The following is a 115343-nucleotide window of genomic DNA, read 5'->3' as shown; positions in this document are numbered from 1 at the left end:
TTGACGGCGAGGAATTAAAGCTGGGGGCTCAGGCGATGGTTATTTTGGCCTTGACCAAGTATCAGACAGTCACTGGGAATCAACAGTTTCTACCTTCGATTGAAAAGTTCTTAAATGGGATGAAGTCGTTTATTGCAGAAGACGGGTCAACCACTCATGTGCTGAATGAAGAGTTAACAGAGAGCGAAGCCTTTCGGATTATTTATTACGATGGAGAAGCGTTGTTTGCGATTATGCGGGCCTACCCATTAGTCGGTAAAAAAGAATGGCTGGACTTAGCAGAGCTGTTAATGAATCACTTTATTCAAAAAAGGTATGAACGATACCACGACCATTGGCTGAGTTATTCAGTCAATGAATTGACGACTTACTTACCAAAACGCAAGTATTTTGAGTTTGGTGTTCGGAATGCCTTGGAGAATTTGGCTTTTATTGAGAAAAGAGACACGGCTTATCCAACCATGCTGGAGCTGGTAGTGGCGGCAGTGAAGATGTTCGATCGGATTCAAGAAATTGATTTCGAAGAGCCGCTCTTTAGCGCTGAAGAATTCACTTGGCTGAAGCGTGTGATGGAGAAACGCGCCCTTCATGAATTGAGAACAGGAACCATGTGGCCAGAGCTGGCGATGTTCTTTGCCCAGCCGGAAACCATTGCTGGCGGATTCTATGTGCGGCATGATCGTTGCCGAATGCGAATTGATGATGCGGAACATTTCTTATCGGGGTTGATTAATTACCAGCTGTACCATTCGCCAGAAGTCGTTAGTGAGACGTTAACCAACGAAAAGGATGAGAATCCAGAGGAAGACTCGCTGGCAATTTCTGTCATTATTCCGGTTTACAATCGGGAAAAGGAAATTGCGAAGTGTTTGACGCAATTGGCACAGGCAACCTTCGATCACTCACAGTTTGAAGTGATTGTGGCGGATGATGCCTCGACGGATCAGACGATTGAGGTGGTTGAGAAATTCCAAAAAGACTTTGAGCATTTGCGAGTGCTTCGGTTACCAAAAAACTCTGGCGGTGCGTCTGTTCCTAGAAATGAAGGATTGAAGCAGGCAAAAGGGCGCTGGGTAGTCTTCGTGGATTCGGATGATTATCTGACCCCTCATGCCTTGGAAGATGCGTATCAATTAGCAATCGAGGAGGAAGAAACGGACTTAGTTTGCATGCCCTATTTCCGAGCAGCAGGTAGCCGTCGAGCGCTTAGCCGTTCGTGCTTCCAATCGTCGACAGCTGTCACAGGGATGGATTTTCTTGAGACCAAGCTTTACAACAGCTTGAACATCGTTGGCAAGCTGATGCGCAAAGAAGTGGTCGATCGGTATCAGTTAGAGTTTCCAACCAAGATTCGAGTACGTGAAGATAATTGGTTTTCTATGAAGCTTTATGCGGTGGTTCGCAAGATTGCGTTTCTAGGAAACAAGAAGGACTACTATTTCTGCGGCGAGTGGGATACGGTCTCGCTTTCAAAAATCGGGACACCACCACGGGACGCCATGAAAATTTACGCCGAAGTCTTTCGCTTCATTTTTAGTCTGGAGGAAGTACCGCAAAAGCGTAAAGCAGATCTATTAGCCATCTACCTGAATCGTTATGCGGCCATGATCAAACGGGGAAAATACGCGCCAACTCGCTTATTCCAGCAGATTGGCCATTCTCTTTATTTAATAAAAGGAAGTACTTATCTTGATCAAGAAGCCAAGCAGTTTATTAATGATTTATACAGTGGAAGATACGAAGTTCAATAGTAGACGGATGAAAGACAGGCCTTGAAAAGAGGGATTGAAATGGCAGAGCTTGGACAATTTGTCCTTGAGGTAATTAAAAATTTAGGGATGCGAAAACTGATTCTCATTCTCTTCATCACCGTGACCTTTATTGCTTTTTTGAAGCAACGACTGAAAAAACATCGTTCCTATGATGGACTAGATCCAGTGGAAGAGAGTTACCAAAAGGATGAAAATGGTCTTTATCCTTGGGAGGCGGATACTGATGATTCTCCTCAACGAATTCCCAAGGATGCGAAGAAATATATCCACAATGCCGGACCAAAACGGGGAAGATGGTCCTGAAAGTAAGGAGGTTGTTGTGATAAAGAAACCGCAGAGAACCCACAAATTCATTTTTTCCGAAGGGTTGGATCGGCTCTTGGTGGAACGAGACATTTTTACCAAACTAACCACACGAGAAAATCGCTTTGTACTTGGGAAGGATCCGTTATTTGTAACGAGTACCGTGGAGATTGAACCTTTTTCAATCTTTGTCAGGGGGACTCATATGCACACCATGGGCGCATTTAGCTACAGCCGCAGTAATCTGCCAGTGGACACAATCGTTGGCCGTTATACTTCGATTGCCCCTGGAGTAAGTCGAATGGGGCCAAACCATCCCCTGGATCGCTTCACTACCTCTCAGGTTACGTATGAAACCAAGAATATTTCCCTGAATACCTACAAGGAAAAATGGGGGAATCAATTTGAAACGGCACCAAATCAGCTGCGGCGCCAGCCAATTGTTATCGGCAATGATGTCTGGGTTGGGGAACAGGTGACGTTTAGTTCAAAAGGTATTACGGTTCATGATGGCGCAGTGATTGCCGCGCATGCGATTGTGACTAAGGATGTTCCTCCGTATGCCATCGTGGCCGGATGTCCGGCAAAAATCATCAACTTCCGTTTTCCCCCTGAATGTATTCAGCGGCTGCTTCAATTAAAGTGGTGGTGTTATGATTTCGGCCAGTTTTCGACGATTCGTGGAGATGAACCAATCGATGATTTTATCACTAAGGTGGAACAACTAATTGATCAGCAGAAAATAAAACCCTTTGTACCAATCGTAACGACAATTGATGATTTTCTGAAGGCTGCTGAAAAATAGGTAGGAGGTTCATGTGAAAAAGAAGGAAATAACCATCCTACTGCTACTTGCTTTTCTTTTTACCTTTCAACTGATGACTCAAGCAAACGACACCGATCGACTAGACCCAGTAGACGTAACGGGCGAAGCCTCAGCCAATTATCAAGAGGAAAGTGGTAATAAAAGAAAAAAGAGCCCAAAAAACCGAACAGTTCAGCTTAAACAATTTTATCTAAAAGTGACGGATGGTGCAGAAGACTCGGTGCCAGTTCCCTTACCGAATACTAGATTCACGATTCGACTCGTCACAAAGGAGCAAGAAACGTTCCTGCACGAAGGGATTACCAATGAGCAGGGAGAAATACAGGATGTAGCACTTCATAAGATTCCCTTACAGGGAGCTTCGTTGAAAATAAGCTATATCTTGGGCAATGCTCAAAGAGGATACGTACAAAAATATAATAAGAAGCCCTACAGCTTTGTTTTTACACTGCGATTAGGCAATGAGAATACTATCGACTTCACGGATCATCAGGTGTTGTTTGGTCAAGCAAAAAAGGAGGAGACATTTTTCTATAATTTTCAAGCTGCCCGGATCAATTATTATTTTGATCAAGCTGTTCAGGCGCAGGCGGATGCTATAAAGCAGGCCCGCAAATTATTTCCTGATACTGCAAATGTCTCAATAAAACCGATTAATATAAATTTTGAGCAAGGGAAATACCTTGACAGAAGCAATGCTTTCTCTCGAAATGGGCATGATAATAGTGCAATTCCTGATATTGTGGTTGGTGACCGCAGTGATAAGAGCTTTGAGACCAAGAATCTGATGCACAATATTATGCATGAGTGGACCCACTGGAATATGTATGCCGCCTTCGCAATGCCCAGTGGCAAATACGATAGTCATTATGGGGTCAATTCTGATCCGAAGATTAGTTATAAGGAAGGCTGGGCATTATTTGCAGGAGAAGTTTTTGCAGATCCTGAGAGTCTGGTAGAAACGGATACGCTAGTTCAAGAAAATGATGATCAGGGAGTGAATCGATTATTTGGACAGTCAACCAATCTCACTGTTCAGCAGGTTCTCTATGACTTGTTGGACACCGGATCGCAGGACGAAGCCTTTCATATTTCTGAACGCTACTTAAACGAAGAATTATCAGAACAGGAAATAAAGCAATTAAACTTTGGTATTCTTTATACCCTGATGATGGAATCAGAGGCGACTACCTTACAAGGATATTTGATCGATTTAGAAGACAAGTATATCGTGACAGCTTCAGACAAGGAGAAGTTTAACGAGGTACTTAAAATAAATGGACTGGCGAGGGATGGGAGCTTTAGTAAGGCGCGTGCCGAAAAAGCAGACTAACCCCTTTGTACAGTCAGAGACTAACAAGGAGTGTGAGCATGTGAATAAAGTATTGATTCTCACGAAAAATATATTAGCCGAGCAACAGCTTCAAAAGCAGCTTCAGCTGTTGGATTATGAAGTATTTTGTTCAAGAGAAAGCTTCATCAATCAAAAAATGGCTTCGATCCTTCCATTTTTCCCCATTATTCTATTAAGTGAAACGATTAGTAATTTGGAGATTGGAAAGTTTTTAGCTTATAAAACGCGAACAACAAATCTAGTGGTTCGCTTAGTGATGAACGAACCGGACGAAGAAGAAGTAAGAAGCTGGCAGGAGTTAGGAATTACTTGGGGACTGTTCAAATCGCTATCCTTTGATGGTCTCCGGGAAGAACTGGTGAAGCTGCAAAATGAGTTTTATGATGAGCTGTTAGAAAATAGCAGCGAGGAATGTCCAGCGATTGATAAAATTGAGAATCGAACCATGGAAACTTCGGCGGGGCGCATCTATTTTTCCAAGAAGGAAGAACAGCTGTTTAAGATGCTGCTGGAGTCTAAAGATACATTGATTTCTCGTAGTGATATTTGTGAAGTCCTGTGGCCTGAAGGAGAAACTGATTCAAATCGCAGTCAGCTTTCCTGCATTACCACCAAGATCAAGAATAAGTTCAAGGCTGCCGGCTACCAAGGGGATACAATCATCACTAAGTGGGGACGAGGGTACGGCCTGCATCCTGACTTTTATTACTATTTAAGTACGGATCAAGCAGGAGACAATTATCCTGAATTTATTCGGGATCACCGCAAGCTGGATCGTGTGTTGATCTGATGAGAAAAGAGTAGTCGATCTTGCGCTTTGAGATCGGCTATTTAGGTTGCCCAATGGTAAAAGACAAAAACATGCTGCCGAATCGGCAACATGTCCTTGTTTTATATATAAACTAAAACCAGAGCGGCATCATCAACGCACTTATGGCAACTGCATCGTATTTCACAGCTTCGCCCTTCACTTGATTATAAAGAATGCCGATAGCTTTAGGAAAATCTTGTTGGTAGGTTAGATAATACCAAGAAATAGCTTTGCAAAGCTTAGTAGCAACCAGCTGGTATTCGCCGTTTTTTTCCAGCAATGCTGCATGTTCTAATAGGATCTCTTGCAGTTCAGGTCGCTGTTTTACTGCTTCATCCGAATAAGCAGTACTGATCTGATCCATCATTTGCGTTACTTTTTTTTCTTGCTTCATGCTCTAACACTCCTAAGATTTTACTTGTATCAAATGATGTTACTAATCATATCAGCACTCTAAAATAAAAGACATTCATTTGCTTCTATGTGACAAAAATGTTCGTTTTAGGTTCAAACGTTAAAGAAGTTCACGATATGTTGCAGTTGAATATGAAAAAGCAGAATCCCCAGCCCTTTCAATTGATGAAAATCGGCTGGGGATTTTATAAAGCTAAGTAAGAATAGTGAGTATTTCATTGTTAATGGCATTCATGATATGAAGAAATTGTACTGGATCGAATACGTTGTTGACTAATACGATGCGACATGACCCATTAAGATACTCGGGATTATCTGTAATGATGATATCTGCCTCTTCATAATCATCGATAAAATTTAACAGGTTCGATTGGTAAATCAGGAGTAACTTTTCCTTGAGAAATTTCTTCGTAATATAGTTCTTAATAAAATGCAGATAAATTGATACTTGAGAAGTATCAAGCATGCTTAACTGGATGTAAGTCAGACTGATAAAGTACTTAATATTGCTGTTATCCAATAAAAGGTCACGAATTTCAGCAAAACGTGAATCATTGATTAGCTTCGTGTAAAGCTCTTCTATTTCTCTTTGTTTCTCGTGGTTCTCCTCTAGCAGCTGAACAGGTTCGTTAACGTGGGGCAATTGTTCGAAGTCCACTGTATTTAGATTCCAAATATCTAACAGATGTACACGAGTAGCTGAGATCGAAAAGGTGAAAAATAAATAATAATAATAGACAATTTGTCGGTATTGTTGCTGGGTAAGATTAATGTTCAGGTCTGCAGAATAATCTCGAATAAACTGCATAATGAATTGATAAATAATAGAATTCTCAGTGATGATCCCTTCAGCTACCTTATAAACTTCTGTAGGTGAAACAATATCATTTAGCAGAATTTGGACAAAAAAACTAAAAGCTAACTCTTCATTTGTTATTTTTACACGATTGCTGCAATAAGTAGAAAAACAGCCTGTGCAATCAAAGGCCTCCAAACGGAACAACTCTAAATGCTTTCTCAAATTTTCGAATTCTCGATCATCTAAAAAGCAGCCACTGGAAAAACGACAGTGTAAAATCCCATATAAAATTAATAAGTTGTTTAAGGAGTATTCGGATAGGTTTCGCTTATCGACAATTTTTTCGACTTGTTCCCGAATCGCTTCCTTGTCAACAGGAAAAAGCCAAATAGAATTAGGGACACAGGTGGTGAAAAAGTTGTATATGTACAGCCGGATGTTGACTTCGCTGCCTTCAAAAACTAGTTTCTTCTTGTTTCCTTGTGTGATTGCTATGTCGAATTTGTTCAGGGCTTTATTTAGATTTCGGATAACCTTATAGGCGTAGGATTTACTAACTGCTAAATTCTCACATAGCTCGTCGATGCTTAAGTGACCTTCAAGAGCGAGCTGTAAGCAAGCTTGAAAGGGAATCGACTCTTTAAAATAGCAATATTTAATGTTATTAAACACTGTACAGGAATCTTTAAGAAAAGCTGGATTGATGCGATATGTTTGAGGCGCTGCTTTGTAAATGAAGCAATCAATGCCCATTAAATGATTAATTTCGTCATTTAATTCCTGAATATATCGGAGAGTCGTTTTGGTTGTGATCCCTAAATAGACACCTAAGTTTTCTTGGATGTCGGTTATGATATGTAATTCGTCACTTTTTTGATAAAAATGATAAAGGATGCATAGTTTTACAAATTTGTTTTCCGACAATAAAGTGTTGATCATAATTGTTCTCCTTTTTCTCCTCTTTTCTTCAAAAACAGGATACACATTTTTTAAAAAAAAGAATTATACTAATTTTGATCGGAGAGATTGAAAGGAAAATAATGATTCAAGTTTGAAAAACCAATAGATCGTTCATTCTAATGAAAAGCCAATTTCATTTAACTAATTTCTTCTTAAATAATAAATTAGCAAAAAACCTACTTAATTTCAAACCTATTTTGTTGTTTTTCTTTCTTTCCGTGAACTATTTTTTTAGACGAAGAGTAGTAGCATTGCCAGCTCGTTATGAGCGTTGTGAGAACACTTGCAGCTAAAAAAAATTCAGTTTGTTGATAAAGCAACAGTGATAAGCAAACGACTGAAAAGGTACTAAGAGTAGAGCAGAAGTCTCTATTTGTTTGTGAATCACATCATAATTACTAAGGGGGAACTGCCATGCGCTCGATTTTAGTTTTGACTAAAAATGTATTGGTTGAGCAGCGGTTGCAGGAGCAGCTGCAACGATTAAACTATGAAGTATATTGCTCTGCTGATTTTTTAAATCAGTTATTAATGGGAATTGAAGTTGATCCCATCTTTGACATTCATCAAACCATTATTCTAAGTGAAACAGTAGCCAATCAGGAGATTCAGCAAATTTTGGATACGCTGCTGAAACAGGATCGAGTTGTCTTGCGTAAATTCGGCGGTGATCCTACCGACAAAGAAAAAGAGCAGCTACGCTCATTGGGGATCCACGACTATCTGATTGATGGCGATTCATTGGACCAGCTTCGTGAACAGCTTGCAGAAAAATTAGCTAAATTTGAAAATAATCAGCCAAGAACCGTGCTCATTCATCAAATGCCAGGGAAGAAAGACTTAAAGGATTTAAGAATCAAATTTTCTAAGATGGAAAAGAAAACCTTGCAGCGTCTGATTGAGGCACAGGGCGAATCCGTCTCTCGTCAGGATATGTGTACAGCGTTATGGGACGATGAGCCTAATAACTCTCATTTGTCGCAGCTTTCGCTGCTAATTAAGCGTGTGAAGCACAAGCTGGAGCTGGAGGGCTTCGAAGATGAGGCAATTGAAACAATCTGGGGCTATGGCTATCGACTGTCACCCAAGGTTGCCCAAAAAATCAAGAATAGTGAAATGAAAAATTTAGTGGAATTACCAAAAGTTGCAGTAGAAGAATGTTGATTTGAATAGTAAATAGCCCCCTTCCTTGAATTGTTAAAGTGCATTCAAGGAAGGGGGCTATTTGTTTAGCAGCAACTATCTATACGCCAAAAAAGCTTAAGATAAACAGTAGCAATGCTGGAAAGATTGAATTCATCGAGTTAAACATCCAGTGAACCATAATTGATCCCCAAATGTTGTTGAATGCCAGATAAATCACACCAAAGTAAATCCCAATTACCATATACGGAATCGTTGCAAAAACATTGCCGTTAAAATTGTTGATATGGATCAGACCAAAGAGAATGCCTTGTACGATCAGCATAACAGCTCTTACCGCTCGGCTAGTGAACTTTCCTAACAAGAGATAGCGGAAGGTTAGTTCTTCGGCAAAAGGGGCAATAAAGGGTACTACAGCTGCTAACAGTGCCCAGCCAGCTGATAGTTGAGCGCTAGAATCTGAAGCACTGCTTCTAATAGTAAGCAGATGAGCAGGAATGATCTCGCGAACTAGATGCAAAATCAGAAAAGCCCCAGCAACTAAGAAAATACTGATTAACAGCTTCCAAAATAATTTGTGGCGGTAAAGCCGCCATTGTGCTTTCAAAAAGTCCTTAAAAATATAAATCATTACCGCAAAGCCGGTACCAAAAAGCAAGACAGAAAGTATTAGAGAAACGAGTGGCTTGTCGTCAAACGGCAAAAGCGGAAAGATGTATTGTCCTATAATAAATTCTATGGGAATGACTAGTAAGGCCCACCATTGTTTTTTTGATTGTTCCATATTGCGCCTCCTTATTTTCCTTCATGGTAGGAAATTTTCTGAAATATGTAAAGCTATACGCAACTTTTCAAAAAAAGAAACTTTTTCATGAAACTTCTTTGGTATACTAGATAAAAGGAGTCGATGAGTAGTGGCAGATTATCAAATGCAAAAAGCAATAGGTGCCCTTTTTCGCAGTAAAAGCAATGGTCTAACTGGTGTCATTCGGATATTAGGCAGCTTGTACGATTACAAGGTAGTTGATGGTGTACCGGAAATTGGCAGTATGTTAGAAGTGATTGATTTTACCAGTCGGGAACTATTAGTCGTCGTTAATAACGAAAAAACAGAAAGTGAAGTGAACTACATTGATAATTTTTAATATCATCCTGTTCTTATTGTTGGTTGTTGTGGTGTTATTTGTGATTTCCAGAATGGTGGTTATTGTGCACCAGGGGGAAGTAAAGGTTGTTGAGAGCTTCGGGAAGTATGTGCGTTCTTTAGATCCGGGCTTGCATTTCTTAATCCCGATATTGTATCATGTACGTCGCCGTGTTTCTTTGAAGCAGACACCGATCCAGATTGAACCTCAAAGTGTGATTACAAGAGATAATGTAATCGTTGAGATCGACGAAGCGATAAAATATCATGTAACGGATGCACGGGCATTTGTTTATGATAATGAGGATGCAGTTACTTCTATGATCCAGGATTGTCAGTCTAACCTGCGGGGGATCATTGGGAAAATGGAATTAAACGAAGTGCTGAATGGAACAGAAGAAATCAATATGAGCTTGTACGAAAGCGTGAAGGATATCACTGCTGGCTATGGCTTATCGATTGACCGGATTAACATCGGTGAAATCTCGGTTTCCAATGAAATTATCACTTCCATGAACAAACTAATCACTGCTAGTCGTGACAAGGAATCCTTGATTACGATTTCAGAAGGTAAAAAGCAGTCGGTAATTTTAGAATCTGAAGCGAAAGCCTCTGAAATGCAGATTGATGCTGAAGCACGGGCGAAGCAAACCAAAATTGATGCTCAGGCTAGAGCAGAGCGGACTAAAATGGATGCTATTGCCGAAGCTGAAAAGATTAAGCTGATCACGGAAGCAGAAAAAATGCGGATCAGAGAAATCAACCAAGCGATTTCGGAGAGTGGCTTAACTGAAGAAATGATTGCCTATTTGGGAATTGAAGCCTTCAAGCATGTTGTTGAAAACAATAGCAATACTGTAATTATGCCTAGCAACTTAACTGAATTGGGAAATGTGCCGGCGATCAAAGAAATTTGGCAAAAAACCAAATAGGAGTTGAAGCGTCATCGCAAAAAAACGTAAAAAGCAGACCCCAGTAACGATTCTAACTAGTGTTGTCTTATTACTAGCTGCTTTATATGGCTTATATACACAGGAACACACCGAAGATACTACGGTGAAAAATGTTGAAGTCACACAATTGACTGAGATCCCTGCCTATGATGGTGAGCATCAGATTATTCAGCTGAATCATAATCAACCAAATTTTACCGCCGATGATCTGAAAATGCCGCTGGGCACTCATTTTTCCGATCTGGACAGCTTGAACCGGGTCGGTCGTGCTGATGGGATGCTGCATAAGAGTCTGTTTCCTAAAGAAGAGCGGGAACGATTGTATGTGAAACCAACAGGCTGGCAGCAGAAGTTTTATCAGGATAAGCCCTTGTACAATCGTGCGCATTTGATTGCTTTTCGATTGACTGGAGAGAACAATAACCTGAAAAATCTAATGACTGCTACTAGCAGCCTGAATTCGCCAGGAATGACCGTGTACGAGAATGAGGTGGCTGATTACCTGAAGGAGACAGGAAACCATGTGCGCTATCGGGTAACGCCTTATTTCGAGGGAGATGAGCTTGTGGCTCGTGGTGTTCAAATGGAAGCACAGAGCATTGAGGATGATGGTGTTTCCTATAATGTCTTCATCTATAATATTCAAGAAGGCGTAACGATTGATTATCAAACGGGGCGCTCACAGAAAAGCGAGTAGACTGACTACTTGCTTTTTTTGTGCAAAACAAAAAGCCGAGACGTGTTGTCCCGACTTTCATTCCATTAGCCCTTTAAAGAACCTTTGTTTTCCATAACTTCGTCAATCAAGCCGTAAGCCTTCGCTTCTTCAGCTGTCATGAAGTTGTCGCGATCGGTGTCTTTTTCGATGACTTCGATCGGTTGGCCAGTACGTTCAGCCAGGATGTTGTTTAAACGTTCACGGGTATTCAAGATGTGACGAGCCGCAATCTCGATTTCAGTTGCTTGTCCTTGAGCACCGCCAAGTGGTTGGTGAATCATAATCTCAGCGTTTGGCAAGGCAAAGCGTTTACCCTTGGTACCAGCAGTCAATAAGAAGCTTCCCATTGATGCAGCCATTCCTAATACGATGGTTTGAACATCGGCTTTAACGAAGTTCATAGTATCAAAGATCGCTAAACCAGCAGATACGCTTCCTCCTGGAGAGTTGATGTAAAGGTAAATATCTTTTTCAGAGTCTTGAGCATCCAAGAAAAGCAGCTGAGCGATAATTGAGTTCGCCATATCGTCGTTTACTTGTCCGCTTAGCATGATAATGCGGTCTTTTAATAGACGTGAGTAAATGTCATATGCCCGTTCGCCACGGGATGATTGTTCGATAACTGTAGGGACTAAATTCATAGTGAATCCTCCTTGTAAAATGTAGTCATATAGTAGTTTAGCACATTAAAAGGCTAAATCCTAAAAAAAAGTATACACCAAAGGTCAGTTTTGGTCAAATACTTTAGTTTTGTTTTTTGACGTTGGAATGCTATCCCAGATAGTGGAAAATATGTTACTATTAATAACGCATAAACAATGAGGAGGAACAAAATGAAAACAGCGTTGATCGGCTTATTGGGCGTATTGGTGGGAGCAGCCATTGTCGGAATTGCTGCCGTTATTTTTTTCAAATATATGGAAAGAAAAGAAATCCGCACGCGTGACTTGGAGCATCGGGTGAAGGAAATTGAAACCTTGAACCTTCTAAATAAAAAAGTGAATGAAGTGTTGGGGAAGCGGAACGTTCTGATGGAGGACTATGCGCGTTATAATGCTTTCGATGATTGTTATATTACTATCGATGATTATATCTATTTGCATTCTTTTGCAGCGCAAAATAATTTTTATTTACCGAACTATTTAATCGAAGAATTCTTTAAGAATATTTCACAGCGGAAGTCTATTTTATCCCCAGAAGAAACGGTAAAGATGGGCGGCTATACTTACAAGGGTGGTCGTGTGGTAATGGAATCTTTTTCCGACGAGCTGGTAGAAATTATCAATGAGAAGAAAAATCAGCTAAGCAAGCTGACAAAAAAACCGCTCCACTATTTTGATGTAAAGTAAGAGGTGAGACTACGTGACCTTAATTATGGCCCACCGCGGAAGTAGCGGAACTCATCCAGAAAATACCTTGCCAGCATTTGCGGAAGCTGTTCGGGCAGGGGCAGATTGTATTGAACTGGATGTTCATTTGACAAAAGACAAGCACTTAGTTGTGATCCACGATGAAAGTGTGGAGCGAACAACCAATGGCAAAGGGCTGGTTCGGGAACTGACTTTGGAGGAAATTAAAAAGTTAGATGCGGGCAGCTGGTTTGCTAAAGAATTTCAGGCTACCAAAATTTCGACTCTGCAGGAGGTCTTGAATTTGCTCCTGCAAATGCAATATCGCGGTATTTTGAATGTTGAGATCAAGACAGATAACTACCATTATCCTGGTATTGAAGCGGCACTGTCGGAAGTCATGCAGAGTCGTGACTGGCCGTTCACTTACTGGTATTCCAGCTTCAATTTGGAATCTTTGCGTATCATGCATGAAATTGAACCGGAAGCGCAGCTGGATTTGATTCTTAAGAAATCTCGGGCAATGGTTCAGGCTGCTTTGGAGTTTGATTTTATTGAAGGCATTCATCCTAGCTATGCATGGCTGCAGGAGAACACGGCCATAGCCGGAAGCTATCCAAAGCCGATTCGCCCCTGGGCAGTCAATTTGTATCAGTCGATGATGGAATGTATGGAATTAAAGGTAGATGGATTGTTTACCGACTTTCCTGAAAAGGCCCATCGTGTAAGAAGCAGGATCAAACGATGAAGAAAGTAATTGCTATTGTTGGACCGACAGCCGTAGGTAAGACTAGTCTAAGTATTCAGCTTGCTAAGCGCTTCAACGGAGAAGTTATCAGCGGTGATTCGATGCAGGTTTATCGTACTTTGGATATAGGTACAGCTAAGGTAACGCCAGAAGAAATGGAAGGGGTCCCGCATTATCTAATTGATGTCCGGGACATCACCGAAGGCTATTCTGCAGCTGATTTTCAAGCTGCTGCGAGGCAGAAAATCACTGAGATTTACCAACGAGGGAAGCTGCCGATTATAGTAGGCGGCACAGGCTTGTATATTCAGTCTTTACTTTGGGACTATAAGCTAGGGAATGAGAATCAGCAGGAAGACCCTACATTACGGGAAAAGTATGCGGCTTTTGCTGAAAAGCATGGCAAACAAGCTCTGTGGGAGAAGCTAGCAGCAATGGACCCATTGGCAGCGGAAAAAATTCACTTTAACAACGTGAAAAAGATTATTCGGGCTATAGAGGTGTATCAGCTGACCGGCCGTTCAATTTTGACGCCTAAAGAAACACCAGAACTATTGTACGACGCTTATTTGATTGGTCTTGATACGGATCGAGCACTTTTGTATCAGCGAATTAATCAACGAGTAGATTTGATGATGCAGCAGGGTGTCTTGGAAGAGGCCGAGAAGCTGTTTGCGTTTAAGGATCAACAGGCTGCTCAAGGGATCGGGTATAAGGAATTCTTCCCTTATTTTGAAGGAAATCTTTCGTTAGAGCAAGCGATTGAGGACGTGAAGCAGCAATCTAGACGCTATGCCAAACGCCAGCTGACTTGGTTCCGGAACCGGATGCCGGTTCACTGGTTTGATTTGGTTCAACATCCAGAAGAGACCGCCAAAATAGAATCAGCCATCACAGAATGGCTTGAGGAGGGATAAGTTTTGTCAGAAAAAGTCATTCTTGTCGGAGTAGAAACAGAAGAAAATAAACAGAACTATCTGGAATCTATGCATGAATTAGCTGGGTTGACCAAGACCGCTCATGGAGAGATTGTTTTTTCGATGACACAAAAACGCCCCAAAGTAGATCGTCAAACGATTATTGGCAAAGGTAAGGTAGAAGAGCTGGCTCAGCTAGTCGATGCCCACGAAGCAGAGCTGGTTATTTTTAATCATGCCATGACGCCAAGACAAAGCCAAACAGTGGAAGAGATTATCGGGGTGCCGGTAATTGACCGGATTCAATTGATTTTAGATATTTTTGCTCAGCGAGCACGTTCTAAGGAAGGCAAGCTTCAAGTAGAGTTGGCTCAGTTGAATTATTTATTGCCTCGTTTGATGGGACAAGGCCATAGCCTGTCGCGTCTTGGTGGGGGAATCGGAACAAGAGGGCCCGGGGAGACCAAGCTGGAAACGGACCGTCGTCATATCCGTAACCGAATTTCTGCAATCAAAAAAGAGTTGAAGAACGTGGAAGCCCATCGTGAGCGCAGCCGTCAAAAACGCCAGCAATCCAATATTTTCCAAATGGGTCTGATTGGCTATACGAATGCCGGTAAGTCGACAATCCTCAATTTGTTGACCAATGCGGAAACCTACTCTAAAGATCAGCTGTTTGCTACGTTAGACCCCTTGACTAAAAGATGGCAGCTGCCGCAAGGAATGCAGGCAACTATTACTGATACGGTTGGATTTATTCAAGATTTGCCAACTCAGCTGATTGATGCTTTTCATTCAACTTTGGAGGAAAGCAAAGGAATGGATCTGCTGCTGCATGTAGTGGATGCCAGCTCCGAGGATCGTCTGCAGCAGGAGCAAACAGTCATGAATTTGCTGAAGGAATTGGAAATGGATGATATTCCCATTTTAACGATTTACAACAAGGCGGACCGGATTGATCCGTTTGCCTTTACTCCAACGTTGTTCCCGAATACCCTGATATCTGCCAAGTCTAGTAAAGGCAAAGAAATTTTGGCCGAGGCGATTAAAAAGGAAATCATGGAACTGTTGGAGCCGTATTTGTTAACGATTAAGGCTGAAGATGGACAATCCTTGCATGCAATCCGTCGAGAAAGCTTAGTATTGAGTGAAACATTTGAAGAAGAAAAAGAGGTCTATCAAATTCGCGGTTTTGCGAAGAAAAGTTCTGTGTGGATAAGGAGAATGGATGATGAGTTGGACAGCTAGTCTTGCCCCTGAGTTAGTAAAAACAATTGATAAAGTTGATCAGAAAATTGAGCCCGCCTTAAAAAGAGTCCGGGAAACGGCTCTTTCTAATCAAGCGAAGGTTTTAGCGGCTTTTCGTGAACAGCACGTGTCAGAAAGTCATTTTTTGCCTTCTACAGGCTATGGCAACGACGACATGGGTCGTGATGCTTTAGAGGCAGTGTATGCCCAAACCTTTGGTGCTGAAGCAGCTTTGGTACGTCCGCAGCTGGTTTCTGGAACTCATGCTATTTCGACTGCTTTATTTGGTATTTTGCGTCCAGGAGACGATTTGCTGTACATTACCGGGACACCCTATGATACGTTGCTGGAGGTTATTGGGATTCAAGGCAACGGGATCGGCTCAATGAAGGAATACCAAATCGGCTATGACGAGGTGGACCTTTTAGAGGATGGCTCAGTGGATTTTGAAGGTGTAAAGCAGAAGCTGACCGACAAGACTAAGGTTGTAGCTATTCAACGTTCTCGCGGCTATGCTGCGCGTCCGTCTTTTACGATTGAAAAGATCAAGGAAATGTGCGACTTTGTCAAAACGGTAGCTCCTGAAGCAGTCATATTTGTTGATAATTGCTACGGTGAGTTTGCCGAGCTTTTAGAGCCGACTCAAGTTGGAGCGGATTTAATGGCGGGGTCATTAATTAAGAATCCTGGTGGCGGAATTGCGAAAACAGGTGGTTATCTTGCTGGGAAGCAAGAGCTTGTTGAACGCTGCGCTTATCGCTTAACTACACCTGGCGTTGGTGCGGAAGGTGGGGCAATGCTGGGGAATGTTTACGATATGCTGCAGGGTTTCTTCTTAGCACCTCACGTCGTTGGTCAAGCAATTCAAGGGGCCATTTTCTCATCAGCATTGTTAGAGGAATACCAAATTGAATCAACCCCTAAATGGAATGACCCTCGTACAGATTTGATTCAACTTGTGGAATTGAAGGATCGTGATGCAATGATTCGTTTCTGTCAGTCGATTCAAAAATTCTCGCCAATTGATGCGTATGTAGCACCAGTGCCTTCTTATATGGCTGGTTATGAAGATGATATCATTATGGCAGCAGGAACCTTCGTTCAAGGCGCCAGCATCGAATTAAGTGCAGATGGTCCATTACGGGAACCTTATTCGTTATATTTGCAGGGTGGATTAACTTTTGAGCACGTAAAAGTGGCAGTTGCCAATGCAGTGAATGATGTTTATCATCAAACAAAAGCTGAATAAAGAAAATAAATTGAGCATCGAGGCTGTGACATTAGTCTTTTTAACAGATGGAATTCCGAACTATATTGTATTTGCGACTACGATCCAGTAGGTCCTCGTCGCAAATCCACAATATTTAGTGTTTCTTACTAGATATCGTTCGTGAAATTCAGGTCTGTTTTTACTAATGTCACAGCCTTTTTTTTGTAGCTGAATGGATCAGCTTTATGCAATGGTTTTCCTTGATGCATAAGTATTTGCAGCCTCTTTTAAGCAAAAGCGAAAAAGTCATGTTAGAAATTTTTTACTCCTATGTAAGAAAATCTCACATTTGCTGTTGACAAGTGGTCTAATGCTTGGTATCCTATTTTCAACATTAAGAAACAGGGAGGATATTTGATGCGGGAAAAAGAATTGCGTCGTTCATTAGCTGTTTTTCCAATTGGTACAGTCATGAAACTAACAGATTTAACTGCCAGACAGATTCGTTACTATGAAGAACAAGAATTAATCCATCCAGAGCGGAGCGAAGGCAACCGTAGAATGTATTCTCTGAATGACATTGATGTGCTTCTGGAGATCAAGGATTATCTATCAGACGGTTTGAACATGGCAGGAATCAAACGAGTGTATCAAATGCGTCAGGACGAAGAAAAAGCGGCCAGAGAAAAGCCGCCATTGACCGACAAAGATGTCCGTCGAATCTTCTATGACGAAATGCTGACCCAAAGCGGGTTAAGTCAACAACATCCATATCAATCGCAAGGGCCAAAGCTTTAGTGGTTGTGGAATAATAAAAAAATGAAGCGTAAGGAAGGGATACTATGCCAAAGAGAGATTTAACAGTTGAAGACATTAAAAGAATCGTTGAGGAAGAGAACGTCCGCTTTTTACGTTTAATGTTCACCGATATTTTAGGAACAATTAAGAACGTTGAAGTACCAGTCAGCCAGTTAGACAAAGTATTAAGCAACAAAATGATGTTTGACGGATCTTCTATTGAAGGATTTGTTCGAATCGAAGAAAGTGATATGTACCTATATCCTGATTTGACTACTTGGATGATCTTCCCATGGGAAAGCGAACATGGCAAGGTTGGACGTTTGATCTGTGATATCTACAATCCAGATGGTTCACCATTTGCAGGGGACCCTCGTGGAAACTTAAAACGTGTACTAGCTGGCATGAAAGAATTTGGTTTTACCTCTTTCAACTTAGGACCAGAGCCTGAATTCTTCTTATTTAAACTAGATGAATGTGGCGATCCTACATTAGACTTGAACGATAAAGGCGGATACTTCGATTTTGCACCGACTGACCTTGGTGAAAACTGCCGTCGCGACATCGTGTTGGAATTAGAAAGCTTAGGCTTTGAAGTAGAAGCATCTCACCATGAGGTAGCTCCTGGACAACACGAAATCGACTTTAAATATGCTGATGCAATTGAAGCTTGTGACAACATCCAAACCTTCAAGCTAGTGGTTAAAACAATCGCTCGCAAACATGGTTTACATGCAACCTTCATGCCGAAACCTTTATACGGAATCAATGGTTCAGGTATGCACTGCAACATGTCATTGTTTAACGATGAAGGCAATGTTTTCTATGATGAAGATGGTCCAATGCAACTAAGCGAAACAGCTTACCAGTTCTTGGCTGGCTTGTTGAAACACGCTCGTGCATATACAGCAGTATGTAACCCAATTGTTAACTCTTACAAACGTTTAGTACCAGGATTTGAAGCACCTGTATACGTAGCGTGGAGCGGACGCAACCGTTCACCACTAATCCGTGTACCTGAGTCTCGCGGACTTTCTACTCGTTTAGAATTACGTTCAGTTGACCCAGCAGCAAACCCATATTTAACAATGGCTGTATTATTGGAAGCGGGCTTAGATGGTATCCGCAACAAATTAACACCGCCAGCAGCTGTTGACCGCAACATTTATGTAATGACTGAAGAAGAACGCAAAGAAGCACAAATCCTTGATTTACCTTCAACTATCCACAATGCAATTAAAGCGTTGCGTGAGGATCAAGAAATGATCGATGCTTTAGGTTCACACATTTACAATAACTTCTCGGAAGCGAAGAAGATTGAATGGGCAGCGTTCCGTCAAACGGTGTCTGAGTGGGAACGTGAGCAGTATCTAGAGTTATATTAATCCCTAACTTAACTAATCAACCTAGTGAGAAATTTTTCTTCACTAGGTTTTTTTTGTTTTTAAAAAAAGTATAATTTTTCATAAGTGATATTCTTCTTACACCATGATTAATGATGTCCGGCTTCACAAACTCGCTTTGTCAGCAAGCAGCTAAGCGAGTTTGCGAAGCCTTTTTGTATCTAACTTTTTGTCTCCTGGTTAGTGACAAAAGCTAGACAACCGTAATTATTTGTCCATCACTCGATGACAAAGTAATGATTTTTGACTGTCTAAGAAAAGGGTAAGATAGGTTCATAAGAAAATATACCATCATATGAAGGAGCTCACTATGGATAAATTAACTGAAAAAGATGCAAATTTTCAATTGAAAGCGAATACGCAAAAGGAGGTTTTACAGCAGTTAGCCCAGCTGGCATTTGAACGGGGAAAAGTAGCGGATGCTCAAACTTTCTATCAAGAATTATGCAAGCGGGAAGAAGAAAGTACCACTGGGTTTGGCAATGGCGTAGCCATTCCTCATGCACGTCACAGCATTGTTAAGGAAGCGGGTGTCTTAGTTGCGCGTACAGATAATGATATTGAATGGAACGCATTAGATGATGAGCCAGTCAATGTATTTATTTGTCTAATCGCACCAGATGATCAGAATGACTTCCATTTAAAGACTTTATCAAAAATTTCACGACGTTTGATTCATGATGACTTTATCGATACGTTGAAACATGCTTCGCAGCCAGAAGTATTAGAAGAAATAAATCAAATCATCGTATAGGAGGAATTGAAAATGGAAAAGTATAAAATAGTCGCAATCACCAACTGTCCAGCTGGCATTGCACACACGTACATGGTCGCAGAGGCCTTTGAAAAACGGGCACGAGAATTAGGGCACGAAATCCATGTGGAAACGCAAGGAGCTAGTGGTGTCGAAAATCATTTGACTGACGAGCAAATCGCAGAAGCAGATTATGTCATTTTGGCTATGGGTAAGTCATTGACTGATTCTGATCGAGCACGCTTTAACGGCAAGAAAGTGATTAATTTAAAGGTAAGCGATGCGTTGAAAGAAGCCAAAACGATTTTCGATCATTTGGAGGAACGTTCCGAGCTATTTGAAGGTGAAAAGCCGAATGTGAAGCTTGGCAAGCAAAATACCCCGCAAGGCTCAATTATGTCTCATCTAATGGCTGGAATCTCAGCAGCCTTACCGTTTGTCATTGGTGGTGGGGTGCTGGTAGCACTGGCCAATGTATTGATGCGTTTTGGGTTGCCTTACACTGGTTTTGAAGATGGCGGAGCATCATTTGCCTGGATCATGGAACAGGTTGGGTATCTAGGCTTCAAGTTTATGATTCCGATTATGGGTGCGTATATTGCTAATAGTATCGGAGACAAGCCGGCTTTAGCTCCAGCATTTATTATTACTTACTTTGCCAATGACAATACAATGTTGGGCACTGAGTCCGGCTGTGGGTTCTTTGGGGCGATCTTCTTTGGTTTGGCGATTGGCTACTTTGTTAAATGGATTAAAGGCTTTAACTATCCACAAGCGGTTAAATCCTTGATGAACCTGACCATTATTCCATTCTTGACTATATTGATTTTTGGTACCTTAACCTTCTATTTAGTAGGTCCGCTATTAGGTGGTTTGATGAGCGGGATGCTGAATTTCCTAAATGGTGTTCCTGCTGAGTTCAAGCTTCCATTAGCATTCCTGATTGGTGCGATGTTAGCCTTTGATATGGGTGGTCCCATCAATAAAATTGCATGGTTCTTCTGCTTCTCGCTAGTAGCGGAAAAAGTTTATATCTGGTATGCAATTGTTGGGGTAGTAGCTTCTGTCCCACCAGTTGCGGCAGGGCTTGCTTCGATGATTTGGCCAAATATGTTTTCAAAAGAAGAACGCGATACGGCTGTTTCAGCAATTGTAGTAGGGGCTACAGTAGCGACGGAGCCAGCAATTCCGTTCGCTATGGCTGATCCAATTCCTATGATTACTGCTAATACCTTGTCAGGTGGTTTGACGGGTGTAGTAACTATTTTATTGGGCATTGAGCGACTAGCACCAGGAATTGGTGTATTTGATCCATTGCTTGGTTTGATGACTCCAGGTTGGGCGTTTTATCTAGCTTATGCTTTCGGTGTAGCAACGAATATTCTGTTCATCGTAGTCTTCAAAAAAATGCGTATTAAACATACGGCGAAGAAACTGGCTGAAAAGCAGCAGCAGGAGATCCTTCAAGGTAAAGTTATCGAAGAAAAATAATCCAAGAGAGCGTGAGAGAAGGGACAATCTTTTCTCACGCTTATCCTACTTAGGTGGAGGTAAGACAAATGAGTGATAATTTTGATCGAATAATTGAACGGAAAAACACCTACAGTACGCAGTGGGATTTTATTGAAGATCGCTTTGGTCGTGCGGATTTGTTGCCCTTTTCTATTTCCGATACGGATTTCCAGGCGCCTGCGGCTATTCTTGAAGAGTTGAGGAAGCTAGTGGATCATGGGATTTTTGGTTACAGTCGTTGGAACCACGACGCCTTCAAACACGCCATCAGCAGCTACTATCACAGGACTCATCAAACACCAGTAGAAAGTGACTGGGTGGTTTACAGTCCAAGTGTCTTATACAGTATTTCTGTATTATTACGGCAGCTTACGCAAGAGCAGGACACTATTTTAGTGTTTGATCCGATGTATGATGCTTTCATTAATGTGATTGAGAAAAATGACCGCAGGATGGCGACTGTTCCGTTAGATCGAGAAACGAATTACGAAATTGATTTTGCTTTGTTTGAAGAAAAGGCTGCACTGAGTCAAGTATTTTTGCTGTGTTCTCCGCATAATCCGACCGGAAAGGTTTTTTCGCAGCAGGAAATGACTGAAATGATCAAAATTTGCCAAAAACATCAGGTAACCATTATCAGTGATGAAATTCATAGTGATGTGATTTTGTTCAAAAATACCCACTACCCGTTGTTGAATTGGTACAATAGCTGTGAGAATTTAATCATTGTCAACTCAGCCTCTAAAACCTTTAATATTCCTGGATTGGGGGGATCTTATGCGTTGATCCCATCCAAAAAAGTAAGAGATCTGTTTCTCCTTCAAACGAAAGAACGAGATTTTGTTAATTCGCCGAGTATTATGGGGATGGTTGCGACAATGACAGCCTATAACCAATGCCAGGATTATACAGCTTCTTTAGTAGAGTATATTGAAGGGAATATGAGTTACTTAGCTAACTATCTTAAAGAAGAATTACCGGAGATTGCTTTCCGACTGCCGCAGTCCACTTACTTGGCTTGGTTGGATGTACGAGGCTTAGGCTATTCTTCTGAGACGCTGCAGAAGGCATTGGTAAATGTTGGTAAAGTGGGGATTATGCGTGGTGAGGTCTATGGTGAAAACGGTCAAGGCTTCCTGCGAATGAATCTTGGTTGTCCTCGAGCAAAAATGATTGAAGGCTTAGAACGTATGAAGCAGTCGCTGGACTACTTAAAGGATGAAAGCTATGTTAAATGAAAGACAATACATCATTATCGAGTTGCTGACGAAAGCTCCTTCGCCAATTCGAGCTGATGAAATTGCCAAAATTGTTGTTAAGTCAAAACGGACGATTATGCGGGATCTTTCCAGTATCAAACTATTCCTAGAAACCAATAATGTGGGAGAGCTGATTGTACGTCCAGAACAACAAGGCTATACTATTACGATTACCGACTATGATCGATATGAAGAATTAATGATGAAAAACATTAACGACGAGCAAATCATTTTGTATCAGCTGATTATGAATGAATTTGTGACGATTGAATATTTAGCCGATTTGTTGTTTGTTTCCCGAATTACCGCTTCTGAAAAAATGGGGGTAATTAAGGAGATGTATTCCTCGGTTTTAACTATTGGAGTGTCGCATAAAGGCCATCATTTAGCAGAATCAGACGTAACTAAATGCTTTTTACTGAGTAATTTGGTAGGAACGAATCTGAAATATTATTTAGAGCTGGCTCAGGTAACTCCGGAAAAGTATGAGCTATTGTTATCTCAACTAAAGCATTCTAAACGAATTAATGATTATTTCCCTAATGTGATGGATAGCCAACTGGCCAATCTGTTTATTGCTTGCATGTTGTTCCCGAATTCAGCAGCGGAAGAGAACGAGGATTTTGAGCATCTCTATGAAGCCTGCGGGCTAAATTATACACCGCAAACCATTCGCAGTTTAAGCATGCTCTCTGATTATTGTGTTGAAACCAACTTGAATTTAACAATTGATCAAATTCAGCGGGTACTACAAGTGATTGAGCAGGAAAATAATATTACCTTCTCAAATTCAGACTTGCCCAAACAGCTGTATCATCATTTGAAGCGGATTTTGTGTTATCCGACTTTTTTGAAGAATAAGGAAATTCATAATATTTCTAATATTAAAGCCCTGTATCCTTTTGCCTTTGATTTGGGGATTGTCTTCATCAACTACATGAAGAAATTCTATGAATACCGAATTACAAATGGTGATTTGGTCGGCTTGTATTTCACGGTAGGAATGGAAGAAATGATGAAGAAAAATCATCAAATTCTGATCTATTCGCTGGTGAATTCGATCGCCAATATTAATCGTCAACTGATTGAATCGACAATCTCCAATTGTCAGGTTGAAATTGTTGATTCTTTGCAGGAAGTCAATCTTAAGGATTATTCATTAATTATTAACAGCTCAGGTACGACTATCGATGTTCAATTGCCGGTATTTAACACGGAGTATATTCTTAGTGAAAATGATCTGGCCGATTTAAAAGCGATTGCTGAAAACATTAGTATTGGGTATAATCTGCAAACGATTTTTCCAAAGGAGTACAGCTTCACTTACCATGTGCAAAAGAATGAAAGCTGGTTTGAGATTTTGGAACGAATTTGCTCTCGTTTGGAAGAGTCTTTAGTTATTTCACGGGAGGAAGCAACGAAAATTATTGAGCGGGAAAAATCAGGCAATCCACTATTGATTAATAATTACTCGGTCCCTCATTGTATCAGCAAGCGCGAAAATTTTGTCATTTGTATCTATATCCATTTGGACAAGCCTGTAATGGTGGAAACGACCATGGTTTCCCATGTTTTACTGACGATGATGAACCCAAATGTGAATAAGTCGATCAATATTTTTAAATTTCTGTATCGCTATTTGCAGGAGCACGAAGAGCAGCTGGCGACAATCGAAACCTATGACGAATTTATTCGTTTTGTAGAAAAGTAAAGGATGAATATCATGAAGGATGTCACTGAGTTATTTCTAGACTTAGTCAAAATTTCTTCTCCATCAAAGCAGGAACGAGCGGTTGCTGATTATATTAAGGACTACCTGTCGCACTACTCTCAGCTGAATATTATAGAAGATAATACTGGTGAGAAAATTGGAGGTACTACTGGTAATTTGATTGTTCAGCTTCCTGGAAAGGGATCTAAACTGCTATTCGATGCGCATATGGATACGGTCAGACCTTGTGAGCAGGTGAAGCCGCAAATCACGGAGGGGATCATTCGAAGTAATGGATCAACTATTTTGGGTGCTGATGACAAAAGTGGAATTGCGTTAATGCTTTCCATGATCGATCATTTAGTGCGGAGGGATTTACATCCGGCCATTACTTTCTTGTTTACGGTTTGTGAGGAACAAAGTTTGCAGGGGGCTAAACAACTTGATCCTAGCTATTTGCAGGAGATTGACTTTGCGTATGTGCTGGATGGAGAAGGTCCTCTAGGTACAGCAGTAGTGCAAACCCCTCATGGCTGTAAAGGGACTTTGCGAATTATCGGAAAAGAAGCCCATGCTGGTGTTTGTCCTGAAAAAGGAGTTAATGCTTTAGTTGTTGCTGCAGAAGCAATTAATCATATTCCGATGGGGCGAGTGGATCAAGAAACAACCTGTAATATTGGAGTAGTCCATGGAGGCAGCGCTACAAATGTAGTGATGGGTAAGGTAGAAATGCAGTTTGAAGCTAGAAGCTTCGATCAGGACAAGCTAGAAGCCTTAATTGATTATGTAAAAGACGAGTTCCAAAGAGTATGTAAAATAAATGAGGCTATTTTTGAAGAAAATCTAAGTTATGGAACTCCAGGTTACAAAATTAATGATCAAGATGACTTGATCGTACCTTTCAAGAAAGCCTGCGAAAAACAAAGTGTCCGTTATCAGGGAGCAGCCTGTGGTGGAGGAAGCAATGCCAATGTCTATCGAATGCGGGGAATCAACGCGGTAAACCTATCAACGAATATGCAAAATATTCATTCAGTAGATGAAACTATTGCCATAACTGATTTGCATCAAATGCTGGAAATATTGCTTTCACTAGTCGAAGAATTTACCAATTAAAGAACAGGCAAAAAGCAGTGGCACGAGTCCGCTGCTTTTTGTTGTTGAAGAAGTTTAATCATATAAGTAACGCGGATTATTATTCAGCTTGGCGGGCATTCTCAGCATCGATCGAAGCATTCTGGGCATCTACTTCGGCTTGCATCCGTAAACGTTCTGCCTCCTCTTCAGCTGCGTAACGCGCGTTTTCAGCATCAACTGAAGCCTGTTGTTCCGCCTCTCGACGCCGAGACTCTACCTCCCAACTAGCATTGTCAGCATCAATTGAGGCTTTAGCTTCAGCGTATTCTCGTGAAGCTTCCGCTTCTTGAGAGGCTTGCTGTTCACTAAGGAAGGCTTCTAAGGAAGCGTTTTGTTCATCAATTGACTGTTGGTTGGCATTTTCAGTAGAAGACGACCTTGAACTGTTGGAAGAAGTCGAACTGGAAGTTTTAGTCGTTGTTGTAGTAGTGTCAGTTGTCTTCGAGCTGCTTTTAGTTTTTTTATAAGGTTTCAAAATAAGTTTTTCCCCCTTTTTTTCAGGAGTCAGCACTAAATTTTTATTGTCCTTTTTGATGGTATAATCATTATCTAGGTCAAGGTCCTTGTTTTTAAGGTGGATGCTGTTACCTTTCAAGGAGTATTGAACTTTAAATTTCATGTTTTCTAACAACTGCTTACCGAAATCTTCTCCCATTTTTTCCCACTCGTTGGAGGATTCAGACTTCATATCCGAAGTATCAAAAGATAGTGTCATTACCTCGTCGCTGAAAGTAGCCAAGTAATTGATGGACTCATCATTCTTTTTGATATCCAATTGCCAGTCATGAGCCTTTAAATCTTTTACAGTCACTTTACTGCTGCAGCCTGCGAGCAAAAAAGTAATCACTAATACGAAACAAACGCTCCCCAGCTTTTTCATCATTTTTCCTTCTTTCTGTTGATTATGAGTAAATTTTATCATCAATTTTGCTAACTGAATAGACTTATGTGAACCTTCTCATAGCAGAAAAGAATGGATAAAGACCGGAAAATCTTTTCCCAAAATAGTTGTTAAAAAATTATTTATTCAGTATGTTCGAGTAAAAACCTAATCTTATCCGACTACTTCTAATCGAATACTGAGGAAAAACGCGGAAAGTCTAGGATAAATGAATTCAATATTTGTAAGTTGGTGCTTCTTTTAGTAAAATGGTAAGTGTGAAAACTTTGAGAAAGAGGTGTAGCTTTATGGGATATACAGATGAAACAGTTCGTTTTGATTTTGATGACAATCGCAAGAAAGAAATCAGCGAAACTTTAACGATCGTCTATAATGCTTTAGCAGAAAAAGGATACAACCCAATCAACCAAATCGTTGGGTATTTATTGTCAGGAGATCCAGCGTATATTCCACGTTACCAAGATGCGCGAAACTTAATTCGTCGCCACGAACGTGATGAAGTGATGGAAGTGTTAGTGAAATATTATCTATCTAACCACGGTATTGATCTTCCATGAGAGTCATGGGATTAGATGTTGGTTCTAAAACAGTGGGTGTGGCAGTAAGCGACCCATTTGGATGGACTGCACAGGGAATTGAAATCATCCGAATTAACGAACACAAAGGCGAATTCGGTTTTGAACGATTGAAGGAATTAGTCAAAGAATACAAGGTGGACCGTTTCGTAGTAGGCCTGCCCAAAAACATGAATAATTCCATTGGTCCTCGTGCCGAGGCCTCGATGGAATACGGTGAAAAGATCAAAGAGCTTTTTGATCTGCCTGTTGAGTATCAAGATGAACGCTTAACCACCGTTCAGGCTGAACGCATGTTGGTTGAACAAGCTGATACGTCGCGTTCTAAACGAAAAAAAGTAATTGATAAAGTTGCTGCAGTGATGATTTTGCAAAATTATCTCGACCGAACCAGCAATAAATTTTAGAAAAGAGGAATGCAAATGGCACACGAACACACTCACGATCATGACCATGATCACGAACATGAAATGATTACCTTGGTAGATGACGAAGGAAATGAAACCCTGTATGAAATTTTACTAACAATTGACGGACAAGAAGAATTTAACCGCAATTATGTTTTACTTTATCCAGCTGGTGCTCCCGAGGATGAAGATGTAGAATTACAAGCTTACGCGTATGTAGAAAACGAAGATGGCAGCGAAGGTGAATTGCTGCAAATCGAAACAGACGCTGAATGGGATATGATCGAAGAAGTTTTCAACACATTCATGAGTGAAGAAGAATAGAAATGAGAATTTAGGCTAAATCCTTAAAACAGGATTTAGTCTTTTTTTGTTTGGTCACTAAAGAAGGGTGGCGTCTTTTATTCAAAGGGGTTCAACTATTCAAGGTTCGTTCAAGGTATCTCTCGTATAGTAAAGCCAAGCAATAACTGAAGGGTGGATACTTGAATGTCAAAAACAAAAAAATCTTTACTTACATTTCTCGTTTTATGTTTTTCTATAAGCTTAATTTTTTACTATTTAATAATCGCTAAGCAGATGCTGGAATTTAGCTATCTTCTGATGTGGTGCCCAGGAATTGCCGCTATCATTACAAGCTTGATTTACCACCGCAAAGAAAATGCACTGCTTATTAGACGAACACCTCTGAAATATATAGGCATCACATTTTTGCTGACTTTTGTGTGGTGGGGAATTTCTTATGGTGTTTATTTCTTGATGTATGGAAGAGATGTCATTATAGGGAATATGCCGCTTGAGCTAGCTAAACAACCGGCTATGCTGCTTATGATGCTGGCAATTTATTTTGTTACAGCTTTAGGCGAGGAGCTTGGTTGGCGAGGATATATGGGACCCAAGCTAAACGAATTGTTTGGCTTTTATAAGGGAGGGCTAATCTGTGGTCTTATTTGGGCCTTATGGCATGCACCATTATTTCTTACTGGGTATGTATCAACGATTCCTCTTTGGTATCAAGCACCAATTTATGTGTTACAAATGGTGGTGGTATCTTATACAATGTCCTATCTGACTCTAAAATCGAAAAGTGTTTGGCCAGCAGTATTTTCCCACTTTTTAGACAATTTTGTTTGTCAGGTTCTTTTAGATCAGTCTATTGGTGGCCCTTTAAGACCGTATTTAGTAGGTGAGACTGGCATAATTTCGCTATTGATGATGGTTATTGTTGCAACAATTGTTATTAAGCTATACAACAATCAATCGAAAGTAAAAAACTTCGATTTGGTATAAAAAGAATGTCTAAGTAAGAGGCTTCCTAAGATTCTGACTTAGCTATTTGCACCTGACTTTTTGAATGAAGAGTCAGGTTTTTTCGTTTTTTCTTAGATATTTTTCAGTCTTGACTTTTTTATACTAGTGTACTATTATTCTAGTACACTAGTAATGGAGGTGCAGGATGAACTTTGTGGAAGATCGACCAATTTATTTACAAATTATGGATGAAATCATCCAACAGATTATCGCTGGTAAGCTTAAACCAGGGGAAAAAATATTAGCAGTCCGAGAAATGGCTGTTCAGCTATCAACTAATCCCAATACTGTTCAACGTTCTTTACAGGAACTGGAACGGATGAACATCCTTTACTCAGAACGAGGCAAAGGACGATTTGTAACTTCAGATCAAACTATTTTAACAAATTTGAATCAAGAAAAAGTTACTCAAGTGATGAACGATTATTTGATTAAGATGAAGCAGCTGGGCTTTTCTGCACCAGAAGCCTTGGAAAAACTGCAGGATTTTGTTGAGGAGGATCAGAAATGAGTTTTGTAGAAGTAAAGAATTTACAATATAAGAAAAGTGGTCATGAAATTTTTTCTGATTTGAATTTTTCTTTAGGTAAGGGGCGGATCGTAGCCTTATTAGGTGAGAATGGATCAGGAAAAACAACTATTATGCGACTTCTCTCAGGTATGGCGCTGAATTGGAAAGGCCAACTGATGATTGACGGAACAACCATCGGAGAGGAAACAAAATCCAAGGTATCCTACATTGTTAACCTAAATGATTTTCCTAAAGATTATACGATTAGCAAGGTTTTAAATTTTTATCGTCGTTTTTATAAGGATTATTCTTCCGAACGGGCAGAAGAATTAATGCATTTTATGGGATTAAATCATCGCTCCAAATTAAAAACGCTATCCCGTGGTCAGTTGGAAAAAACTGCTTTAGTTGCTACCTTAGCGAGAAAGGCTGAAATCTATCTTTTAGATGAACCATTAAGTGGAATTGATTTGTTAACAAGGGAGAAAATCATCCAATCCTTAATTCGTTGGTTTGACGAAGACAGTTTGATTTTAATTAGCACACATCAAATCGCTGAAATTGAAAATGTCGTAGACGAAGTGATGATTTTGAAAAACCGCCAGATTGTCCTGCAGCAGGATATGGAGCTGCTTCGAGAAACTAAAGGAATCGGATTGGAAAATCTTTATCGGGAGGCGTTGACACAATGAAATGGCTAGAGCTTTTAAATGATAACCATACGAAAAAACTTTATTTAGTAAGCACAGTACTGAGTCTCTTCTACACGTGCTTAAGCATCTACTTTTACTTAGCAAAAGGGATTAATACACCTGGTGTGTTTCCTCTAGTGGCCGGATTACTGACGTGGGGATTCGTTATTAGCGATACGACCCGCTTTGCCAACTTTTTTTCGGAAAGCAAAGTTCGTTTGCTGCCTTTAAGAACAAGTCAATTATATTTGATGAATGTTCTATTATCTATCTGTAATGTCGTGTTTTTTACTTTAATCAACGGCCTAATTTGTAGTGTAGCTCATTTAGTTATTTACCACAGTCTAAATGTGCCTTATTTTGATTTTCTGCATATAGGAAATTTATGGCATGGTTTGAGTTTATTAGGTTTTTATCTTCTTTTGCAATTTTTTACTCTAGCAGCTCAAGCAATTTGGCAACGCTGGTCTTCTAAGATTTCTAAAGCGTGGGTGCCGCTGTTATTCGTTGCTTTAGTACCGGCTTTCTTCTATATTCAAGAGTTAATTCAAGGGATTTTGCCAAGGATTCCATTTTCCCTGTATCTAACTGTTTTAGTTGCAGCGGCAATTGCAGCATCACTAGTAATTATCGACAAATATATCGAGGAAACAGATTGATTAATGAGTAGATGACTGTCATACAAGAAGGAGGAACTGTGATGAAAGTTTTGCTCTATTTTGAAGGCAAAAATATTTTAGCAAAATCCGGTATTGGTCGTGCTTTAGAGCATCAGAAAAGAGCTCTTTCTGCTGTGGGTATTGAATATACACTAGATTCTGGCAGTACGGATTATGACATCCTCCATATCAATACCTATGGTCTCAACAGCCGACGCATGATTGCCAAAGCTCGGCGAATAGGGAAAAAAGTAATTTATCATGCCCATTCTACGGAAGAGGATTTTCGGAATTCGTTTGTTGGTTCAAATCAATTGGCACCGTTGTTTAAAAATTATCTGATGCGTCTTTATTCAAAGGCCGATTGTCTAATTACACCGACAGCTTATTCCAAAGAGCTCCTGGAAAATTATGGACTCAAAATGCCAATCAAGGTGGTTTCTAATGGAATTAAGATAGAAAATTATCAGCCAAATAGTGAAAAGGAACAAAAATTTCGTCAGTATTTCAACTTAAAACCAGACGAAAAAGTGATTATTTGTGTGGGATTGTTTTTCAAGCGAAAGGGAATCTATGATTTTGTAGAAATTGCTGAACAAATGCCAGAATATAAATTTATTTGGTTCGGTTATGTCCCATTGTATAGTGTCCCTAGAAAAGTTCGGAAAATAGTGAAAACGAATCATCCCGATAATGTAATTTTTCCTGGATACATCAAAGGAGATATTATCCAGGGCGCTTATTCATCCGCTGACTTGTTCTTTTTCCCTTCCTATGAAGAAACTGAGGGAATTGTGGTGCTGGAAGCTTTGGCGAGTAGGCAGAATGTTTTGGTTCGAGATATCCCTGTATATAAAGATTGGTTGGTCAAAGGCAAGAATTGTTTTATGGAGTTAGATAATAAAAATTTTCAAAGGCAAATTAAGCAAATCGTTGAAAATCAGGCACCAGATTTAACTATGGAGGGCTATCAGGTAGCTCAAAACAGAAGTATCGAAGCCATTGGCAAGGAATTAATGGCTGTTTATCAGCAGGTATTAAATTATTCAAGTGATCTAGCTACAAATGAAAATTGATAAGCGTAGTAAGACTGCACCCAACTGTAGGGGGCAGTCTTATTTTATTTGCCTATTTTAAATCATTTCATGCTTACCCATTCATCTGAATAAAATTTCATGTTATTTTTCCTTGACACAGTTTCTCTCTAGTGGTAAATTCATTCTATCAAATCGTAAACGTTACGTTTTGTCTGCCGTAAATAGTAATATTGAAAGGAAGATCAAATGGCTAAAAAATCAAAAATTGTAAAAGCTCGTAAACAGCGGGAATTGATCAACCAGTACGCGGAGATCCGCCGAGAATTAAAAGCTGCTGGTGATTACCAAGCTTTGGCAAAGCTGCCAAAGGATTCTAACCCTAACCGCTATAAAAATCGTGATTTAATCGATGGCAGACCTAGAGCCTATATGCGCAAATTCGGCATGTCACGGATCAATTTTAGAAAGCTGGCACATCAGGGAAAGATTCCTGGTGTTAAGAAAGCTAGTTGGTAATATAGGAGGGATAGAAATGGCAGTACCTGCACGAAAAACATCTAAAATGAAAAAAAAGCTAAGACGGACCCACCAAAAGGTTTCGCGACCTGAAATAGCTTTTGATGAGTCTACTGGTGATTATCGCCGCAGTCATCATGTTTCGTTTAAGGGTTATTACAAAGGCAAGAAAGTAATCGATTAGGAGTTGATGGTGATGGAAATCATCTACCCACCGCTAGTTGAAGAAGGGCTCAGCTATTTACTGGGGCAAAAACAGGAAGTCGGCAGTAAGGCTGAGCTGTACCGGTCAATGGTGGAGAAGGAAATGATTTCAGAAACCGGCGAGCCGACTGAACATGCGCTTGAGCAAGGCTGGATAAAGGCTTTTGATGAAAAAGAAGGGCTTAGTTTTACCAGTTTTTTAGAACTTTATCCAGTATTTCAACGCTACGATCTTAATCAGTTTCAGAAAATTGATGGTTTTTGGGAAATTCCTCTCAGTATGAAGGAACAGCTTTTACAAGACTTGTCAGAAGAAGTCTTTCCTTATGATGAAAAAATTCAGCTTGAAGAATATTTAGCAGATCGATAAAAAGAGGAGAGAATCGATATGAGACAATCAATTATTTTGGAATGTGTAGAGACAGGTGAACGCTTGTATCTAACTAGTAAAAACAAGCGCAATACCCCAGATCGCCTTGAGCTAAAAAAATACTCGCCTAAATTACGACGCAAGGCGATTTTTCGAGAAACGAAATAGTTCAGATTGGGAGGGAGTAAAATGGGAATTCCAATCACCGTTGTTTCTGGCTTTTTAGGCTCAGGGAAGACTACCTTGATTAATCAGGTATTAAAGGGGAGCAATTTAGCGCCTGAAGAAATTGTAATTATCGAAAATGAATTTGGAGAGATTGGGATCGATCATGAACTGCTGCTGCATTCCCAGGAACGAATTTTCCAAATGAATGGTGGTTGTATCTGCTGCAGTCTGCGGACGGATTTAATCAATGCGTTATCAGCTGTTCTGGAAGTATTTGTTGACCATGGCTATCCCATCAAACAGGTAATTATTGAAACTAGTGGAATCTCTGATCCTCAGCCAATTATGCAAACGATTGTAACAACGCCTAGGATTCGTTCGTGTTTCTATTTGGACAGCGTAGTTACAGTGGTAGATAGTGATCACTTTGAGCGAAACTTCCTCTATCCAGAAGCAGTTAAGCAGCTGGCAATCGCTGACCGTGTCTTTATTTCAGAAAAGTCAAAAGCTGGTGCTGCAAAGATTCCCAAGATCGTTCAAGAGATCAAAACAATAAATCCGTTGGCCGATTTTCATACTTTCTCTTTTTCAACGAAGCAGGCGCTGCTTGCCGACCACGTTTTAGGAATTGCTCGTTTCAATCAACCGTTACAGTTAATTAGGGATGTTGGGCACCATAGTCATGAGGAAGAGCATCACCAGTTGAAGCATAAGTTTGGCGCGTTGAACTTACAAGCCCCGAAGGCAATTCCTGAAAAGCTTTTATTGAGGTGGCTTGATTGGCTGTTAATAAATAATCCTGACAATATTTTTCGCATGAAAGGTTTCATTCAATTGGCTGAGCAAGAATTTTTGACAGAGCTTCAAGGGGTAAATCAGATTATTCAGTTCACTCCGACAACCCGTGAAGCTGAAGGAAATACTCTAGAATTAGTTGTAATTGGACAAAATCTGGATCAGACAGCTATTCATCAAGCCTTTGATAAAATACAACGTTAAGAGGATTGGAGGCACAGTCGTATGGAAAAATCAGATGTATCTAGTGCATACCGTCGTTTAAAAAGTCCTAACATTAAGACACGTAAACGGGCACTAAAAATTATTAAAGAAACGAAACGTAATCAAATTAAAAAATAAAAGTACAGGAGATTGAAATGTTGTTGGACATTCCAATCTCCTGTTTTATCAATTAAAACAATTCCAACGCTTTAGCTGCAAATCGTTGACCAAAAATCTCAAATAACTCCTTGGATTCTTCAAAATGGTTGCCAACAGCATCTAATGCAACTGGTCCATGATGGATAAATGGTTTGCCCAATGCTGAACCACCTGAGTAGACCAGCATCCCTTTAGTCATCAAAATTCCTACTAACGACATGATAGCAGAATCACTGCCCCCCTGAGCATAATGGGCTGTGGCAAAACAGCCGCCTAATTTTCCACCTAACTTAATAGAACGATCTTTAGTTAGCCATTCCACCACACGCCAATGAGAAGTTGCCATGTATGTTGGCGTACCGAAAATAATACCTGCGCATTCATTCAAATATTCAGTATCCAGCTGTTCGCTAAGTGAGAATAAACGAACCTCCACCTCTTTAGAGTGAATGCCTTTAGCAATACATTCAGCTATTTCATGGGTATGCCCCCCATGTGTATAGTAAATAATGCCTATCTTCATTTTTTTAACCCCTTGCAATCGTTTTCTTTTACTATAGATTTATTTTACAGAATTAACAAGTCCATTTTTCAGATAGGAACTGATCGGTAAAGAAAAACACAAAAAACCGCATGAGTATTCACTACTCTCATGCGGTTCGCTATAGGGGAGTTACTTCCAAAAAAGTAAGCATAGCGGCAATAGTTAAATTATTTTGCTTCTTTTTCTACCATTTTATAAAGGTCTTCTCTGTGGCCCATAGTAGCTAAAGCAGAAAGTTCTTTAGAAGCAGTATGGTCAAAACCTTTACCTTTAGTATCGGTCACTTCCCATACACCAGAAGAGAATGGTGTTTCATGGTCACCAGATGACATGTTTTCGATAGTTACTACATACATATCATTTTCCATCATAACAGTTGCTTTCATAAATTCACTAATATCTACATATTTCAAATCGCCATCATCGGCAGTCACTGCTTCGCTAGTTGTTGCATTTGGTGCAGCGAACAAGCCCATTTTGTCAGTGATGTCTACAGAACTGTTGCCATCAAACATTGATTTAGAAAGAGCAATACCATCTTCAGATTCAGGTGCAAAGTACCATCCTTTGTCACCAGAAGCAGCATGCATGAAGGCTAAATGAAGATATTCTTCGCCGTCCCTAGCAGGAACTTCGAATTTTACTTGTTCACCAGGTTTAGTAGCGCCCATTACTTTACCATCAGAGCTGTCATAGCTGCCGACGATTTGTCCGACACTTGACATCCCCATACTTTCATTGCCGCTGTTCATTGAACCACTCGTTGATTCAGAGCTGCTCATACTCGAACTAGACATGCTTGAGCTGCTCATGCTAGAACTATTTTGACTATTATCTGTGTTTCCTGAACCACAAGCACCTAGTATTAAAGTTAATGTAGCTACTGTAAATCCTCCAATTAATGCTTTTTTCAACATAATTATTCATCTCCTTGACGTTTTTTCATTACACCATTGATGATATTCTCAATGGTTAGGATAGACAATTAATTTGATTATGAAATAATCTGTTATTTCTAAGTGAAAAAAGCCTTGATTCTCATTTTTTGTTTTTGAAAGATCAGGATAATCTCCTAAGTTATCTAGTTTAGCTTTGCCTGATTTATGAGAAAAATTAATATGCATTTGAAAAGACTGATTGCTTCATTAATTAGTCGATTTAACTGTCTTAAGAATTTCTTAAACTTAAAGGATTTTACACGTGGTTCCGCTTACTTTTTGTCAGGAATCTCAGAAACAGATTAGTTGTTTGGTGGCATAAGAAAGAGTAGGATACTTGTGTAAGCGTTATAGTGAAAGGGTGAGTAATATGACAATTGATTATCAAACAAGTAATGCAGAAGGTCCAATCGATTTCATTAATACCTATGATTTAGAAGAAATGGCAAAAGAAGTGATTCCTAAAGGTGGTTATGGTTATATCAGCAGTGGAGCAGGAGATATTTTTACCTATCGAGAAAATGAAAAGGCTTTTGAGCACCAGCTGATTATTCCTCATGTGCTGAAAGACGTTGAGCTACCAACAACGGAAGTTACATTTATGGATGAGAAATTGCGGGCACCTATCATTATGGCACCAATTGCTGCTCATGGCTTGGCTAATATGCAAGGTGAGGAGGCCACTGCGAGAGGGGTAGCGAACTATGGTTCAATCTTCTCAATCAGTTCTTATGCTTCCCGTACGATCGAACAAATTCGTCAAGCTGCTGGACCAGAAGCCTGTCAGTGGTTTCAATTGTATATGAGTAAGGATGATGGTATTAATATTGATATACTATCACAGGCAAAAGCGAGTGGAGCAAAAGCGATTATTCTGACAGCTGATGCAACAGTAGGTGGAAATCGGGAAACGGATAAACGAAATGGCTTTACTTTCCCGTTACCAATGCCAATTGTACAAGCCTATCAATCGGGTGTGGGTCAAACAATGGATGCCGTCTATGGTTCATCTAAGCAAAAGCTTAGTCCTAAAGATGTAGCTTTTATTGCCAAGAACTCCTCGCTGCCAGTTTTTGTAAAAGGAATTCAGTCTGAAGAGGATGTTGAGCGAGCATTAGATGCGGGTGCCAACGGCATTTGGGTATCCAACCATGGCGGCCGACAATTAGACGGCGGGCCAGCAACCTTTGATTCTTTGCAGTATGTGGCAAAAGCCGTGGATAAACGAGTACCAATTGTTTTCGACAGCGGCGTTCGTCGCGGACAGCATGTATTTAAAGCGATTGCCTCTGGTGCAGATCTAGTCGCAATTGGCCGCCCAGCAATATATGGCTTGGCTTTAGGCGGTGCAACCGGGGTTCAACAAGTGTTTGAATTTTTCCAAAGAGAACTAGAAATGGTGATGCAGTTGGCAGGAACTCAAACTATTTCAGATATTACTCAAACAAAATTAAGACGAAATTACTACATGTAAGCAAATAAAAAGGAGCTTCAAGAATGCCATCTGGTGTCTTGAAGCTCTTTTTCTTCTATATATTAATGAGTAGTGTCTCGTTTAAGTGGCTGTTATCAGGTGGAACCTGCTAGAAATGTGTTCGAAGAAAGCTAACTCAGCTTATAATGAGGGCAATTGCTACAATGGCAAAGTGCTGTTCAGCCTTGATTATGAATAAAAACCTGCATATATTCTTGCGTGTTTTACTCTTTATAGTCAGTAGATGGAATAAATCGATCAATTAAAGTGCTTTACAGATTTTGAGGGAAATAACAAGGGGATTTTCTGACTATACAGGGGTGATTTCTCTTCGAAATTTGTTTTTTTTAATTTAACTCTATTGTATTTTTTAAATGTTAATTCCAAGGCGTTATCAAGACTTAAGTTCTTACGTATCACAAACAGCTGACATGCTGAGGGTTCTTTTAGCATCGTGAAATCTATTCCGTCGATTTTCCTTATTTTGTTTGTCACAGTTGATTCTTTTACTGTGAAAAATCGCTATTTAAGCAAAGTCTCTAGATAATGGAATAGTCGAAGAAATTAGAGGTTTTACCTTAGTATTTTTAGTGAGCCCCTCGGTTTCCACAGCTCTCACTATTTCTTCTTTACAAAAGCAGCTAATTAAAAGTATATAAAGTAAGATCATCTTTGTTTTTTTAATCTGTGAAAAAACATAGCAAATGTTCTTTTTAATGATTTCTCACACGGTGGCATTTTGAGTGTTCAGAAGCTTTTTTTCGCTAAAATCCATCCGTTTGAATGCAAAAGTTTTTCTCTTTTCTTTAATTTCACGGACTTTTCTTTGATGAAAGTTGTAAAAACGCCTACTTTTAGCATATAATAAACTAGTGTTTTTTCGACAATATTGCGAGGAGGGAAAAATCCGCATGGCTCAAAATAGATACAAAGCAACCGTAGCTGGACAGACATATACGATCATTGGTCAGGAATCCAAGCAACATATGGATATGGTTTTGGCATTGGTAAATGAACAGTTGAATGAAATCAAAAACTTGTCACCGGAGATTACAGCGGAAAAAGCTGCGATCTTATTAGCAATCAATGCGGTTTCCGATCAAGTCAAAAAGCAAGAAGAGCTGCTGCAGCTAAAGAAGCATCAGGCTGATTTGAAGCGTCGAGCTGCTCGATCAGTGGAGCTTGAAAATAAAATCAAAAAAATTGAAGCGATTGAAGCTGAAGCAAAATCAATTATGCAAAAAAACGGACAGAATAATGCGCAAATCCGCAATCATGTAGAAGCGCAACAAGTTGTAAACGAAAATCGCAAACGTGAAATTCAAAAACGTGCTGCTAATAAGTGAGGAAACCCATGCTAACGCTATTTATCTTAATTGTCTTTATTCTTTCTTTTTATACTGGCTATCGTAGAGGAACGGCCTATCAGCTATTTTTTACAGTAGGTTATGTCATTTCCTTCATTGCAGCTTTAGTATTTTATAAAGGATTGGGAGAGAAACTGGAGCTGTTTGTTCCTTATCCTTCAGTTACAAGCGATTCTAATATGGTGTACTATTCGATTGAACAGGGCTTTAATTTGGATCAGGCCTTTTATGCTGGCTTCGCCTTCGTAATGATACTTTTTATTGGCTGGCTGATTACACATTTTCTAGCCATCTTTTGTCGGAACTTGTTGTACCAGGTGCTGATGCCCCAGTATGATGGAATAGTCGCTGGAGTGGTTTCGCTTTTGTTAGCTTACGTAGCTACCTTCCTTTTATTGAAGCTGGCAAGCTTTGTGCCGATGGCGTTAGTCCAGAATGCTATTTCGGGAAGTTTTCTTGCTCGCTTTATCATTGATTATTCGCTATTTTTAAGTGGTGCCTTTGATAACTTGTGGGTAACGAGAATTATTGGACAAATTTAAAAGCCGAGACTTTAGGGTTTCGGTTTATTTCTTATTGTAGAAGGTGAACGCAATGAATGAACGAATTCTAACAACCTTAGGATTTGATGATGTAAAAACAAAGGTTGCTCAATATTTGGCAACCGCTCAAGGAAACGATGAATTAAATCAGTTAGCGCCTTCTAGTGATAGTGATACCGTTCGTGCTTGGTTGGAAGAATCAGAGGATGGAATGAAGGTATTACGTCTGCGTGGCGGACTGCCGGTGCCCAAGCTGATGAACATTAATCCCCACATGAAACGAATTGAAATTGGCGCAAACTTAAATGGCTTGGAATTGGCTGAAGTGGCTCGAGTACTGTCAACAACTAGTGAGATTACACGCTTTATTGAAGACTTACAAGACAGTGAGATCGAATTTTCTCGTTTGTATTTTTGGGCCGATCAACTGGTAACTCTGCCAGAATTAAGCGGACGTCTACGGCGTTCTGTTGAAGAGGATGGACGTATTAAGGATGACGCCTCACAAGAATTACGGGTCATTCGTAGTCAAATCCGCCGTAGCGAGCAAAATATTCGAGAACAATTGGATGGACTTGTTCGTGGAAAGAATGCTAAGTATCTAAGTGACGCGATTATCACGATGCGTAATGATCGTTATGTTATTCCGGTAAAACAGGAATATCGCGGAACCTTTGGCGGAGTAGTCCATGACCAAAGTGCTTCAGGTCAAACGTTATTTATCGAGCCAAAACAGGTAGTTGAGCTGAACAATCGGCTACGTCAGCAACAAATTTCTGAACGAACGGAAATTGAACGTATTCTTGCCGAACTATCTGCTGAACTAGTTCCATATCGACGTGAGATTATTCATAATGCCTATGTTTTAGGCCGATTTGACTTGATGAACGCTAAAGCTCGGCTGGCTAAAGAGTTAAAGGCAGTCGTTCCAGAGTTGAGTGAAGAAAACCATGTCTTCTTTAAACAGGCTAGACATCCGTTACTAGATCAAAATACAGCAGTCGCAAATGATATCACTATCGGTGAAAACTACCAGGCAATCGTGATTACTGGTCCTAATACGGGTGGTAAGACGGTTACGTTAAAAACGCTAGGACTTTTGCAGCTTATGGGACAAGCCGGGCTGCCATTGCCAGTTGGCGAAGAGAGTCGCATGGGTATTTTTGAAGAAGTTTTTGCGGATATTGGCGATGAGCAGTCAATTGAACAAAGCTTGTCGACCTTTTCTTCTCATATGACAACGATTGTTTCAATATTAGAGAAAATCAATGAACGCAGCTTGGTCCTGTTTGATGAACTGGGAGCCGGAACTGATCCACAAGAAGGAGCAGCTTTAGCCATTGCGATTTTGGATGCAGTTGGTGCTAAGTCTTCTTATGTAATGGCCACCACTCATTATCCTGAATTGAAAATTTATGGCTATAATCGTCCAAATACGATTAACGCTAGTATGGAATTCGATGTAGATACTTTGAGTCCAACTTATCGTTTATTGATTGGTGTTCCAGGACGTAGTAATGCTTTTGAGATTTCTCGCCGTTTAGGTTTAGATGCCAGCATTATTGAAAGTGCTAAGCAAATTATCGATGACGAAAGTCAAGATTTAAATGATATGATCGCTGACTTGGAAAATCAACGCAAGATGACCGAAACAGAATACCATGAGGTTCGTCATTATGTAGATGAATCGGAAGCTCTATACCGTGATTTGAAAAATGCCTACAGCTATTTCTTTGACGAACGAGAAAAGGAAATGGAGAAGGCTCGCAAGCAGGCTAATCAGCTGGTACAGCAGGCTCAAGAAGAGGCTGAGAAGGTTATCAAGGATATTCGGCAGCTGCAGCTATCAGGTCAAGGCAATGTGAAGGAGCATCAGTTGATTGATGCCCGCACCCAGCTGGAGGATTTGAAACAAGAAGAGCAGCTGAAGAAAAACAAAGTTTTACAAAAAGCCAAGGCTAAGAAACAGTTTAAAGAGGGGGACGAAGTGCTGGTAGAAACTTACGGCCAGCGGGGAACCCTATTGAAGAAAATGAGCAACAATGACTGGCAAGTACAGATTGGCATCTTGAAGATGACGATTTCTGAAGATGATATGACGTTAACTACACCCCTTGAGGAACCCAAGCAACGCGTGATAACAGGTGTACAACGTGGAGCCGGTTCACGGGTGAAAACTGAGTTGGATGTACGAGGCAAACGCTACGAAGCCGCATTGGCGGAAGTGGATCAATATATCGACGCAGCTTTGTTAGCTAATTACTCACAAGTACGAATTATTCATGGTAAAGGCACCGGTGCTTTACGAAAAGGCATCACTGATTACCTGAAGAATCATCGCAATGTTAAAAGCTTTGAATTTGCACCAGCTAGTGAAGGCGGCGACGGAGCAACCGTGGTAACCTTTAAGTAATGTTTACAACTGTAAGCAGAACAATAGCATAGGGACAAATTGCATGCTATAATGTGGGTACAAATTTGAGGAGGGATATCATGTCACAAGTAGTAACGGATACAACATTTAATGAAGAAACTGACAACGGCCTAGTCCTAATTGATTTTTGGGCAACTTGGTGTGGTCCTTGTCGGATGCAAGCACCAATTTTAGAACAATTAAGTGAAGAATATGACGAAGACGAATTAAAAATTGTAAAAATGGATGTAGACGAAAATCCAGAAACACCTGCATCATTTGGTATCATGAGCATCCCAACACTTGTCTTGAAAAAAGATGGTCAAGTGGTAGATAAAGTGATCGGTGTTCATACGAAAGACCAATTACAAGAATTAATTAGCGCTCATATGTAAGCTAGGAGCTGGGCATTTTTGTCCAGCTTTTTGTCTGTTTTGAAATTAATTTGAAGGGAAACTTGGAATGAACGAACGAATAAAAAATAAGTTAGCCTTGCTTCCTGATCAACCAGGCTGTTACTTAATGAAGGATAAAAATGGAACGATTATTTATGTCGGCAAGGCCAAGATTTTAAAAAATCGTGTCCGTTCTTACTTTACCGGAAGTCACGATACTAAGACTGAACGGCTAGTTAGTGAGATCGAAGACTTTGAATATATTGTAACGGAATCCAACATTGAAGCTTTGCTGTTGGAAATCAACTTGATTAAGAAAAACGATCCGAAGTACAATATTATGCTGAAGGATGACAAAACCTATCCTTTTATAAAAATCACCAATGAGGAATACCCACGCTTATTGATCACTCGAAAGGTTTTGAAGGACAAAGCCTTGTATTTTGGACCCTATCCAGATGTTCGGGCTGCCAATGAAACGAAACGCTTATTAGATCGACTATTTCCTTTGCGAAAATGCAAAGTCCTACCTAAGGAAGTTTGTTTGTATTACCATATGGGACAATGTCTCGCACCTTGTGTATTCGATATTCCTCAAGTTCGTTACAAAATCATGGTGAATGAAATCAAACGATTTTTAAATGGTGGTCATACAGAGGTTCAGGAAGTTTTAGAAAAGAAGATGGCCGATGCTGCGGAGAATATGGAGTTTGAAAAGGCTGCTGAATACCGGGATCAGATTAGAGCTATTGAAACGGTTATGACTAAACAAAAAATGACCAATGCCGATTTGGTTGACCGTGATGTATTTGGCTATGCTACGGACAAGGGTTGGATGTGTGTTCAAGTTTTCTTTGTACGACAAGGAAAGCTGATAGAACGGGATGTCTCGATGTTTCCATTTTACAATGAAGCAGAGGATGATTTCTTAACCTATGTCGGACAATTTTATCAAGAAAATGAACATTTTGTTCCAAAAGAAGTGTTGATTCCTGATGATATTGACAAATCAAGTGTTGAGGCCATGCTGGAAACCAAGGTTTTGCAGCCGCAGCGAGGTGAGAAGAAAAAGCTGGTCAAACTGGCTGGTAAGAATGCACATGTAGCGTTAAATGAGAAGTTTGATTTAATTGAGCGCAACGAAGCTCGAACAATTGGTGCTGTGGAACGATTAGGTAATGCTATGAACATTCCTGAACCAATTCGGATTGAGGCTTTCGATAATTCTAATATTATGGGAACGGATCCGGTTTCTGCTATGGTTGTTTTTATTGACGGCAAGCCTGCCAAGAAAGAGTATCGGAAATATAAAATCAAAACTGTTAAGGGTCCGGATGATTACGCATCTATGCGAGAGGTAATTTATCGACGTTATTCGCGAGTTTTGAAGGAAAATCTACCATTTCCTGATCTAATTGTTATTGATGGTGGGAAAGGACAGGTTGATGCAGCCAAGGATGTATTGGACAATCAGCTAGGATTAGATATTCCAATTGCTGGTCTGGCGAAGGACGATCGGCATAAGACCAGTGAGCTGTTATTTGGACCAGATTTATCACGTATTCCATTAGAGCGGAATTCTCAGGAGTTCTTCTTGCTGCAACGGATTCAAGACGAGGTCCATCGTTTTGCGATTACCTTCCATCGTCAGCTGCGCAGCAAAAATAGTTTTGCATCAAAATTAGATAAAATTGAAGGGTTAGGCCCTAAACGCAAGAAATTGTTGTTAAAGGAATTCAAATCACTGAAAAACATTCAGGCTGCTTCAGTGGAAGAGCTGCAAGGGATCGGCTTACCGAAAAATGTAGCTGAAAATGTTTATCAGCAATTGCATGAAGAAAAAAATGTATAGCACGCTTTACACGTGATGTAAAGCGTGCTATACTTTTGTCAACAAATGTAAAGGGGACTATACATTGGAGGGGATCATTTGCAAAATCGAATTCAACAATTGCGCAAAGAGCGAAAAATGACCCAAAGTGAACTAGCCGATCATTTAGAGGTAACTCGTCAAACAATTATTTCGCTAGAAAATGGCCGATACAACGCTTCTTTAATTTTGGCCCATAAGATCGCCCAATTTTTTGGATCAACAATTGAGGAAATTTTCATTTTTGATGAGGAGGATGAAGAATGAGAAAGCCATCGAAGGTAAATCCACAGAATTTGAAACATCTACGTCGTAAAAATAGTCGTTGTTTATGGATTATTCTTTTTATGATCGCCTGTTTGATGTTTTTTTACACTGCTTCTAACTGGTTAGGAATAACGATAAATCGCAATTTTTTCGATTTCATTTCTGGTATGTTTAGTTCATTATCATTGATTTTAGCAGTTTGCATTGTTAGAAATTATCGTGTCTTAAGACAACAATCGACTACTAATAGACAAGGAGAATAATCAGATGGAGACTTTATCTAAAGCAGATCAGCAATATAGGAATCGTTTGCGCCGAAAAAATCTCTGGTATGGAGCAGGTATTGTTTTTGTGGTTCTCTGTACACTATTTTTATATGTTGGTACCAATTGGCTGGAAATCAAAGTAAGCAGCCATACCGTTGATTTTTTGACTGGTATGTTTAGTTCGCTGTCAGTTATTCTTATTCTCTACATTGTCAAAAATCGTCGAGTAATGAATAATCCTAAGCTTTTACGCAAGCAGCGAATAGTCATGACAGACGAACGGAATCAGGAAATTATTAATCGGGCCTATCGACTAGGCGCCCATACACTAATCATATGTATTATCGTTTTAAGTGTAGTCGGCAGCTTTGTGCATCCACTTATGACGCAGCTCGCAGTGGGATTGCTGTTTCTTTTCTTTGCAGCATATCTAATCGGGTATTTGTATTATCGGAAGAAAAGCTAACTAAGGAAGTGAAAAAATGTTAACAGTAAATAATTTAAGTAAGAGCTTCGGTGATTTTAAAGCATTGGATAATCTATCTTTTACAATTGAAGATGGAAAGATTCTAGGTCTAATTGGTCAAAATGGTGCGGGGAAAACCACGACCTTTCGTCTGATTTTAGATTTTTTAACAAATGATACCGGAACTGTCTTATGGAATGATCAACCAATTAAGGAAAAAGACTATGACATTATTGGCTATTTGCCAGAGGAGCGCGGGCTTTATCCAAAAGTCACGATCGAAGAACAATTATTGTTCTTTGCTTCGCTGCGTGGCAAAAGTCGGAAAGAAATTGCGCCAAAAATCGATGAATGGATGGAGAAATTTCAAGTAAAAGGAAAAAAGACGGACAAGGTAAAATCTTTGTCAAAAGGAAATCAGCAAAAGGTCCAGTTAATCGCAACTTTAATCCACGAACCCAAATTGGTTATTTTAGACGAACCTTTCAGCGGCTTAGATCCAGTCAATGCTGAGCTATTAAAAAACGGTATTCTGGAATTGAAGAAAAAAGGTTCCTGTGTCATTTTCTCCAGTCACAATATGGATAATGTCGAGAAAATTTGTGACCACTTAATCATGCTGCGGGATGGCAAAACAGTATTAAACGGCCGAGTGAGCGATATTCGATCGTCATTTGGACGGACAAAACTTTATTTGTCATCGCCGTTAACAGAAGAACAAGTACGCAGCTTTGATGGTATTGTGGATATCTATCAACGAGAAGATGGCAGCTTTGATATAACTTTAGCCGATCCAACTGTGGGTGAGAAAATATTCGCGGCTGCTACCAAGGACGGCTATATCCCGATGTTTAATCAGCAGCCGCCAACACTAGAGGAGATTTTCAAATGGAAAGCAGGTGAGCCAAATGAGTAAATTAGGAATTATCGTTAAAGATGTGTATAAGAAAAATGTGAAATCCGCTGCTTTCGTGATTATGATTTTAGCGCCGTTTCTAGTCATGGGAATCTTTTTTCTAGCCCAATATTTCTTTGGTGATATGACAGATATTAACAAAATTGGTGTGGTAGCCGATCAGCCGTCAGTAGCACAGCAGTTTGAGCAGGTAAAGTCTGGGGAATACACCTTTACTTCAATAGATAGTGAAAAAAAAGCGGAAAAACAATTAGAAGATGAGAAAATTGATGCGTACCTGCATCTAGATTCAAAAAACGGAAATGTTTCTGGTAAGCTGTATAGTACATCTTCATTGGGAACTTCCACTGAGCTAGGAATTCAACAAATATTGAACCAAATGCAGTCAGGTGTACGAGCAGCCAACCTTTCCCTGACCACTGAGCAAGTGCAGGAAGTTATGGAGCCTGCCAGCTTTGAATCTTCTAAAGTGAGCTTTGAAAATGGCAAGATGAAGAGCGATGAGGGAGATACTGGAGTTCAAATGATTTTAAGCTTCCTGACGACAATTATCATGTTCGTGTTTATTATGACCTATTCATCCATTATTTCGCAGGAAATTGCTTCTGAAAAAGGAACCCGTATTATGGAAGTCTTGCTTTCCAGTATGAAAGCGAAAACCCATTATTATGGCAAACTGCTAGGTATTTTGTTGGTTGCATTTACTCAATTAGCCATTTATGGAATCGCGTTAATTATTGCGTATCAACAGTTCAGGAATACGCCAATTGTAAAATCCTTTTTAAGCAACGTTTCTATCAAGAGTCTATTAGGAAAAAATATTTTAGTAATTGTTGGCTTCATGTTAGTGGGCATCTTTATTTATGCTGTGTTATCAGCACTATGTGGTTCTCTTGTAAATAAAGCGGAGGATACGGCGAAAGCCATTCAACCAGTAATGTATTTATCCATGATAGGATATATGCTGGGACTAATTTTAGGCGCAGCCAATCCAACCAACGTGATTATCAAAGTTGCATCCTATATTCCATTTGTCTCATCTTATTGTATGCCGTTGCGACTGGCCACTAACACTGTTCAATTTTCGGGAGCCATCGTGTCACTAGGTATCTTGTTGGTAACCACTGTGGTATTGACCTTATTCTCAGCTCAACTATATAAATCAAATGTTTTGGTTTACAGCGAAGGCGGTACGTTTAGCGCCTTGAAACAATCTTTATCAATTATGCGCAATGAACGACGAAAAAAATAGACAAAATAGTTGACCTATCGGCAAAACAGCTTCAAAATAATACGTGAAAGAGGAGGAATGAACATGGAAAAAACGAAAAAACTTGCTAATGGCATTGAGATGCCTCGTTTAGGTTTAGGTGTGTGGCGTGTAGAAGACAATGTAGCAACCGATGCTATAAAATGGGCTATCGAAGCTGGGTACCATTTGATTGATACTGCTGCTATTTACAAAAATGAAGCAGGTGTTGGTAAAGGAATCAAAGAATCTGGCGTTGATCGTAAAGATTTGTTCATTACTACTAAGCTGTGGAACAGCGACCAAGGTTACGAAACTGCCCATCAAGCTTTTAATGACAGCTTAGAACGATTGGGCTTAGATTATGTTGATTTATATTTGATTCATTGGCCAGTTGAAGGTAAATTCAATGATTCATGGCGAGCAATGGAAGAAATTTACGAAAGTGGTCGAGCAAAAGCCATTGGAGTTTCCAATTTCCATCAGCATCATATTGAAGAGCTGATGAAAACGGCTAAAATTAAACCAATGGTTAACCAAATTGAATTGCATCCAACATTAACCCAAGTTCCTCTTCGTGAATACTTAGCACAGGAAGAAATTGCAGTGGAGGCATGGTCGCCACTTGGACAAGGAAAAATTCTGGAAAACAAAACACTGGTGTCCATTGGTGAAAAACATGGGAAAACAGCGGCACAAGTGATTATTCGTTGGCACTTGCAAAGTGATATCATCGTCATTCCAAAATCTGTCCATGAAGAACGTATTCAACAAAACTTTGATGTGTTTGATTTTGAATTGACCGATGAAGAAATGAAGCAAATCGATGAAATGAACATCAATGAACGTCTTGGTGCCGATCCAGACAATTTTGATTTTTAAACAATAAATAAGGCTGTCAGCAACTCTCGCTGGCAGCCTATTTTTTATTCGTAACGTAAAGCGTTAATCGGATCTAAACGTGCAGCACGGTTTGCCGGGAAAGTTCCCGCTAAAAAGGCGATTAGCATGATTACTAAAATGATAATTGCCATACTTGGTACAGAGAATTGGATCAAGGTAAAGCCTGTTAAGCCATCAAGGAAGGTGCTAACCGCTAGATCATTTAGGAAGTGTCCAGCAAGAACAGCGCCACCAATTCCCAGCAAGCCTCCCCAAAATCCAATCAGCAAAGCTTCAATACTAAAGGTCAGGAAGACTTTGAATCCACTCATCCCCATAGCTTTCATTAAGCCAATTTCTCTAGTGCGATCTTGAACTGACATGTACAGCGTATTAATAATCCCAAAACTGGCAGCCAGTAATGCAATTGCTCCAAACATGGTTAAAACGCCTGTAATGGCATTAACAACTTGACGAATCATTCCGATTTCATCTTCAACCGTCATAGAACCATAACCCTTGTCCTCTAGCTGGTTTTTCAAAGAAGTAATTTGCTTTTCAGACAAATTCTTTTTCATAGTTGCAAAGGACATGGTGTAGTTGTTTTTCATGGAATCTGGTAAACCATCTTCGTTTGTTTTTACGATTTTATCAGATAAAGCCTTACTAGTAATAGACTGACCTTGCTGAACTAGACTGACATTTCGCACACCTACAATTGTTGCTTCAATCAGTTCCTGTTGACCAGTCGCTTGGCTGCTGACAGCAATCGTTACTTTCTGATTCAATGCGTCCTTAGCCGAAGAAAAGCCCAGCGCCTTTACATATTCAGGCGCTAAATTGATTTCATAATCACTGGCGTTGGCACTGACCTGACGACCTGCTTCTAAATCAATATGAATATCCGATTGACTAGCAGCAGAGAACACCATTTTTTTATCATTAGGGCCCTGCACATAATCAGTCGCTAGAAAATGAAAGGGTTCGACTTTGTTGATATTTTTCATATGACGGATTGTCGATAGGTCTTTATCCGTCATATAATCTCCTTCACTATTACTGGTACCTTCAGGATCATATTCTTGTGGTTCATCGTTAGACATACCCATTGATTGAAGGCTAGGTGAAACCATCAGCTGGTCTTCACCGCCCACTCCGTTGATTTGCTTATCGATGTAATCATTGACACCTGCGTTGACACCGCTAGTTAATGAGATCGTAAAAGCACCGATGAAAATAGCTATGATTGTAAGAATCGTACGTCCTTTGTTTCGCCACAAGTTTGAGCTTGCTGATTGGATAATATCAAATAATTTCATATTATGAGGCCTCCCCAACGACTAAGCCGTCTTTAATATGAATTTGTCGATCGCATCTGGCTGCCAACTCAGGATCATGAGTAACAATAATCAGCGTAATGTTTTTATCTCGATTGAGATTGAATAATAATTCTTCGATCTTTTCACCTGTTGTGGAATCCAAATTTCCAGTAGGTTCATCAGCAAAAATAATTTCTGGTTGGTTAACTAAGGCTCTAGCAATACACACCCGCTGCTTTTGACCACCAGACAAATCATTGGCCTTATTGTTACATTTGTCAGCCAAATCAACAGCTGCCAAGGCCTCCATAGCTAACTCCTTTCGCTGTCGCTTACTGATCCCAGCGATTTTTAGAGGTAACAAAACATTTGATAATACTGTATCTTTGGGATTCATAAAAAATTGTTGGAATACAAATCCATAGGTCTGGTTCCGCATCATATTAAGAGCAGATTTTTTCATTTTGGTAGGGTCTTGATTGACTAGAAAGATATCTCCAGAAGAAGGCCGATCCAATAAAGCCAAAATATGCATTAGGGTTGATTTTCCAGACCCGCTTTTACCGATAATCGCAACTGACTCTCCTTTTTCAATACTGAAACTAACTCCTTTTAATGCATGGAACGCAGATTCTCCCGTACCATATGTTTTCTTTACATCTACTGCTTCAATAACCTTCAAACAATTTCCTCCTTCATTTTCATAACAACAGTTATAAAAAAGATTTTCCCATAGCGAGGAAGAAATAGAATGGGACAAAAGTTGTATCTTTCTCTCAGTCTTAAAAAGGAAGACGCCAGCTGATTAATCAACTGGCGCAGATTGCTTATTCAAAAGATTGAACAAAATAATCAAACAAAGCTTGTTCTTTAGGATCAGTAGTATGAGTCAATTCAGGGTGCCATTGGACTCCTAAAATTTTAGTGTTTGCGTCGCGGCTCTCCACTGCTTCGATTATCCGATCTTCTGACCAAGCGATGGGAACTAGACTTTCGGCCAACTGTTCGATTGCTTGGTGGTGATAAGAATTTACTTGCGCTTTTTCTCCAAAAAGGTGAGCTAAACAAGAATCGCCTTTTACGGTAATAGAGTGCAAGGCAAAAGCAGGAGGAGTAGGGTACATATCATGCTTCACTTGCCAGCCGCTGTATTCTGAAAGATCCTGATAAAGAGTACCGCCTAACGTAACATTTAATAATTGGAACCCACGGCAAATTGCAAAAATAGGTTTTCCTTGTTTGATGGCTTCTTTAATCAAGGCAGTTTCGAAGCTGTCTCGTTCAATGCTGGTAACGCCAAGCTTTGGACGAGGTTCCTGATTATATAAACAAGGACTTACATCTTGGCCTCCCGGAAGCAGTAACTTATCAATTTTCTCAATATAGTCAGCAGCGAATTCAGGACTTCCAATCGGCAATAAAAGAGGCAGTCCTCCTGCCTGATGAATCCCGTCAACGAACCCCTGTGGGCTATATGTAAAGGGCTGATTAAAAAAATCCTGATTACTTAAATAATGTTGATTGGCAGCAATACCAATAATTGGTTTGGTCATATATACAACTCCTTTTTTATGATAATTAATTCTTAACATACCCCCGGTAGGAAAGCAAGAAATCAACATTCTTTTCCGAACAGTCTTTTACTAAATCCGACTTTCTGGTATACTTGACATTGTATATTTTTTTAAACGGTTGGGCGCAAGCTTCAAGGATCTGTTCTTCAAGGGGTGAGAAGAACTCTTGAATGCTTGCGCCCATTTTTATTTTGAATTAAAGGAGGGGCTTGAATGTTAGAGGCTTTGCAGCGAATTAAAGAAGCTGAGACAAAGAACGAACAATTAAAACAAGAATTGCAAGAAAAGCTGCAGCGTGCAGAAAGTGAGCGACGCCAAATTGTTCAAGAAAAGAAAAAGCAGCTTCAAGAAGAATCTGCCAGAATCATTGCTGAACGTGAAGACTCTTTACGTATACAGCTGGAGCAAGAAAATGCGGCCTTGAAAAAGGATGCGGCTGCAGCAAAAGAGCAGATGCAGGCAAATTATGAGCGCTTGAAAGAAACCGCCGTACAGAAAATTATCGAGAGGGTGATTGTACAGTATGGCAGTCAGTAAAATGAAGAAATTGACCTTGATTGCTGAGGTCAGTCGAAGCGATGAAATTTTGAAGGCTGTTCAAGGATTTCAAGAAGTGGAAGTCCGTGATGTCTTTCAAGCAACGGAAAACAATCAATGGGTTGAGGCTTTTTTTGGCGAGTATCAGCCTGAGAGTCATCAGGACAAGATCCAAGCAATTAACTTTAGAATTGATGAATTGACCAATGCTATCCGATTTATTGATCACCATGGCAGCAGTAAGGATAAAGGATTTCATTTAAAGCGTAAAGTTTTAACCTTACAGCAGCTAGAAGAAAAATTCGATGAAGTCGAATTGGATAAGGAACTAAGAGAAGTTCAGGCCTTGGAGGATCGCTTTAATCGTAATTTAGAAAAAATCCGTGAAATCTCCGAGGAAGAAAGCAAGCTTTCTCGCTGGCAATATTTAGATGTAATTCCTAATGACTACAAATCCAGTTTGACGAATGTTTTACTAGGAGCAATTGATGAAGTTGTTTGGGATGAATTTAAAGCAGCAATACATCAGCAGGAAGCAATTTATTTAGAAGAGCTGTATCGGGGACAAACTGAAATTTGTTTTAGTTTGGTATATCTGAATACCGATCAAGCCATTATTAATGAACAGGTACACCGTTATGGAGTGGTTCGCTACCAGTATCCTTACAAAGAGTTGCCTAAAGTGCGATTGCAGGCAATCTCTAAAGAATTACGCAGCTTATACGAGGATCAAAAGAAAATGGCTGTACGAATTGGCCAGAAGCGAGTAAATATAGAGCAGCTGGAATGGGCCGAAGAAACCTTGCTGGCTCGAAAGAATCGACTAATGGTTCAGGATTCCTATATTCAAACACATCAGTTGTTTGTATTGCAAGGTTGGGTTGCTGAAGATGCTAGCGAGAAGTTTCAGCAGTTTCTCTCTGAATTAGTAGGCAAGGAAAATGTTTATCTGGAGTTGGAAGAACCCACAGCAGATGAAATTGCCACGGAAATTCCTACCAAACTGAAAAATAATAAGTTGGTTCAACCTTTTGAAATGCTGACAGAAATGTATAGCTTGCCAGCTTATCATGAAATTGATCCAACACCATGGTTTGTTCCGTTTTATTTTGTTTTCTTTGGCATGATGGTTGCTGATGCAGGATATGGGGCGCTAATGCTATTAGCCACAACCATTGTATTAAAAACCAAAGTATTGCCAAGGGGTATGTCCCGTTTTATGAAATTCTTTCAGATTTTGTCGATTCCGACTATTTTGTGGGGGCTCATCTACGACTCCTACTTTGGCTTTGCATTGCCTTATCAGCCAATCTTATCAACCAGCGACGATGTAATTGCCATTTTGATTTTATCGATTGTCTTTGGGATAATCCAAATATTTGTTGGTTTAGGTTTAGCTGCAGCTGAGAATATCAAAGCTAAAGATTATCTTAGTGCCATATCTGACGGCTTTGCTTGGCAAGGAATTTTTATTGGAATTATTCTGGCAGCTGGAGGGCAAATGCTCTTAGGAAGTCAGGGATTAATGATTGCAGGTGTAGTAATCGCTGTTTTAAGCTCATTAGCAATTGTTTTCGTACCAATGCTGCAATCAGCTTCAAAGGTAAAAGGATTAGCTAGAGGTGCCTATAATCTTTATGGCATAACCGGCTACATCGGTGATTTAGTGAGCTATACTCGTCTAATGGCATTGGGGATCTCTGGTGGGAGTATTGCAGCTGCTTTTAATATGCTGGTGAGCTTCATGCCGCCCATGGCACGATTTTCAGTCGGGATTTTATTAATGGTAGCTCTGCATGGGCTGAATATTTTCTTATCATTATTGTCTGCCTACGTGCATGGTGCACGTTTGCAATATGTCGAATTCTTCGGCAAGTTTTATCAAGGTGGCGGACGTCCGTTTGCACCTTTGAAAACAGAAGAAAAGTATGTAAATATTGAACAAAAAGAAAAATAATTGGAGGACTTTTTACAATGATCGATTACTTAATCAACAACAATGGTGGTATTATTTTTGCAATCCTGGGAATGGCTACAGCAACAATTTTCTCAGGAATTGGCTCTTCAAAAGGTGTGGGGATGACCGGGGAAGCTGCGGCGGCTTTAACAACTAGTCAACCTGACAAATTTGGACAAGCACTGATTCTACAATTGCTTCCTGGTACACAAGGGTTGTATGGGTTCGTTATTGCTTTCTTGATCTTTACCAACATGTCTTCAGGCGATTTGAGTATGATTGATGGCTTAGGATATTTTGGTGCATCATTACCAATTGCCTTCACAGGTTTATTCTCAGGGATTGCCCAAGGTAAAGTAGCAGCTGCAGGTATTCAGATTCTAGCGAAAAAACCTGAACATGCTACAAAAGGGATTATTTTTGCTGCGATGGTTGAAACCTATGCCATTTTAGGCTTCGTAATTTCATTCTTACTTGTAGGTCAAGTATAAGGAGTCGTTAACTATGGAAGCAATTGAAAAAATCATTCAGCAACTGAATGAGCAAGCTGCGGCTGAACGACAAACGCTAGAAGCAAATGAACAGCAACGAATAGAACAAGAGCATCAGGCAAGTTTGACAGAAATAGAATTAGAACATAAGAAGCGTCTGGATAAAAGTCTGAAGGCGTTAGATCAGAAATATAAACAGCAAGCAAACCGTCAACAGGTTGAAACAAAGCAGGCAGTTTTGAATCAAAAGCAAACCTTTCTGGAGCTTTTGTTTGAAGATGCAGTTGAAGCAATGGAGCAATGGGACGTAGAAAAGCAACGGGCCTTTGGTAACCAGGCTTTAATGAATGTAACGGGAATTAATGGAGAAGTAGTATTTGTTTGTGGTGAGAAATCACGGGCTGCTTTTTCTAATGAGTGGATTGCTGAGCAGAATAAGGTATTGCCTTTTCAGCTTGTTGCAAGTGAGGATTTATTGAAAAATCAGGCGGGATTTGTAATTAATGATCGCGGTGTGCAATACAACTTCTTGTTCCGTACATTGGTGCAAGATATTCAATCTGAAATGAGCTATGAATTGGCACAGGAATTTTTTGCATAGGGGGATTTAAATGAAACCATATAGTTATCATGAGTTAAATCCGCTAATTCGTTTAAAAGAATTAGAATTGATTCCTGCTGAGTTAATGGAGCGCATGATTCAAGCCAAAGATATTCAAGAAGTAGGCGAGTTGTTAAAGACCACTGTCTATGCTGAATATGTGAATGATGATTTCGAAGACAACTTTGAAGAAGGCTTAGCCCTTGAACAGCGTAAGCTTATTGAGGAATTAGCTGCTATCGCTCCCAAACCAAAAATTGTTTGGGCATATACGATGCGATTTACATTTCACAATTTGAAAGCCATGACTAAAGCTGAACTGCTGGAGGAAAATTTTGATGATCTGTACATTTACGATGGCTTCTATTCTTTAGATCAGATCAAAAGTGCGGTGAAAACTGGAGCAGCCAGTGATTTGCCAGAAGCTATTTTAGCTAGTGTGCAGGAGGTCAAGCAGCATTTTGCTGAGTCCAACAGTTTACAGGGAATTGATATCATTTTTGATCGAGATTATTTACGATGTATGCGTTCGTTAGGGGAAGAATTGGATTCGCCGGAATTATTGGACGAAATTATCAGCTTCATCGATTTTACTAATATTGTTATGACAGGGCGCGGAATCAAACAAAAGCGTAGTAAAGGATTTATGTCTACGGTTCTTTCAAGTCAAGGGAGTATCCCTAAAGAGGACTTGTTGAATGTAGTTGAAGAATCCATGGGACGTTTTACAGAATTTCTCCTTACAACGGATTATGCAGATGTTATTGCACCATTGATTCAAGATGGAACAATCGATTTGGCTCAATTAGAGAAAATTCGTGATAATTATCTGACAGGACGTTTTGATCTAGCTCAGGTACAGGCCTTTGGACCACTTCCTCTGTTAGCATTATTAAATGCCAAAGAAGTCGAGATTAAGAATTTACGACTGCTTATAGTTGGTAAACGTGTAGGGATTACTGAAGAACACCTGAGAGAAAGGATGAGAGAAACCTATGGCGCATAAAATTGGTGCGATTGGCGACAAAGACTCTGTCCTTCCTTTTAAACTCTTTAACTTTGATGTTCGAGTAACTAAGCAGGCGAATGAAATTCGCCGGATTATTGATGAAATGGCTCGTGAAAAGTACGGAGTTATCTACATTACTGAACAATATGCACAGCTTGTTCCAGACACAATCAAACGCTATGAAGAGGAATTGATTCCAGCAATTGTTTTAATTCCTAATCATCAAGGAACATTAGGCATTGGCAAGCAGATGATTCAAGATCAAGTAGAACGAGCAGTTGGACAGAATATTTTATAAAGGAGCAATCAATTTGCAAGAAGGAAAAATTATCAAAGTTTCCGGACCCTTAGTTATGGCTGAAAACATGGCTGAAGCTGCCATACAAGATATTTGTTATGTTGGTGATTTAGGGGTTATCGGTGAAATTATTGAGATGCGCGGCGATGTTGCTTCGATTCAAGTATACGAAGAAACCGCTGGAATTGGTCCTGGTGAACCGGTGAAAACAACAGGCGAAGCCTTATCTGTTGAGTTGGCACCAGGGATTGTATCACAAATGTTTGACGGAATCCAACGACCATTGGACACATTTAAAGAATTGACTAAAAGCAACTTCTTAGCTCGCGGTGTACAGTTGCCGGCATTGGATCACGAAAAAAAATGGTGGTTTGAGGCAATTGTTGAAGTAGGCAAAGAAGTGACTGCTGGCGATATCATCGGAACTGTTCAAGAGACTAAATTAATCAGTCATAAGATTATGGTGCCTTTTGGTGTTAGCGGCAAGGTTAAAAAAGTTGCTTCCGGTGAGTTTACAATTGACGATACTGTTTATGTATTAGAAACAGTAGATGGAGATAAAGAGTTTAGCATGTTGCAAAAATGGCCAGTTCGTCGTGGCCGTCCAGTAAAAGAAAAATTGAATCCAGAGGCACCAATGATCACTGGTCAACGGGTTATTGACACGTTTTTCCCAGTGGTAAAGGGCGGAGCCGCTGCAGTTCCTGGACCATTTGGGGCTGGTAAGACAGTAGTACAGCACCAAATTGCTAAATGGGCGGATGTCGATTTAGTCGTTTACGTAGGCTGTGGCGAACGCGGTAACGAAATGACAGATGTGTTGAATGAATTTCCAGAATTGATTGATCCAAAAACCGGAGAATCATTGATGGAACGGACCATTTTAATTGCAAATACCTCAAATATGCCGGTGGCCGCTCGGGAAGCCTCTATTTATACTGGCATTACGATTGCGGAGTACTTCCGTGATATGGGCTACAACATTGCGATTATGGCTGACTCTACTTCACGTTGGGCAGAAGCTTTACGAGAAATGAGTGGACGTCTAGAAGAGATGCCAGGGGATGAAGGGTATCCCGCATACTTAGGTAGTCGATTGGCAGAGTATTACGAACGTGCCGGACGTGTGCTAACGTTAGGTGAAGGTAGCCGAGAAGGATCAATTACAGCGATCAGTGCGGTATCGCCGTCTGGTGGGGATACTTCTGAACCAGTAACCCAGAATACCTTACGTGTAGTGAAAGTATATTGGGGATTGAGTGCTACATTGGCCCAACAACGCCATTTCCCATCAATTGACTGGATTGCCAGTTATTCGCTTTATTCTTCTGAAGTAGGTAAATTTTTGGATAATGCAATGCAGAGTGATTGGTCGGCCATGGTAGCGGATGGCATGCGTATTTTGCAGGAAGAATCGCAATTAAGTGAAATTGTGCGGCTAGTCGGGATCGATTCATTGTCTGAAAAAGATCGCCTGACCTTAGAGGTAGCAAAACAAATACGGGAAGATTATTTACAACAAAATGCTTTTGATGATGTAGATACCTTTACTTCACGGGAAAAACAATTCAAAATGTTGAACAATATTTTGACCTTTAACAAGGAAGGCCAACGAGCTTTAGAGCTTGGCGCTTATTTGAAAGAAATTATTGATGGAACAATTACTTTGCGGGATCGAATTGCTCGCAGTAAGTACATTGCAGAAACAGAGTTAGACATCTTGGATCAAATTAATCAAGATATCACGCTTGAGATTCAAGCAATCATTGCTGAAGGGGGAATGACCAATGATTAAAGAATATCGTACAATTAGTGAAGTGGTCGGACCTTTGATGGCGGTGGATAAAGTACAAGGCATCAAGTACGAAGAGTTACTGGAAGTTCGTATGAGTAATGGCGAGATTCGTCGAGGACAGGTCTTGGAAGTAAATGAAGACAAAGCATTGGTACAGATCTTTGAAGGAACCAGCGGAATCAATCTGAGAGATTCTACAGCACGTTTCTTAGGACATCCTTTGGAGCTTGGTGTATCTGAAGACATGATTGGTCGTGTATTTGATGGCTTAGGTCGTCCTAAAGATAATGGACCAGAAATTTTAGCCGAGAAAAAGGTTGATATTAATGGCGAAGTAATCAATCCGGTTTCTCGTGATTATCCTGATGAATTTATCCAAACTGGGATCTCAGCGATTGATCACCTGAATACGCTAGTTCGTGGACAAAAACTGCCGGTATTTTCTGGCTCTGGGTTACCCCATAAAGAACTAGCAGCTCAAATTGCTCGTCAAGCTAACGTACTAAATTCCGATGATGACTTTGCGGTAGTTTTTGCTGGAATTGGGATCACATTTGAGGAAGCAGAATTTTTCATGGAAGATTTCCGTCAAACTGGAGCAATTGACCGCTCAGTCGTCTTCATGAACTTGGCGAATGACCCTGCGATTGAACGGATCGCAACGCCGCGAATGGCATTAACAGCTGCAGAATATTTAGCTTATGAAAAAGGGATGCACGTGCTAGTTATTATGACCGATATGACCAACTATTGCGAAGCTTTGCGTGAAATCTCAGCTGCGCGTCGTGAGGTTCCAGGTCGTCGAGGCTATCCTGGGTATTTATACACTAACTTAGCAACTCTTTATGAGCGTGCTGGAAGAATTCGTGGATTGAAAGGATCGGTAACTCAAATTCCGATTTTGACTATGCCGGAGGGGGATATCACTCATCCGATTCCCGATTTAACTGGATATATCACTGAAGGACAGATAATCCTGTCACGCAGCTTGGATAAGAGCGGAATTCAACCACCGATTGATGTATTGCCTTCATTATCTCGCTTGAAGGATAAAGGAACCGGTGAAGGAAAAACCCGGAATGACCATGCTCCAACAATGAACCAGCTTTTCTCTGCATATGCACAAGGAAAACAGGCGAAGGAGCTTGCGGTTGTTTTAGGGGACTCTGCCTTGTCGGATGTGGATAAAATTTATGCTAAATTTGCAGATCGTTTTGAAAATGAATACGTCAATCAAGGTTTTTACACCAATCGGACGATTTTCGAAACTTTAGATTTAGGCTGGGAATTATTGTCAATGCTGCCACGAACAGAGCTAAAACGAATCAAAGATGATATGCTGGATGAACATTTATCAAAAGGAGTCTGATCTGATTCATGGCAAAATTAAATGTAAATCCAACTCGGATGGAGCTTACTCGCTTAAAAAAGCAGTTGACAACTGCTGCCAGAGGACATAAACTTTTAAAGGATAAACAAGATGAATTGATGCGTCGCTTTATTTTGCTGATCAAGAAGAATAATGTTCTGCGCTCGGAAGTTGAAGAGGAGCTGCAATCAGCAATGGGGGCTTTTGTTTTAGCAGATGCTATGCTCAATGATAAATACATTGATGAATTATTGGCTGTTCCAAAAGAAAAAGTTGACTTAGATGTGATTGAAAAAGATGTTATGAGTGTAAAGGTTCCAGTGATGAATTTTCAACACGATACTAACCTTTCTGAGGATCCATTAGAATATGGATTTTTGAATTCTAATGAAGAGCTTGATCAGTCAATCGATCGTTTTACAGGGATTTTACCTAAGCTTTTGGAGCTGACAGAAATTGAAAAGACTTGTCAGTTAATGGCAAAAGAAATCGAGAAAACGCGTCGGCGGGTAAATGCGTTAGAGTATATGACGATTCCTCAGTTGGAAGAAACCATTTACTTTATTAAGATGAAGTTGGAAGAAAATGAACGTGCGGAAGTTACCCGCATGATTAAGGTAAAAAATATGGGTGCCACATAGTGGTACCCTTTTTTAGGAAGAGATCATGGATATAAAAGACAAATTGACTAAATTTAGGCTGCATCCGTTACAATTTTTAGCATTAGGGTTCATGTTGGTCATTCTAACAGGAGCTTTGCTGTTGTCGTTGCCCATTAGCAGTAATTCTGGGGAGGCGACTAATTTTATTGATGCGTTGTTTACCGCCACCTCAGCGACTTGTGTAACTGGACTTACGACATTAACGACAATTGAACATTGGAATTTTTTTGGTCAGGCTGTCATTTTGACTATGATTGAGTTGGGTGGACTTGGTTTTATGATGATGCCTATCCTTTTCTTCACCGTTTTTCGTAAAAAGGTGGGGTTAAAGACTAGAATTGTTCTTCAAGAAGCATTGAATTTGGAAGCGATGTCTGGGGTTATGGATTTAATGGTATACATATTACGTCTGGCTACGATTATTCAATGCATTGGTGCAGTATTATTAGCTATTCATTTTATTCCTGAATACGGTTGGCGATTGGGAGCTTGGTATGCGGTGTTCCATTCAGTATCGGCTTTTTGTAATGCAGGCTTTGATTTGTTTGGAGATAGTTTAGTTAGTTTTCAATCGAACCCTTATGTTCTGTTAGTTATTTCTAGCTTGATTGTTGCTGGAGGATTGGGCTTTTATGTTTGGAAAGACATAATTAGTTTTCCTAAGCGGAGAAAGTTAAGCTTACACAGCAAAATTGCATTAGGCATGACCTTTATCTTGCTGGTTGGTGGAACGTTGCTGTTTTATATAACTGAACACAATGCCTATTCTTTAGCAGCTGGCAGTAATGGGATGGAACGTTTTGCAAATACGATTTTTATGGCAGTAACACCACGTACTGCAGGCTATTTTTCGATCGATTATTTGCGAATGAGCCAAGCGGGGATTTTGCTAACGATCATTCTGATGTTCATTGGTGGAACTTCGGGTTCAACTGCAGGTGGATTGAAAACAACTACTTTAGCAGTGTTGATTATTCAAACAATCTCCATGTTAAAAGGACGTCAGCATGCTGAACTGAAGGGCAGAACTATTCGCTCTGCAACTGTTTTTCGAGCGATGTCTTTGTTTTTCATCACACTATCCTTATGTGTTGCTTCAACAATGATTTTGTCAATCACTGAAGCTATTCCTGAAACCTCAGGGATTGAGTATATTGCTTTTGAGGTGGTTTCGGCATTTGCTACAGTTGGCTTGACAATGGGGTTAACGCCTGACTTAACGCTGTTCGGTAAATTACTGATTATCCTTTTAATGTATGTTGGTCGGGTCGGGATTTTGACTGTTGGATTTTCTATTTCCATGAGGTTGGCTCAGGATAAGTCACATGGCACTTACAAATATCCAGAGGAAACAGTTATTGTAGGATAAAAAAAGGAAGTGATCCACTTAAGGTCACTTCCTTTTTTCTACGCCCGAATCACTTCGATTTTGTAACCGTCTGGATCAGTGATGAAATAATAAGAAGGATCTGTCCCAGGTAGGCCCTTCATATCTGTAACATTGAAACCAGCAGCTTGATGTTTTTCATGCAAAGCTTGAATGTCATCAGAGCTGATAGCAATATGTCCATATCCGTTGCCAAGGTCGTAAGCTTCGTGGTTGTAGTTGTAAGTTAACTCCAACTCATAACTATCTCCTGGCAAGGTTAAATATACTAGAGTAAATTCAGCTTCTGGGAAGTCACGGCGGCGACTTTCCTCGAAACCAAAAGCATCTTGATAAAATTTGACAGATGCTTCTAAGTCTTTCACGCGAACACAAGTGTGTGCCATTTTCATAAACCAATACACCCTTTCTTAATAAGTTAAATTTATCATAACATAAATTAGCGAAGATGCCCTGTTTTTGCTTAGGTGTTGTTTATGAGAAATTTTTAATGTAAACTAATGCTAAATCAATCTAAGGAGCGAAAACAATGAAGCCAATTTTCGGTGTGAAGGAAGCTGAAAAGGAGTATCAGGCTCGCTATGCAGCCTATGTTATTATCTCTAATGATAAAAATGAAATCGCCCTCGTCCAGGCTCCAAATGGTGCATACTTTTTACCTGGTGGGGAAATTGAAGGTAATGAGACTAAGGAAGAGGCTATAGACCGTGAGATGTTAGAGGAACTCGGTTTTCGGATTACCTTGGCAGATTATTTAGGTGAGGCTTGTGAATACTTTTATTCCAGACACCGAGATACCTACTTTTATAATCCAGGCTACTTTTTTGTGGCTGGTGATTGGCAAAAAGTGGGAGAACCATTAGAAGTAGGAAGCCGTAGTATTTGGGTAGTTCCTGAAAAAGGAATTGAACTTTTGAAGCGAGGCAGTCATCAATGGGCAGTAAAAGAATGGCTAACTAAATAAAAAAAACGTTAAGTGATCAAAAAATTCACTTAACGTTTTTTTATTTTCATTATATAGTAGGAAAGTTTAGAATCTCAATTTTTTTTTAGTTCATATTAAACTTAAAAAAAAGTGAGACTTAAATAAAATAATACTTGTTATCCTAATAGTATATCAAGGAAATATATAAACGGAGGAGGATGAATATGTGAAAAGAATGTTAGCAAGTACATGCGTTGGTGTCTTGCTAATTGGAAACTTTGGTGTAAGTCTTGGATATGCTGAAATACAATCCATTAGTGAGACAACTGGTCATTTGGAATTGGTAGAGAACACAAGAGCAATCGAACCTAAAGATCCAAATGATCCAAATCGCCCGTTATATCCGTCTGATTTTGAGGAAGACCACATAGTAACTGGTAATGTAGGACCTTTGTCGCTTGATGTTGCTCCAAGAACCTTTGACTTTGGCCAACAGGAAATGTATCAAACTACTCACACATATCATGGTGTGAACGCGGAATCTCCGGATCAATATATCCAAGTAACCGATAACCGGGATGCTGATGTAGATGGTTGGGTAGTCAGTGTCCGTCAAGTAAACTATCTGACAAGTGATGATAATGTTTTGGAAGGCTCTCTGATACACATTCCAACTGGTGAAGCACGAAACACACTGAACCATGATACAACAAAGATCGATCCGACACTGACAGGAAAGGCCGTGGAGGTGGGGTTAGAAGAAGAGAAAATCTTTTATCCCAACACTTCGGGTGCTGGGAAAGGTACATCTACATTAAAGTGGCGACCTAATGATGTTGCCTTAACAATACCAGCTAAACAGACCAAACAAGGAAATTACAAAAATACAATACTTTGGACACTAACTGCAGATGCAGTTTATTAATGGAGGAGAATAAACATGAAAAAAACAAAATTATTGATCAGTACAACATTATTAGGCAGCTTGCTATTGGCTGGCAGCCTGCCGGTTTTTGCCGAAGAGGTAAACACAGAGAGTGGAACAGCATCCATTCAATTTACGGAAAACAATGAGAAGCCTGAAATTGTGGATCCGGTAGATCCAGAAAAACCACTTGATCCACAAGTTCCAGTAGACGACCCAGATAATGAAGACACAGAAAATTTAGGTCCATTGTCACTAGATGTATATCCAGCACGTTTTGATTTCGGAACTCACAATGTTGATATGATGGGTGGAGAATACGATTCAACATTAACCGGTATTCATTACTTACAAATTACTGATAATCGTAGTGATAACCACGGATGGAATGTAAGCGTAAGCCGAACCGAGTTTGAGGATACTTCAGCATCAGAAAAACGAACACTTGCTGCAACCTTAAAATTACCGGTTGGTACAGCACGTAACAGTATGATTGGAGCAGAGGCTACGGATACGCTGACACATAGTGATGCGGAGTTTGAAATTCCTGTTGTAGCTGAAGATGGAAGTGGCGCAGCGACGATTTTAAGTGCAGAGGAAAGCAATGGTAAAGCTACATCTACCTACGTTTGGGATGCTAGTCAAGAAAAACTAACAATTGGTAAAGGCGCAGCAAAAACGGGGACTTTCACATCAACTGTGAATTGGACACTTTCTGCTATGCCAGAACAATAAGATAAGGGGATGTGATAACGATGGGAAAGAAAAATAGTGTGGGAATTGTTGCTTTGCTGATTGCCTTGATAGGAGCTGTCTTTTTGCCGACAAATGTACAGGCAGAAGAAAATCCTAATAAAGGTGTAGGCTACAGTGTCCAAAAAGTGAGTCCAGGAAACGAGGTAGATAGTTCCAGCTCATTTTATGATTTGGCTGTAACGCCAGGTGAACAACGAACAATCGAAGCAAAATTAGTAAATCCAACTAACGAGCCCATCGTTGTCGTATCCAAGATATTTACAGCCTCTACCAATAGTAACGGGGAAATTAATTACACGATGCAACCGGTAGAATTTGATCGCAGTTTAAAGCACCCTGTTTCAGAATTAGTTGAAGTTGCCGCTTCAGACACTAAAACAGAGATCGCACCACAATCAGAGAAACTAGTACATGCTACTATCAATATTCCACAAGATGTGGAACCTGGTGTGCTGTTAGGATCATGGTATTTTGAAAAGGAAGGTCAAAATACTGATGGTGATGAAGAGGGAATTGTCATCAATAATAAATATAGTTATGCACTGGCTATCAAAATGACCGTTCAGCAGGAAATTGAAGAACCAAATATGAACTTATTGACTGTGACTACGGGATTAAATAATTATCGTAAAGTAATTAATGCTAACTTGCAAAATGATCGTCCTGCTATTTTAGGAAATTTATCTGTCACAGCAAAGATTACTGAAAAAGGAAAATATGATGTGCTGTATGAAAATCAGTCAGATGGGATGATTATGGCACCTAACTCAAATTTTGCCTATCCTGTTTTTCTCAATGAACAGCCTTTAAAGCCAGGCGATTATACCATGCGGCTAACGGCCACAAGTGATGATCCTAAATGGAGTAGTCAAACTTGGGAATGGGATGAAGATTTTACAATAACTGCAGACGACGCTCGTAGATTAAATGAGGAAGCACTTAATGATCCTGAGCAGCCAACTAACTGGCTTTTATATGTAATTGTTGCTTTAGGGATTCTAATTTTGATCTTACTTATTTTATTGATTCGTAAACGCAACCGTGTCGCTTAGTAAAGAATTAAGCAAAAAAGGAGGGTGCAAGCAATGAAAAAAATAGGAATTTTAATGCTTTGTCTCTTTGCTTGCTTCTTTTCTGTGAGTGTTTCTCAGACATTTGCGGCAGAGACTGAAGGAGCTATACGGCTAGAAGGTTGGGCCGATATTGAACCGCCGCAGCCTAATCAGCCAGCAGGACCGCAAGGCGAATCAAGCTTAAGGGAGCAGGAAATGGCGTTTCAGCAAAGACCACAAGTACAAAGTCAAAAAAGTAATAAGTCTGCTTCTTCATATCCGCGAACAAATTTTATTCGAAATTATTGGCACTGGGCAGGACTTTTGATTCTACTTATCTTATTGCTGCTATTGAAGAGGAAAAAAGGGGGAGAGGCAATTGAAAAATAAAATTACCTTATTTTTAGCGTTTATTCTGCTATTACCTTCTTTCCTTTTTTTACCGGTAAAAGCAGTTGGCGAAACGGTTGATACATTAAGTGTTGCCTTAAGGGCAGAAGAAGAGTCACAAGTGAGTGACGATTTCTCTTTAATCGTCAGTGATCAATCTATAGAAGCGATACCGGAAGAAAGTACTTATCGCTTAATGATATCTGAAGGAATTGTATATCAAGGAGCTTCTCCAGAACTTGAAGTAATTCAACAGGATCAGATGCTTGTATTCACTGGATTAAGCGAAGAACATGCTTCAGGTGAATTGCAATTTCGCCTGCATCCCGAAGTAGAGGAAGGCACATCTTTTGAGTTACAACTAGAAAAAAGTGGTGAGATGCCATTATTTTCACATCCTTTAACTATTACAAAAAGAACAGAGGATGCTTTAGTTGGCGAGAAACCCGCAGTAAGTGAAGATGAAAAAGTAGTGAATGAATCAGAAGTAAGTCCATTAGAAGAAGCAGAGTTAAGTGAACCAGCAGTTGGATCAGTTGAAGCAGACAATTCAATAATGGAAATGAATCAAGCTGATGCTATGGATGAATATTTTGCTACTTATCAATATCCAAGCGCTTCTACTAAGTCAGAGCTGCCAAACTTCCAAACTGGTGAGAAAGATTTAAGAAATTATCCCCGCGAACAAATTAAGCTGATTTACAACAAAGAGGATTTTCAAGCCGCTTGGGACGATCCAAATATTGTTGTCTTTAATATAATGAATGATTTTGTGGTGGATTTTAGTACTAGTAACAATCACAATCCTTTACAAAACTCTAATAACGGAAATCGCGAAGTTGTAATTGAAGGAAATGGGCACACAGTTGATTTTCGAGGAACATCCTTTAGACTTGGCGGAGGTATTTGGCACATGGCTGTTCAGAATTTAACCGCTTACTCGAGGAATTATTATGGTCCATTGACCGCTCGAAGTGCTGACAGTGGTTCAACTCAAGTTTTTCACAATTATTCTAACATCGGTAGTCAAATGCTTTATGCGACAAGTACTGACGTCAAATTCTCAGGCGATATAATTAACGACATAGTACTATCCTATGTCTCTCCTGTCGATAATGAAGAGCACACTGTGAATTACAGCGGACAAGCAAATTTACAAATCCAAAATTTTGAAATGTTAAATGGTTCTACTTTTTTGGGAAGTACTCAAAATTCAGGAAATATCGCTGTTTCAAATGGTGGAAATGTTGTTATTGGGGAATCTGCAGATGTTACTTTAGAGGCGAAGCATGAATCAAGCTCATCAACTGGCGAAGCAAGTGGTTACGGTATTGATTTAAACGGGAATTTTCATATGAAGAAGCATTCCACTGTTACTTATTCTTATCGCTATCACCCTGATAGAAACGAGCGAGATGATTACGGTATTTTAAACATGTCAAGTAATAATGAGTTTATTATGGATGAAGAAAGTAAAATGACCGTGTCTAAGGATAGCAATTCTGGTACTAGAGATATTATTAGTATTGGAAATTCCAGTACCTTTAACTTAGGAGAAAAAGCAGAAATTAATTTTGATATCAAAAACATCCGAGGAGCAAATTCCGCTATTTCTATGGGATATGATAGTCTTTTTGATTTGAAACCACAATCTAAAATAAACATGAATTTGCAGGGTACTGCAGCAGCAAAGGCAATAAATGCAGGTGCTCGAAGTCAGTTCTTAGTAGGTGCAGCGGCAGAATTATCAGTTCAGGCAAATGGAATAACTGGATCTATGGTGGACTTGAGCAGCGGGCGTTCATCTAATCCAGTAACCTTTGAAGTAAAAGAGGAGGACCCAGAGCTTGGTTTAGAAGGTGGAATAGTTGATATTGTTTCGACTAATCGAGGTTCTTCTACTGCTGATATTTTCAGTACGGGGAATTATGCCAAATTCAAAGTAGGACGGCTGGGTACATTCAATTTAAGAGCCGATAGCACTGGTACCGGGACATACTATTTATTAAACTTAGGTACAAATTCAGAATTTGTGTTTAGTGACGCGAAAAGTGTTGATTTAGAGTTTATGTCTACACCTGCTAGCAATCAAGCGCTTATTTATATGTCTGGCAGCAATGGTGTGTTTGAGGTTGATGTGCAGCGAGTTAAGGCTTGGGAGCGAGGAAATACAGAGGCTCCAAGATATGATTGGTTCCCGATGTTTGAAATGAAAATCCCTTATCGAACAAATAGCGTAGATCGGAATAACCTTCAAGGTCGTTCGGTAAATTCTAAAATCCGTCAGGAATTTTTAGAGAAATTTGACACGGGACAAAGCACAGGTTTTCAACGTCTATTATTCGAGTTTATTCCTGATGTAGATGTCACGATTTCTAACCAGCCGGTTGATAATCCTGACGATGAAAATTCAAAAGTTGTCAAGGGACAAACCAACCCAGATGCTTATGTTCGAATAAGTGAAACAATTGTGCCAAATGGGCAAGCAAGCTTTCCAGCGGAAGAAAATTTAGTAGAGAGTCCTGTGGAAGTCGAAACGGGTGAGACTCCAGATGAGAAGTCTCTTCCATACACGATTCAAGCAGATGATGCTGGAAACTTTGAATTCACGATCTCTGAGGAATTGCCTACTTTTACCGCAGGGAATGACATAGAAGCTTATGCTTTTAAAGATGGAAAGTCAGATACTGCCAAGGTAACAGTACTAGATACAACTGCTCCAAAAGGAGAGGCAGTAGAAATTCATGCTGTGGTGGGAGACGAACTGCCAGCTGTTGAATCTTTTACTGCAAATCGAAGTGATTCAAATCCAAATGCTAGTGTCTATAGTCAGTTTGTTGAATCTGCTGATCAGTTGCAACAATACATGCAGCAGCCGGGAGAGCATGTAGTTTCAGTCATATTGAAAGATGACGCTGGAAATGAGACAACAATTGAAAGTCAATTAATCATTCACACTGCTAGCCACATTTTAACAGGTAATGATGTAGAACTTTCCTATTATAAGATCGAAGAATTTAGCCAAGAAGAATTTGAACAGTTAATAAAGGATTCTATTCAGGCTATTAGCTATCGGCTGCAGGATTTTGAACAAATATATCTGACAGAGCACATTGAATATGACTTTTCAAAAATAGAAAATAAGCCAGGAATCTATACAGTATTACTAACTGTTTCGCCTGATTATGCGCAAACTGAATCAGGATTATCATACGAAGTTGGGGTTCGTATTGACGCGAATAGACCTCCAGAAGTTGTTAATCCAGACGATCCAAAACCAGGATCGCGTCCAGAGAATGGGCAAGAAAATGAAGGCACGAAAAAAACAGGAGAGCTGCGCATAGACTATATTCCTAATAATTTCAATTTTGGCAGGGTACCACTACAATTTGATACTAAGACGTATCATGCATTGCCTGCACCTTCTACTACTGGAAGCTTATTGGATAAGCAATGGGTACAAGTTTCAGATGCTCGCCTTGAGGAAAATGGTTGGCAACTAAAGGTTCAGCAAACACAACCATTTCAGTCAGTAAATGGACATGAAATCAAGGGAGCAGAACTGACAATTCCAAGAGGCATTGCTAGAAATAGCAAAATGACTCCAGAAGTAGCTGAGAATTCGATGTTTGCCAAAGAAATCGTCCTTTCTGGAGAAACACAAGCACAAACGATTTTTGGAGCTGATAATACGACTGAATCTGGTAAAGAAATTTCTACTTTACAGTGGGCATCAGAAGATGTGGAGTTAACAATACCAAAAGGTCAGGTGAAGGCTGAAGAGTCCTATCAGACTGAAATTCAATGGACTTTGGTTAGTGAACCGACGCAATAAAAGGAAACTCGATGCATAGAAGCGTGCATCGAGTTTTTTTGTTATATATGTGATTATCGGGAAATGTTTCTTCATAAAAACATTATTACTTTTTGTTTTTCGTTCGTTATCAACAAAATGTATGAAATTTGGATAAAATAATTTTGTCTAAGTTGTAATTTTTCCTTTTCTCATTTATTCTTAAATTAGGAGGTGAAGATAATGAACATCCATCATTTACTTGATCGGTCTTCTGATTTACAAATACGAATTATTCGTAAACTTTATCGCAGTGGAGGCACAGCCACAAAAGAAGAGTTGATGCGGGAATTTCAAGTCTCTTTGCCAACTCTGCATAAGTACTTAGACGAAATTAACGCCTCTCTTGAAGCACAAAATGGAAAATTAAGAGTTGTTTTTTCAGGCTCTGGATTATTTTTGAAACTTGCACCAGAATTTACTATTCATGAGTTAATGATTGATCGCTTGAAAGATTCAGTGAAATATCAATTACTCGTGGAGCATCTAGACGGTCTAAGAAAAGAAATTTCTTACTTTACCCAGAAATTTCAAATTAGCCGTGCTTCTTTTTTTAGAAAGATCAAAGAATTGAATGAAGCGTTGAAAGAGTTCAAGTTAACTTTAGAGAATGGAGAAGTACAAGGAGATGAACTGCAAATTCGGTATTTCTATTTTCAGTTATTGTGGTACACAGAATCCCGCGTAACCTCTGAGATTGAGCTTTCTATGCGGCAAATGGTGATTGATCATCTAGAAGCTACTTTCCAAAAGAATTTTCCGGAAGATACTCGTCAAAAAATTGCTTTGTATTTAGAAATTTTTGGTAAAAGACGTAAAAAACAAGAACAGTTCCAAATCCATATTACTAAAGAAGAAGAGGCAACAATTTCTCAAGAGGTTTTGAAATTAGTAAAAGAAGCCTTGTCTATTTACTCAGAGCGCTACGCAATTACGATAGAAACTTTTGAATTGAAAAGTTTTTATTTCTTCCTATGTAACATCAATATTTTTTCTGCGACTGATGACGTAAGCTATTATATTTATGAAAAGAACTTTCAAGAGCGGACGCCGGTAATTCAAATGAATGACATTATTTTTGATTATTTAAATGAGCATCAGTTTTTTAGTCAAAAGAAAAATCCAGGATTGTGGTTGGAGATTACCATGTTTCTTTTTAGGATTCACTTTAACGTCTTCAAATTTTCTGGATGGTTTGAGGAGTATTATGAGCATGCAGCTTCAGCTGGTGAAGGAATTCCGGAAATGGATTCCTATCAGCTTCATGTAGAAGAAATGGTGCGGAGAGTACAAAAGTTTGCCAAAAAATATCGCAAAATTTTAATTCCTGAATACGTCCTATTTGGTGTATATCTAGATATATTGTTATTGATTTCTCGTAGAAATGTTCGAGAGATTATTGTAGGTTTATCTTTTTCTTTTAATCGTATAAGCAACCGAGCCAATAAATTACTACTTATTGAAGCGTTAACCAGTAATTATCCAGTTGAATTTGAAGATTACATTCCAGGAAAATACTACCACTTGGTTATCAGTGACCATAAAATGGCAAAAGACGAAAAGGTAGAGAACTATTATACAATCTCTGAAATAGGTAATGAATACGATATCCATCTCTTAAAAGAAATTCTGAATGAATTAGCAAACGAGACAGGAGACTATAAGCTATGATTATAATTATTGGGGGCTCCTTCGCAGGGGTACAGGCAGCTATAGAGCTCCGTAAATTAAACAAACAACTTAAGATAGCTATTTATGAAAAAGAGAAGTATCTAGGCTACGTTCCAAATGGCTTAAACCAATTATTAAGCGGACAAATAAACTCGTTAGAGGAAGCCGTTTTGTATGATGTAGAGGCTTTGAGAATGCAACGAATCGATGTCCATTTGGAAAGTGAATGCATAGAAATCAACCCAGAAACAAAAGAAGTGATTATCCAACAGCATGAGCGTACTAAGCCGATTTCCTATGATCGCCTGATTATTGCGATTGGCTCTATCCAACGTCCATTAGCAATTGAGCAAGGGACAAACCTAGTTTATCAAACTAAAATGCTACGAGATGCACAACGTACGCTTGAAAAGCTTCAAGAAGAAAATGTTTCTTCAATTGCTGTTTTAGGTGGCGGAATTATAGGTGTTGAACTAGCTTCAGCTTTGAAGCAATATAAACCGGAGCTTCAAGTTACTATTTTAGAGAAATTTGATCGTTTGCTGGAATTAGCCGTTGACGAAGTAATTTCAGAAGCGATTGTGGAGAAATTAAAGGAGAAGAATGTCCAACTTTATACGGGAATTGATTTTGAATCGATACAAGAGGGCCAAAATAGTGCTTGTATTCATACGAATCAAGGAGAATTTGAATTTGATATGATTATTAAAGCACCTAATTTAGAGCCAAACCATAAACTACTTGAAGAGATAATTTCATTGGATATCGACGGCAGCAGTATAGTGAGCAGTCAGTTTCAGGCGGAAGACTCCATTTATGTATTGGGAGATATGCTGCGATTACCATTGATGCCAATAAGTGAGAAATTTTATATGCCGTTAATCAATAACTCGGTTCGAACAGCTTTAGTAGCAGCTCATCACATCAGCGGAAATAAAGAACTAAAATTCGAAAGTACAAAGACAAATGTGTTTGCGGCTGTTGGACTAACTATTGTACGTAGTGGTGCCCAAAAACGTAATGAACGATTCACCCCATACAGTATTGAAAAAAGTAATGGCATTTATTCATTGCATGGAGAAGGCTCTCCAGAAATTTATGTTGTTTTATTTGTACATGAAAATACGAATGAAATACTAGGAATACAAGCAGCCTCAGAAGCGGATATTAGTTCGTATGCCAATCTCTTTTCAGTAGTTGTTCGTGGGAAAATGACAGTAAGAGAATTAGCTACCCATGATTTTTTCTTTCATGCAGCCTATCCATCCCATGTCACACACTTTTTGAATGAAATCGCCTTAGACTATTTAGCTAAATAAACAAACGCTGGTACAAAAAATAGTACTAGCGTTTGTTCATATTTGTTAACTTGCCATTACGTATATAGCTGGCAAACTCAGTATAATCATCATCAAAAAGGTTAGCATTGTTAGGGTTGGCTTGAGTCATTTCCTTTGGATAATAAAAACGAGCGTCACCTTGACCCTGACCAGCTAAGGCTGCCACAAGCTGGCTCGCTTGAGACAATTCTACTAATGTACCATCTGACTGCATTATTTCTATTTGTGTACGATGGCGTCCCTGCTCTGGGCGGTAAAAATCATACGGTAAGTCATAGCTTGAATTAATAGCTGTGTAGTACTTAGGGTTGAATCCTACTTTTTCAACAAGTTCACGCATTTTATTTAATAGTGGATTATCCGATGAATCGATAGCCACCGATTTTAACGGTTTCCGATTAAGAAAACGCTGAGCTAAGTCGCTTAAAATGACATCCTTTTCATCACTCCACTGGGCAAAGTAAGTATTCAAAACGCCATCATCCAGCTTCAAATAATCCTCTAAAGTAAAGGATTGGTTTAGAAACGGCAGCAATAGTTGAGAATGATAAGCGAAAATCTCAGGATCCACTTGACTTAATTCATGAGCTCGATCCAACAAGTGTTCTAAAATGACTTCCATACCACGAGAAACACTATGAAAATAAACTTGTACATACATTTGATACCGACTCACAATGTAATCTTCAACCGCATGCATTCCATTCATAGCAAATGCAATCCCTCCTTCATAAGGACGAATCACCCGCAAAATACGTGTTAAATCAAATGTTCCGTATTCTGTACCTGTGTAGTAAGCATCTCTCAATAAGTAATCCATTCTATCCGCGTCAATCTGACTAGAAATCATCTGAACTACTTGAGGATTACTATAGGTTTTTGTGATTACACTTGCAACTTTCTCTGGAAAACCTTCTTCCACGTTATTTAGAATCTGGAAAACCTCTGTTTCTGGAGAAGTAATGATAGCAACCGTCAACGCCTCGTGATCTGTATGAAAAATATGTTCGAAAGTATGAGAGTAGGGGCCATGACCAACATCGTGAAGTAGCGCTGCGCATAAGGCAACTATCCGATGTGAATCATCCCAGCCGTCTTTTCCTAGTTTTTCAATAGGATAATTCCGCTTAAAAATATCACAAATTCGGCGTGTAATTTCGTAAACACCTAATGAATGAGAAAAGCGACTATGTTCGGCTCCATGAAAAGTATAAGAAGAGGTTCCTAACTGTTTAATCCGACGCAATCTTTGTACTTCACGTGAATTGATTAAATCTAAAATAACTTGATGCTGAACATGAATGTAGTTATGAACAGGATCTCGGAAAACTTTTTCCATTGGCAATAATTGATTTTTATAGTTAGTCATGCAAGTCCTCCTGAATGCTAAGGTTTCTTTGATTCATATTTTTTAAACGTTGCTGAAATTCCTCAGTTTGATAAAAATCAACTAGGTGAGAAGTGTGATCACTAAAATCAATACCTTCAAGAAGATTTCTTTTAACCTCGTCAATTGATAATTGATCAGCAAATACATCGGAAAGAGTAGTCATACTGTCTGGATTAACAGACGGATAGCCTTGGGTTCCAACTTCGTCTAACCCAGCCCTATAAAAAGACCGAACTAATTCTCCTCGTTGTTGTTGATTACCAGAAACACTTAAATACATCATAATCGCTACACCTTCTTTTACTCGGCGCTGTGCAATACCCGCGATTTTTCTATTGTCAATCGAAAGATCAAATTTTCCAGGACAATAGGAGTCAGGGACTTCTCCAGCCTTAATACTAACGGATGTTCCATAAACAGTACGGTTTAACCAATCGAGCATTGCTTGATAACCATCATCAATAGACAAATTATTAATTGCCTGTTTTGGTAAAATTAAAGAAATATTTAAAACACCTGAATCACTGACAACACCCAATCCACCAGAGTTTCGTAATAAAGGATAGTAACCAGCTTCTTGAATGGTCTTTAATCCTTCACTAAGATGAGGAACACGACTGTCCTTCATTCCTAAAATGAGTGTTTGGGAAAGCTGCCAAAAATGAATAATTGGTTGATTATTATCGCCAGTATAAGTAGTTAAAACATCAGTTAAAGCAAAAGGGCTAAAATGGTGTTCATGGGAGATCATCCCTTGATCAAACAGCAAGGCAGTCTTCATTAAATCTTCCTCTCAAACAATATCTAGTACAAGTATAAACAAAAAAATGCGTTTCGCGTAGTACAAGCTCCCAAAATAAAGCAAGTAGTTGACAAAAAATTTAAAACCATGAAAAATAGAAGGGAAAGGGGCGAGACTCAGTGAATAACAATGGCGGAATTCCAGCTAAGATAAAATTGCAAACAAAGGTAGTACAAAACAACGAGGTCGAAGAATTTGTTTTTGATGTATTTGGACAAGTCGTTCAAATGGGAAGCACACTGTACATACGTTACAAAGAGGAACAGCCTGATGGCAGTGAAGTGCCTGTCACAATGAAGATTACACCTGATTCTCATGTGCAATTAATTCGTTCGGGGGATATGCGGTTGCGGATGAAATTTGGGTATCGAGAGGAAATAGAAACTAGTTACAAGACGCCTTATGGGATGTTTGTAATTACAACTAACACGCATAAACTTCATGTCAGTTTGAAAGATCGGCCGTTTTCAGGAATCATAACAATTGATTATTCTCTTTCGATGCACAATGAAAAAGTTGGCGATTACAATTTAGTTTTAGAATTTACTACTTAAGATAAAGAAAGGTTTGCTTTTTAGTCAGTGATTTTGTATGATAAGGAGTAGACTTTGAAAGGACGTGTCATACTTGGAACTTAGTGTTTTTGATGGTTTAATTAAAGATGAATTATCAATGATTGAAGTGGCACACGCAATCCTGGAAGAACGCGGCGAGGTAATGGATTTTTCAGATTTAGTGAATCAAATCCAAACATACCTTGGCAAGTCAGACAGCGAGATTCGTGATGCATTAGCCCAATTTTATACCGACTTAAATATTGATGGAAGCTTCATTTCTCTTGGAGATAATCGTTGGGGATTGCGTTCATGGTACGCTATCGATTCAATTGATGAAGAAGTAAATCATGGGTTAGATGAAGAAGATGAAGAAACACCACGTCGCAAAAAGCGCAAGAGGGTCAATGCCTTCATCAATGGAGATGACGATGCAATTGACTACAACGACGACGATCCTGAAGATACTGATTTGATCGACGACGATGATGAAGATATCGACATTGTTGATGATGATGACGACGACGATGATGAAATTGCAGCATACAACTCTGATTTACAAGAAATTGGTGCTGATGAAAACACCGACGACGAAGAAGTTGTTCCTGGTGGAATCGAAGATGATTTAAGCGTTATTGATGACGATGATGATGATTTTGATGATGACGAAGAAGATGAAGAGTAGGCTCAGGCCTGCTCTTTTTTTTCAAAAAAAAGAGAGCTTCTCAGCTCCCTTGAAACCAATATTCAGATGTTTAGTTGAGAGTTCACAAAAGCATTTTGTCAAAACCTGTAAATTCATGTATACTTAAAACTGCTTATAAGACGCGCCCTGAGGGAATCGAACCCCCGTCTCAAGAACCGGAATCTTACGTGATATCCACTACACTAAGGGCGCAGCAACGATTATTAGTTTAGCACATTATCTAAAAAAAACAAGGGGAAATTACAATGAAGTTTCAACAAGGTTATTCGCAAGCGCAACAACAAACACAAAAGCTGGCCATGACGCAAAAGCTGCAACAAGCCATTCAAATGCTGCAATTTAATACTGAAGAGCTGCGGGACTATGTTGAAACTGTTTCTTTGGAAAATCCATTAATCGAAGTAGTTGCGCCAAAAATCCGCAGTGATCTTACTATGATGGGAAACCGCTCAGAAAAATCAGATTTTATCGGACAAATTCCCGATCAGCATGAATCTCTTTTTGAATACTTAATTAATCAAATTCATTTAAACTATCGTGATACTTTTTTAAGAAAAATCATGCTGGTATTGGTTGAATATGTCGATATAAACGGCTACTTGAAGGTTGATGAAGAAGAAATTAAACAAGAGATGGGTGCAACTGATATTCAATTTCTGGATGCACTGACACTGCTTCAACAATTAGACCCACCAGGTGTAGGAGCTAGAAATTTACAAGAATGCTTGATGCTTCAAACTGAGCGAGATGATTATGCACCTGATTTGGCATACTTACTATTAGAGGAAGCTTTTGAAAAAATAGCCAATCATCGATTTGAACAATTAGGTAAAGAATACAATTTAACGATGGTGCAGGTTCAAGAAATCATTGACTACATCCGTTCTTTGAATCCATTTCCTGGAGCGGGTTTTGGAGAAAGTGTTCCTGACTTCATTATTCCAGATCTTACTTTGATTCGTAAAGAAGGAAAATTAGCCGTTCTTTCCAATAAAAGAGGACAATTAAGACTAAATTTTAATGAGAATTACTTTACTCGTTTAGAAAAACAGGCAGATTCTGAAACTAAAGAATACTTAAAAGAGAAACTGCAACAATATGAGTGGTTAAAACGAACTATTGGACAGCGCAAAGATACAATCTTGGAAGTGGGTCGTTTGATTGTAAAATATCAAGAGCCGTTCTTTCTGGAAAAGAAGGGCGCTTTAAAGCCTTTGATGCTAAAGGACATAGCTAAAGAGTTAGAAGTACATGAATCAACCATCAGCCGTGCTGTAAACGGTAAGTATATCGAAACAGATTTTGGAGTATTCGAGCTAAGAAGCTTTTTTGTTAATAAAATTAGTGATGAGGACACTTCTGCTGATGAAGTTAAACAGTTAATAAAACAATTTATTGACGATGAGAACAAAAACAAGCCGCTATCTGATCAAAAAATTGCAGATATGCTAAAAACAAATGGGCAAAAAGTGTCCCGAAGAACAGTGGCTAAGTACCGAGAAGCAATGGGAATTGCTAGTTCTTCTAAAAGAAAACGATTTGATTAAGCCAAGAGAAAAAATCTTGGCTTTTCCCTTGCTTGTTAGGCACAAAACTGGTAAAATTTGCAATGTAAGGTTTTGAGATTGAAAAAAATCAAGTTTGGAACTTACTTTTTTTTACTATTCATGGGTCGCTAAAAGTCTATGAGGGACTTAAGGAGTCCAATGGAGGGAATCCTTTGTTATCAGAAATCAGAGTTCTTGAAGCAATTGCCCCTGATGTGTTAAATACGGTGAAAAGAAGATATCGTGTATTGCAGAATATTTTCTGGATGCAGCCAATTGGCCGAAGGAACCTTGCTGAATCGTTAAATCTTACAGAACGTGTATTACGTGGTGAGACTGATTACTTAAGAGATCAGCGCTTGATTGAAACCACTAAGAGCGGGATGTCCTTAACAGAACGAGGAAAAGAAATCCTACAGCAATTAGATCTTCTAATGGATCAATTTACTGGGATGGACCAATTGGAAAAGCAGCTTGCCTTAATGTTTAACATTGACCGATGTCTTATCGTATCTGGTGACAGTGATGAGCAGCCGAAAGTAATTGGAGATTTCGGGGAACTCGTTAATGAAGCCTTACATCGTCTATTACCCGATGGCAGAAATGTTATTGCGGTTATGGGTGGTACAACAATGGCTGAGATTGCTAGGCATATTACGCCGCTTGAAACAAACAATCGAAAGAATTTGTTTGTGCCTGCTCGAGGTGGCATTGGGGAATCTGTTTCCATTCAAGCTAACTCAGTTAGTGCAGTTATGGCAGCAAATGCTAAAGGAAATCATCGAGTATTGTATGTACCAGAACAGCTAAGCCAGGAAGCCTATCATACCTTGCTGAAAGAACCATCTATTATGGATGTGTTAGCAACAATTAAGCAAGCGAATTGTGTCGTTCATAGTATTGGACGAGCATTGCATATGGCAGCTAGGCGGAAAATGCTGGAAGAAGAGATTGTTTCTCTGAGACAACGCAAAGCAGTAGCAGAATCATTTGGTTACTTTTTTGATGAAAGTGGACAGATCGTTTATCGTGCTTCCCGGGTCGGGTTGACATTAGAGGACGTTCAAAAGATTCCGATTGTTCTAGCCGTTGCCGGAGGGAAATCTAAAGCCAAAGCAATTATGGCTTATATGAAAAACGCACCAAAGCAAACGTGGTTCATCACTGATGAAGCTGCGGCGAATGAGATTTTAAAAGGGGTAACCCTTTAAAATAAATATTTTTCTAATTCCATAAGGAGGAATTTTTAAATGACAGTAAAAGTTGGAATTAACGGATTTGGACGTATTGGACGCTTGGCTTTCCGTCGTATTCAAAATGTAGAAGGACTAGAAGTAGTTGCTATCAACGACTTAACAGATGCTAAAATGTTAGCTCATTTGTTAAAATATGATACAACTCAAGGCCGTTTCGATGGAACAGTTGAAGTTCACGAAGGATCTTTCGACGTTAACGGAAAAGAAGTTAAAGTTACTTCTCATCGTAACCCAGAAGAAATCCCTTGGGGCGATCTAGGTGTAGATATCGTTCTTGAAAGTACTGGATTCTTCACTTCTAAAGAAAAAGCTGAATTACACTTAAAAGGTGGCGCTAAACGCGTTATCATCACTGCTCCTGGTGGAAACGACGTTCCAACAATCGTTTACAACACAAACCATGACATCTTAACTGGTAAAGAAACAGTTATCTCAGGTGCTTCATGTACAACTAACTGTTTAGCTCCTATGGCTAAAACTTTAAATGACAAATTTGGCGTTATCGAAGGTATCATGACTACTATTCATGCTTACACTGGCGACCAAATGACTCTTGATGGACCTCATCCTAAAGGTGACTTCCGTCGTGCACGCGCAGCTGCTGCAAACATCGTTCCTAACTCAACTGGTGCTGCTAAAGCAATCGGCTTAGTAATTCCTGAGTTAAACGGTAAATTAGATGGTGCTGCTCAACGTGTTCCAGTTGCAACTGGTTCATTAACTGAATTAGTAACTGTTCTTGAAAAAGAAGTTACTGCTGATGAAATCAATGCAGCTATGGAAGCAGCAGCTAACGAATCTTATGGTTACAACACAGACGAAATCGTTTCTTCTGATATTGTTGGTATGACTTACGGTTCATTATTTGATGCTACACAAACTAAAGTTATGACTGTTGGCGACAAACAATTAGTGAAAACTGTTGCTTGGTACGACAATGAAATGTCATACACTGCACAATTAGTACGTACTTTAGCATACTTTGCTAACTTATAAGATTTAAACATTGTCTGAAAAAGGCGGGGAAGCAACGCGCTTCTCCGTTTTTTTAATAGGTTATCGTTACCTTTTTTCATAGAAGAGGTATATAATATACAAAGTGTCAAAAAAATTTAGGAGGTCTTCTTTCATGGCAAAAATGACTGTCAAAGATATCGATTTAAAAGATAAAAAAGTCTTAGTACGTGTAGACTTTAATGTTCCTTTAAAAGACGGCGTAATTGGTGATGATACTCGTATCAAAGCAGCGCTGCCAACTATTAACTATGTAATTGACAACGGCGGGAAAGCAATCTTATTCTCTCACTTAGGTCGTGTGAAAACTGAAGAAGATAAAGCAGGCAAATCTTTAGCACCTGTTGCTAAACGTTTGGGCGAACTTTTAGGTAAAGAAGTAACTTTTGTACCCGAAACTCGCGGAGCTGACTTAGAAGCTGCTATCAGCAACATGAAAGATGGCGATGTAGTTGTTTTTGAAAACACTCGTTTTGAAGACATCGATGGCAAAAAGGAAAGCGGAAATGATGCTGAACTTGGTAAATACTGGGCTTCTTTAGGCGATGTATTTGTGAATGATGCATTTGGTACTGCTCACCGTGCACATGCTTCAAATGTTGGAATTGCTTCAACGGGCATTCCTACTGTTGCAGGCTTCTTGATGGAAAAAGAAATAAAATTCATTGGTGAAGCGGTTGAAGAACCAAAACGTCCAATGATCGCAATTTTAGGTGGAGCAAAAGTTTCTGATAAAATTGGCGTAATCAAAAATTTAATTCCAAAAGCTGACAAAATTTTAATCGGCGGCGGAATGACTTATACTTTCTACAAAGCTAAAGGTATGGAAATTGGTAATTCTTTAGTTGAAGCAGACAAGGTAGAATTAGCAAAAGAATTGATTGAAGCAGCTGGTGACAAGTTAGTATTACCAGTAGACTCAATTACAGCAGCTGAATTCTCAAATGACGTACCAACTGAAGAGCATGCTGGTGATGTTCCTGAAGGACAAATGGGTCTTGACATTGGACCTGAATCAATTGCTTTATTCGCTGAAACATTAAAAGGCGCTAAAACAGTTGTATGGAATGGACCAATGGGTGTATTTGAAATGAGTAATTTTGCTCGCGGAACTATCGGTGTTTGCGAAGCTATTGCTAATTTAGAAGATGCTACAACAATCATCGGTGGAGGAGACTCTGCAGCTGCAGCTGAACAGTTAGGTTTTGCTGACAAGTTTACGCATATCTCAACTGGTGGTGGTGCAAGTCTTGAATTATTAGAAGGTAAAGAACTACCTGGACTTGCTGCAATCAATGATAAATAATTATTTTGGTAGGTAATTAGGCGATAAAATTGCTTAATTATTTGCAAAAAACAAATATAAAAGGAGTGCTACTACATGCGTAAACCAATCATCGCTGGAAACTGGAAAATGAATTTGACTGCTTCTGAAGCAAAAGATTTCGCTGAAGCAGTGAAAAATAAAATTCCTGCAAACGATCAAGTGGATTCAGTAATTGGATCACCAGCTTTATTCTTGCAAGAACTAGTTGAAGCTGCTAAGGGAACTGAATTGAAAATTTCAGCTCAAAACTGTTACTGGGAAAATGCTGGAGCGTTCACTGGTGAAACTTCGCCAGCTGCTTTGGCTGATCTTGGTGTGGAATATGTAATCATCGGTCATTCAGAACGTCGTGAATACTTCCATGAAACAGATGAAGAAATCAATAAAAAGGCTAAGGCAATTTTCGCTAACGGCATGACACCGATCCTTTGTTGTGGGGAATCTTTAGAAACCTACGAAGCAAACAAAACAGCTGAATGGATTGAAGGACAAATCAAAGCTGGTTTGGACGGCTTAACTGCTGAGCAAGTATCAAGCATGGTTATTGCTTATGAACCAATCTGGGCAATCGGTACTGGTAAATCTGCCGATGCACAAATTGCTGACGAAATTTGTGGTGTTGTTCGTTCTACTGTTGAAGGCATTTATGGCAAAGAAGTTTCAGAAGCTGTTCGTATTCAATACGGCGGTTCTGTAAAACCTGAAAACATTGCTGAATACATGGCTAAAGAAAATGTTGATGGAGCTTTAGTTGGCGGAGCTAGCTTACAACCTGATTCATTCTTAGCTTTACTTGAAGGTGCAAAATAAATTTGTCAATTAAGACATTTTTGATTGCAACTATAGTCATTTTTGACTAATATTGGTTATGAGGGTTTTTACCCTATTAATAAAACAAAACTCAAAGGAGAGACAAAACATGTCAATTATTTCAGATGTTTACGCTCGCGAAGTCCTAGACTCACGTGGTAACCCAACAATCGAAGTAGAAGTTTACACAGAAAGCGGCGCATTCGGCCGTGGTATGGTTCCTTCAGGAGCTTCAACTGGTGAATATGAAGCAGTTGAATTGCGTGATGGCGACAAAGCTCGTTACGGCGGCAAAGGCGTTACTAAAGCTGTTGACAACGTAAACAACATCATTGCTGAAGCAATCATTGGTTACGATGTACGCGACCAAGCAGCTATCGACCATGCAATGATCGAATTAGACGGTACACCTAACAAAGGTAAACTAGGTGCGAATGCTATCCTTGGTGTTTCTATCGCTGTTGCTCGTGCAGCTGCTGATTATCTAGAAGTACCATTGTATAACTACCTTGGCGGCTTCAACACAAAAGTTTTGCCTACTCCTATGATGAATATCATCAACGGTGGTTCACATGCTGATAACTCTATCGATTTCCAAGAGTTCATGATTATGCCTGTAGGAGCACCTACATTCAAAGAAGCTCTACGTTATGGTGCAGAAGTATTCCACGCTTTAGCTTCAATCTTGAAAGCAAAAGGCTTGGCTACATCTGTTGGTGACGAAGGTGGATTTGCTCCAAACCTTGGTTCTAACGAAGAAGGTTTCGAAGTAATTATCGAAGCAATTGAAAAAGCTGGTTATGTACCTGGTAAAGATATCGTTCTTGCTATGGATGCTGCTTCTTCAGAATTTTACGATAAAGAAAAAGGTGTTTACGTTTTAGCTGATTCTGGCGAAGGCGAAAAAACAACTGATGAAATGATCGCATTCTACGAAGAATTAGTTTCTAAATACCCAATTATCTCAATCGAAGATGGATTAGACGAAAACGATTGGGAAGGTACTAAGAAATTAACTGAAGCTTTAGGCGATAAAGTTCAATTAGTTGGTGACGACTTGTTCGTTACAAATACTGAAAAATTAGCTCAAGGTATTGAAAAAGGCGTGGCTAACTCAATCCTAATCAAAGTTAACCAAATTGGTACTTTGACTGAAACCTTCGATGCAATTGAAATGGCTAAAAAAGCTAGCTACACTGCAGTTGTTTCTCACCGTTCTGGTGAAACAGAAGATTCAACAATCTCTGATATTGCTGTGGCAACAAACGCTGGCCAAATCAAAACTGGTTCTCTTTCACGTACTGACCGCATTGCTAAATACAATCAATTACTACGTATTGAAGATCAATTAGGCGATATCGCTGAATACCAAGGAATCAAATCTTTCTACAACTTAAAAAATAACCCATTTATCGGTAAATAATTTTTATTGATAATTCGTAAACGAAACCTCTTTATCTTTAATTAGATAAAGGGGTTTTTTTGTTTGCATAATAGTAGTTACATGATAGAGAAGATATTTTTTCAACAAGATTCCTAGATTAACTTTTAGTACTGGTAAATTATTCTGATGATATAACTGAAATAGTAAATTTAGTATGTGAAATTTTGAATAAAAGAAAAGACGCTTCTTGGTTTTTTAGCAGAATATCAAGTAGTGTTTTTTTTGTGACCGTCTAAATTCTAGTTTCTTCAGAGCTGATAAAGGATTCACTTATTTTAAAAATTGTCTATTAAAAAAATCGAATCAAAGAATGTGATTATATCAGTCTTCCATGATTGTTTTTAGCTTGAGAAAAATATGTTGTTCCCTTTTTTACAATTTAATGTAAAACACCATTGATACAATCAAGTTGTAGAAAACGCTTACTTTTTTCGTGGATAGGAGGATAGTGGATGGTTTGTGCAAATCTAATTTTATTAAATGGCAAAATAGCGACAGTTGATGAGCAATTTGCATTTGTTGAAGCAGTTGCTGTGGTTGATGGTTGGATTATCGATGTAGGAACTACGAAGGAAATGAATAAGTATATAGGGCCTCAATCAAAAGTAATTGATTTGAATGGAAAATTAATGTTACCAGGTGTACACGATGCACATATGCACGGTGTACATACTGGATTAGCATTAAGTACTCATTTTTTGGATGTAAGTTTTCCAAAAGTAAAAAGTATTTCTGATCTACAAGCTGTGATCGAAACAGCGGTTAAAAATGTTCCAAATGGGACATGGATAATGGGAATGGGTTGGAATGAAATGTTGATTAAGGAATGTATGGAGGAGGGGCGTACTCCTAAAAAATGGGATTTAGATCCGGTTTCTCCAGATCATCCTGTGGTAATTAACGATTATGGCGCTCATCGTATGGTAGTAAACAGCAAAGCTCTAGAAATATGTGGCATCTCATCCGAAATCCCTGACTTGAAACCAGAGGAAGGACTTATCGAAAGGATAGGAGATACCAAAGAGCCTAATGGATATTTGAATGAATGGGGCGCTCAAGTATTGGTTTGGAGTTACGTTCCAGTATTGACAGAGGATGAAATTGAATCCTGTATTCTGCGAATGAACAAAGAACTTAATAAGTATGGGATCACCAGCCATGTTGATATTTTAGGAATTGGCGGCAATCAATTGATTTGTGGTACATGGGGTGAAAAGAGTATTGCGATTTATGAAAGGCTTTCTAGAGAGAAAAAACTAACAGCTCGAGTAAGTGTTAATCTATTGGCTGGTCTGGATGGTATTCAAAGCTATCAAACAATTATTGAAGGATTGCGACGAACTAAATTACCAAAATTTAGAGATAGAAACTGGGTGAAAGCAGAAACAGTTAAAATATTTGGTGATGGTGGTGGTTGGCTTCGAGCTGACAATAAGATTGTTGAGGATCACAGTCGATCAACTTTTCCCGGAACAACCAATGAAGAACAAGAAGCAGAAATTATTAAGACAATTATCGAAGTGCACAGACAAGGTTGGCAATTAGGAATTCATGCAATTGGGGGGCGAACAATCGATACGATAATAAAAGGATATATTCAAGCATTACAATACTATCCAAGAGAGAAGCCACGACATTTTATTATTCATGGGGACGATATGACATTGGAAAATGCAGTAGATGCTGGCAAATTTGGAATTGGTATGTCTGTTCAATCAATCGCTGCTCATACAATTATGGATTTTATGAAAATGCGTTTTGAACAATCTCGCGGAGAAGAGTTATTTTCTTGGAGAGAATATCAAGAAAAAGGAGTCAATATTGCAAATGGTTCTGATTCAAATATATTTTCATTGAATTGGCTGCAAGGTGTCCAATTTGCTGTCACAAGAAAAACAATAAATGGATATAGTTATCGGTCAGATTTGGCAAGTTCATTAGAAGACGCTATTCGCATGTACACACTCAATGGAGCGAAACAAGAACATTTAGAAACTGTACGAGGATCAATTGAGATTGGGAAGGTAGCAGATTTTCAAATTTTAGATCAGGATATTTTTTTAGTAAAGCCAGAAAACATAGCTGAAGCCAAAGTTTTAATGACAATTGTAGACGGAAAGATTGTTTATGAAAAATAATAGAGAGAAGGAAATATAATGAGAGACTACCCACATTTATTTAGTCCAAAAAAAATTAAGAACATTACTTTTCGTAATCGTATCTTCGCTTCGCCCACGTCACTGGTTTGGCCAGACTATTATACTGGGATGCCTGATGAGAGTACTGTTTTTTACTATGAAGATAAAGCTCGAGGTGGAGCAGCAAGTGTAACGTTAAGTGAAACAGCTGTTAATCGCTACGATTCTAGTCGTCGACCAAACGATGATATTTTAGTACCTGATTTTGAACGGGCAATTTTTCCAACTTCAGGGTGGTTGAAGGTAACCGATGCGATTAAGCGACATGGGGCAGTACCATCAATCCAAATTTTTCATGGTGGTGATACAAGTGAGCCGATTTTTACTAGAGGTCATCAACCGATTGGACCAAATGGTTTTACAAAAGAAAATGGAACGGTTGTTCGTCAAATGAACGAAGAGGATATGCGAAGGGTTGCAAATGAGTTTGCGGAAACTGCTTGGTACGCAAAATATAGCGGCTTCCAAAAGGTGATGATTCATGGCGCACATGGTTGGTTATTGGCTCAGTTTTTATCTCCGGCAACCAATCATCGAACAGATGAGTATGGAGGAAGTTTAGAGAATCGGGCTCGGTTTCCTTTGATGGTAGTGGATGCTATTCGTGAAAGAGTTGGAGAGGATTTTCTTTTAGAATATCGAATTAGTGGCAAGGAATACCTAGAAGGCGGTTTGGAAATCGACGAAGCTGTTGAATTTGCTAAAATGCTGGATGGGAAAATTGATCTACTGCATGTTTCAGCAGGTTCATATTATGCTACAAAACAATACACCTTCCCATCGGTATATCTACCTCACGGCTGCAATTTACCATTGGCTGAAGCAATGAAAAATGGAGGGGTGAAAACACCGATCGTAACAGTAGGTGCACACTATAATCCAATCGAAATGGAAAAAATTATTGCAGAAGGAAAGGCAGACTTTATTGCAATCGGACGTGCGATTGTTGCTGATCCACAATTACCAAATAAACTATTTGCTGGTAAACCATTAGACGTGACCCCTTGCCTAAGATGTACTAATTGTCTGGGTGGAAAATACGATGGACACAATGAATGTGACGTCAATCCATTAGCAGGTAATGAATTATATACGCTGCGCACTCCAAATGTAATAGATCATAAGCGTGTTTTAGTTATTGGAGGAGGGCCTGGTGGAATGAAAGCAGCAATTACAGCAGCTCAAAGAGGCCACACTGTGACGTTGGTTGAAAAAGAAGCAACGTTAGGTGGAAATCTTAAATTTACAGACATCGACGCACACAAAGATGATTTGCGTAGATTTAAAGATTACTTGATTTATCAGTTGGAGAAAAGTGCTGTAGATATTCAGCTGAATACAGTAGCTGATATAAATTTAGTTCAAAAAATAAATCCTCAGTCAATCATTGTTGCATCAGGAGCGAATCCATTGGAACTTAAATTAAAAGGCAGTGATAAACACCCAATGATTCATGCTACAGAAGTGTACACAACCCCTGAAAAAGTTGGAAAAAAAGCTGTGATGATTGGTGGAGGCTTAATGGGATGTGAGGTTGCTCTACATTTAGCAGAGGCGGGAGTTGATGTGACTATCCTTGAACTTCAAGAAGGACTAGCTGTTGATTCAAATCGGATTCATCAAGCTGCATTATTTGAAATGATGGAGAAAATGAGGGATTTAGTCCACACGAAAACATTAGTAAAAGTTACTGAAGCGACTGAAGGAGGAGTTAGATATCTTGATTCTAATGGTGCTGAGCACATGATAGAGGCTGATACAGTCATTTATGCAGTGGGAATGAAACCAAATGAAGATATTGTTGAAGAAGTACGAAAATGGGATGGTTGGGAAACTTTTATGCCAATAGGTGATTGTACTGGTGCTTCCGTGGTTAGAAAAGCGGTGCATACAGGATATCACGCCGCAATGGATATCATTTAAGTAAATGTGAGGAATTACTTAGACTGCAGCTGAGTTTTTTCTTATCCATTTATAGTATTTCGATGTGTTATTAATCAAAAAGCAGGCTTCCTCGAATAGTTAGAGGGATAGAGAGCTATCTTCTATGTATAGAAGAGTGGTCAAATGAAAAAGAACAAATCTGGAAGGAATCCTGTGCATTTGAAAAAACTATCCCTCGCTAAAAAAAGAGGATTATCTGTAATTCTTAATGACACGAGGAGGAAGAACGGTGAAAAACTTTAAAGTAAAGGCCGCAGTTTTGTCACAATCATTTATAGTCATGGCGATTATGATAGTTTCGACTGTATTAGCAAATATTGCTCAAAGCTTTCCAACTGCCAGTTTGACTGCAATTCAAATGGTGATGACTTTTGGAATGGTCGCTTCTTTTCCAGCTACACTTGTAGCGGGCATTCTAGGCAACAAACTTAACAAAAAATATATTGTGTTAGTGGCACTAGCATTAATGCTTGTTGGAGGGTTGCTTCCAGCATTTTTACATGACAAGCTAGGATATATCTATGCTTCCAGTTTACTAATCGGAGCAGGTCAAGGAACGCTTATGACCACAATTAGTAATATCTCGACTGAATTATTTGAGGGGGATGAGCGAAGCCAAATGTATGGAATGCAAACTGCATTTCAGAATGGTGGTTCTGTTGTGATGATGTTAGTCGCAGGTATGCTGGCAAGAGTTCGATGGACACAAGCGTATCTTGCTTTTGGAATTATCTTGATTACGATTATTATCGTTACTTTGTGGCTTCCGGCTGAGCAGGTGACTCCAAAAAAAGAAGCCGGCGGAGGAAAATATGCACCAAAAGCTAAAGTTCCAGGTTCTGTTTACTTTATTGGTGTGCTGATTTGCCTGTTTTGCATTGGCTATTCAACTTTTTCATTGAATGCATCACTTTATATTGCTTCAATGGGATTAGGAGATCCATCAACTGTTGCTTTAGCAATGTCATTGAGTACGGGCGCCGGTGTAGTTGGCGGCTTTGCTTTTCCTAAGATATTTAAAGTACTAAATCGCTATGTACTTACTTTAGCATGTATTGTTACAGCAGTTGGCTATCTGCTATTGGTACTTTTTCCAAGTATTGCCATTGTATTTTTAGCGGCAATCACTGCAGGAATAGGTTTCTCTTTGTCGATTCCTTTAGGGATTCAAGCAATATCTGAGACTGCAACACCTGAACAAATGTCTAGTTCTATGGGAAGTTATATGGCCTTTACCTCTGTTGGCGCTGCCGCATCGCCTTTAATTATCAATGCGTTGGCGGGCTTTATCCCTAACGGAAATGAAGGAACAGTATTTTTAACTAGTGTCGTATTTTTGGTAATTTTAACAGTGATTACGATCTTTTGGAGTATGAAAACTAGCGCAACAAAAAAAACTAGCGAACCACCTGTACCTGAATAACAAAAAATATCTTATAAAAATGATGGAGGAGGAAAAATCATGGTAAAAATTTTAGACATTCACACTCACGTAGGAGATATTTTTCATGAAAACCGGAGTATTACTTTTAAAACAAATATCAAGAAGGGAGATTATGAAGATCCATTTATTGAAGTGGAACGCTCAGGCTATACGAAACCATTGATTGTAAAAGATCAAAAGGATCACCAACGATTAATTGATGCAGGTCAATACAGAGTTTGGGAATGTACGATGGAAAACTTTGGGAAGGATATGACGGAAGATGAGGTGGATTACGCTTGTTTGTTGCCGGTTCTACCAAATACTAGTTTTGAAGAATATCTAGCAGTCTCAAAATTAGATTCTCGTTTTATTCCATTTACTTGTCCAGATTTTAGTTTGGAGATTCCGGAACTAGAGAGAAAACTTGAGCTGGATATTAAACGAGGGGCTAAAGGATTAAAAATTCATCCAATTTTACAAAATGTTAGTTTAGAGGATCCAAAAGTTGAAGCTGCAGTAGAGGTATTTGGAAAAGCCAATATTCCAACAATTTTCCATGTGGGAATTACCTCTTATTATGGACCAGATAAAGATTACCCATCTAATCCTGAGTTTGGCGATCCACAATACTTTTATGATTTTGCTCCACGGTTCAGTAAGTATCCACTCATTGCTGCGCATTGTTGTTTATTAGCGGAAGATTTTGCTGAAAATACAAAAGGGTTAGACAATGTATATACAGATACAACTATGTGTTCAGCTGAATTAATGCAATTAGGTGTACAGCATATTGGTGAGGATAAAGTCTTATTTGGTACAGATTATCCATTTGGAACTTTTAAATATTCGATTCAAGAAGTCAAACGAGCATTTGCTAATGATGAGCGCATCATGAAAAAAGTATTTTATGAAAATGCAGCAAAAATTTTGCATCTAGAAGATTAATCGGAGGTAGTAACAATGAAAATTATTGATTTTCATACCCATGTGGGAGACATTTTTCACGAGAATCGAAGTATTACATTTAAAACGAACTATCATAAAGGAAAATATGTAGATCCCTTCATTCCTTTTGAAGAATCAGGATATAACATGCCTTTTTTTCCTGAAAGTCCTGAAGCATTACAGCAGTTGATTGATGCAGGTCAATACAGAGTTTGGGAATGCACAATGGAAAATTTTGCCAGAGACATGACAGAAAATAAAATTGCTTATGCTTGTTTATTACCTGTGTTGCCAAACACTAGCTTTGAAGAATATTTAGCAGTTTCGAAACTAGATTCTCGTTTTATTCCTTTCAGCTGTGCTAATTTTGATTTGGAAATTCCAGAAATGGAACAGAAGTTGAGATCAGACATTCAAAAGGGGGCCAAGGCTTTAAAAGTCCATCCCATCTTGCAAAATATCAGTTTAGAGAATGCTAAAGTAGAAGCAGCAGTAGATCTTTTCGGAAAGATGGGACTGCCGATCATTTTTCATGTAGGGATTGGACAATATTATGGGTCAGATACAAACTATCCACAAAACCCTGAGTTTGGAGACCCACAGTATTTTTATGATTTTGCCCCACGTTTCAAAGATTATTCGTTAATTGCTGCCCATTGTTGTGGTTGGCCAGAAGCATTTGCTGAAAATACGAAGGGATTAGAAAATGTTTACACTGATACGACTTTCTGTAATGCTAAATTAATCAAAAAAGGGGTCGAACTTTTAGGGGAAGATCGGGTTCTTTTCGGAACAGACTATCCATTTGGCAGCTTCAAATATTCTATTGTAGAAGTTAAGAAAGCACTGGCAGATAATCCACAGGCAATGGAAAAAGTGTTTTATCATAATGCAGCAAAACTCTTAAAATTAGAGGATTGAGTATCAATATGATATTTCCTAAATAAAAAGTAGAAAGAAGGCGCGATAATGAGCGAACAAGCAGTAAAACAAGTGGTTGAGAATTATATTGGGGGAACTTTTACAGCAGATACGGAATTACTGAAAAGCGTATTTCATCCCGCTGCAATTATGACAGGCTACATGGGGTCAGATTTAATGATTGCGAAGCCAACGTCGTTTATTGAAGATGTAGGATCGCATCCGGCAATGAAGGAAAGTGGTGCTCCGTACAAAGCTGAAATAACTAACTTGAAAGTAACCGGCAATATTGCAGAGGCAACAGTTTATGAAACTGGATTCTTTGGAGATGGCACACTGGAAGATCATTTTCATTTATTAAAAGATGAAAAAGGAGATTGGAAAATCATTTCTAAGTGTTTTACAACACTATAATCCTAGTAGTGGGGAAAGGGCCTATCGAATAGGCCCTTTTTCTAAAATATTGATCAAAGGAAAAGGCTTTGCCACACTTCTTTGGATTGATTTTTTTGCATTGTCAGATAATAAAATCATTTTTTTTAAGTTAAAAATAGATTTAGGGGAAACGGAGAAAACTACTGATTTAAATAGATTGACCTGATAAGATAGGGGTATATGGAAGAACTACTTAAATTCATCCAATCAACAATAATAACTTTTAACTAGCTAATTGAGTAGATACTTGTTATCGAAGGTCCATTTTTTACAACTCTTCTTTGTTTTTTTGTGTTAGGGTTAATTATAGAGATTTCCAATAAGTCGTTGAGAAAAAGATTATTGCCACATTTAGTGATGTAAAAGAAGTTACTGGGAAGTTCTTTTTCAAATGATTACTGTTGATTGAATCAAAAAGAAAGCGTGATCGATATGAAAGTTTTGGAAACGAAGAACAGAATTATTGATGCTAAGCCTTTTCAATTATTTACTCATGATGAGCGTGTGTCAAACTATCAAGAGAATTTAGTTATTTGGTCAAAGGAGCATTTGAAAACAGAAGCATTAATCTATCAATTTCAGACATTAGAAACAATTGAGACTGAATATCTGCCAGATGCTTGTGTCAATTTACTTTTTGAAATTCGTAAAACGAATGTGATTGGAAAATTTTTTGGGATTTTTACTGAAGCAAAAAAAATGGTGTTTGAGCCCAATATTCTTTATTTTGGGATTAAACCATATACAAATGTTGGATTATGCTGCAAAGAGCAGAATCAAAATAAGTTTGTTAATCAAGTTGTTGACTTGACTAATCAATTCACAAATACAGAGAACTTCTTACAGGAACTTGGACATAAATCGACTTTTCAAGAGCGGAGAGATTTGCTCTATAAACATCGTTCGCTTTTCCTTGATGAAAATCGTCGTTCTGTTTTAGCAGAATACCTTTCAGTGTTACTTTGCACGGAAACTACCGCATTTTCTATGGAAAAGATTGCAAGAGAAACCGGCTATTCAAAGCGGTACGCACAGCGAGTATTCCAAAAGAAGATTGGCGTCTCTCCAAAACTTTACAGCCGAATAATTCGCTTTCAGAACGCTATTAAAGCAGTCTATTTTGAGTATGATTCGACACTTGCTAAAGTAGCCTGTCAATTAGGTTATTATGATCAAGCGCATTTAATCCATGAATTTCAGCTATTTACTCAGACTTCTCCTACTAAATTATTACAAACAATCCAGAGGGAAAAAGCGGTCGTTTAAAGGAGGACAATCAATGAATGTAGGAAATTGCTTTCCCATTAACGGAAAAATTGAAACAGAGTGTTTAAGCGTAGCACTATTTCAAATGAAACTTGCTGTGGTTCCAAAAACGCGTGAAGAAGTTATGCAGAATGTAGATAAAATTATCGAATGGATTGATAGAGCAATTACTGGCTTTCCAGGAATTGATATGATTGTTACTCCAGAAGCATCTTTGAATGGTGTTGGACCACATGCATCACTATGTTGTATCACCCTAGATGGTCCGGAACTGGCTAAGTTAAAAGCTGTCTGTAAAGAATATCAACTTTGGCTCGCAGTAGGTGCCTGTGTAGATGAGCAAGATGGTAACTTTTACAAAAATTGTGCGATTACAATTGATAATAAAGGAGAAATTGTTGATATCTATCGAAAAGTAACGCCTTGGAATCCCGTAGAGCCTTCTAGTCCAGGTGATGAAATTCGAGTGTTTGAAGGTCCAAAGGGTTCGCGTATTGCCTCGATTATTTGTTCAGATGGTGATTATCAGGATAATTGGCGAGAGGCTGCATCTAAGGGGGCCAATGTTGTTTTACGACTAACTACCTATATGACACCATTTGAAAATCAATATGAAATTACTAATCGTGCTGGAGCTTATTTCAATAAGGTATATGTGATTGCAGCAAACAACTCTGAAATGGATGAATGCTATTCCTTATTTGGTCGCAGTATGGTAGTTAACCCAGAAGGGGATATCATAGCTGAAGCACCAGTAGGAATTCCATATATCTTCAAAGCAGACCTGTACCCAGGCCTGTGTGATGCGATTCAAAAGCAAGCACTAATGGGTGATCTTCTCTGGTTAAGAAATCACCGAGGAGCTGCTTCGCCAGATACTTGTGGAACAGGTCGGGACTCGACAATGTACAGCTATTTAGAGGATAAATAAGGGGGTGAAGAAATGGGATTTCCAAATGTCGGCATGCATTATTTCGTGAAGACCTTTAATCAGCTTGATGTACGTTTTCCTATAACCAAAAGAGAGTTAATAGAAAAAGCGGGAGATATTCAAGTGAAAACTTGGGAAAATCAATATACGCTATTAAAAGACATCTTTGAATCAATGGTACCCGAAGAATACCCTAATGGCACTGCTTTTATGTGCGCATATACTTCGGCTAATTTACAAACGCCAAAGAAAATTTTTATAGGAAAATAAATATAAATGAGATCGAAGGTGTTGGAGAACTTCGATCTTTTAGTATTTTAAGTGAAAATTAATTGCAAAAAAGCCGTTATTTTTTATTTAAAATAAATGGATAGAATATAAATTAGTGGTAATAGGTCAATATGATCCAGTTTATAAAGTACTAAAATAGCAACTATTAAAGCAAAAAGTAGTTGTTGAGAAACCACTAGTCCGAAAACTTCACGGCAGTAATCTAAGTGTTGAGGGAGATAATCGTGTGTGAATCAGCATATATTTTCTTACAGAAGTGAAATATAGCCAGATTTTTAACGAAGAGATTTTTTTGATATACTTAGTGTAAGTAAGTATATTTTGAGGAAGTGAAAAAATGGCAGAAGATAACTTGCAGAAGCATCTTGATGCGGGAAGATATGGAACACCTAAGATTAATCCTGATGAGCAGAAGGAGTATCTAGGAACATTTAGAGAACGCTGTTTATTAAGTATGACAATCAAGGAAATGCAGGATAGAGAGAATGAAGTAGGTTTGTTAAAGGAAATAGAAAAAGAGCCTTCAGCACGAATATTGATTAATGGTGCGGTTTCTACTTCTCTTCAGCAGCAATACATAAATGTTGCTGTGAAAAAGGGAATCGATTTTACGGTTGTTAGTGATGCGATAGCAGATGACGACTCAAAAATAGGGCTGCTGTTAGTAGCAGACTATGCGGTTAATATACCTGTTATCGATGTTGAAAAAAAATATCCGGAGCTGCATGAGGCTGTCGAAGATGAAAAGCCTAAAGAGAAATCAAGCTTTTGGAACCGTTTGTTTAAATAAGAAATTCTTTAGCAAGCCTTTTAAGGTGTTGACTTTTTGAGCCAGAGTAGGTATTATACTGCTTGGGCACCCTTTTAAGAGGGTCAGAAGTTTAGCAAAATTCCGCTCCCTATTCATTTGGATAGGGAGTTTTTCTTATTTTCTAGACTTTTCCTGCAAACTACAATGAGGGAGTTTTTTCATTTATGACAAAGTATATTTTTGTAACTGGCGGCGTTGTATCTTCTATTGGAAAAGGGATCGTGGCAGCTTCACTTGGTCGCTTGTTGAAGAATCGCGGATTGAAGGTAACAATTCAAAAATTTGATCCTTACATCAACGTAGATCCAGGTACGATGAGTCCATACCAACACGGAGAGGTTTTCGTCACAGATGATGGTGCTGAAACTGACTTGGACCTAGGACACTATGAGCGATTTATCGATATTAATTTGAATCAATACTCCAATGTGACAACAGGAAAAATCTATTCTGAAGTTATTCGCAAAGAAAGAAAAGGTGAATACTTGGGAGCAACTGTTCAGGTAATCCCTCATATCACCAATGAAATCAAATCTAAAATTATGCGGGCTGCAAAAATGACAGATTCAGACATTATCATTACTGAGGTTGGCGGAACAGTTGGGGATATTGAATCACTGCCTTTCCTAGAAGCTTTACGTCAAATGAAAGCAGATGTTGGTTCTGATAATGTTATGTACATTCATACTACGCTGATTCCTTACTTGAAAGCTGCTGGCGAAATGAAAACCAAGCCAACTCAGCATAGCGTAAAAGAATTACGTGGATTAGGTATTCAACCCAATATTTTAGTCGTTCGGACAGAATTACCAGTTTCTCAAGGAACGAAAAATAAATTGGCTCAGTTCTGTGACGTGGCACCAGAAGCAGTTATTGAGTCTCGTGATGTAGAAACTCTTTACTCAATCCCACTGGCATTGCAAGCGCAAGGCATGGACCAATTCGTATTGGATCACTTGAAATTAGAAGCGCCAGAAGCAGACATGTCCGAATGGCGTGCATTGGAAGAAAAAGTGCTTAACCTGAAGAAGAAAACTAAAATTGCTTTGGTTGGGAAATATGTTGAACTTCCTGATGCGTATATCTCAGTAGTCGAAGCATTGAAACATTCTGGTTTTGCATTTGATTCTGATATTGAGATTAAGTGGATTAAATCTCAAGAATTGACGAAAGAAAATGTGGAAAAAGAGTTAAGCGATGCAGATGGAATTTTAGTTCCCGGTGGTTTTGGTGATCGTGGAATTGAAGGTAAAATTGAAGCGATTCGTTATGCACGTGAAAATGATATTCCATTCTTAGGTATTTGCTTAGGTATGCAAATGGCCTGTGTTGAGTTCGCACGTAATGTAGCAGATTTAAAAGATGCTAATTCAGCAGAGACAGTTCCTGATACCCCAAATAATATTATTGATTTGATGGCGGATCAAGAAAACGTGGAAAACCTTGGTGGGACATTGCGCTTAGGACTGTATCCATGTAAATTGAAAAAGGGAACTAAAACTGCTGCAGCTTATGACAATGCGGAAGTGATTCAAGAACGTCACCGTCATCGTTATGAATTTAACAATGGTTATCGTGAGTTGTTTGAAGATCAAGGAATGGTATTTTCTGGGGTTTCTCCAGATAATCGACTGGTTGAAATTGTAGAACTACCAGAGAAAAAATTCTTTGTTGGATGCCAATTCCATCCAGAACTGATTTCTCGTCCAAATCGTCCACAACCATTAATTAAAGCTTTTGTGGGAGCTTCATTAAAAAACAAAGAAGAGAAATAAGATTTTGACTGAAATAGCGAGGGCTGTTTCAGTCTTTTTTACTAAAAAAAGGCAAAGTCATAAGTTTTATCGAATGTAAAGGCTTTTAAGAAAGGATTGTAGTAGCAATGTTAGGCAATCTTTGTTAAAATTAGATCGTTAGTTAAGACGATGTCTTAGCCAAAAAGATTACTTAGGAGGAATTTTTTATGCCAGTAGTATCAGGAGCTGAATTTTTAAAAGCTGCACGTCAAGGTGGATACGCAGTCGGTGGATTTAACACAAACAACTTAGAATGGACGCAAGCAATCTTGCGCGCAGCTGAAGCTAAAAAAGCACCAGTTCTTATCCAAACTTCTATGGGCGCTGCTAAATACATGGGCGGCTATAAAGTTGCTAAAGATATCATCTGTGATTTAGTTGAATCTATGGACATTACTGTTCCAGTTGCTATTCACTTAGACCATGGATCATACGAAGCTGCTTTAGAATGTATCGAAGTTGGCTACACTTCAGTTATGTTTGATGGTTCTCATTTACCATTCGAAGAAAACTTGAAATTGGCTAAAGACGTTGTAGAAAAAGCTCACGCTAAAGGCGTTTCAGTTGAATGTGAAGTTGGTTCAATTGGTGGAGAAGAAGACGGAATTATCGGTGCTGGCGAATTAGCTGACATTGACGAATGTGTACAAATGGTTGGTACTGGTATCGACTACCTAGCATGTGGTATTGGTAACATTCACGGTGTATACCCTGAAAACTGGAAAGGCCTAGCATTTGATCATTTACAAGCAATTGCTGATGCTGTAGGTTCTGAAGTGCCATTAGTATTACACGGCGGTTCTGGTATTCCTCAAGAACAAATCCAAAAAGCTATTTCAATGGGTGTTTCTAAAGTAAATGTTAACACTGAATTCCAATTGTCATTTGCTAAAGCTACTCGTGAATACATCGAAGCTGGCAAAGATAAAGAAGGAAAAGGCTTTGACCCTCGTAAATTATTGGCACCAGGTGTTGCTGCAATTGTCAAAGATGCTGAAGAACACATTGACTGGTTCGGTTCTGCAAACAAAGCTTAATACTGATTTAGTCTTTAACCTCGGATAAATTTATCTGAGGTTTTTTCTTTTGCTTCAAAAGAGCTTTCTTTGTCTTGATTTTACAAAAATGAAAAATAATTTTACTCCGTCTCAGAAAAAATATCTGCCCAGTTTAAAATGTATTTGGCTTTTTAAGAAACCTTTTATAATTCATCGATTAATTTAGTCAGTACTATCTTTTTTACTGAACCATTATGTGCTAAAATGAAAGATGGTCTACATGTAAAATGTAAATAACTTAATAGGTGAATATAGATGAAAAAAATTGTGATTCAAGGCGGAAAGCCATTAAAAGGTGAAGTAACTATCAGCGGCGCAAAAAATAGTGCCGTTGCTTTAATACCAGCAGCAATTATGGCGGATTCTCCCGTTGTATTAGAAGGTGTACCAGATATTCAAGATGTTCATTCATTAATTGAGATCTTAGAGATTATGGGTGCTACAGTAAAATTTGCAGATAATCGAATGGAAATTGATCCTAGTAAGATCGTATCAATTCCAATGCCTAGCGGTAAAATTAATTCTTTACGAGCTTCTTACTATTTTATGGGCGCATTGCTAGGCAAATTTGGTGAGGCTGTCGTTGGTTTGCCCGGCGGCTGTTTTTTAGGCCCTCGTCCAATTGATTTGCATATAAAAGGATTTGAAAGTTTAGGCGCAGATGTATCCAATGAACATGGGGTTATTTATTTGCGTACAGATGAAGAAGGCCTTACTGGAGATCGAATCTTTATGGATGTGGTATCGATTGGTGCTACAATAAATGTCATGTTGGCAGCTGTAAAGGCTAAAGGCAGAACGATTATTGAAAATGCTGCTCGTGAACCTGAAATTATTGATGTAGCAACTTTATTGAACAATATGGGTGCGAAGATTCGTGGAGCAGGTACAGATGAAATTCGAATCGAAGGCGTTGAAGAACTACACGGATGTATTCATTCAATTATTCCTGATCGAATTGAAGCGGGGACTTATTTGTCATTGGCTGCGACTATTGGCAAGGGAATAAAGATTAATAATGTCATTTACGAGCATATTGAAAGCTTTATTGCTAAACTAGAAGAAATGGGCGTTAAAATGAATATTTCTGAGGATAGCATTGATGTGTTGCCTTCAGAAAGTTTAAGAGCTGTCGATATTACTACGTCACCCTATCCAGGTTTTGCAACCGATTTGCAGCAGCCCATTACACCATTGCTTTTAACAGCTGGAGGAACTGCTGAAATTATTGATACTATTTATTCGAAACGGATCAATCACATTCCAGAACTAGTCAGAATGGGTGCTGATGCTACTGTAGAAGGCAATATGATCGTCTTAAACGGACCAAGTAAGCTTCATGGGGCAGAGGTAGTTGCTTCTGATTTACGGGCTGGTGCTTGTTTAGTAATTGCGGGATTAATGGCAGAAGGCACTACTACTATTTACAATGTCGAGTATATTTTGCGTGGGTATGATCATATTATTGAAAAATTAACTGCGCTTGGAGCTACAATTGAAATGATTGAGGAAGAGGAAAAAGAATGAGCGATTACTTAACAATGGCTGAGCTTGAAAACAAAACGCTGAAAGAAATTTATACTTATGCGCGTGACTTCAAGATTCCTTACTACAGCCAAATGAATAAAAAGGAATTGGCGCTTGCGGTGATTCGTGCGCAAGCGGAAAAACAAGGCTTCTTTATTATGGAAGGAGTCTTGGATATCGTCGGTCAAGATGGCTACGGCTTTTTACGTCCGATTAATTATGGATCGAGTGCTGAAGATATTTATATTTCAGCTTCTCAGATTCGTCGTTTCGGATTGCGTAACGGCGATAAGGTGGCAGGTAAGGCGCGACCACCAAAAGAATCTGAGCGATATTATGGATTAATGCATGTTGAGAGCGTTAATGGCAAGGATCCGGAAGATGCCAAGGAACGCCCACATTTTCCTGCTTTAACAGCTTTATACCCTGATAGACAGATGATCTTAGAAACTACCCCTGGACGTCTGTCAACACGAATGATCGACATTTTTTCTCCTGTCGGTTTTGGCCAACGTGGACTAATTGTTGCACCTCCGAAGGCCGGTAAAACTTCCATTATCAAAGAAATTGCAAACGGAATTACAGATAATTACCCTGATGTAGAATTAATTGTTCTTTTGGTAGATGAGCGCCCAGAAGAAGTAACAGATCTTGAGCGCAGTGTAAAAGGGGATGTTGTATATTCAACTTTTGATCAACAACCACAAAATCATACACGCGTATCTGAATTAGTTTTGGAACGTGCGATGCGTTTGGTTGAAGACAAACGTGATGTGGTTATTTTAATGGATAGTATCACACGTCTGGCACGGGCTTATAATTTAGTTGTTCCACCAAGTGGACGTACTTTGAGTGGTGGTATTGATCCAGCTGCTTTGTACAAACCGAAGAAATTCTTTGGTGCTGCGAGGAATATTGAAGAAGGCGGTAGTTTGACGATTTTGGCAACTGCTCTAGTCGATACCGGTAGCCGAATGGATGATGTAATTTACGAGGAATTCAAGGGAACTGGGAATCTAGAACTGCAACTTTCTCGAGAATTATCTGAACGTCGTATTTTCCCTGCTATTGATATCAAGAAATCAGGAACACGCAAAGAAGAATTATTAATGGCACCGGAAAAGCTGGAAGAGATTTGGAAAATTCGCAAAAATATGGTAGGAGATTCTTTAGAATACACCAACCAGTTTATTACTTTCTTGAAAAAGTCTAAAAGTAATCAGGCATTTTTTGATGCCTTTAGAGATGTTTCGTTTGGAAATCGAACACCGAGAAAAAATCTGAAAAGATAATTGCATTCGTGAATCTTTCATGATAGTATATATCTGTTGCGTATTGCAAACAAACTCTGATTCAGCAAATGTTTCAGGGCAAAGGAGCGAAAAAAACTATGAAACAAGAAATTCATCCAAATTACCATCCGGTAGTATTTATGGATTCAACAACTGGTTTCAAATTCTTGTCAGGTTCTACTAAGAATTCTCAAGAAACAGTTGAATGGGAAGACGGAAACACTTATCCATTGATTCGTGTCGAAGTTACTTCTGACTCTCATCCATTCTATACTGGACGTCAAAAATTCACTCAAGCAGATGGACGTGTCGATCGTTTCAACAAGAAATACGGTCTCAAAGACGCAAACGCTGGAGAATAAGACAAAAACCAAAAGTATTGTTAAGCCAATACTTAAAAGGCCTTCCTATTTTAGGAAGGTCTTTTTTTGACTTGAATTTACAATTTCTAGTAAGACGTTCAATGCCTTACAGAAAATAATCCGCCCCAAAAAATTCCGATTCCTTGTGCTAATAAAAAGAGCAGCAAGAGCAACGTTATTGTTAGGTATGGTGAATGAAGCATGTGAGGCGTATGAAATAAGCCTTTGATCTTTGTTAAAGCATATGAAACAGAAAAATTGAAAAAATTAGAGATTAGAAGGACAGAAAGTTGATTAGTTTTCCTTGCATAAAATCCTAAAAAAGCTGTAATCAAGATTGATACAATGATACCAGTTAAAGAGTGTAAATAATAATCTACTATTAATGATAGATGAGCGTAAGGTAGCAATAAGTAGATAAAAGGAATTTTTTGCCAAAAGCTTTTGTTCATAATTTTTCTCCTTGTGTGAACTGCTCAGTTATTTTATATTTTTTCTAACGTAATTTCAATGCCATTTATCTCTTTTTGTACTATAATGAAAAATAATTTAGCTGGTTATCAAGAAAACGTAAGTAATTTGTGAGAAAATTCAAACAGTACCACAATTCTTTAATTAGAAGGAAGTATGTCCCCATGAATAAAAACTTATCGCGTCTTTACCTAGTATTTTGGTTAGTGCCTGCAATTGTTTCTCCGTTTCAATGGTTTAGTTCTGTTGTTCAAGATGTCGAAATATTCAGGCCAATCGATGGCTCAGGTATTCTTGTAGCAAGAAATTTTGGAACATTGACAATTTTATATTTTCTTTTATTGGCAGGTATGTTAGTCTCAGAATTTTTCAAAAAGAATTACATTCTTCAAGTTGTTATTATTGCTTTTCAAATCATGTTTTCAACGATTTTTTCAATGCTCCCTCGCATTATAATTGGCCCCACTGGACTCTCCCAGTCGGGAATGAGCGATGTGGATTTTTATTTGCGTGCATTGCTTTTATCCATTGAACCAGGTTACATGATCGCTTTGCTTTCTTTAGTGATTTCTGTAGGTTGGTATTTTGCCTTTAACATTTGTCTGAAAAATAAATCGATTTAGGACTTTACTATATTTCTAATTATGATAATATGATTAGAAATGGAGGGGTAGTATGAACAAATTAGACAAACGATTTAATCCAAATGTATACAAGATTGCGGTCTCATTAATCCGCCAATTCGATGAGCAGGTTTCAGGCATTCCTAACATGTTAAAATTGACATTGGGAGAGCCAGACTTCAATACACCTGAACATGTAAAAACGGCTGGTGAGCAAGCAATTAAAGAAAATTACAGTCATTATACTGGGATGTCAGGACTATTAGATGTTCGGGAAGCAGCTAGTCAATTTGTTGCTAAAAAGTATGATGTAAAATATGATAGTCAGTCGGAAGTATTAGTAACGGTTGGAGCAACCGAAGCTATTTCTGCAAGTTTGTTAGCAATTTTGGAGCCAGGAGATAAAGTTTTACTGCCAGCACCTACTTATCCTGGTTACGAGCCGCTCATTCTATTGGCTGACGCTGAACCAGTATATATTGATACTCGTGACAGTGATTTTGTTTTAACACCGGAGCAGGTTGATCAGGCAATGCAGGAGCATGGCGATGCTGTTAAGGCAGTTATTATTACCTCACCATCAAATCCTACAGGTGTGGCTTACAATGAAGCTGAGGTCAAAGCATTGGCAGAAACACTAGCTAAGTACGATGTGTTTGTTATTAGTGATGAAATCTATAGTGAATTGAATTATGAAGCGAAACATGTATCATTTGCCAAATATTTACGGGAGCAAACGATCTTAATCAATGGCTTGTCAAAATCTCACGCGATGACTGGTTGGAGAATTGGCTTCATCTTTGCACCGGAAAGCTTAACTGCGCAAATTATCAAAGTTCACCAATATTTAGTTACAGCAGCCTCAACTATTTCACAAAAAGCTGCAGTTCGTGCTTTAATTCAAGGAATAACTGACGGAGAAGTGATGCGAGAAGAATATCGCAAACGTCGGGATTATTTATACAAAGAAATGACTGATATGGGCTTTGAGGTTGCTCGACCATCAGGAGCTTTTTATCTTTTTGCTAAAATCCCAGAACAATTTGGTTCGGATTCAATGGCTTTCTGTTTAGATTTAGCGAAGAAAAATCAGTTAGCGGTGATTCCTGGTATCGCTTTTGGCGAAGAAGGAGAGGGTTATATTCGGCTAAGTTATGCTGCGTCTCTGGAGAATTTGGAAGAAGCTGCGAAACGATTAAGAGCATATGTAGAAGGTAAGTAGAAGCGGGATCTTCCTGCTTCTTTTTTTAAATTGAAGGAGGGGAAATAATGGATAGTCAAATAATTTTAGATTTTTGGTTTGTAGAGTCTACACCAGAACAATGGTTCAAAAAAGATAATCAGTTTGATCAACGGATTCGAGAACGTTTCGAAGCCGTACATCAGCAAGTGATTCAAGGAGAAAAAGCCTCTTGGCGGGAAACAATTCAAGGGAGACTGGCTGAGATTTTAGTTTTAGATCAGTTTTCACGAAATTTATTTCGCGGAGATCCACGGTCATTTGCTTATGATGGGATGGCTTTAGTACTTGCACAAGAAGCTATTGCTAAAAAAGAGTTGAATGAATTGACAGTTGAAGAACGCTCATTTGTTTATATGCCTTTTATGCATTCAGAATCTTTAGTCATCCATCAGCAAGCATTAGAACTTTTCTCAGAGCCGGGAATGGAGAATAATTTAGACTTTGAAAAGCGGCATTATGAAATTATTAAACGCTTTGGTCGCTATCCTCATCGAAATGCTATTCTGAATCGTTCTTCAACTCAAGAAGAGTTAATGTTTCTAAAAGAACCCAATTCATCCTTTTAAAAAAGAGGTTTCTGTAGAAGAAATTGTCTACAGAAACCTCTTTTTTATTGTGCTAAATAATTATACAGGCCAGCAATGGTTGAATCAGTTAGTGAAAGCTTTTGATCGTCCAACCAAGCTTCATCTACGTGGTAGTAGTCTGGTAAATCGGGAACTTCTCTTAATTGCGCTGCCAGAAAGTCTTTAGCATTTTGGTAAGTTTTTTGATTTGTTTGATCGTTGTTACGATAATGGATAGTTAACATTTTTCTCACCTCGCTGGTATTGTACGTCAAAACCGGGAAAATAGAAATCAATTCGCTTTACTTAAAATTTACAGACCTTAACAATTCATTTACATGAACTCCATCTTGTCTTAACGTTGGCTTGTTAAAGTCGAAATGTACCAAAAACAAAGGAGCGTGTGGAATGAAAAAATTATTAGCAGCTTTATTCGTATCGAGTATTTTATTAGCCGGTTGTGGCTCAGGCGGCAATACTAGCGAATCTTCAGGAAGTAGTTCTAATACTTCCAATGGAGCAAAAATTACAGCAGTCGGTTCTACTGCTTTGCAGCCGTTAGTGGATGCAGCCCAAGAAAGTTTTACTCAAGAAAATCCTACCGTTCAGATTTCTGTCCAAGGTGGCGGCAGTGGAACTGGTTTAAGTCAAGTGTCAGAAGGAGCTGTTGAAATCGGAAATTCTGATGTTTTTGCGGAAGAGAAAGATGGAATTGATGCTGAGAAATTAGTTGATCATCGGGTGGCCGTTGTCGGCTTTGCACCAGTTGTTAACAAAGATGTAGGAGTAGAGGATATAACTAAACAACAATTGGTTGATATTTTTACAGGAAAGATTACTAACTGGAAAGATGTTGGTGGAAAAGACCAAGAAATTGCGGTAGTGAATCGGGCTAGTGGTAGTGGAACCCGAGCAACTTTTGAAAAATGGGGCTTGGATGGCGCTGAACCTATTCAGTCTCAAGAGCAAGACTCTTCTGGCACAGTTAAAAAAATTGTTGCAGACACGCCAGGAGCAATTAGTTATTTAGCACTATCTTATTTAGATGACAGTCTACAAGCGTTGAAATTAGATGGGGTAGAGGCAAATGAAAAAACGATTGCAAATAATGACTGGCCAATCTGGTCTTATGAACATATGTATACCAATGGTGAGCCTGAGGGAGAGTTAGCGAAATTCTTGGAATACATGACTTCTGAAGAGATTCAATCAGGTCCAGTTAAAGAATTAGGCTACCTGCCAATCACTTCTATGAAGATCGAACGAGATGTAGATGGAAATGTAAAATAAAAGAAAGCATTCGTATCAGTTTTTCGATACGAATGCTTTCTTTCGCTTTATTGCAGTGGCAGTTTAACTGTGAAGGTGGAGCCTAATTGAGGATGGCTCTCTACAGTGACATCGCCACCCAAGATTTGACTATATTCACGAACGATTGCCAAGCCGAGTCCGGTGCCTCCAGAATGGCGACTGCGGGCACGATCCACTCGATAAAAGCGTTCGAAAATTCTATCTTGATCATCTTTGGCAATACCAATTCCGACATCCGTTACGGAAAGAATAAGATTCTGCTTATCCATTCGGTAATCAATTGTAATGATCCCTTTTTCAGGCGAATATTGAATCGCATTTTCCAGCAGGTTTTTAATAATTGGTTGGAAAAAAACCACTCGAGTTAGGAAGAAGCTGTTCTCCGGTCCGTGAATTCGAACCTCAATTTGCTTTTTATCAAGTAAATGCTGGTACATTTCAATTTGCTGATGAATAAAATCAGATAATTCAATGGTTTGGAGTTCTTCTGGAACATGTTCACTGTCCTTGGAGAGTTCAATAATATCCTGGATCAAACGCTGTAAGCGCAAGGCATCTTTTTGCATAATTGTTAGAAATTCGGTCGTCAGGTCAGGGTCCTCTTTTGCACCGTCTAATAGGGTTTCTGTAAATCCGATTAAAGAGGTGACTGGTGTTTTTAACTCGTGAGAAACATTTCCGACAAAATCTCGTTGAATTTTTTCAAGGTGACGAACATGGGTCAAATCGTACACCGTTCCCATAACTTGATCACCAGTAGCGGTATTTTCCAAATAGCGCAAACGCACATCTAAATCTCGCTTCTCTGGCTGCTTCAAGCCAATTTCCTGATGAACTTGATTTTTCTCCAGCATAATCTGTTGAATCAGCTGAATTAGTTTGTGGTCCTCGATTACTTCCCAGTAGTAATGCTGGCTAGCCGCTCCAACTTGCAGAATTTCCTCCATAGTAGGATTAATCATGAAAAACTTTCCTTGTTCATCAATGATGAAGACACCAATCATTAATTCATGAAAGAGCGTTTTAAATTGCTCTTCAGTAGCAGTAAAAGCAGCATAGGTTTCATTTAACTGCTCACTTAATTTATTAATTGTTACATAAAGCTCCTGCCAGCTGCTGGAATTTTGAACGACGTAATTGCTTTTCTCTGGTTCAGCTACCATCCGCTTTAACACTGGCAAAACCGTTTCTAATGGCCGATTTCTTTGATAAATAAGATAAGCAATGCTGCCATACAATACTAAATAGAAAAGAAGCAGGACGATGAACATAGAGCGTCGAAAACTTAGGGTTTGCTGGGCAAAGGCGGTGGTACTTTTGGCAATACGCAGCACCCCGATTAGCTGAGTCTCTTGCTGGATCGGTTGTGCGGTATAAAGTAATTCTTCTTTTAAGGTGTCACTGTAGCGAACCGCGGTACCAATTGTATTACTGCTTAACACAGTTTTAACTTCAGGCCGATTATCACGGTTACCAGTTAAATGAGGGTAAGCAGAATCGTAAAGAATGGCACCTTCGTTATCCATTAGGGTAATCCGCTCATCTAATTCATCTCCATAGTGCCGCATCGTTTCCAAATTCTTGTCTGCTCCTAAGTCACTTAGATCAAGTTGACTTAAAAGCAGTTTACCATTATCAGTAAGAAATTCTTCCTGTTGGTTAATTAACTCCTTATTATAGAAGTAATTTGTTAAACGCCAGGTTCCGAAAAATAATCCCGCAATAACGATGAACAGCAGAAAATAATCGAATTTCGGCTTTCTCATTGATTTGGCACCTGGAACTTATAACCGAATCCACGCACGGTTAACAAATACTTTGGATGTTTTGGATCCACTTCGATTTTTTCACGTAAATGGGATACGTGGACATCAACGATTCGACTTTGAACAGAAAAATCGTAATGCCAAATCCGATCCAGTAAAGTATCACGGTCGATCACTCGGTCTTTGCGTTTCATGAAATAGACGAGTAGTTCAAATTCCTTCGGCGTTAGTTCGATAGCTTTACCGCGAACAGAAACCTGATAATTGGTTAAATCAGCTACAATTTCTCCAGTAGTCAAGATTTCATGTACAGTTTCTTCCTTGCGGGGTTCAATCCGCCGGAAAATGGCTTTCATCCGAGCCAGTACCTCTCTAGGAGAGAACGGTTTTGTTAAATAATCATCTGCACCAATTTCCAATCCTAGAATCCGGTCAATCGCATCATCCTTGGCAGTTAGCATTAGGATGGGGGTATCTACTTTCTCTTGGCGTAGTTTTTTTGCGATGTCCAGCCCATCCATAGATGGCAGCATAACATCCAAAATAATAAAATCGTAAGAATCGCTTAAGGCCAATTCGTAACCGTCTTTACCGTCTACTGCTGAGGTAACGGCATAGCCCTCCTTTTCCAAATTGAAGGTTAATAATGTAACAATTGATGGTTCATCATCTACAACGAGCACTCGCTTCATAAGCTTCTCCTTTTATTCGTAATTAACTAGATAGTTGGACTATTTCCAACTATAAATAAATGGTATAATGGGAAAGCAGTTTTGTCACTTGTTTTTTACAAAGAAACGGAGATTGTTACATGCTGGGGATCAGTGCTTGCTTAGCTGGCGTCTGCTGTCGTTATGATGGTAACCATAATCAAATTGATTCATTGAAGCAATTAGTAGAAGAAAAGAAGGCAATCATTGTTTGTCCAGAAGTCTTAGGTGGACTGTCAACGCCTCGTACACCAGCAGAAATTGTTGGTGGTGATGGATTTGATGTTTGGAAAGGACAAGCGAAGGTAATTGATCGAACAGGAAAAGATGTAACTGCTGCCTTTAAAGCAGGTGCAATAAAAGCTTACCAAGAATTTCAAAAATTAGATGTGACCCGATTAATTTTGAAAGAGCGCAGTCCTTCCTGCGGCAGTCAACTAATTTACGATGGCAGCTTTTCAGGAATCCGAATAACGGGAGTAGGAGTAGCGACTGCCTATTTCATCAATCGAGGAATCAAGGTGTTTTCTGAAGAGAACTGGCAAAAAGAGGAGGCAATGTATGGAAATTGAAAAAACGAACCGTATGAACGCATTGTTTGAATTTTATGCGACACTCTTGACTGAAAAGCAAATGAACTATATGGAACTTTACTATGCAGATGATTTTTCCCTAGGAGAAATTGCGGAAGAATATAATGTGAGTCGTCAGGCAGTTTATGATAATATAAAGCGAACCGAAAAAATTTTGGAAGAGTATGAACGTAAACTGCACTTAGTTTCCGATTATATTGTCCGAGAAGAACAATTGGAAAAATTAGAGCACTATGTCAAGGAACACTATCCAAAAGATGAAACCCTTGCATCAGGAATTAAAGAGCTGCAAGACTTAGATGAATAAGAAAGGAACGAATAAATAAACATGGCATTTGAAAGTTTAACAGAACGCCTCCAGGCGGCAATGAGCAAATTACGTAGAAAAGGAAAAATTACCGAAGCTGATGTTACCGAAATGATGCGGGAGATTCGACTGGCCCTGTTAGAAGCCGACGTTAACCTGCAGGTAGTTAAGCAATTCACCAAACAGGTTAGAGAACGTGCTTTAGGAGCAGAGGTTTTAGATAGCCTGTCACCAGCACAGCAAATTGTTAAAATCGTTGACGAAGAGCTGACAAAAACCTTGGGCTCTGAAACAGTCGGCATCGAGAAATCACCAAAAATTCCTACAGTCATTATGATGGTCGGTTTGCAAGGGGCTGGTAAGACCACTTTTGCTGGTAAATTAGCCAATCATTTAATCAAAACAGAAAAAGCACGTCCAATGATGATCGCAGGAGACGTTTATCGGCCAGCTGCGATTGATCAATTAAAAGTATTAGGTCAGCAATTGAATGTTCCTGTTTTTGATATGGGCACAGATGTCAGTCCAGTAGAGATCGTACGTCAAGGGATGGAAGTGGCTCGTGAGAAGAAGAATGACTATGTTCTAATCGATACGGCAGGTCGTTTACACATTGACGAAGGTCTGATGGAGGAACTATCTCAGATTAAAGAAGTTGCTCAGCCAAATGAAATCCTTTTGGTTGTAGATGCTATGACTGGTCAGGATGCTGTCAATGTTGCGCAAAGCTTCAATGAACAGTTGGGAATTACTGGGGTCATCATTACTAAACTTGATGGAGATACCCGTGGTGGTGCGGCCCTGTCCATTCGTCAAGTTACTGGTGCACCAATTAAGTTTACCGGTACCGGAGAAAAATTAACGGATTTAGAAGTCTTTCATCCAGATCGGATGTCCAGCCGAATTTTAGGTATGGGGGACATGCTGACGCTGATTGAAAAAGCACAGCAGGATTATGATGAGCAGAAGGCTGAAGAGCTGGCTCGCAAGATGAAGGAAAATTCTTTTGACTTCAATGACTTTATCGAGCAGTTGGATCAGGTTATGGGGATGGGACCACTTGAAGATTTATTGAAGATGATTCCAGGGATGAGTCAGGTTCCAGGCATTGAAAATGTTAAGGTTGATCCTAAAGATGTGGAACGCAAAAAGGCAATGGTGTATTCAATGACGCCCGCTGAACGGGAAGATCCAGACTTGTTGAACCCAAGTCGCCGTCGTCGTATTGCGGCTGGTTCGGGTAACTCAGTGGTTGAAGTGAACCGTATGATCAAACAGTTCAAAGAGTCTCGCAAAATGATGCAGCAAATGAGCAAAGGCTCAATGCCAGCCGGAATGGACCAAATGTTCGGCAGTGGCATCAAAGGAAAAATGGGTAAGATGGCCATGAATCGAATGGTGAAGAAAAACAAAAACCGTAAGAAAAAGAGACGCAAATAGATATAAAAAAGATCGCAGCATCCTTTTACAGGTGCTGTGATCTTTTTATAAATTGTAAATTAGCAGAAACACTACAAAACCTATACAAACGGTGAACAGAACCCCTCCTAGAAGAACCAAAAATCTATCTAGTTTTGTTTCAGAAAAAAGCTGACGCAAGAGTTGATAGATTAGCAAACCTGCGACTCCGCCAGTGGTGTTCGTTAACAAGTCAGTAACGTCTGAAGCACCCACACCTAAAATAAATTGCAAAATTTCAATTCCTAAACTAAAACCGGCTATCCATAAGACTTTTGTCAAGAATGATTTTTCTTTATTGACAATTCCCAACAAACCGCCAAAAGGGACAAAAATCAGAAAGTTATAAGTGATTTCTAATAGACCAATTTTCCCATTAATGATTGTAGAGGCTTGAAAAGGAATAAGATTAATACTTCTGCTTCGATTTAACGAATGAATCAGATCACCTAACGAGATAGTTACTTTAAACAGCAAAATCCAAATCAGTACCAATAAATAGATTATCAACAATAATCGTGCGCTTTTTTGTGTTTTCATAAGCTGCTCCTTTTATAAAAATCTCAGGAAAAATCGCCAATTGTGTAAAAAGAAAGTTCCAGCTAGACTAAGCATAATATAGATAACTGCTTCATTTTTTTCTAAAGTATGAATTTCCATGCTCTCTTTTTTTGAAAATAGCTGCCAAAATCGCCAGAGCACAAAGCCTAAAAAAGCTCCCAGTGTGTTCATCATTAGATCGTCGATATCACTTATACGCCGATTAAACAGCTGCAACAGCTCGATCATAAAAGAAAACCCAGTTCCCAAAAGTACAGTCGGCAGAATACGCCGGTATTTTTCCCAAATAAAGGGCAATAGAAAGCCTAATGGCATAAACATAAAAGTATTTAGCAGACTTGTAAGGAGTCCACCTGGCTGAAAAGGAAGTACATTTATTTCTTCCAGCCGAATAATTTCTGGATAACTGAGAATATCCCAAAGTGTCCCAATACCAGTCGTGTTGATGACTAAATAAAGATATAAAATAAACAGGTAGCGCCAAACTAAGTTAGACAAGGGGATATGTTCAGTTTTTCTTCTCAAATAAAACCACTGATAAATTAGGCAAGGAAGAAAAACGCAAAGCATTTGGTATAAAGTAAAACAGATTTGTATGATCATAAACAGCCTCTATATGTTAAGAGATTTAGTATGCATACGTCTTTGCTCTAACTTTTTCTTGATTACTGGGAAAAAGATTAATAGGTAACAGATAATTCCGACAGAGACCAAAATAAGTAAGCTTCCACTAATTGGTTCCCAGATTGAAGTTGCTTCACCAATAGAACGGTTCATGTAATAGCTATACCAAGGACTAAAAAAGCTTGTACCTATTATTAATGAGCAAAAACTAGTCATTAATAGCCATATTGGCCAGCGCGATTCCTTGTTAAACAAGTAGTTGCCATCATTCTCTAAACTAATAGTTTGATATTTAGTATATGCCCAGAATAAGAAGCCAACACTGAGTAAGAGAAAGAGCAGACTCATCCACCAGTAGCCTCCGGTTTTTCCAACGGCAATAATGAATAGGTTATGAGGAATACTAGGCATTACTTTTTCTCGTAAGCCGACAATTTCTAAAATCGTATAAATTGAATTAGGAACAAATAGCATAAAAATCCAAAAAACAAACCAAGTTAAAGGACCAAAAACTAGATTGCCAACCATTGAGCCGACAAAGGCACTTGCACTAAACATTAAGAACAGTAAAAAGAAGTAATTGATAACAGAAACAAATAACTGACCTAATGTTGCATTCATATAAGGTGCTGGAATTAGCTGATGGAAAAGTACTGCATACAGGGCTTGACCAATTAATATCGTAAGGAAAATGGGTCCTCCTACATATAAAAGCTTTTTAACAAATAACTCTTTCCTAGTTGTCGGTAGAGAAAAGAGCAGCTGGTTGAAGCCGGTTTTAGCATCTATGAAAAAAAGTAAAAAACCAGCCAAAGGAATTAAAAAGAGCAACACAAATGAATAGTCCGAACTTGATGAAATATAGGTTTCGTGTTGATCGTAGTCAGCTGCTTTGGGAATTTCAGTAGGATTATAATATTTAGATGAGGGTTGATACACGTATAAATTGGTATCAGCATACTCTTGGAAATTTTTATAGGGTATATTGTCCTGTTTAGTTTCATCCCAATAGGAGTAATCCTCTTTATTTTTTTCAAAATTTTGTTTTGCTAATTCATCTTCTTGATAGTAAGAAGCAGTTTGGTGCCAAAAGTCGCTTTGCAATTTAGCGTTTATCAGCAGGATTCCGATAATCAGCAGACAAAACGCAATCAGTGGTTTTTTGTAACGTTCAAGATAAATGGCTTTAATCATGTGTTTCACTCCTTACTATAATTGTTTCCGTTTTTGTTTTAAATTTGCTTCGAAGAGATCTTCTAAAGATAAAGGAAGTTCTTCAAAAACAAGAGGCTCATGCTCTTGAATGTTAGCTGCCAGCTCAGGGGTAAAGTTTTCAAAGACGGCAGTGATTACCCGACCTTGAAAATCGATCAGTTTGGAATTCTCTTTAACAATTGCCGGAATTTTTTTAGTTTTAAACACAAGCTGAATTTTCTTAGCGTTTTCACGCATATGTTCTAAGCGATAATCCTTGCTGATTTTGTTGTCTTTTAATAGAAGGGCGCGATCTACTAAGCTTTCTAATTCATTCAGATTATGAGAAGCAATCAGCGCTGTCCGATTATTTTCGCTTAAATGCTCTAACAACAACCCAATAACTTGTTTACGAACAATCACATCTAATCCATCAAAGGGTTCATCCAGCAATAAATAGGAAGCATTTGAAGAAATAGCTAAGATCATTTGAAACAACCCTTGCATTCCCTTCGATAGCTGCCGATAACTTGCTTGCAGGGATAATTCATGCTGCTGCATTAATTGTAAAAATAAATCCTGATCAAAGGCTGGGTAACTCAACTGATAAAAAACGTTAATTTTTTTTAAGGAGTAACTCTTTAGAAAATTTTCCTTTTCATCAATAAAGAAAATTTGTTCCTTAACCGTACTGTTATCATAAATTGACTGGTCTTCGATTAAAATATCGCCTGCATCCGGCAGGTAGTGCCCAGCTATTAATCGAAACAGACTGGTTTTTCCCGAACCATTTCGTCCAATAAGTCCGACAATTTCGTTGCCAGCCAATTCAAAAGTAATATTTTCTAAAACAGATTTTTGATTAATATTCTTGGTTAATCCTTGTACGATCATCTCTCGTGACCTCCTAGCTTTTCTTCTGCGGCTTGAACCCAGCCGATTAATTCCTCTGAAGTAACCTGTAAATGTCTAGCTTCTACTACTAGATCATTTAGCTGTTCTCTTAGCTGCTGAATCCTCAGTTCATTACGAGGGAGCTCACCGCTCTCACGAACAAAAGTACCTTTCCCTTTGACGGTCACTAAGACTTGCTCGGCCTCCAGCACTTTATAGGCTTTACTTACAGTATTAGGGTTCATTAATAATTGCTTTGCCATTTCCCGAACGGACGGGATGCGATCGCCAGGCTGCAGTATTCCCTGTAGAATGTCTTCTTTGATACTCAAAACAAGCTGTTCATAGTAGGCTTTATTCCCATTCTTGTTAATCGTAACCATATGGAGCCTCCTTTATCATCTCTGTGTGTACTAGTATACATAGTACACCAGGAAGATGCAATCTTTTTTTATATTTTCTGGTACACTAAACTAAACGAGGTGAGAAAATGGAACGTTGCGTATGGGCACAATCAAATGAACGGATGCAGGTATATCATGATACTGTATGGGGAGTACCAGAATATGATGATCAGCGTTTATTTCGCAAACTAATGCTGGATATCAACCAAGCAGGGCTTAGCTGGCAAACTATTTTGAATAAATCAGAGGCCTTTGATCGGGCTTACGAAAATTTTGATATTCAAAAGGTTGCTGCTTTTGATCAGGAGAAAATCGAAACTTTAGTGCAAGATGCCGGAATTATACGCAATCGTCGTAAAATTGAAGCGGCGGTTGTAAACGCGCAGCAGGTGCTAAAGATTCAAGCAGAAGAGGGAAGCTTTTCGGAATATCTTTGGCGGTTTGTTAATGGCAAACCAATTGATGGTCAGCGAGAGTCAGCTGCAGATATTCCTGCAAATGACGAGTTGTCTGAGGCGGTAGCTAAAGATTTGAAAAAACGCGGGTTCAAGTTTGTGGGAAGTACAACTATTTATGCTTTTATGCAGGCAGTGGGAATGATCAACGATCATCAAATGAGTTGCTTTCGGTATGAAGAGGTAAAAAAAGGGCATTGATCAAGGGATCAATGCCTAAAATTGTTTATAGATACGTGGATCATGAAAATCATCAATTACTCCAGCCAAGACACCGCTTTGCAGCAGCATTTGATTGTTGCCATCGGTTGAGACACCCCAAATGGCTCCAGCTTTGGCATTGAATGCTGAACGAATACCAGACACTGAATCTTCGAAAACAATCACTTCAGCAGCCGGACATTGAATTTTTTCAGCGGCCTTTAAGTAAAAATCAGGAGCAGGTTTACTAGGAATATTGCCATCATTATAGACAACTTTATCATAATCAAACCAGCGATCCAATTGAAAGAAGTCAAAATAGAAATCCACATTGTTTTTCATTGAAGCTGTAGCAATGGTTCGAGGAATGTTGCGTTCCACTAAAAAGTCTAAATACTCCTCAACGCCATCCACCAATTGATTCCCGTTGTCTAAAGCTAGAATCATGTCACGATAAATTTTTTCTTTGCGTTCAGCCAATTCATCTGCCATATCTTTACTTAGTTTTTTTTCAAAAATATATTCTAAGGCTTCATGATTGTTTACGCCATGAACATGGTGTTCAAATTCCTCTTTCGTAACCACGCGATCAGTTTCTTGGGCAATAAAGGTATGCCAAGCTGTCTCATGGTAGGCAGAATCCCGAAATAATGTTCCATTAAAATCAAATACAACGCCGTTCATAGAATCCCTCCTAGTTATCTTCTATTATACAAGAAAAAAACCAGAATACGATAATTTATCGCAATCTGGTTTGTTAAAAAAAATTATTTAACTAATTTTTCAAAGAATTCAATATATTTGTCAGTGATCATTTGGAAGAACTTCACTGTGTCGTCAACCACGTTGCCGTCGTTGTCAACTAAGTTCATTACACCGCCAATATAAGCTTCTGGTTGTTGTAAAGTAGGTACATCCAAGAAGACTAAGGATTGACGCAAGTGATGGTTAGCACCGAATCCACCAGGGCCACCAGGAGATGCTGTCACGACTAGACCAGGCTTGCCGCCCCATACACTGCTGCCCATTGGACGTGAACCGACATCTAATGCATTCTTCAATGCAGCTGGTACTGAGCGATTGTATTCAGGAGTAAAGAAATAAACACCATCGACTTCTTTCATTTCATTACGGAAACGAGTCCATTCACTAGGGATTTGACCTTCAACGTCTAAGTCTTCATTGTACAATGGCAGATCACCGATTTTGATAAAGACTGCTTCATAGCCTTCAGGTAATAATTCCGCAAATTTTTCTGCGATCATTTTGTTGTAAGAGTCTTTTCGCAAGCTACCCACTAAAATACCGATTTTTTTTGTCATAAAATAAATCCTCCTTTATTTGGTTACAAGATTATCTTACAAAAAATAAGTAAAACTAGCAAATAATATGATTCGGATTTTTTTAAGAGGTATGTTCACAAAGCAAAATACCTTGATAGCAATGGTAAAGAAAGATGTATTCACAAATGGACTTTTTCAACAATCGGTTGAGTTGTACGAGAAAATTTTCTAAACAGCGCTTGTAACAAAGCTTTTTTAGTCTGTAAAGAAAAAACTCTTTACAGGCAGTCAAAAGCGTGATAAACTACGTCTTGTGATTAATTATATGGAGGTGTAACAAATACATGGCAGTTAAAATTCGCTTGAAACGTATGGGTTCTAAAAAGAAACCTTTTTACCGTATCGTTGTTGCTGATTCTCGTTCTCCTCGTGATGGACGTTTTATCGAAACTGTAGGTACTTACAATCCGTTGAAAGACCCTGCAGAAGTCGTTTTAAAAGAAGAAGATGTTTTAAACTGGTTACAAAAAGGTGCACAACCTTCTGATACAGTTCGCAACATTCTTTCTAAAGAAGGAATCATGCAAAAACATCACGAAGCTAAATTCACTAAGAAATAAGGTGGACAATTATGCAAGATTTGTCAAAACTTGTGTTAACCATTGTTCGTCCTTTGGTTACCAAACCAGATGAAGTGAAATTAGAAATCAACGAGTCGAAAGATTTCTTTGAGTACAACTTAACCGTTGCTCCTGAAGATATCGGTCGCATTATTGGGAAACAGGGCCGGGTAGCTAAAGCGATTCGAACAATCGTTTACAGCGTTCGGACTGAAGGACCCAAAAAAGTTCGTCTCAATATTGTAGATGGCAAATAATTTACACAACACTCGTGTCTTAGGATTCGAGTGTTTTTTCTTTTTGTAGTACGATAGAAGAAATCAAAGGAGGAAACCAGCATGAAAAAATATTTAGTGTTAGTTAGTACTTTGTTGCTTTTGGCGGCCTGCGGAGGCAGTCCAGCTGTTGATGATTCATCGTCATCACAGGAAAGCAGTACTAGTGTTTCAAGCAGCTCCAGTCAAACTAAAGAATCTTCTAAGCAATCAGAGACAACCAAACAGTCAACCAGCAGTTCTACAACTACTGCTTCTCAAGAACCTGCAGGCGATAACGAATTGCAACAAGCGTATCCGAATGAGCAAATGCCATCTGCTTCAGTCGTAGGAAATGCTCAAACAATTTCGATGGCGGCCAGCGAAGCGAATAACACATTAACGGTGTCTTACTATAATACTGAAAGTAAATTGCCATTAAATGATCCGCAACTACAAAACCAAACACCTATTGCACAATTTCAGCGAACAACCTATGC

At 39.1% G+C, this 115343-nt stretch carries 123 protein-coding genes, 1 tRNA gene and 1 other annotated feature (2 of these 125 cut by a window edge); of the genes, 99 read left to right on the top strand and 25 right to left on the bottom strand.

Annotation, left to right across the window (positions count from 1 at the left end):
• The 5 genes in view from I588_RS26635 to I588_RS24600 are tightly spaced (at most 40 nt apart) and all read left to right on the top strand, a layout consistent with a single transcriptional unit that may run on beyond the window.
• Positions 1–1751 carry the 3' portion of a glycosyltransferase family 2 protein gene (locus I588_RS26635; protein WP_010755891.1) on the top strand. 877 nt of this gene lie to the left of the window's left edge, so 1751 of the gene's 2628 nt are visible here — the last part of the coding sequence; its start codon lies beyond the left edge, outside the window; its stop codon occupies positions 1749–1751.
• A 39-nt stretch (positions 1752–1790) separates the two neighbouring features.
• Entirely contained in the window at positions 1791–2075 is a 285-nt protein-coding gene (locus tag I588_RS24615; RefSeq protein ID WP_010755892.1) for a hypothetical protein, read from the top strand.
• 16 nt (positions 2076–2091) lie between these two features.
• Positions 2092–2880 (top strand): CatB-related O-acetyltransferase, encoded by a 789-nt coding sequence (locus I588_RS24610; RefSeq protein WP_010755893.1) that lies wholly within the window; start codon positions 2092–2094, stop codon positions 2878–2880.
• Positions 2881–2893: 13 nt separating this feature from the next.
• Complete coding sequence (locus I588_RS24605; protein ID WP_010755894.1) at positions 2894–4234, top strand: hypothetical protein; 1341 nt, start codon at positions 2894–2896, stop codon at positions 4232–4234.
• Positions 4235–4274: 40 nt separating this feature from the next.
• Entirely contained in the window at positions 4275–5045 is a 771-nt protein-coding gene (locus I588_RS24600; protein WP_034692414.1) for a helix-turn-helix domain-containing protein, read from the top strand.
• 112 nt (positions 5046–5157) lie between these two features.
• Here I588_RS24600 and I588_RS24595 read toward each other — a convergent pair whose 3' ends face one another.
• Entirely contained in the window at positions 5158–5460 is a 303-nt protein-coding gene (locus I588_RS24595) for a bacteriocin immunity protein (RefSeq protein ID WP_010755896.1), read from the bottom strand.
• A 213-nt stretch (positions 5461–5673) separates the two neighbouring features.
• Positions 5674–7218, bottom strand: a complete 1545-nt coding sequence (locus I588_RS24590) for a helix-turn-helix domain-containing protein (RefSeq protein WP_010755897.1) — start codon at positions 7216–7218, stop codon at positions 5674–5676.
• Positions 7219–7653: 435 nt separating this feature from the next.
• Between I588_RS24590 and I588_RS24585 the strand changes: the two genes are divergently transcribed.
• Positions 7654–8403, top strand: a complete 750-nt coding sequence (locus I588_RS24585) for a winged helix-turn-helix domain-containing protein (protein ID WP_010755898.1) — start codon at positions 7654–7656, stop codon at positions 8401–8403.
• Positions 8404–8482: 79 nt separating this feature from the next.
• Here I588_RS24585 and I588_RS24580 read toward each other — a convergent pair whose 3' ends face one another.
• Positions 8483–9166: a CPBP family intramembrane glutamic endopeptidase gene (locus I588_RS24580; RefSeq protein ID WP_010755899.1), complete on the bottom strand. Its 684-nt coding sequence runs from the start codon at positions 9164–9166 to the stop codon at positions 8483–8485.
• 130 nt (positions 9167–9296) lie between these two features.
• Here I588_RS24580 and I588_RS24575 point away from each other — a divergent pair, with 130 nt between their 5' ends.
• The 3 genes from I588_RS24575 to I588_RS24565 are packed head-to-tail and all read left to right on the top strand — an operon-like array spanning position 9297 to position 11176.
• Positions 9297–9527: a hypothetical protein gene (locus tag I588_RS24575; protein ID WP_010755900.1), complete on the top strand. Its 231-nt coding sequence runs from the start codon at positions 9297–9299 to the stop codon at positions 9525–9527.
• Positions 9514–10458: an SPFH domain-containing protein gene (locus I588_RS24570; protein ID WP_034692416.1), complete on the top strand. Its 945-nt coding sequence runs from the start codon at positions 9514–9516 to the stop codon at positions 10456–10458. The genes I588_RS24575 and I588_RS24570 overlap by 14 nt, the downstream gene beginning before the upstream one ends.
• A gap of 13 nt (positions 10459–10471) precedes the next feature.
• The gene (locus tag I588_RS24565) at positions 10472–11176 is read left to right on the top strand and encodes a DNA/RNA non-specific endonuclease (protein ID WP_034692418.1); all 705 of its coding nucleotides are present in this window, start codon (positions 10472–10474) and stop codon (positions 11174–11176) included.
• 65 nt (positions 11177–11241) lie between these two features.
• Here the strand turns inward: I588_RS24565 and clpP are convergent, their stop codons facing one another.
• The gene (gene clpP / locus I588_RS24560; protein WP_010755903.1) at positions 11242–11838 is read right to left on the bottom strand and encodes an ATP-dependent Clp endopeptidase proteolytic subunit ClpP; all 597 of its coding nucleotides are present in this window, start codon (positions 11836–11838) and stop codon (positions 11242–11244) included.
• A 192-nt stretch (positions 11839–12030) separates the two neighbouring features.
• Here clpP and I588_RS24555 point away from each other — a divergent pair, with 192 nt between their 5' ends.
• The 12 genes from I588_RS24555 (at position 12031) to I588_RS24500 (ending at position 25222) form a co-directional block, all read left to right on the top strand.
• On the top strand, positions 12031–12546 hold the full coding sequence (locus tag I588_RS24555; RefSeq protein ID WP_010755904.1) for a hypothetical protein: 516 nt from the start codon (positions 12031–12033) through the stop codon (positions 12544–12546).
• Positions 12547–12559: 13 nt separating this feature from the next.
• Entirely contained in the window at positions 12560–13294 is a 735-nt protein-coding gene (locus I588_RS24550; RefSeq protein WP_010755905.1) for a glycerophosphodiester phosphodiesterase, read from the top strand.
• Positions 13291–14211: a tRNA (adenosine(37)-N6)-dimethylallyltransferase MiaA gene (gene miaA / locus I588_RS27625; protein WP_010755906.1), complete on the top strand. Its 921-nt coding sequence runs from the start codon at positions 13291–13293 to the stop codon at positions 14209–14211. Before I588_RS24550 ends, miaA begins: the two co-directional genes overlap by 4 nt.
• 3 nt (positions 14212–14214) lie before the next feature.
• Positions 14215–15459, top strand: coding sequence for a GTPase HflX (gene hflX, locus I588_RS27620; RefSeq protein WP_010755907.1), 1245 nt, complete (start codon positions 14215–14217; stop codon positions 15457–15459).
• On the top strand, positions 15443–16708 hold the full coding sequence (locus I588_RS24535) for a methionine gamma-lyase family protein (RefSeq protein ID WP_034692421.1): 1266 nt from the start codon (positions 15443–15445) through the stop codon (positions 16706–16708). Before hflX ends, I588_RS24535 begins: the two co-directional genes overlap by 17 nt.
• Positions 16709–17086: 378 nt before the next feature.
• Positions 17087–17467, top strand: a complete 381-nt coding sequence (locus I588_RS24530) for a MerR family transcriptional regulator (RefSeq protein WP_010755909.1) — start codon at positions 17087–17089, stop codon at positions 17465–17467.
• Between the two features lie 44 nt (positions 17468–17511).
• Positions 17512–18852, top strand: a complete 1341-nt coding sequence (gene glnA / locus I588_RS24525; RefSeq protein WP_010755910.1) for a type I glutamate--ammonia ligase — start codon at positions 17512–17514, stop codon at positions 18850–18852.
• Between the two features lie 328 nt (positions 18853–19180).
• On the top strand, positions 19181–19624 hold the full coding sequence (locus tag I588_RS24520; protein ID WP_010755911.1) for a PTS fructose transporter subunit IIA: 444 nt from the start codon (positions 19181–19183) through the stop codon (positions 19622–19624).
• 12 nt (positions 19625–19636) lie between these two features.
• Complete coding sequence (locus I588_RS24515; protein ID WP_010755912.1) at positions 19637–21115, top strand: fructose-specific PTS transporter subunit EIIC; 1479 nt, start codon at positions 19637–19639, stop codon at positions 21113–21115.
• A 68-nt stretch (positions 21116–21183) separates the two neighbouring features.
• Positions 21184–22374: a MalY/PatB family protein gene (locus I588_RS24510; protein WP_010755913.1), complete on the top strand. Its 1191-nt coding sequence runs from the start codon at positions 21184–21186 to the stop codon at positions 22372–22374.
• On the top strand, positions 22364–24106 hold the full coding sequence (locus I588_RS24505) for a PTS sugar transporter subunit IIA (protein WP_010755914.1): 1743 nt from the start codon (positions 22364–22366) through the stop codon (positions 24104–24106). Before I588_RS24510 ends, I588_RS24505 begins: the two co-directional genes overlap by 11 nt.
• A gap of 12 nt (positions 24107–24118) precedes the next feature.
• Positions 24119–25222: a M20/M25/M40 family metallo-hydrolase gene (locus I588_RS24500; protein WP_010755915.1), complete on the top strand. Its 1104-nt coding sequence runs from the start codon at positions 24119–24121 to the stop codon at positions 25220–25222.
• 79 nt (positions 25223–25301) lie between these two features.
• Here I588_RS24500 and I588_RS26630 read toward each other — a convergent pair whose 3' ends face one another.
• Positions 25302–26123 carry a hypothetical protein gene (locus I588_RS26630; RefSeq protein ID WP_010755916.1) on the bottom strand — a complete coding sequence of 274 codons (822 nt, stop codon included), beginning with the start codon at positions 26121–26123 and terminating at the stop codon, positions 25302–25304.
• Between the two features lie 308 nt (positions 26124–26431).
• Here I588_RS26630 and I588_RS24490 point away from each other — a divergent pair, with 308 nt between their 5' ends.
• From I588_RS24490 to I588_RS27450, 14 genes are all read left to right on the top strand, one after another.
• Complete coding sequence (locus I588_RS24490) at positions 26432–26701, top strand: IreB family regulatory phosphoprotein (RefSeq protein ID WP_010755917.1); 270 nt, start codon at positions 26432–26434, stop codon at positions 26699–26701.
• On the top strand, positions 26698–27126 hold the full coding sequence (gene ruvX / locus I588_RS24485) for a Holliday junction resolvase RuvX (RefSeq protein ID WP_010755918.1): 429 nt from the start codon (positions 26698–26700) through the stop codon (positions 27124–27126). The genes I588_RS24490 and ruvX overlap by 4 nt, the downstream gene beginning before the upstream one ends.
• Positions 27127–27141: 15 nt before the next feature.
• Positions 27142–27450 (top strand): DUF1292 domain-containing protein, encoded by a 309-nt coding sequence (locus tag I588_RS24480; RefSeq protein ID WP_010755919.1) that lies wholly within the window; start codon positions 27142–27144, stop codon positions 27448–27450.
• 165 nt (positions 27451–27615) lie between these two features.
• Entirely contained in the window at positions 27616–28416 is an 801-nt protein-coding gene (locus tag I588_RS24475; RefSeq protein ID WP_010755920.1) for a type II CAAX endopeptidase family protein, read from the top strand.
• 166 nt (positions 28417–28582) lie between these two features.
• Positions 28583–28948: a GntR family transcriptional regulator gene (locus I588_RS24470; RefSeq protein ID WP_010755921.1), complete on the top strand. Its 366-nt coding sequence runs from the start codon at positions 28583–28585 to the stop codon at positions 28946–28948.
• A complete protein-coding gene (locus I588_RS24465; RefSeq protein ID WP_010755922.1) occupies positions 28945–29640 on the top strand; it encodes an ATP-binding cassette domain-containing protein in 696 nt (231 codons plus the stop codon). The genes I588_RS24470 and I588_RS24465 overlap by 4 nt, the downstream gene beginning before the upstream one ends.
• A complete protein-coding gene (locus tag I588_RS24460) occupies positions 29637–30299 on the top strand; it encodes a hypothetical protein (RefSeq protein ID WP_010755923.1) in 663 nt (220 codons plus the stop codon). Before I588_RS24465 ends, I588_RS24460 begins: the two co-directional genes overlap by 4 nt.
• A gap of 41 nt (positions 30300–30340) precedes the next feature.
• Entirely contained in the window at positions 30341–31375 is a 1035-nt protein-coding gene (locus I588_RS24455; RefSeq protein WP_010755924.1) for an LTA glycolipid anchor biosynthesis glycosyltransferase, IagA/BgsA family, read from the top strand.
• A gap of 207 nt (positions 31376–31582) precedes the next feature.
• Complete coding sequence (gene rpsN, locus I588_RS24450; protein ID WP_010755925.1) at positions 31583–31852, top strand: 30S ribosomal protein S14; 270 nt, start codon at positions 31583–31585, stop codon at positions 31850–31852.
• Between the two features lie 16 nt (positions 31853–31868).
• Positions 31869–32036, top strand: coding sequence for a 50S ribosomal protein L32 (gene rpmF / locus I588_RS24445; RefSeq protein ID WP_010755926.1), 168 nt, complete (start codon positions 31869–31871; stop codon positions 32034–32036).
• Between the two features lie 12 nt (positions 32037–32048).
• Entirely contained in the window at positions 32049–32426 is a 378-nt protein-coding gene (locus I588_RS24440; protein WP_010755927.1) for a hypothetical protein, read from the top strand.
• A gap of 18 nt (positions 32427–32444) precedes the next feature.
• A complete protein-coding gene (gene rpmG / locus I588_RS24435; RefSeq protein WP_010755928.1) occupies positions 32445–32594 on the top strand; it encodes a 50S ribosomal protein L33 in 150 nt (49 codons plus the stop codon).
• Between the two features lie 21 nt (positions 32595–32615).
• Positions 32616–33593 (top strand): CobW family GTP-binding protein, encoded by a 978-nt coding sequence (locus I588_RS24430; RefSeq protein WP_010755929.1) that lies wholly within the window; start codon positions 32616–32618, stop codon positions 33591–33593.
• A 21-nt stretch (positions 33594–33614) separates the two neighbouring features.
• Complete coding sequence (locus I588_RS27450; protein ID WP_010755930.1) at positions 33615–33731, top strand: putative metal homeostasis protein; 117 nt, start codon at positions 33615–33617, stop codon at positions 33729–33731.
• A gap of 52 nt (positions 33732–33783) precedes the next feature.
• Here the strand turns inward: I588_RS27450 and I588_RS24425 are convergent, their stop codons facing one another.
• On the bottom strand, positions 33784–34275 hold the full coding sequence (locus I588_RS24425; protein WP_010755931.1) for a flavodoxin family protein: 492 nt from the start codon (positions 34273–34275) through the stop codon (positions 33784–33786).
• A gap of 188 nt (positions 34276–34463) precedes the next feature.
• Positions 34464–35213: a hypothetical protein gene (locus I588_RS24420; protein ID WP_010755932.1), complete on the bottom strand. Its 750-nt coding sequence runs from the start codon at positions 35211–35213 to the stop codon at positions 34464–34466.
• Between the two features lie 391 nt (positions 35214–35604).
• Between I588_RS24420 and I588_RS24415 the strand changes: the two genes are divergently transcribed.
• From I588_RS24415 to I588_RS24360, 12 genes are all read left to right on the top strand, one after another.
• Positions 35605–36708: an alpha-hydroxy-acid oxidizing protein gene (locus tag I588_RS24415; RefSeq protein WP_010755933.1), complete on the top strand. Its 1104-nt coding sequence runs from the start codon at positions 35605–35607 to the stop codon at positions 36706–36708.
• A gap of 911 nt (positions 36709–37619) precedes the next feature.
• Positions 37620–38054, top strand: a complete 435-nt coding sequence (gene zapA / locus I588_RS24410; RefSeq protein WP_010755934.1) for a cell division protein ZapA — start codon at positions 37620–37622, stop codon at positions 38052–38054.
• 8 nt (positions 38055–38062) lie between these two features.
• The gene (locus tag I588_RS24405) at positions 38063–38617 is read left to right on the top strand and encodes a CvpA family protein (protein WP_010755935.1); all 555 of its coding nucleotides are present in this window, start codon (positions 38063–38065) and stop codon (positions 38615–38617) included.
• A gap of 52 nt (positions 38618–38669) precedes the next feature.
• Entirely contained in the window at positions 38670–41030 is a 2361-nt protein-coding gene (locus I588_RS24400; protein WP_010755936.1) for an endonuclease MutS2, read from the top strand.
• A 65-nt stretch (positions 41031–41095) separates the two neighbouring features.
• Positions 41096–41425, top strand: a complete 330-nt coding sequence (gene trxA, locus I588_RS24395) for a thioredoxin (RefSeq protein ID WP_342662604.1) — start codon at positions 41096–41098, stop codon at positions 41423–41425.
• A 67-nt stretch (positions 41426–41492) separates the two neighbouring features.
• Entirely contained in the window at positions 41493–43277 is a 1785-nt protein-coding gene (gene uvrC, locus I588_RS24390) for an excinuclease ABC subunit UvrC (protein ID WP_010755938.1), read from the top strand.
• A gap of 78 nt (positions 43278–43355) precedes the next feature.
• A complete protein-coding gene (locus tag I588_RS24385; protein ID WP_010755939.1) occupies positions 43356–43562 on the top strand; it encodes a helix-turn-helix transcriptional regulator in 207 nt (68 codons plus the stop codon).
• The gene (locus I588_RS24380; RefSeq protein WP_010755940.1) at positions 43559–43825 is read left to right on the top strand and encodes a hypothetical protein; all 267 of its coding nucleotides are present in this window, start codon (positions 43559–43561) and stop codon (positions 43823–43825) included. Before I588_RS24385 ends, I588_RS24380 begins: the two co-directional genes overlap by 4 nt.
• A 4-nt stretch (positions 43826–43829) precedes the next feature.
• Positions 43830–44294, top strand: coding sequence for a DUF6442 family protein (locus I588_RS24375; protein ID WP_010755941.1), 465 nt, complete (start codon positions 43830–43832; stop codon positions 44292–44294).
• A 16-nt stretch (positions 44295–44310) separates the two neighbouring features.
• Positions 44311–45210, top strand: coding sequence for an ABC transporter ATP-binding protein (locus tag I588_RS24370; RefSeq protein ID WP_010755942.1), 900 nt, complete (start codon positions 44311–44313; stop codon positions 45208–45210).
• Complete coding sequence (locus I588_RS24365) at positions 45203–46462, top strand: ABC transporter permease (protein ID WP_010755943.1); 1260 nt, start codon at positions 45203–45205, stop codon at positions 46460–46462. Before I588_RS24370 ends, I588_RS24365 begins: the two co-directional genes overlap by 8 nt.
• A 57-nt stretch (positions 46463–46519) precedes the next feature.
• Positions 46520–47341 carry an aldo/keto reductase gene (locus I588_RS24360; RefSeq protein WP_034692425.1) on the top strand — a complete coding sequence of 274 codons (822 nt, stop codon included), beginning with the start codon at positions 46520–46522 and terminating at the stop codon, positions 47339–47341.
• 44 nt (positions 47342–47385) lie between these two features.
• Here I588_RS24360 and I588_RS24355 read toward each other — a convergent pair whose 3' ends face one another.
• The 3 genes from I588_RS24355 to I588_RS24345 all read right to left on the bottom strand — a co-directional run bounded on the left by I588_RS24355 (position 47386) and on the right by I588_RS24345 (position 50213).
• On the bottom strand, positions 47386–48660 hold the full coding sequence (locus I588_RS24355; RefSeq protein ID WP_010755945.1) for an ABC transporter permease: 1275 nt from the start codon (positions 48658–48660) through the stop codon (positions 47386–47388).
• Between the two features lies 1 nt (position 48661).
• Positions 48662–49342: an ABC transporter ATP-binding protein gene (locus I588_RS24350; RefSeq protein WP_010755946.1), complete on the bottom strand. Its 681-nt coding sequence runs from the start codon at positions 49340–49342 to the stop codon at positions 48662–48664.
• Positions 49343–49487: 145 nt separating this feature from the next.
• The gene (locus I588_RS24345) at positions 49488–50213 is read right to left on the bottom strand and encodes a gamma-glutamyl-gamma-aminobutyrate hydrolase family protein (RefSeq protein WP_010755947.1); all 726 of its coding nucleotides are present in this window, start codon (positions 50211–50213) and stop codon (positions 49488–49490) included.
• Positions 50214–50350: 137 nt separating this feature from the next.
• Positions 50351–50397, top strand: a sequence feature (sodium ion sensor (DUF1646 type); this cis-regulatory element may regulate processes involved in with the transportation of sodium ions).
• A gap of 50 nt (positions 50398–50447) precedes the next feature.
• Here I588_RS24345 and I588_RS24340 point away from each other — a divergent pair.
• Genes I588_RS24340 through I588_RS24295 form a run of 10 tightly spaced genes read left to right on the top strand, consistent with a single transcriptional unit; the run spans position 50448 to position 60322 of the window.
• Positions 50448–50771: a hypothetical protein gene (locus I588_RS24340; RefSeq protein ID WP_010755948.1), complete on the top strand. Its 324-nt coding sequence runs from the start codon at positions 50448–50450 to the stop codon at positions 50769–50771.
• Entirely contained in the window at positions 50758–52728 is a 1971-nt protein-coding gene (locus tag I588_RS24335; protein ID WP_010755949.1) for a V-type ATP synthase subunit I, read from the top strand. The genes I588_RS24340 and I588_RS24335 overlap by 14 nt, the downstream gene beginning before the upstream one ends.
• A gap of 17 nt (positions 52729–52745) precedes the next feature.
• Positions 52746–53219, top strand: coding sequence for a V-type ATP synthase subunit K (locus tag I588_RS24330; protein ID WP_010755950.1), 474 nt, complete (start codon positions 52746–52748; stop codon positions 53217–53219).
• Between the two features lie 13 nt (positions 53220–53232).
• Entirely contained in the window at positions 53233–53820 is a 588-nt protein-coding gene (locus I588_RS24325) for a hypothetical protein (protein WP_010755951.1), read from the top strand.
• A gap of 10 nt (positions 53821–53830) precedes the next feature.
• Positions 53831–54826 (top strand): V-type ATPase subunit, encoded by a 996-nt coding sequence (locus I588_RS24320; RefSeq protein WP_010755952.1) that lies wholly within the window; start codon positions 53831–53833, stop codon positions 54824–54826.
• On the top strand, positions 54816–55127 hold the full coding sequence (locus tag I588_RS24315) for a V-type ATP synthase subunit F (RefSeq protein WP_010755953.1): 312 nt from the start codon (positions 54816–54818) through the stop codon (positions 55125–55127). Before I588_RS24320 ends, I588_RS24315 begins: the two co-directional genes overlap by 11 nt.
• Before the next feature lie 13 nt (positions 55128–55140).
• The gene (locus I588_RS24310; RefSeq protein WP_010755954.1) at positions 55141–56922 is read left to right on the top strand and encodes a V-type ATP synthase subunit A; all 1782 of its coding nucleotides are present in this window, start codon (positions 55141–55143) and stop codon (positions 56920–56922) included.
• On the top strand, positions 56915–58291 hold the full coding sequence (locus I588_RS24305; RefSeq protein WP_010755955.1) for a V-type ATP synthase subunit B: 1377 nt from the start codon (positions 56915–56917) through the stop codon (positions 58289–58291). Before I588_RS24310 ends, I588_RS24305 begins: the two co-directional genes overlap by 8 nt.
• A gap of 8 nt (positions 58292–58299) precedes the next feature.
• The gene (locus I588_RS24300; RefSeq protein ID WP_010755956.1) at positions 58300–58932 is read left to right on the top strand and encodes a V-type ATP synthase subunit D; all 633 of its coding nucleotides are present in this window, start codon (positions 58300–58302) and stop codon (positions 58930–58932) included.
• A gap of 25 nt (positions 58933–58957) precedes the next feature.
• Positions 58958–60322: a TrkH family potassium uptake protein gene (locus I588_RS24295; protein WP_010755957.1), complete on the top strand. Its 1365-nt coding sequence runs from the start codon at positions 58958–58960 to the stop codon at positions 60320–60322.
• Positions 60323–60360: 38 nt separating this feature from the next.
• Here the strand turns inward: I588_RS24295 and gloA are convergent, their stop codons facing one another.
• Positions 60361–60732, bottom strand: a complete 372-nt coding sequence (gene gloA / locus I588_RS24290; RefSeq protein WP_010755958.1) for a lactoylglutathione lyase — start codon at positions 60730–60732, stop codon at positions 60361–60363.
• 137 nt (positions 60733–60869) lie between these two features.
• Here gloA and I588_RS24285 point away from each other — a divergent pair, with 137 nt between their 5' ends.
• The 8 genes from I588_RS24285 (at position 60870) to I588_RS24250 (ending at position 71231) form a co-directional block, all read left to right on the top strand.
• Positions 60870–61304 (top strand): NUDIX hydrolase, encoded by a 435-nt coding sequence (locus I588_RS24285; protein WP_010755959.1) that lies wholly within the window; start codon positions 60870–60872, stop codon positions 61302–61304.
• 196 nt (positions 61305–61500) lie between these two features.
• Complete coding sequence (locus tag I588_RS24280; protein ID WP_245569564.1) at positions 61501–62190, top strand: WxL domain-containing protein; 690 nt, start codon at positions 61501–61503, stop codon at positions 62188–62190.
• A 15-nt stretch (positions 62191–62205) separates the two neighbouring features.
• Positions 62206–62925 carry a WxL domain-containing protein gene (locus I588_RS24275; protein WP_010755961.1) on the top strand — a complete coding sequence of 240 codons (720 nt, stop codon included), beginning with the start codon at positions 62206–62208 and terminating at the stop codon, positions 62923–62925.
• 20 nt (positions 62926–62945) lie between these two features.
• On the top strand, positions 62946–63998 hold the full coding sequence (locus I588_RS24270; RefSeq protein ID WP_010755962.1) for a WxLIP family cell surface protein: 1053 nt from the start codon (positions 62946–62948) through the stop codon (positions 63996–63998).
• 33 nt (positions 63999–64031) lie between these two features.
• Positions 64032–64388 (top strand): hypothetical protein, encoded by a 357-nt coding sequence (locus I588_RS24265; protein WP_010755963.1) that lies wholly within the window; start codon positions 64032–64034, stop codon positions 64386–64388.
• Positions 64378–68223: a WxL domain-containing protein gene (locus I588_RS24260; protein WP_010755964.1), complete on the top strand. Its 3846-nt coding sequence runs from the start codon at positions 64378–64380 to the stop codon at positions 68221–68223. Before I588_RS24265 ends, I588_RS24260 begins: the two co-directional genes overlap by 11 nt.
• 201 nt (positions 68224–68424) lie before the next feature.
• Positions 68425–69912 (top strand): AcpB/EbpR/MafR family transcriptional regulator, encoded by a 1488-nt coding sequence (locus tag I588_RS24255; RefSeq protein ID WP_010755965.1) that lies wholly within the window; start codon positions 68425–68427, stop codon positions 69910–69912.
• Positions 69909–71231: an NAD(P)/FAD-dependent oxidoreductase gene (locus I588_RS24250; RefSeq protein ID WP_010755966.1), complete on the top strand. Its 1323-nt coding sequence runs from the start codon at positions 69909–69911 to the stop codon at positions 71229–71231. Before I588_RS24255 ends, I588_RS24250 begins: the two co-directional genes overlap by 4 nt.
• 25 nt (positions 71232–71256) lie before the next feature.
• Here I588_RS24250 and I588_RS24245 read toward each other — a convergent pair whose 3' ends face one another.
• Both I588_RS24245 and I588_RS24240 read right to left on the bottom strand, forming a co-directional pair.
• Entirely contained in the window at positions 71257–72621 is a 1365-nt protein-coding gene (locus I588_RS24245; RefSeq protein ID WP_010755967.1) for an HD domain-containing protein, read from the bottom strand.
• Positions 72614–73423: a lipoate--protein ligase family protein gene (locus I588_RS24240; RefSeq protein WP_010755968.1), complete on the bottom strand. Its 810-nt coding sequence runs from the start codon at positions 73421–73423 to the stop codon at positions 72614–72616. The genes I588_RS24245 and I588_RS24240 overlap by 8 nt, the downstream gene beginning before the upstream one ends.
• Before the next feature lie 140 nt (positions 73424–73563).
• Between I588_RS24240 and I588_RS24235 the strand changes: the two genes are divergently transcribed.
• On the top strand, positions 73564–73998 hold the full coding sequence (locus I588_RS24235; protein ID WP_010755969.1) for a YwiB family protein: 435 nt from the start codon (positions 73564–73566) through the stop codon (positions 73996–73998).
• A gap of 73 nt (positions 73999–74071) precedes the next feature.
• Positions 74072–74683 carry a DNA-directed RNA polymerase subunit delta gene (gene rpoE, locus I588_RS24230; RefSeq protein WP_010755970.1) on the top strand — a complete coding sequence of 204 codons (612 nt, stop codon included), beginning with the start codon at positions 74072–74074 and terminating at the stop codon, positions 74681–74683.
• Positions 74684–74824: 141 nt separating this feature from the next.
• Here rpoE and I588_RS24225 read toward each other — a convergent pair.
• Positions 74825–74896, bottom strand: a tRNA-Arg gene (locus tag I588_RS24225).
• 53 nt (positions 74897–74949) lie between these two features.
• On the opposite strand from I588_RS24225, the gene rpoN reads away from it, so the two are divergent.
• The 21 genes from rpoN (at position 74950) to I588_RS24120 (ending at position 99305) form a co-directional block, all read left to right on the top strand.
• Complete coding sequence (gene rpoN, locus I588_RS24220) at positions 74950–76251, top strand: RNA polymerase factor sigma-54 (RefSeq protein WP_010755971.1); 1302 nt, start codon at positions 74950–74952, stop codon at positions 76249–76251.
• 173 nt (positions 76252–76424) lie between these two features.
• Complete coding sequence (locus I588_RS24215; RefSeq protein ID WP_010755972.1) at positions 76425–77462, top strand: sugar-binding transcriptional regulator; 1038 nt, start codon at positions 76425–76427, stop codon at positions 77460–77462.
• A gap of 39 nt (positions 77463–77501) precedes the next feature.
• Positions 77502–78503: a type I glyceraldehyde-3-phosphate dehydrogenase gene (gene gap / locus I588_RS24210; protein WP_010755973.1), complete on the top strand. Its 1002-nt coding sequence runs from the start codon at positions 77502–77504 to the stop codon at positions 78501–78503.
• A gap of 133 nt (positions 78504–78636) precedes the next feature.
• The gene (locus tag I588_RS24205) at positions 78637–79827 is read left to right on the top strand and encodes a phosphoglycerate kinase (RefSeq protein WP_010755974.1); all 1191 of its coding nucleotides are present in this window, start codon (positions 78637–78639) and stop codon (positions 79825–79827) included.
• Between the two features lie 75 nt (positions 79828–79902).
• A complete protein-coding gene (tpiA, locus tag I588_RS24200) occupies positions 79903–80658 on the top strand; it encodes a triose-phosphate isomerase (protein WP_010755975.1) in 756 nt (251 codons plus the stop codon).
• A 109-nt stretch (positions 80659–80767) separates the two neighbouring features.
• A complete protein-coding gene (eno, locus tag I588_RS24195) occupies positions 80768–82081 on the top strand; it encodes a phosphopyruvate hydratase (protein ID WP_010755976.1) in 1314 nt (437 codons plus the stop codon).
• A gap of 473 nt (positions 82082–82554) precedes the next feature.
• Positions 82555–84240: an amidohydrolase gene (locus I588_RS24190; RefSeq protein ID WP_010755977.1), complete on the top strand. Its 1686-nt coding sequence runs from the start codon at positions 82555–82557 to the stop codon at positions 84238–84240.
• Between the two features lie 18 nt (positions 84241–84258).
• The gene (locus I588_RS24185; RefSeq protein WP_010755978.1) at positions 84259–86223 is read left to right on the top strand and encodes an oxidoreductase; all 1965 of its coding nucleotides are present in this window, start codon (positions 84259–84261) and stop codon (positions 86221–86223) included.
• A gap of 250 nt (positions 86224–86473) precedes the next feature.
• Positions 86474–87667, top strand: coding sequence for an MFS transporter (locus tag I588_RS24180; RefSeq protein ID WP_010755979.1), 1194 nt, complete (start codon positions 86474–86476; stop codon positions 87665–87667).
• A gap of 39 nt (positions 87668–87706) precedes the next feature.
• The gene (locus I588_RS24175; protein ID WP_010755980.1) at positions 87707–88615 is read left to right on the top strand and encodes an amidohydrolase family protein; all 909 of its coding nucleotides are present in this window, start codon (positions 87707–87709) and stop codon (positions 88613–88615) included.
• Positions 88616–88630: 15 nt separating this feature from the next.
• Positions 88631–89536: an amidohydrolase family protein gene (locus I588_RS24170; protein WP_010755981.1), complete on the top strand. Its 906-nt coding sequence runs from the start codon at positions 88631–88633 to the stop codon at positions 89534–89536.
• A 48-nt stretch (positions 89537–89584) separates the two neighbouring features.
• Entirely contained in the window at positions 89585–89950 is a 366-nt protein-coding gene (locus tag I588_RS24165; protein WP_010755982.1) for a nuclear transport factor 2 family protein, read from the top strand.
• 426 nt (positions 89951–90376) lie between these two features.
• Positions 90377–91237 (top strand): helix-turn-helix domain-containing protein, encoded by an 861-nt coding sequence (locus tag I588_RS24160; protein WP_139243981.1) that lies wholly within the window; start codon positions 90377–90379, stop codon positions 91235–91237.
• Between the two features lie 13 nt (positions 91238–91250).
• Positions 91251–92168: a nitrilase-related carbon-nitrogen hydrolase gene (locus I588_RS24155; RefSeq protein WP_010755984.1), complete on the top strand. Its 918-nt coding sequence runs from the start codon at positions 91251–91253 to the stop codon at positions 92166–92168.
• Between the two features lie 12 nt (positions 92169–92180).
• The gene (locus I588_RS24150) at positions 92181–92438 is read left to right on the top strand and encodes a hypothetical protein (RefSeq protein ID WP_010755985.1); all 258 of its coding nucleotides are present in this window, start codon (positions 92181–92183) and stop codon (positions 92436–92438) included.
• Between the two features lie 358 nt (positions 92439–92796).
• Entirely contained in the window at positions 92797–93249 is a 453-nt protein-coding gene (locus I588_RS24145) for a YueI family protein (RefSeq protein ID WP_010755986.1), read from the top strand.
• Between the two features lie 185 nt (positions 93250–93434).
• Positions 93435–95045 (top strand): CTP synthase, encoded by a 1611-nt coding sequence (pyrG, locus tag I588_RS24140; RefSeq protein WP_010755987.1) that lies wholly within the window; start codon positions 93435–93437, stop codon positions 95043–95045.
• A 188-nt stretch (positions 95046–95233) separates the two neighbouring features.
• Positions 95234–96103 carry a class II fructose-bisphosphate aldolase gene (locus I588_RS24135; RefSeq protein WP_010755988.1) on the top strand — a complete coding sequence of 290 codons (870 nt, stop codon included), beginning with the start codon at positions 95234–95236 and terminating at the stop codon, positions 96101–96103.
• A 276-nt stretch (positions 96104–96379) separates the two neighbouring features.
• A complete protein-coding gene (gene murA, locus I588_RS24130) occupies positions 96380–97651 on the top strand; it encodes a UDP-N-acetylglucosamine 1-carboxyvinyltransferase (RefSeq protein ID WP_010755989.1) in 1272 nt (423 codons plus the stop codon).
• A complete protein-coding gene (rho, locus tag I588_RS24125) occupies positions 97648–98943 on the top strand; it encodes a transcription termination factor Rho (protein ID WP_010755990.1) in 1296 nt (431 codons plus the stop codon). The genes murA and rho overlap by 4 nt, the downstream gene beginning before the upstream one ends.
• A gap of 98 nt (positions 98944–99041) precedes the next feature.
• Positions 99042–99305, top strand: a complete 264-nt coding sequence (locus I588_RS24120; protein ID WP_010755991.1) for a type B 50S ribosomal protein L31 — start codon at positions 99042–99044, stop codon at positions 99303–99305.
• 98 nt (positions 99306–99403) lie between these two features.
• Here I588_RS24120 and I588_RS24115 read toward each other — a convergent pair whose 3' ends face one another.
• Positions 99404–99757 (bottom strand): hypothetical protein, encoded by a 354-nt coding sequence (locus tag I588_RS24115; protein WP_010755992.1) that lies wholly within the window; start codon positions 99755–99757, stop codon positions 99404–99406.
• 183 nt (positions 99758–99940) lie between these two features.
• Here I588_RS24115 and I588_RS24110 point away from each other — a divergent pair, with 183 nt between their 5' ends.
• From I588_RS24110 to I588_RS24100, 3 genes are read left to right on the top strand one after another with little or no spacing between them, the layout of a single operon-like run.
• The gene (locus I588_RS24110; RefSeq protein WP_010755993.1) at positions 99941–100399 is read left to right on the top strand and encodes a hypothetical protein; all 459 of its coding nucleotides are present in this window, start codon (positions 99941–99943) and stop codon (positions 100397–100399) included.
• A 52-nt stretch (positions 100400–100451) separates the two neighbouring features.
• Entirely contained in the window at positions 100452–101621 is a 1170-nt protein-coding gene (locus I588_RS24105) for a pyridoxal phosphate-dependent aminotransferase (protein ID WP_010755994.1), read from the top strand.
• A 47-nt stretch (positions 101622–101668) separates the two neighbouring features.
• A complete protein-coding gene (locus tag I588_RS24100) occupies positions 101669–102208 on the top strand; it encodes a DUF924 family protein (RefSeq protein ID WP_010755995.1) in 540 nt (179 codons plus the stop codon).
• Positions 102209–102252: 44 nt separating this feature from the next.
• Here I588_RS24100 and I588_RS24095 read toward each other — a convergent pair whose 3' ends face one another.
• Positions 102253–102453 carry a hypothetical protein gene (locus tag I588_RS24095; RefSeq protein WP_010755996.1) on the bottom strand — a complete coding sequence of 67 codons (201 nt, stop codon included), beginning with the start codon at positions 102451–102453 and terminating at the stop codon, positions 102253–102255.
• A gap of 163 nt (positions 102454–102616) precedes the next feature.
• Here I588_RS24095 and I588_RS24090 point away from each other — a divergent pair, with 163 nt between their 5' ends.
• Positions 102617–103498 carry a phosphate ABC transporter substrate-binding protein PstS family protein gene (locus tag I588_RS24090; protein WP_010755997.1) on the top strand — a complete coding sequence of 294 codons (882 nt, stop codon included), beginning with the start codon at positions 102617–102619 and terminating at the stop codon, positions 103496–103498.
• Positions 103499–103545: 47 nt separating this feature from the next.
• Here the strand turns inward: I588_RS24090 and pnpS are convergent, their stop codons facing one another.
• Positions 103546–105285 carry a two-component system histidine kinase PnpS gene (gene pnpS / locus I588_RS24085; protein WP_010755998.1) on the bottom strand — a complete coding sequence of 580 codons (1740 nt, stop codon included), beginning with the start codon at positions 105283–105285 and terminating at the stop codon, positions 103546–103548.
• Positions 105282–105977 (bottom strand): response regulator transcription factor, encoded by a 696-nt coding sequence (locus I588_RS24080; protein WP_010755999.1) that lies wholly within the window; start codon positions 105975–105977, stop codon positions 105282–105284. Before I588_RS24080 ends, pnpS begins: the two co-directional genes overlap by 4 nt.
• A gap of 119 nt (positions 105978–106096) precedes the next feature.
• Here I588_RS24080 and I588_RS24075 point away from each other — a divergent pair, with 119 nt between their 5' ends.
• The 3 genes from I588_RS24075 to ffh are packed head-to-tail and all read left to right on the top strand — an operon-like array spanning position 106097 to position 108335.
• A complete protein-coding gene (locus tag I588_RS24075; RefSeq protein WP_010756000.1) occupies positions 106097–106567 on the top strand; it encodes a 2-thiouracil desulfurase family protein in 471 nt (156 codons plus the stop codon).
• A complete protein-coding gene (locus I588_RS24070) occupies positions 106557–106895 on the top strand; it encodes a putative DNA-binding protein (protein ID WP_010756001.1) in 339 nt (112 codons plus the stop codon). The genes I588_RS24075 and I588_RS24070 overlap by 11 nt, the downstream gene beginning before the upstream one ends.
• A 21-nt stretch (positions 106896–106916) precedes the next feature.
• Entirely contained in the window at positions 106917–108335 is a 1419-nt protein-coding gene (gene ffh / locus I588_RS24065; protein ID WP_010756002.1) for a signal recognition particle protein, read from the top strand.
• 45 nt (positions 108336–108380) lie between these two features.
• On the opposite strand, the gene I588_RS24060 is transcribed toward ffh, so the two are convergent.
• The 5 genes from I588_RS24060 to I588_RS24040 form a co-directional block, all read right to left on the bottom strand.
• Positions 108381–108893 (bottom strand): VanZ family protein, encoded by a 513-nt coding sequence (locus I588_RS24060; RefSeq protein WP_010756003.1) that lies wholly within the window; start codon positions 108891–108893, stop codon positions 108381–108383.
• A 12-nt stretch (positions 108894–108905) separates the two neighbouring features.
• Positions 108906–109439: a VanZ family protein gene (locus I588_RS24055; RefSeq protein ID WP_245569556.1), complete on the bottom strand. Its 534-nt coding sequence runs from the start codon at positions 109437–109439 to the stop codon at positions 108906–108908.
• 87 nt (positions 109440–109526) lie between these two features.
• Positions 109527–110732, bottom strand: coding sequence for an ABC transporter permease (locus I588_RS24050; RefSeq protein ID WP_010756005.1), 1206 nt, complete (start codon positions 110730–110732; stop codon positions 109527–109529).
• A gap of 15 nt (positions 110733–110747) precedes the next feature.
• Positions 110748–111626 carry an ATP-binding cassette domain-containing protein gene (locus tag I588_RS24045; protein WP_010756006.1) on the bottom strand — a complete coding sequence of 293 codons (879 nt, stop codon included), beginning with the start codon at positions 111624–111626 and terminating at the stop codon, positions 110748–110750.
• Positions 111623–112009, bottom strand: coding sequence for a GntR family transcriptional regulator (locus I588_RS24040; RefSeq protein WP_010756007.1), 387 nt, complete (start codon positions 112007–112009; stop codon positions 111623–111625). The genes I588_RS24045 and I588_RS24040 overlap by 4 nt, the downstream gene beginning before the upstream one ends.
• A 107-nt stretch (positions 112010–112116) precedes the next feature.
• Here I588_RS24040 and I588_RS24035 point away from each other — a divergent pair, with 107 nt between their 5' ends.
• Complete coding sequence (locus I588_RS24035) at positions 112117–112686, top strand: DNA-3-methyladenine glycosylase I (RefSeq protein WP_010756008.1); 570 nt, start codon at positions 112117–112119, stop codon at positions 112684–112686.
• Positions 112687–112701: 15 nt separating this feature from the next.
• Here the strand turns inward: I588_RS24035 and I588_RS24030 are convergent, their stop codons facing one another.
• On the bottom strand, positions 112702–113370 hold the full coding sequence (locus I588_RS24030; RefSeq protein WP_010756009.1) for an HAD family hydrolase: 669 nt from the start codon (positions 113368–113370) through the stop codon (positions 112702–112704).
• 83 nt (positions 113371–113453) lie between these two features.
• Positions 113454–114008, bottom strand: a complete 555-nt coding sequence (locus I588_RS24025) for an NADPH-dependent FMN reductase (RefSeq protein ID WP_010756010.1) — start codon at positions 114006–114008, stop codon at positions 113454–113456.
• Positions 114009–114313: 305 nt separating this feature from the next.
• Here I588_RS24025 and rpsP point away from each other — a divergent pair, with 305 nt between their 5' ends.
• The 3 genes from rpsP to I588_RS24010 form a co-directional block, all read left to right on the top strand.
• Positions 114314–114589: a 30S ribosomal protein S16 gene (gene rpsP, locus I588_RS24020; RefSeq protein ID WP_010756011.1), complete on the top strand. Its 276-nt coding sequence runs from the start codon at positions 114314–114316 to the stop codon at positions 114587–114589.
• 11 nt (positions 114590–114600) lie between these two features.
• The gene (locus tag I588_RS24015; RefSeq protein WP_010756012.1) at positions 114601–114846 is read left to right on the top strand and encodes a KH domain-containing protein; all 246 of its coding nucleotides are present in this window, start codon (positions 114601–114603) and stop codon (positions 114844–114846) included.
• A gap of 81 nt (positions 114847–114927) precedes the next feature.
• Positions 114928–115343, top strand: partial view of a hypothetical protein gene (locus I588_RS24010; protein WP_010756013.1) — the 5' portion only. Its footprint extends 385 nt past the window's final position; only the first 416 of its 801 coding nucleotides appear in the window; it begins with the start codon at positions 114928–114930; the stop codon falls past the right edge of the window.

The organism is Enterococcus pallens ATCC BAA-351 (assembly GCF_000407485.1).
GTDB classification, from domain to species: Bacteria; Bacillota; Bacilli; order Lactobacillales; family Enterococcaceae; genus Enterococcus_A; species Enterococcus_A pallens.
The sequence above is the reverse complement of the archived record's forward strand: the minus strand, read 5'-3'. Positions and strand labels throughout refer to the sequence as shown.

What these genes read in the sequence shown, in the direction of transcription:
- I588_RS24105 (WP_010755994.1), top strand. Translation starts at nt 100,452, where the DNA reads ATGAACAAATTAGACAAACGATTTAATCCAAATGTATACAAGATTGCG.
- I588_RS24275 (WP_010755961.1), top strand. Translation starts at nt 62,206, where the DNA reads ATGAAAAAAACAAAATTATTGATCAGTACAACATTATTAGGCAGCTTG.
- gap (WP_010755973.1), top strand. Translation starts at nt 77,502, where the DNA reads ATGACAGTAAAAGTTGGAATTAACGGATTTGGACGTATTGGACGCTTG.
- gloA (WP_010755958.1), bottom strand. Translation starts at nt 60,732, where the DNA reads ATGAAAATGGCACACACTTGTGTTCGCGTGAAAGACTTAGAAGCATCT.
- I588_RS24480 (WP_010755919.1), top strand. Translation starts at nt 27,142, where the DNA reads ATGGCACACGAACACACTCACGATCATGACCATGATCACGAACATGAA.
- I588_RS24515 (WP_010755912.1), top strand. Translation starts at nt 19,637, where the DNA reads ATGGAAAAGTATAAAATAGTCGCAATCACCAACTGTCCAGCTGGCATT.
- I588_RS24300 (WP_010755956.1), top strand. Translation starts at nt 58,300, where the DNA reads ATGGCAAAATTAAATGTAAATCCAACTCGGATGGAGCTTACTCGCTTA.
- I588_RS24060 (WP_010756003.1), bottom strand. Translation starts at nt 108,893, where the DNA reads ATGAAAACACAAAAAAGCGCACGATTATTGTTGATAATCTATTTATTG.
- I588_RS24585 (WP_010755898.1), top strand. Translation starts at nt 7,654, where the DNA reads ATGCGCTCGATTTTAGTTTTGACTAAAAATGTATTGGTTGAGCAGCGG.
- eno (WP_010755976.1), top strand. Translation starts at nt 80,768, where the DNA reads ATGTCAATTATTTCAGATGTTTACGCTCGCGAAGTCCTAGACTCACGT.
- I588_RS24075 (WP_010756000.1), top strand. Translation starts at nt 106,097, where the DNA reads ATGCTGGGGATCAGTGCTTGCTTAGCTGGCGTCTGCTGTCGTTATGAT.
- I588_RS24580 (WP_010755899.1), bottom strand. Translation starts at nt 9,166, where the DNA reads ATGGAACAATCAAAAAAACAATGGTGGGCCTTACTAGTCATTCCCATA.
- I588_RS27450 (WP_010755930.1), top strand. Translation starts at nt 33,615, where the DNA reads ATGGAAAAATCAGATGTATCTAGTGCATACCGTCGTTTAAAAAGTCCT.
- zapA (WP_010755934.1), top strand. Translation starts at nt 37,620, where the DNA reads ATGGCTCAAAATAGATACAAAGCAACCGTAGCTGGACAGACATATACG.
- I588_RS24050 (WP_010756005.1), bottom strand. Translation starts at nt 110,732, where the DNA reads ATGATTAAAGCCATTTATCTTGAACGTTACAAAAAACCACTGATTGCG.
- I588_RS24155 (WP_010755984.1), top strand. Translation starts at nt 91,251, where the DNA reads ATGAATGTAGGAAATTGCTTTCCCATTAACGGAAAAATTGAAACAGAG.
- I588_RS24035 (WP_010756008.1), top strand. Translation starts at nt 112,117, where the DNA reads ATGGAACGTTGCGTATGGGCACAATCAAATGAACGGATGCAGGTATAT.
- I588_RS24285 (WP_010755959.1), top strand. Translation starts at nt 60,870, where the DNA reads ATGAAGCCAATTTTCGGTGTGAAGGAAGCTGAAAAGGAGTATCAGGCT.
- rho (WP_010755990.1), top strand. Translation starts at nt 97,648, where the DNA reads ATGAGCGATTACTTAACAATGGCTGAGCTTGAAAACAAAACGCTGAAA.
- I588_RS24015 (WP_010756012.1), top strand. Translation starts at nt 114,601, where the DNA reads ATGCAAGATTTGTCAAAACTTGTGTTAACCATTGTTCGTCCTTTGGTT.
- I588_RS24315 (WP_010755953.1), top strand. Translation starts at nt 54,816, where the DNA reads ATGGCGCATAAAATTGGTGCGATTGGCGACAAAGACTCTGTCCTTCCT.
- I588_RS24325 (WP_010755951.1), top strand. Translation starts at nt 53,233, where the DNA reads ATGGAAGCAATTGAAAAAATCATTCAGCAACTGAATGAGCAAGCTGCG.
- I588_RS24590 (WP_010755897.1), bottom strand. Translation starts at nt 7,218, where the DNA reads ATGATCAACACTTTATTGTCGGAAAACAAATTTGTAAAACTATGCATC.
- I588_RS24265 (WP_010755963.1), top strand. Translation starts at nt 64,032, where the DNA reads ATGAAAAAAATAGGAATTTTAATGCTTTGTCTCTTTGCTTGCTTCTTT.
- I588_RS24245 (WP_010755967.1), bottom strand. Translation starts at nt 72,621, where the DNA reads ATGACTAACTATAAAAATCAATTATTGCCAATGGAAAAAGTTTTCCGA.
- I588_RS24500 (WP_010755915.1), top strand. Translation starts at nt 24,119, where the DNA reads ATGAAGGATGTCACTGAGTTATTTCTAGACTTAGTCAAAATTTCTTCT.
- I588_RS24025 (WP_010756010.1), bottom strand. Translation starts at nt 114,008, where the DNA reads ATGACAAAAAAAATCGGTATTTTAGTGGGTAGCTTGCGAAAAGACTCT.
- I588_RS24280 (WP_245569564.1), top strand. Translation starts at nt 61,501, where the DNA reads ATGTTAGCAAGTACATGCGTTGGTGTCTTGCTAATTGGAAACTTTGGT.
- I588_RS24425 (WP_010755931.1), bottom strand. Translation starts at nt 34,275, where the DNA reads ATGAAGATAGGCATTATTTACTATACACATGGGGGGCATACCCATGAA.
- I588_RS24365 (WP_010755943.1), top strand. Translation starts at nt 45,203, where the DNA reads ATGAGTAAATTAGGAATTATCGTTAAAGATGTGTATAAGAAAAATGTG.
- ffh (WP_010756002.1), top strand. Translation starts at nt 106,917, where the DNA reads ATGGCATTTGAAAGTTTAACAGAACGCCTCCAGGCGGCAATGAGCAAA.
- I588_RS24340 (WP_010755948.1), top strand. Translation starts at nt 50,448, where the DNA reads ATGTTAGAGGCTTTGCAGCGAATTAAAGAAGCTGAGACAAAGAACGAA.
- rpmG (WP_010755928.1), top strand. Translation starts at nt 32,445, where the DNA reads ATGAGACAATCAATTATTTTGGAATGTGTAGAGACAGGTGAACGCTTG.
- I588_RS24360 (WP_034692425.1), top strand. Translation starts at nt 46,520, where the DNA reads ATGAACATGGAAAAAACGAAAAAACTTGCTAATGGCATTGAGATGCCT.
- I588_RS24190 (WP_010755977.1), top strand. Translation starts at nt 82,555, where the DNA reads ATGGTTTGTGCAAATCTAATTTTATTAAATGGCAAAATAGCGACAGTT.
- I588_RS26630 (WP_010755916.1), bottom strand. Translation starts at nt 26,123, where the DNA reads ATGAAAAAGCTGGGGAGCGTTTGTTTCGTATTAGTGATTACTTTTTTG.
- I588_RS24175 (WP_010755980.1), top strand. Translation starts at nt 87,707, where the DNA reads ATGGTAAAAATTTTAGACATTCACACTCACGTAGGAGATATTTTTCAT.
- I588_RS24120 (WP_010755991.1), top strand. Translation starts at nt 99,042, where the DNA reads ATGAAACAAGAAATTCATCCAAATTACCATCCGGTAGTATTTATGGAT.
- I588_RS24510 (WP_010755913.1), top strand. Translation starts at nt 21,184, where the DNA reads ATGAGTGATAATTTTGATCGAATAATTGAACGGAAAAACACCTACAGT.
- I588_RS24305 (WP_010755955.1), top strand. Translation starts at nt 56,915, where the DNA reads ATGATTAAAGAATATCGTACAATTAGTGAAGTGGTCGGACCTTTGATG.
- I588_RS24465 (WP_010755922.1), top strand. Translation starts at nt 28,945, where the DNA reads ATGAGTTTTGTAGAAGTAAAGAATTTACAATATAAGAAAAGTGGTCAT.
- I588_RS24100 (WP_010755995.1), top strand. Translation starts at nt 101,669, where the DNA reads ATGGATAGTCAAATAATTTTAGATTTTTGGTTTGTAGAGTCTACACCA.
- I588_RS24370 (WP_010755942.1), top strand. Translation starts at nt 44,311, where the DNA reads ATGTTAACAGTAAATAATTTAAGTAAGAGCTTCGGTGATTTTAAAGCA.
- ruvX (WP_010755918.1), top strand. Translation starts at nt 26,698, where the DNA reads ATGAGAGTCATGGGATTAGATGTTGGTTCTAAAACAGTGGGTGTGGCA.
- rpsN (WP_010755925.1), top strand. Translation starts at nt 31,583, where the DNA reads ATGGCTAAAAAATCAAAAATTGTAAAAGCTCGTAAACAGCGGGAATTG.
- I588_RS24045 (WP_010756006.1), bottom strand. Translation starts at nt 111,626, where the DNA reads ATGATCGTACAAGGATTAACCAAGAATATTAATCAAAAATCTGTTTTA.
- I588_RS24080 (WP_010755999.1), bottom strand. Translation starts at nt 105,977, where the DNA reads ATGAAGCGAGTGCTCGTTGTAGATGATGAACCATCAATTGTTACATTA.
- I588_RS24170 (WP_010755981.1), top strand. Translation starts at nt 88,631, where the DNA reads ATGAAAATTATTGATTTTCATACCCATGTGGGAGACATTTTTCACGAG.
- pnpS (WP_010755998.1), bottom strand. Translation starts at nt 105,285, where the DNA reads ATGAGAAAGCCGAAATTCGATTATTTTCTGCTGTTCATCGTTATTGCG.
- uvrC (WP_010755938.1), top strand. Translation starts at nt 41,493, where the DNA reads ATGAACGAACGAATAAAAAATAAGTTAGCCTTGCTTCCTGATCAACCA.
- rpmF (WP_010755926.1), top strand. Translation starts at nt 31,869, where the DNA reads ATGGCAGTACCTGCACGAAAAACATCTAAAATGAAAAAAAAGCTAAGA.
- I588_RS24380 (WP_010755940.1), top strand. Translation starts at nt 43,559, where the DNA reads ATGAGAAAGCCATCGAAGGTAAATCCACAGAATTTGAAACATCTACGT.
- I588_RS24145 (WP_010755986.1), top strand. Translation starts at nt 92,797, where the DNA reads ATGGCAGAAGATAACTTGCAGAAGCATCTTGATGCGGGAAGATATGGA.
- I588_RS24255 (WP_010755965.1), top strand. Translation starts at nt 68,425, where the DNA reads ATGAACATCCATCATTTACTTGATCGGTCTTCTGATTTACAAATACGA.
- I588_RS24335 (WP_010755949.1), top strand. Translation starts at nt 50,758, where the DNA reads ATGGCAGTCAGTAAAATGAAGAAATTGACCTTGATTGCTGAGGTCAGT.
- I588_RS24415 (WP_010755933.1), top strand. Translation starts at nt 35,605, where the DNA reads ATGACAATTGATTATCAAACAAGTAATGCAGAAGGTCCAATCGATTTC.
- I588_RS24460 (WP_010755923.1), top strand. Translation starts at nt 29,637, where the DNA reads ATGAAATGGCTAGAGCTTTTAAATGATAACCATACGAAAAAACTTTAT.
- I588_RS24110 (WP_010755993.1), top strand. Translation starts at nt 99,941, where the DNA reads ATGAATAAAAACTTATCGCGTCTTTACCTAGTATTTTGGTTAGTGCCT.
- I588_RS24355 (WP_010755945.1), bottom strand. Translation starts at nt 48,660, where the DNA reads ATGAAATTATTTGATATTATCCAATCAGCAAGCTCAAACTTGTGGCGA.
- I588_RS24455 (WP_010755924.1), top strand. Translation starts at nt 30,341, where the DNA reads ATGAAAGTTTTGCTCTATTTTGAAGGCAAAAATATTTTAGCAAAATCC.
- I588_RS24420 (WP_010755932.1), bottom strand. Translation starts at nt 35,213, where the DNA reads ATGTTGAAAAAAGCATTAATTGGAGGATTTACAGTAGCTACATTAACT.
- rpsP (WP_010756011.1), top strand. Translation starts at nt 114,314, where the DNA reads ATGGCAGTTAAAATTCGCTTGAAACGTATGGGTTCTAAAAAGAAACCT.
- I588_RS24405 (WP_010755935.1), top strand. Translation starts at nt 38,063, where the DNA reads ATGCTAACGCTATTTATCTTAATTGTCTTTATTCTTTCTTTTTATACT.
- I588_RS24205 (WP_010755974.1), top strand. Translation starts at nt 78,637, where the DNA reads ATGGCAAAAATGACTGTCAAAGATATCGATTTAAAAGATAAAAAAGTC.
- tpiA (WP_010755975.1), top strand. Translation starts at nt 79,903, where the DNA reads ATGCGTAAACCAATCATCGCTGGAAACTGGAAAATGAATTTGACTGCT.
- I588_RS24095 (WP_010755996.1), bottom strand. Translation starts at nt 102,453, where the DNA reads ATGTTAACTATCCATTATCGTAACAACGATCAAACAAATCAAAAAACT.
- glnA (WP_010755910.1), top strand. Translation starts at nt 17,512, where the DNA reads ATGCCAAAGAGAGATTTAACAGTTGAAGACATTAAAAGAATCGTTGAG.
- I588_RS24430 (WP_010755929.1), top strand. Translation starts at nt 32,616, where the DNA reads ATGGGAATTCCAATCACCGTTGTTTCTGGCTTTTTAGGCTCAGGGAAG.
- I588_RS24070 (WP_010756001.1), top strand. Translation starts at nt 106,557, where the DNA reads ATGGAAATTGAAAAAACGAACCGTATGAACGCATTGTTTGAATTTTAT.
- I588_RS24090 (WP_010755997.1), top strand. Translation starts at nt 102,617, where the DNA reads ATGAAAAAATTATTAGCAGCTTTATTCGTATCGAGTATTTTATTAGCC.
- I588_RS24135 (WP_010755988.1), top strand. Translation starts at nt 95,234, where the DNA reads ATGCCAGTAGTATCAGGAGCTGAATTTTTAAAAGCTGCACGTCAAGGT.
- I588_RS24535 (WP_034692421.1), top strand. Translation starts at nt 15,443, where the DNA reads ATGAGTTGGACAGCTAGTCTTGCCCCTGAGTTAGTAAAAACAATTGAT.
- I588_RS24295 (WP_010755957.1), top strand. Translation starts at nt 58,958, where the DNA reads ATGGATATAAAAGACAAATTGACTAAATTTAGGCTGCATCCGTTACAA.
- I588_RS24185 (WP_010755978.1), top strand. Translation starts at nt 84,259, where the DNA reads ATGAGAGACTACCCACATTTATTTAGTCCAAAAAAAATTAAGAACATT.
- I588_RS24030 (WP_010756009.1), bottom strand. Translation starts at nt 113,370, where the DNA reads ATGAACGGCGTTGTATTTGATTTTAATGGAACATTATTTCGGGATTCT.
- miaA (WP_010755906.1), top strand. Translation starts at nt 13,291, where the DNA reads ATGAAGAAAGTAATTGCTATTGTTGGACCGACAGCCGTAGGTAAGACT.
- I588_RS24240 (WP_010755968.1), bottom strand. Translation starts at nt 73,423, where the DNA reads ATGAAGACTGCCTTGCTGTTTGATCAAGGGATGATCTCCCATGAACAC.
- pyrG (WP_010755987.1), top strand. Translation starts at nt 93,435, where the DNA reads ATGACAAAGTATATTTTTGTAACTGGCGGCGTTGTATCTTCTATTGGA.
- murA (WP_010755989.1), top strand. Translation starts at nt 96,380, where the DNA reads ATGAAAAAAATTGTGATTCAAGGCGGAAAGCCATTAAAAGGTGAAGTA.
- I588_RS24470 (WP_010755921.1), top strand. Translation starts at nt 28,583, where the DNA reads ATGAACTTTGTGGAAGATCGACCAATTTATTTACAAATTATGGATGAA.
- I588_RS24490 (WP_010755917.1), top strand. Translation starts at nt 26,432, where the DNA reads ATGGGATATACAGATGAAACAGTTCGTTTTGATTTTGATGACAATCGC.
- I588_RS24345 (WP_010755947.1), bottom strand. Translation starts at nt 50,213, where the DNA reads ATGACCAAACCAATTATTGGTATTGCTGCCAATCAACATTATTTAAGT.
- I588_RS24595 (WP_010755896.1), bottom strand. Translation starts at nt 5,460, where the DNA reads ATGAAGCAAGAAAAAAAAGTAACGCAAATGATGGATCAGATCAGTACT.
- I588_RS24115 (WP_010755992.1), bottom strand. Translation starts at nt 99,757, where the DNA reads ATGAACAAAAGCTTTTGGCAAAAAATTCCTTTTATCTACTTATTGCTA.
- I588_RS24555 (WP_010755904.1), top strand. Translation starts at nt 12,031, where the DNA reads ATGAAAACAGCGTTGATCGGCTTATTGGGCGTATTGGTGGGAGCAGCC.
- I588_RS24505 (WP_010755914.1), top strand. Translation starts at nt 22,364, where the DNA reads ATGTTAAATGAAAGACAATACATCATTATCGAGTTGCTGACGAAAGCT.
- I588_RS24270 (WP_010755962.1), top strand. Translation starts at nt 62,946, where the DNA reads ATGGGAAAGAAAAATAGTGTGGGAATTGTTGCTTTGCTGATTGCCTTG.
- I588_RS24375 (WP_010755941.1), top strand. Translation starts at nt 43,830, where the DNA reads ATGGAGACTTTATCTAAAGCAGATCAGCAATATAGGAATCGTTTGCGC.
- rpoN (WP_010755971.1), top strand. Translation starts at nt 74,950, where the DNA reads ATGAAGTTTCAACAAGGTTATTCGCAAGCGCAACAACAAACACAAAAG.
- I588_RS24615 (WP_010755892.1), top strand. Translation starts at nt 1,791, where the DNA reads ATGGCAGAGCTTGGACAATTTGTCCTTGAGGTAATTAAAAATTTAGGG.
- I588_RS24150 (WP_010755985.1), top strand. Translation starts at nt 92,181, where the DNA reads ATGGGATTTCCAAATGTCGGCATGCATTATTTCGTGAAGACCTTTAAT.
- I588_RS24250 (WP_010755966.1), top strand. Translation starts at nt 69,909, where the DNA reads ATGATTATAATTATTGGGGGCTCCTTCGCAGGGGTACAGGCAGCTATA.
- I588_RS24165 (WP_010755982.1), top strand. Translation starts at nt 89,585, where the DNA reads ATGAGCGAACAAGCAGTAAAACAAGTGGTTGAGAATTATATTGGGGGA.
- I588_RS24530 (WP_010755909.1), top strand. Translation starts at nt 17,087, where the DNA reads ATGCGGGAAAAAGAATTGCGTCGTTCATTAGCTGTTTTTCCAATTGGT.
- I588_RS24320 (WP_010755952.1), top strand. Translation starts at nt 53,831, where the DNA reads ATGAAACCATATAGTTATCATGAGTTAAATCCGCTAATTCGTTTAAAA.
- I588_RS24520 (WP_010755911.1), top strand. Translation starts at nt 19,181, where the DNA reads ATGGATAAATTAACTGAAAAAGATGCAAATTTTCAATTGAAAGCGAAT.
- I588_RS24440 (WP_010755927.1), top strand. Translation starts at nt 32,049, where the DNA reads ATGGAAATCATCTACCCACCGCTAGTTGAAGAAGGGCTCAGCTATTTA.
- I588_RS24330 (WP_010755950.1), top strand. Translation starts at nt 52,746, where the DNA reads ATGATCGATTACTTAATCAACAACAATGGTGGTATTATTTTTGCAATC.
- I588_RS24400 (WP_010755936.1), top strand. Translation starts at nt 38,670, where the DNA reads ATGAATGAACGAATTCTAACAACCTTAGGATTTGATGATGTAAAAACA.
- I588_RS24475 (WP_010755920.1), top strand. Translation starts at nt 27,616, where the DNA reads ATGTCAAAAACAAAAAAATCTTTACTTACATTTCTCGTTTTATGTTTT.
- I588_RS24040 (WP_010756007.1), bottom strand. Translation starts at nt 112,009, where the DNA reads ATGGTTACGATTAACAAGAATGGGAATAAAGCCTACTATGAACAGCTT.
- clpP (WP_010755903.1), bottom strand. Translation starts at nt 11,838, where the DNA reads ATGAATTTAGTCCCTACAGTTATCGAACAATCATCCCGTGGCGAACGG.